This is a genomic window from Streptomyces akebiae (assembly GCF_019599145.1).
Lineage (GTDB): Bacteria > Actinomycetota > Actinomycetes > Streptomycetales > Streptomycetaceae > Streptomyces > Streptomyces akebiae.
The window spans coordinates 1661894-1776502 of sequence record NZ_CP080647.1 but is presented as its reverse complement, the minus strand read 5'-3'; the positions used below and the strand labels follow the sequence as shown (position 1 = coordinate 1776502).

General features: G+C 71.3%; 103 protein-coding genes and 2 pseudogenes. 61 read left to right on the top strand and 44 right to left on the bottom strand.

Going from position 1 to position 114609, the window contains the following annotated elements:
- Positions 1-13 precede the first annotated feature (13 nt).
- The 9 genes from pssA to K1J60_RS07735 form a co-directional block, all read right to left on the bottom strand.
- The gene (pssA, locus tag K1J60_RS07775; RefSeq protein ID WP_033529828.1) at positions 14-835 is read right to left on the bottom strand and encodes a CDP-diacylglycerol--serine O-phosphatidyltransferase; all 822 of its coding nucleotides are present in this window, start codon (positions 833-835) and stop codon (positions 14-16) included.
- Between the two features lie 37 nt (positions 836-872).
- Positions 873-1529: a phosphatidylserine decarboxylase gene (locus K1J60_RS07770; protein ID WP_078531507.1), complete on the bottom strand. Its 657-nt coding sequence runs from the start codon at positions 1527-1529 to the stop codon at positions 873-875.
- A 191-nt stretch (positions 1530-1720) separates the two neighbouring features.
- Positions 1721-2926 carry an acyl-CoA dehydrogenase family protein gene (locus tag K1J60_RS07765; RefSeq protein ID WP_220645536.1) on the bottom strand — a complete coding sequence of 402 codons (1206 nt, stop codon included), beginning with the start codon at positions 2924-2926 and terminating at the stop codon, positions 1721-1723.
- 2 nt (positions 2927-2928) lie between these two features.
- Positions 2929-3441: a MaoC family dehydratase gene (locus K1J60_RS07760; protein ID WP_033529825.1), complete on the bottom strand. Its 513-nt coding sequence runs from the start codon at positions 3439-3441 to the stop codon at positions 2929-2931.
- A 14-nt stretch (positions 3442-3455) separates the two neighbouring features.
- A complete protein-coding gene (locus tag K1J60_RS07755) occupies positions 3456-4430 on the bottom strand; it encodes an HpcH/HpaI aldolase/citrate lyase family protein (protein WP_033529824.1) in 975 nt (324 codons plus the stop codon).
- A complete protein-coding gene (locus tag K1J60_RS07750; RefSeq protein ID WP_220645535.1) occupies positions 4427-6484 on the bottom strand; it encodes a protein meaA in 2058 nt (685 codons plus the stop codon). Before K1J60_RS07750 ends, K1J60_RS07755 begins: the two co-directional genes overlap by 4 nt.
- Before the next feature lie 8 nt (positions 6485-6492).
- Positions 6493-7830 (bottom strand): crotonyl-CoA carboxylase/reductase, encoded by a 1338-nt coding sequence (ccrA, locus tag K1J60_RS07745; RefSeq protein WP_220645534.1) that lies wholly within the window; start codon positions 7828-7830, stop codon positions 6493-6495.
- 427 nt (positions 7831-8257) lie between these two features.
- The gene (locus K1J60_RS07740) at positions 8258-9067 is read right to left on the bottom strand and encodes a TetR family transcriptional regulator (protein ID WP_259407606.1); all 810 of its coding nucleotides are present in this window, start codon (positions 9065-9067) and stop codon (positions 8258-8260) included.
- A gap of 340 nt (positions 9068-9407) precedes the next feature.
- Positions 9408-11231, bottom strand: coding sequence for a 3-hydroxyacyl-CoA dehydrogenase family protein (locus K1J60_RS07735; RefSeq protein ID WP_220645533.1), 1824 nt, complete (start codon positions 11229-11231; stop codon positions 9408-9410).
- A 375-nt stretch (positions 11232-11606) separates the two neighbouring features.
- Here K1J60_RS07735 and K1J60_RS07730 point away from each other — a divergent pair, with 375 nt between their 5' ends.
- Entirely contained in the window at positions 11607-12182 is a 576-nt protein-coding gene (locus K1J60_RS07730) for an adenylosuccinate lyase (protein WP_220645532.1), read from the top strand.
- A 69-nt stretch (positions 12183-12251) separates the two neighbouring features.
- Here the strand turns inward: K1J60_RS07730 and K1J60_RS07725 are convergent, their stop codons facing one another.
- The 3 genes from K1J60_RS07725 to K1J60_RS07715 all read right to left on the bottom strand — a co-directional run bounded on the left by K1J60_RS07725 (position 12252) and on the right by K1J60_RS07715 (position 15612).
- Positions 12252-12782, bottom strand: coding sequence for a GNAT family N-acetyltransferase (locus K1J60_RS07725; RefSeq protein ID WP_220645531.1), 531 nt, complete (start codon positions 12780-12782; stop codon positions 12252-12254).
- A gap of 66 nt (positions 12783-12848) precedes the next feature.
- The gene (locus K1J60_RS07720; RefSeq protein WP_220645530.1) at positions 12849-14420 is read right to left on the bottom strand and encodes an alpha/beta hydrolase; all 1572 of its coding nucleotides are present in this window, start codon (positions 14418-14420) and stop codon (positions 12849-12851) included.
- A gap of 148 nt (positions 14421-14568) precedes the next feature.
- Positions 14569-15612 carry an Rv2578c family radical SAM protein gene (locus tag K1J60_RS07715; protein ID WP_220645529.1) on the bottom strand — a complete coding sequence of 348 codons (1044 nt, stop codon included), beginning with the start codon at positions 15610-15612 and terminating at the stop codon, positions 14569-14571.
- A 209-nt stretch (positions 15613-15821) separates the two neighbouring features.
- Here K1J60_RS07715 and K1J60_RS07710 point away from each other — a divergent pair, with 209 nt between their 5' ends.
- The 11 genes from K1J60_RS07710 to K1J60_RS07660 all read left to right on the top strand — a co-directional run bounded on the left by K1J60_RS07710 (position 15822) and on the right by K1J60_RS07660 (position 29570).
- Positions 15822-16265, top strand: a complete 444-nt coding sequence (locus K1J60_RS07710; protein WP_220645528.1) for an SRPBCC family protein — start codon at positions 15822-15824, stop codon at positions 16263-16265.
- 177 nt (positions 16266-16442) lie between these two features.
- Complete coding sequence (locus tag K1J60_RS07705) at positions 16443-18830, top strand: MFS transporter (RefSeq protein ID WP_220645527.1); 2388 nt, start codon at positions 16443-16445, stop codon at positions 18828-18830.
- Between the two features lie 177 nt (positions 18831-19007).
- Positions 19008-21467 (top strand): ATP-binding SpoIIE family protein phosphatase, encoded by a 2460-nt coding sequence (locus K1J60_RS07700; protein WP_220645526.1) that lies wholly within the window; start codon positions 19008-19010, stop codon positions 21465-21467.
- 183 nt (positions 21468-21650) lie between these two features.
- On the top strand, positions 21651-22376 hold the full coding sequence (locus tag K1J60_RS07695; protein WP_220645525.1) for a class I SAM-dependent methyltransferase: 726 nt from the start codon (positions 21651-21653) through the stop codon (positions 22374-22376).
- Between the two features lie 127 nt (positions 22377-22503).
- Complete coding sequence (locus K1J60_RS07690; RefSeq protein ID WP_033529808.1) at positions 22504-23337, top strand: M55 family metallopeptidase; 834 nt, start codon at positions 22504-22506, stop codon at positions 23335-23337.
- Positions 23330-24661: a M20/M25/M40 family metallo-hydrolase gene (locus K1J60_RS07685; RefSeq protein ID WP_220645524.1), complete on the top strand. Its 1332-nt coding sequence runs from the start codon at positions 23330-23332 to the stop codon at positions 24659-24661. Before K1J60_RS07690 ends, K1J60_RS07685 begins: the two co-directional genes overlap by 8 nt.
- Before the next feature lie 81 nt (positions 24662-24742).
- On the top strand, positions 24743-26725 hold the full coding sequence (locus K1J60_RS07680) for a dipeptidyl-peptidase 5 (protein WP_220645523.1): 1983 nt from the start codon (positions 24743-24745) through the stop codon (positions 26723-26725).
- A 23-nt stretch (positions 26726-26748) separates the two neighbouring features.
- Positions 26749-27678 (top strand): S66 peptidase family protein, encoded by a 930-nt coding sequence (locus tag K1J60_RS07675; RefSeq protein WP_220645522.1) that lies wholly within the window; start codon positions 26749-26751, stop codon positions 27676-27678.
- A 101-nt stretch (positions 27679-27779) separates the two neighbouring features.
- On the top strand, positions 27780-28028 hold the full coding sequence (locus tag K1J60_RS07670) for a lipopolysaccharide assembly protein LapA domain-containing protein (protein ID WP_220645521.1): 249 nt from the start codon (positions 27780-27782) through the stop codon (positions 28026-28028).
- Between the two features lie 26 nt (positions 28029-28054).
- Positions 28055-28627 (top strand): GNAT family N-acetyltransferase, encoded by a 573-nt coding sequence (locus tag K1J60_RS07665; RefSeq protein ID WP_220645520.1) that lies wholly within the window; start codon positions 28055-28057, stop codon positions 28625-28627.
- Between the two features lie 46 nt (positions 28628-28673).
- The gene (locus tag K1J60_RS07660; RefSeq protein WP_220645519.1) at positions 28674-29570 is read left to right on the top strand and encodes an arginase family protein; all 897 of its coding nucleotides are present in this window, start codon (positions 28674-28676) and stop codon (positions 29568-29570) included.
- 3 nt (positions 29571-29573) lie between these two features.
- Here the strand turns inward: K1J60_RS07660 and K1J60_RS07655 are convergent, their stop codons facing one another.
- Positions 29574-29927 (bottom strand): VOC family protein, encoded by a 354-nt coding sequence (locus K1J60_RS07655; protein WP_220645518.1) that lies wholly within the window; start codon positions 29925-29927, stop codon positions 29574-29576.
- Positions 29928-30003: 76 nt separating this feature from the next.
- On the opposite strand from K1J60_RS07655, the gene K1J60_RS07650 reads away from it, so the two are divergent.
- The gene (locus K1J60_RS07650) at positions 30004-30498 is read left to right on the top strand and encodes a phage holin family protein (RefSeq protein ID WP_220645517.1); all 495 of its coding nucleotides are present in this window, start codon (positions 30004-30006) and stop codon (positions 30496-30498) included.
- A 217-nt stretch (positions 30499-30715) separates the two neighbouring features.
- Here K1J60_RS07650 and K1J60_RS07645 read toward each other — a convergent pair.
- A pseudogene (locus tag K1J60_RS07645) lies at positions 30716-31750 on the bottom strand (TIGR03557 family F420-dependent LLM class oxidoreductase).
- Positions 31751-31918: 168 nt separating this feature from the next.
- On the opposite strand from K1J60_RS07645, the gene K1J60_RS07640 reads away from it, so the two are divergent.
- Genes K1J60_RS07640 through K1J60_RS07580 form a run of 13 tightly spaced genes read left to right on the top strand, consistent with a single transcriptional unit; the run spans position 31919 to position 41570 of the window.
- Entirely contained in the window at positions 31919-33343 is a 1425-nt protein-coding gene (locus K1J60_RS07640) for an NAD(P)/FAD-dependent oxidoreductase (RefSeq protein WP_220645516.1), read from the top strand.
- The gene (locus K1J60_RS07635; protein WP_220645515.1) at positions 33340-35187 is read left to right on the top strand and encodes a transketolase; all 1848 of its coding nucleotides are present in this window, start codon (positions 33340-33342) and stop codon (positions 35185-35187) included. Before K1J60_RS07640 ends, K1J60_RS07635 begins: the two co-directional genes overlap by 4 nt.
- 44 nt (positions 35188-35231) lie before the next feature.
- Positions 35232-36206 (top strand): non-homologous end-joining DNA ligase, encoded by a 975-nt coding sequence (ligD, locus tag K1J60_RS07630; RefSeq protein ID WP_220645514.1) that lies wholly within the window; start codon positions 35232-35234, stop codon positions 36204-36206.
- A gap of 52 nt (positions 36207-36258) precedes the next feature.
- On the top strand, positions 36259-36624 hold the full coding sequence (locus K1J60_RS07625; protein ID WP_220651331.1) for a gas vesicle protein GvpO: 366 nt from the start codon (positions 36259-36261) through the stop codon (positions 36622-36624).
- A gap of 57 nt (positions 36625-36681) precedes the next feature.
- A complete protein-coding gene (locus tag K1J60_RS07620) occupies positions 36682-37107 on the top strand; it encodes a gas vesicle structural protein GvpA (RefSeq protein ID WP_033529797.1) in 426 nt (141 codons plus the stop codon).
- The gene (locus K1J60_RS07615) at positions 37104-37853 is read left to right on the top strand and encodes a GvpL/GvpF family gas vesicle protein (protein WP_220645513.1); all 750 of its coding nucleotides are present in this window, start codon (positions 37104-37106) and stop codon (positions 37851-37853) included. The genes K1J60_RS07620 and K1J60_RS07615 overlap by 4 nt, the downstream gene beginning before the upstream one ends.
- A 28-nt stretch (positions 37854-37881) precedes the next feature.
- Entirely contained in the window at positions 37882-38145 is a 264-nt protein-coding gene (locus K1J60_RS07610; RefSeq protein WP_220645512.1) for a gas vesicle protein GvpG, read from the top strand.
- Complete coding sequence (locus K1J60_RS07605; RefSeq protein ID WP_220645511.1) at positions 38142-38720, top strand: DNA primase; 579 nt, start codon at positions 38142-38144, stop codon at positions 38718-38720. The genes K1J60_RS07610 and K1J60_RS07605 overlap by 4 nt, the downstream gene beginning before the upstream one ends.
- Positions 38713-39915 carry an SRPBCC family protein gene (locus K1J60_RS07600; protein ID WP_220645510.1) on the top strand — a complete coding sequence of 401 codons (1203 nt, stop codon included), beginning with the start codon at positions 38713-38715 and terminating at the stop codon, positions 39913-39915. The genes K1J60_RS07605 and K1J60_RS07600 overlap by 8 nt, the downstream gene beginning before the upstream one ends.
- Positions 39912-40277: a gas vesicle protein gene (locus K1J60_RS07595; protein ID WP_220645509.1), complete on the top strand. Its 366-nt coding sequence runs from the start codon at positions 39912-39914 to the stop codon at positions 40275-40277. Before K1J60_RS07600 ends, K1J60_RS07595 begins: the two co-directional genes overlap by 4 nt.
- Positions 40274-41107 (top strand): GvpL/GvpF family gas vesicle protein, encoded by an 834-nt coding sequence (locus K1J60_RS07590; RefSeq protein ID WP_259407605.1) that lies wholly within the window; start codon positions 40274-40276, stop codon positions 41105-41107. The genes K1J60_RS07595 and K1J60_RS07590 overlap by 4 nt, the downstream gene beginning before the upstream one ends.
- Positions 41104-41292: a gas vesicle protein gene (locus K1J60_RS07585; protein WP_033529791.1), complete on the top strand. Its 189-nt coding sequence runs from the start codon at positions 41104-41106 to the stop codon at positions 41290-41292. The genes K1J60_RS07590 and K1J60_RS07585 overlap by 4 nt, the downstream gene beginning before the upstream one ends.
- Entirely contained in the window at positions 41289-41570 is a 282-nt protein-coding gene (locus K1J60_RS07580) for a gas vesicle protein K (RefSeq protein WP_220645508.1), read from the top strand. Before K1J60_RS07585 ends, K1J60_RS07580 begins: the two co-directional genes overlap by 4 nt.
- Before the next feature lie 2 nt (positions 41571-41572).
- On the opposite strand, the gene K1J60_RS07575 is transcribed toward K1J60_RS07580, so the two are convergent.
- The 3 genes from K1J60_RS07575 to K1J60_RS07565 form a co-directional block, all read right to left on the bottom strand.
- Positions 41573-41743 (bottom strand): hypothetical protein, encoded by a 171-nt coding sequence (locus K1J60_RS07575; protein ID WP_033529789.1) that lies wholly within the window; start codon positions 41741-41743, stop codon positions 41573-41575.
- A gap of 43 nt (positions 41744-41786) precedes the next feature.
- On the bottom strand, positions 41787-42608 hold the full coding sequence (locus K1J60_RS07570) for a class I SAM-dependent methyltransferase (RefSeq protein ID WP_220645507.1): 822 nt from the start codon (positions 42606-42608) through the stop codon (positions 41787-41789).
- A gap of 125 nt (positions 42609-42733) precedes the next feature.
- Positions 42734-44227: a bifunctional phosphatase PAP2/diacylglycerol kinase family protein gene (locus K1J60_RS07565; RefSeq protein WP_220645506.1), complete on the bottom strand. Its 1494-nt coding sequence runs from the start codon at positions 44225-44227 to the stop codon at positions 42734-42736.
- 164 nt (positions 44228-44391) lie between these two features.
- Here K1J60_RS07565 and K1J60_RS07560 point away from each other — a divergent pair, with 164 nt between their 5' ends.
- From K1J60_RS07560 to K1J60_RS07525, 8 genes are all read left to right on the top strand, one after another.
- The gene (locus K1J60_RS07560) at positions 44392-45198 is read left to right on the top strand and encodes a sensor histidine kinase (RefSeq protein WP_220645505.1); all 807 of its coding nucleotides are present in this window, start codon (positions 44392-44394) and stop codon (positions 45196-45198) included.
- Complete coding sequence (locus K1J60_RS07555; protein ID WP_220645504.1) at positions 45195-45962, top strand: response regulator transcription factor; 768 nt, start codon at positions 45195-45197, stop codon at positions 45960-45962. The genes K1J60_RS07560 and K1J60_RS07555 overlap by 4 nt, the downstream gene beginning before the upstream one ends.
- 153 nt (positions 45963-46115) lie before the next feature.
- Positions 46116-47195: an ABC transporter substrate-binding protein gene (locus K1J60_RS07550; protein ID WP_220645503.1), complete on the top strand. Its 1080-nt coding sequence runs from the start codon at positions 46116-46118 to the stop codon at positions 47193-47195.
- Positions 47192-48940, top strand: a complete 1749-nt coding sequence (locus tag K1J60_RS07545; RefSeq protein ID WP_220645502.1) for an ABC transporter permease — start codon at positions 47192-47194, stop codon at positions 48938-48940. Before K1J60_RS07550 ends, K1J60_RS07545 begins: the two co-directional genes overlap by 4 nt.
- Positions 48937-50067 (top strand): ABC transporter ATP-binding protein, encoded by a 1131-nt coding sequence (locus K1J60_RS07540; protein ID WP_220645501.1) that lies wholly within the window; start codon positions 48937-48939, stop codon positions 50065-50067. Before K1J60_RS07545 ends, K1J60_RS07540 begins: the two co-directional genes overlap by 4 nt.
- A gap of 160 nt (positions 50068-50227) precedes the next feature.
- The gene (locus K1J60_RS07535; RefSeq protein WP_220645500.1) at positions 50228-51847 is read left to right on the top strand and encodes an ABC-F family ATP-binding cassette domain-containing protein; all 1620 of its coding nucleotides are present in this window, start codon (positions 50228-50230) and stop codon (positions 51845-51847) included.
- Between the two features lie 58 nt (positions 51848-51905).
- Positions 51906-52169 carry a DUF6158 family protein gene (locus K1J60_RS07530; protein WP_033529784.1) on the top strand — a complete coding sequence of 88 codons (264 nt, stop codon included), beginning with the start codon at positions 51906-51908 and terminating at the stop codon, positions 52167-52169.
- Positions 52166-52759 (top strand): TIGR03086 family metal-binding protein, encoded by a 594-nt coding sequence (locus K1J60_RS07525; RefSeq protein WP_220645499.1) that lies wholly within the window; start codon positions 52166-52168, stop codon positions 52757-52759. The genes K1J60_RS07530 and K1J60_RS07525 overlap by 4 nt, the downstream gene beginning before the upstream one ends.
- Positions 52760-52906: 147 nt before the next feature.
- Here K1J60_RS07525 and K1J60_RS07520 read toward each other — a convergent pair whose 3' ends face one another.
- The 6 genes from K1J60_RS07520 to K1J60_RS07495 all read right to left on the bottom strand — a co-directional run bounded on the left by K1J60_RS07520 (position 52907) and on the right by K1J60_RS07495 (position 59082).
- Positions 52907-55012 carry a catalase gene (locus tag K1J60_RS07520; protein WP_220645498.1) on the bottom strand — a complete coding sequence of 702 codons (2106 nt, stop codon included), beginning with the start codon at positions 55010-55012 and terminating at the stop codon, positions 52907-52909.
- The gene (locus K1J60_RS07515; RefSeq protein ID WP_220645497.1) at positions 55012-55554 is read right to left on the bottom strand and encodes a type 1 glutamine amidotransferase domain-containing protein; all 543 of its coding nucleotides are present in this window, start codon (positions 55552-55554) and stop codon (positions 55012-55014) included. Before K1J60_RS07515 ends, K1J60_RS07520 begins: the two co-directional genes overlap by 1 nt.
- Positions 55555-55643: 89 nt before the next feature.
- On the bottom strand, positions 55644-55973 hold the full coding sequence (locus K1J60_RS07510) for a hypothetical protein (RefSeq protein WP_220645496.1): 330 nt from the start codon (positions 55971-55973) through the stop codon (positions 55644-55646).
- A 161-nt stretch (positions 55974-56134) separates the two neighbouring features.
- Positions 56135-56617 (bottom strand): CBS domain-containing protein, encoded by a 483-nt coding sequence (locus tag K1J60_RS07505; protein WP_220645495.1) that lies wholly within the window; start codon positions 56615-56617, stop codon positions 56135-56137.
- A gap of 88 nt (positions 56618-56705) precedes the next feature.
- On the bottom strand, positions 56706-57179 hold the full coding sequence (locus K1J60_RS07500) for a DUF2795 domain-containing protein (RefSeq protein ID WP_220645494.1): 474 nt from the start codon (positions 57177-57179) through the stop codon (positions 56706-56708).
- Between the two features lie 94 nt (positions 57180-57273).
- A complete protein-coding gene (locus tag K1J60_RS07495) occupies positions 57274-59082 on the bottom strand; it encodes a thiamine pyrophosphate-requiring protein (RefSeq protein WP_220645493.1) in 1809 nt (602 codons plus the stop codon).
- Positions 59083-59315: 233 nt separating this feature from the next.
- On the opposite strand from K1J60_RS07495, the gene K1J60_RS07490 reads away from it, so the two are divergent.
- Complete coding sequence (locus tag K1J60_RS07490) at positions 59316-60104, top strand: RNA polymerase sigma factor SigF (protein WP_220645492.1); 789 nt, start codon at positions 59316-59318, stop codon at positions 60102-60104.
- Between the two features lie 90 nt (positions 60105-60194).
- On the opposite strand, the gene K1J60_RS07485 is transcribed toward K1J60_RS07490, so the two are convergent.
- The gene (locus K1J60_RS07485; protein WP_220645491.1) at positions 60195-61307 is read right to left on the bottom strand and encodes a PAS domain-containing protein; all 1113 of its coding nucleotides are present in this window, start codon (positions 61305-61307) and stop codon (positions 60195-60197) included.
- Positions 61308-61416: 109 nt separating this feature from the next.
- On the opposite strand from K1J60_RS07485, the gene K1J60_RS07480 reads away from it, so the two are divergent.
- The 4 genes from K1J60_RS07480 to K1J60_RS07465 all read left to right on the top strand — a co-directional run bounded on the left by K1J60_RS07480 (position 61417) and on the right by K1J60_RS07465 (position 65644).
- Positions 61417-62133, top strand: coding sequence for an ANTAR domain-containing response regulator (locus K1J60_RS07480; RefSeq protein WP_220645490.1), 717 nt, complete (start codon positions 61417-61419; stop codon positions 62131-62133).
- A 157-nt stretch (positions 62134-62290) separates the two neighbouring features.
- Positions 62291-62986 carry a hypothetical protein gene (locus tag K1J60_RS07475; protein WP_317619700.1) on the top strand — a complete coding sequence of 232 codons (696 nt, stop codon included), beginning with the start codon at positions 62291-62293 and terminating at the stop codon, positions 62984-62986.
- A 208-nt stretch (positions 62987-63194) separates the two neighbouring features.
- Positions 63195-64412 carry an aminotransferase class I/II-fold pyridoxal phosphate-dependent enzyme gene (locus K1J60_RS07470; RefSeq protein ID WP_220645489.1) on the top strand — a complete coding sequence of 406 codons (1218 nt, stop codon included), beginning with the start codon at positions 63195-63197 and terminating at the stop codon, positions 64410-64412.
- 107 nt (positions 64413-64519) lie between these two features.
- On the top strand, positions 64520-65644 hold the full coding sequence (locus K1J60_RS07465; RefSeq protein WP_220645488.1) for an MBL fold metallo-hydrolase: 1125 nt from the start codon (positions 64520-64522) through the stop codon (positions 65642-65644).
- Positions 65645-65732: 88 nt separating this feature from the next.
- Here K1J60_RS07465 and K1J60_RS07460 read toward each other — a convergent pair whose 3' ends face one another.
- Both K1J60_RS07460 and K1J60_RS07455 read right to left on the bottom strand, forming a co-directional pair.
- Entirely contained in the window at positions 65733-66347 is a 615-nt protein-coding gene (locus tag K1J60_RS07460) for a DedA family protein (RefSeq protein ID WP_220645487.1), read from the bottom strand.
- A 43-nt stretch (positions 66348-66390) separates the two neighbouring features.
- Entirely contained in the window at positions 66391-67164 is a 774-nt protein-coding gene (locus K1J60_RS07455; RefSeq protein ID WP_220645486.1) for an MBL fold metallo-hydrolase, read from the bottom strand.
- A 162-nt stretch (positions 67165-67326) separates the two neighbouring features.
- Between K1J60_RS07455 and K1J60_RS07450 the strand changes: the two genes are divergently transcribed.
- The 6 genes from K1J60_RS07450 to dnaK all read left to right on the top strand — a co-directional run bounded on the left by K1J60_RS07450 (position 67327) and on the right by dnaK (position 75744).
- On the top strand, positions 67327-67842 hold the full coding sequence (locus tag K1J60_RS07450; RefSeq protein ID WP_259407604.1) for a hypothetical protein: 516 nt from the start codon (positions 67327-67329) through the stop codon (positions 67840-67842).
- Between the two features lie 276 nt (positions 67843-68118).
- Positions 68119-70242 (top strand): phage holin family protein, encoded by a 2124-nt coding sequence (locus K1J60_RS07445; protein ID WP_259408236.1) that lies wholly within the window; start codon positions 68119-68121, stop codon positions 70240-70242.
- Between the two features lie 93 nt (positions 70243-70335).
- Positions 70336-71397, top strand: a complete 1062-nt coding sequence (locus K1J60_RS07440; protein ID WP_220645485.1) for an ATP-binding protein — start codon at positions 70336-70338, stop codon at positions 71395-71397.
- The gene (locus K1J60_RS07435) at positions 71394-73205 is read left to right on the top strand and encodes a vWA domain-containing protein (RefSeq protein WP_220645484.1); all 1812 of its coding nucleotides are present in this window, start codon (positions 71394-71396) and stop codon (positions 73203-73205) included. The genes K1J60_RS07440 and K1J60_RS07435 overlap by 4 nt, the downstream gene beginning before the upstream one ends.
- Positions 73206-73337: 132 nt before the next feature.
- Positions 73338-73763: an OsmC family protein gene (locus K1J60_RS07430; protein WP_220645483.1), complete on the top strand. Its 426-nt coding sequence runs from the start codon at positions 73338-73340 to the stop codon at positions 73761-73763.
- A gap of 124 nt (positions 73764-73887) precedes the next feature.
- Complete coding sequence (gene dnaK / locus K1J60_RS07425; RefSeq protein ID WP_220645482.1) at positions 73888-75744, top strand: molecular chaperone DnaK; 1857 nt, start codon at positions 73888-73890, stop codon at positions 75742-75744.
- A 49-nt stretch (positions 75745-75793) separates the two neighbouring features.
- Here the strand turns inward: dnaK and K1J60_RS07420 are convergent, their stop codons facing one another.
- Positions 75794-76657 carry a helix-turn-helix domain-containing protein gene (locus tag K1J60_RS07420; RefSeq protein ID WP_220645481.1) on the bottom strand — a complete coding sequence of 288 codons (864 nt, stop codon included), beginning with the start codon at positions 76655-76657 and terminating at the stop codon, positions 75794-75796.
- Positions 76658-76937: 280 nt separating this feature from the next.
- Here K1J60_RS07420 and K1J60_RS07415 point away from each other — a divergent pair, with 280 nt between their 5' ends.
- Positions 76938-77369, top strand: coding sequence for a hypothetical protein (locus K1J60_RS07415; protein WP_220651328.1), 432 nt, complete (start codon positions 76938-76940; stop codon positions 77367-77369).
- Positions 77370-77372: 3 nt separating this feature from the next.
- Here K1J60_RS07415 and K1J60_RS07410 read toward each other — a convergent pair whose 3' ends face one another.
- Positions 77373-78230, bottom strand: a complete 858-nt coding sequence (locus tag K1J60_RS07410) for a helix-turn-helix domain-containing protein (RefSeq protein ID WP_220645480.1) — start codon at positions 78228-78230, stop codon at positions 77373-77375.
- Between the two features lie 129 nt (positions 78231-78359).
- On the opposite strand from K1J60_RS07410, the gene K1J60_RS07405 reads away from it, so the two are divergent.
- The 4 genes from K1J60_RS07405 to K1J60_RS07390 all read left to right on the top strand — a co-directional run bounded on the left by K1J60_RS07405 (position 78360) and on the right by K1J60_RS07390 (position 81680).
- Positions 78360-78665 carry a 4a-hydroxytetrahydrobiopterin dehydratase gene (locus K1J60_RS07405; protein WP_220645479.1) on the top strand — a complete coding sequence of 102 codons (306 nt, stop codon included), beginning with the start codon at positions 78360-78362 and terminating at the stop codon, positions 78663-78665.
- A 5-nt stretch (positions 78666-78670) separates the two neighbouring features.
- On the top strand, positions 78671-79414 hold the full coding sequence (locus K1J60_RS07400) for a class I SAM-dependent methyltransferase (RefSeq protein ID WP_220645478.1): 744 nt from the start codon (positions 78671-78673) through the stop codon (positions 79412-79414).
- A gap of 106 nt (positions 79415-79520) precedes the next feature.
- The gene (locus K1J60_RS07395) at positions 79521-79775 is read left to right on the top strand and encodes a WCX domain-containing protein (protein ID WP_220645477.1); all 255 of its coding nucleotides are present in this window, start codon (positions 79521-79523) and stop codon (positions 79773-79775) included.
- A 39-nt stretch (positions 79776-79814) separates the two neighbouring features.
- Complete coding sequence (locus K1J60_RS07390) at positions 79815-81680, top strand: rhamnogalacturonan lyase (protein WP_317619699.1); 1866 nt, start codon at positions 79815-79817, stop codon at positions 81678-81680.
- Positions 81681-82019: 339 nt separating this feature from the next.
- Here K1J60_RS07390 and K1J60_RS07385 read toward each other — a convergent pair whose 3' ends face one another.
- From K1J60_RS07385 to K1J60_RS07375, 3 genes are all read right to left on the bottom strand, one after another.
- Positions 82020-82490: an excalibur calcium-binding domain-containing protein gene (locus K1J60_RS07385; protein WP_220645476.1), complete on the bottom strand. Its 471-nt coding sequence runs from the start codon at positions 82488-82490 to the stop codon at positions 82020-82022.
- A gap of 145 nt (positions 82491-82635) precedes the next feature.
- Positions 82636-82917, bottom strand: a complete 282-nt coding sequence (locus tag K1J60_RS07380; protein ID WP_220645475.1) for a hypothetical protein — start codon at positions 82915-82917, stop codon at positions 82636-82638.
- A 217-nt stretch (positions 82918-83134) separates the two neighbouring features.
- Positions 83135-83602, bottom strand: a complete 468-nt coding sequence (locus K1J60_RS07375; RefSeq protein WP_220645474.1) for an ester cyclase — start codon at positions 83600-83602, stop codon at positions 83135-83137.
- An 87-nt stretch (positions 83603-83689) separates the two neighbouring features.
- Between K1J60_RS07375 and K1J60_RS07370 the strand changes: the two genes are divergently transcribed.
- The 3 genes and pseudogenes from K1J60_RS07370 to K1J60_RS47400 form a co-directional block, all read left to right on the top strand.
- Positions 83690-84040 (top strand): winged helix-turn-helix transcriptional regulator, encoded by a 351-nt coding sequence (locus tag K1J60_RS07370; protein WP_317619698.1) that lies wholly within the window; start codon positions 83690-83692, stop codon positions 84038-84040.
- Positions 84041-84208: 168 nt separating this feature from the next.
- Complete coding sequence (locus tag K1J60_RS07365; RefSeq protein ID WP_220645473.1) at positions 84209-84784, top strand: TetR/AcrR family transcriptional regulator; 576 nt, start codon at positions 84209-84211, stop codon at positions 84782-84784.
- Between the two features lie 147 nt (positions 84785-84931).
- A pseudogene (locus tag K1J60_RS47400) lies at positions 84932-85035 on the top strand (rhamnogalacturonan lyase family protein); the annotation flags it as partial.
- Positions 85036-85094: 59 nt separating this feature from the next.
- Here the strand turns inward: K1J60_RS47400 and K1J60_RS07360 are convergent.
- The 3 genes from K1J60_RS07360 to K1J60_RS07350 form a co-directional block, all read right to left on the bottom strand.
- Complete coding sequence (locus K1J60_RS07360; protein WP_220645472.1) at positions 85095-86018, bottom strand: endonuclease/exonuclease/phosphatase family protein; 924 nt, start codon at positions 86016-86018, stop codon at positions 85095-85097.
- A gap of 184 nt (positions 86019-86202) precedes the next feature.
- Positions 86203-88872: a cellulose binding domain-containing protein gene (locus K1J60_RS07355; protein WP_220645471.1), complete on the bottom strand. Its 2670-nt coding sequence runs from the start codon at positions 88870-88872 to the stop codon at positions 86203-86205.
- Positions 88873-88986: 114 nt separating this feature from the next.
- Positions 88987-91902, bottom strand: a complete 2916-nt coding sequence (locus K1J60_RS07350) for a glycoside hydrolase family 48 protein (protein WP_220645470.1) — start codon at positions 91900-91902, stop codon at positions 88987-88989.
- Positions 91903-92280: 378 nt separating this feature from the next.
- Here K1J60_RS07350 and K1J60_RS07345 point away from each other — a divergent pair, with 378 nt between their 5' ends.
- From K1J60_RS07345 to K1J60_RS07330, 4 genes are all read left to right on the top strand, one after another.
- Positions 92281-93987, top strand: coding sequence for a glycoside hydrolase family 6 protein (locus K1J60_RS07345; RefSeq protein ID WP_220645469.1), 1707 nt, complete (start codon positions 92281-92283; stop codon positions 93985-93987).
- Positions 93988-94168: 181 nt separating this feature from the next.
- Positions 94169-94765, top strand: a complete 597-nt coding sequence (locus tag K1J60_RS07340) for a dihydrofolate reductase family protein (protein ID WP_220645468.1) — start codon at positions 94169-94171, stop codon at positions 94763-94765.
- Between the two features lie 104 nt (positions 94766-94869).
- The gene (locus K1J60_RS07335) at positions 94870-95802 is read left to right on the top strand and encodes a class I SAM-dependent methyltransferase (RefSeq protein ID WP_220645467.1); all 933 of its coding nucleotides are present in this window, start codon (positions 94870-94872) and stop codon (positions 95800-95802) included.
- A 124-nt stretch (positions 95803-95926) separates the two neighbouring features.
- Positions 95927-96628: an SDR family oxidoreductase gene (locus K1J60_RS07330; RefSeq protein ID WP_220645466.1), complete on the top strand. Its 702-nt coding sequence runs from the start codon at positions 95927-95929 to the stop codon at positions 96626-96628.
- 151 nt (positions 96629-96779) lie between these two features.
- Here the strand turns inward: K1J60_RS07330 and K1J60_RS07325 are convergent, their stop codons facing one another.
- Complete coding sequence (locus K1J60_RS07325) at positions 96780-97616, bottom strand: aldo/keto reductase (RefSeq protein WP_317619697.1); 837 nt, start codon at positions 97614-97616, stop codon at positions 96780-96782.
- A gap of 233 nt (positions 97617-97849) precedes the next feature.
- Between K1J60_RS07325 and K1J60_RS07320 the strand changes: the two genes are divergently transcribed.
- Complete coding sequence (locus K1J60_RS07320) at positions 97850-98635, top strand: Tat pathway signal sequence domain protein (protein WP_220645465.1); 786 nt, start codon at positions 97850-97852, stop codon at positions 98633-98635.
- 21 nt (positions 98636-98656) lie between these two features.
- On the opposite strand, the gene K1J60_RS07315 is transcribed toward K1J60_RS07320, so the two are convergent.
- Positions 98657-100483 (bottom strand): AMP-dependent synthetase/ligase, encoded by a 1827-nt coding sequence (locus K1J60_RS07315; RefSeq protein ID WP_220645464.1) that lies wholly within the window; start codon positions 100481-100483, stop codon positions 98657-98659.
- 310 nt (positions 100484-100793) lie between these two features.
- The gene (locus K1J60_RS07310) at positions 100794-101669 is read right to left on the bottom strand and encodes a LysR substrate-binding domain-containing protein (protein ID WP_220645463.1); all 876 of its coding nucleotides are present in this window, start codon (positions 101667-101669) and stop codon (positions 100794-100796) included.
- Between the two features lie 141 nt (positions 101670-101810).
- On the opposite strand from K1J60_RS07310, the gene K1J60_RS07305 reads away from it, so the two are divergent.
- Positions 101811-102854 carry a bile acid:sodium symporter family protein gene (locus K1J60_RS07305; RefSeq protein ID WP_220645462.1) on the top strand — a complete coding sequence of 348 codons (1044 nt, stop codon included), beginning with the start codon at positions 101811-101813 and terminating at the stop codon, positions 102852-102854.
- Here the strand turns inward: K1J60_RS07305 and K1J60_RS07300 are convergent.
- The 7 genes from K1J60_RS07300 to K1J60_RS07270 form a co-directional block, all read right to left on the bottom strand.
- Positions 102793-104031, bottom strand: a complete 1239-nt coding sequence (locus K1J60_RS07300; protein WP_220645461.1) for a hypothetical protein — start codon at positions 104029-104031, stop codon at positions 102793-102795. The two genes, K1J60_RS07305 and K1J60_RS07300, sit on opposite strands and share 62 nt — an antisense overlap.
- Before the next feature lie 10 nt (positions 104032-104041).
- Entirely contained in the window at positions 104042-106015 is a 1974-nt protein-coding gene (locus tag K1J60_RS07295; protein ID WP_398683142.1) for an exo-alpha-sialidase, read from the bottom strand.
- Positions 106016-106339: 324 nt separating this feature from the next.
- Complete coding sequence (gene fdhD, locus K1J60_RS07290; RefSeq protein WP_220645459.1) at positions 106340-107212, bottom strand: formate dehydrogenase accessory sulfurtransferase FdhD; 873 nt, start codon at positions 107210-107212, stop codon at positions 106340-106342.
- A gap of 8 nt (positions 107213-107220) precedes the next feature.
- A complete protein-coding gene (locus tag K1J60_RS07285) occupies positions 107221-108081 on the bottom strand; it encodes a 2Fe-2S iron-sulfur cluster-binding protein (protein WP_220645458.1) in 861 nt (286 codons plus the stop codon).
- On the bottom strand, positions 108078-109901 hold the full coding sequence (locus tag K1J60_RS07280; RefSeq protein ID WP_220645457.1) for an NADH-ubiquinone oxidoreductase-F iron-sulfur binding region domain-containing protein: 1824 nt from the start codon (positions 109899-109901) through the stop codon (positions 108078-108080). The genes K1J60_RS07285 and K1J60_RS07280 overlap by 4 nt, the downstream gene beginning before the upstream one ends.
- Positions 109902-109907: 6 nt before the next feature.
- Complete coding sequence (locus tag K1J60_RS07275; protein ID WP_220645456.1) at positions 109908-111836, bottom strand: molybdopterin oxidoreductase family protein; 1929 nt, start codon at positions 111834-111836, stop codon at positions 109908-109910.
- Complete coding sequence (locus K1J60_RS07270) at positions 111833-112804, bottom strand: 2-dehydropantoate 2-reductase (RefSeq protein WP_220645455.1); 972 nt, start codon at positions 112802-112804, stop codon at positions 111833-111835. Before K1J60_RS07270 ends, K1J60_RS07275 begins: the two co-directional genes overlap by 4 nt.
- Positions 112805-113074: 270 nt before the next feature.
- Between K1J60_RS07270 and K1J60_RS07265 the strand changes: the two genes are divergently transcribed.
- The gene (locus K1J60_RS07265) at positions 113075-114409 is read left to right on the top strand and encodes an OFA family MFS transporter (protein WP_220645454.1); all 1335 of its coding nucleotides are present in this window, start codon (positions 113075-113077) and stop codon (positions 114407-114409) included.
- Entirely contained in the window at positions 114375-114512 is a 138-nt protein-coding gene (locus K1J60_RS07260) for an MFS transporter small subunit (RefSeq protein ID WP_192829759.1), read from the top strand. Before K1J60_RS07265 ends, K1J60_RS07260 begins: the two co-directional genes overlap by 35 nt.
- Positions 114513-114609 lie beyond the last annotated feature (97 nt).

Genomic DNA, 114609 nt, shown 5'->3' with positions numbered 1-114609 from the left:
CTGGAGCGGAGCGTCAGGGCAGCTGCGCCGCCCGCGCCTCGCGCCGGTTGTCGCGGAAGTTGTTCACCCGGCGGGCCGTGGCGAACAGCGGGATCACCGCGCCCATGACGAGCTGCAGCGCGCAGCCGGTCTGGAGCAGCAGCTGACCGCCGGGGGCGTCGAAGGCCCAGGCCGCCAGGAGGCCCATCGCGAGGACGATCCAGGTGAGCACCGCGCCCGCGAGGGGACCCCGCGGCTTCGGGTACTCGACGCGGCTCACCATCAGCCACGCGACACCGACGATGGCCAGGAGCGTCGCCACGAAGGGCAGCTCCAGCAGCACGATCGAGATGACCGTCAGCGCGCCGAACGGCGACGGCATGCCCTGGAAGGTGCCGTCCTTCACCGTCACGCAGGAGAATCTCGCGAGCCTCAGCACCACGGCCAGCAGTACGACGATCGCCCCCACCGCCGCCACCCGCTGGTGGGCGTCGTCCGCGACCATGCCGTAGACGAGGACGAAGTACGCCGGCGCGAGGCCGAAGCTGATCAGGTCGGAGAGGTTGTCCAGCTCCGCGCCCATCGGCGAGGAGCGGAGCTTGCGCGCCACCAGCCCGTCGAACAGGTCGAAGATCGCCGCGCACAGCATCAGGATCACCGCGGTGGCCGCGCTGTGCCGGGCCATGCCCGACTCCTGGCTGCCGGTGAGGTGCGGGATCAGGATGCCCGTGGTGGTGAAGTACACCGCCATGAAGCCGCACGTGGCGTTGCCCAGGGTGAGCGTGTCCGCTATCGACAGGCGGAGCGACAGCGGCATCTCCTCCGCGTCGTCCTCCACCTCGTCCACGTCGGGCACCCAGCCCGCCCCGGTCTGGCCGGGTTGGGTCTCCGGATCAGTCACGGTCAATGCGAGTCACCCCAGCCACGGTCTTCTGGCCCACCTCGACGTCGATCTCCACGCCCTCGGGCAGGTAGATGTCGACGCGGGAGCCGAAGCGGATCAGCCCGATCCGGTCACCCTGCTCGACCTTGGTGCCCTCGGGGATGTACGGAACGATGCGGCGAGCCACGGCGCCGGCGATCTGGATCATCTCGATGTCACCGAGTTCGGTGTCGAAGTGCCAGACGACACGCTCGTTGTTCTCGCTCTCCTTGTTGAACGCCGGTACGAACCCACCCGGGATGTGCTCCACGGACGTCACCGTGCCGGAGAGCGGCGCGCGGTTGACGTGGACGTTGAGCGGGCTCATGAAGATCGCGACGCGGGTGCGGCCGTCCTTCCACGGCATGATGCTCTGCACCACTCCGTCGGCGGGCGAGATGACCCGGCCCTGGGCGATCTCACGCTCGGGGTCGCGGAAGAACCACAGCATGCCCGCCGCCAGCGCGGTGGCGGGTACGGCCACGGCCCGGGCGGCGCCGGAGCGGCGCGAACGGGCGAGGCTGAGTGCTGCGGTGGCGACGGTCGGGAGAAGCCACGGCGATGCTCCGCGCGCGAGCCGTACGCCGGCCAGGCTGTCGCGTGGTGCAGAGGTTTGGCTGTGGGGCATGGATGACCTTCGTAGCGGATGATGCCGCGCGGTGACTGGGGACGGCGGCTTTCACGGGATCGTACCGGTCGCGGACCGCAACTGGGCAAGCCAAGAAGCCGAGTCGACGGCCGAAGAGTGCTGACGGGGTGTGATCTTCTTCTCGAAGAAAACACCCCGAACCAGACATCCGACCCTGGACCAACCGCGTACTAGCCCTGGAATCGATACTCTTCGAGCAGCCGACGACCGATGATCATTTTCTGGATTTCGGCGGTACCTTCACCGATCAGCAGCATCGGCGCCTCACGGTAGAGGCGCTCGATCTCGTACTCCTTGGAGAAGCCGTAACCGCCGTGGATCCGGAAAGCGTCCTCGACGACTTCTTTGCAGTATTCGGAGGCGAGGTACTTCGCCATCCCTGCTTCGAGGTCGTTTCGTTCGCCCGAGTCCTTTTTGCGTGCTGCGTTGACCATCATCGCATGCGCGGCCTCGACCTTGGTAGCCATCTCGGCCAGCTTGAACTGGATCGCCTGGTGCTGGGCGATCTGCTTGCCGAAAGTGTGGCGCTGCTGGGCGTACTGGACACCGAGTTCGAATGCACGCTGAGCGACACCGCAACCACGGGCGGCCACATTAACCCGGCCGACCTCGACGCCGTCCATCATTTGGTAAAACCCCCGGCCCGTGGTGCCGCCGAGTACACGATTGGCCGGAATGCGCAGTCCGTCCATGATGAGCTCGGTCGTGTCGACACCCTTGTAGCCCATCTTGTCGATCTTCCCGGGAATGGTGAGGCCGGGGCGGACCTCTCCGAAGCCGGGCTCCTTCTCGACCAGGAAGGTCGTCATCGACTTGTGGGGCGGCGTGCCCTCGGGGTGTCCTTCGTCACTTCGGACGAGAACGGCGACGAGCGTTGACGTCCCGCCGTTCGTCAGCCACATCTTCTGACCGTTCAGGACGTACTCGTCACCGTCCTTGACCGCCTTCGATGTGATCGCCGACACATCCGAGCCGAGTCCCGGCTCCGACATCGAGAAGGCGCCCCGGACGTCCCCGGCCGCCATCCGCGGCAGGAAGTGGTCCTTCTGTTCCTGCGTGCCGTGCTGCTTCAGCATGTACGCCACGATGAAGTGCGTGTTGATGATCCCGGACACGGACATCCAGCCCCGGGCGATCTCCTCCACGCACAGCGCGTACGTGAGGAGGGACTCGCCCAGACCGCCGTACTCCTCGGGGATCATCAGACCGAACAGGCCCAGCTCCTTGAGCCCGTCGACGATCGCTTGCGGGTACTCGTCCCGGTGCTCCAGCTCGGTCGCGACCGGGATGATCTCCTTGTCCACGAAGTCACGGACGGTGGACAGGATCTCCTGCTGGACGTCCGTGAGACCGTGGGTCTGGGCGAGTCGTGCCATGGCTACTTCTCCTGCTCCCTGAGCTCGGGGCGGCCCGGCTGCTCGCCGCCGCGCTCCTTGATGTAGGTCTCGGTGGGCACCATGACCTTGCGACGGAACACGCAGACCAGCGTGCCGTCCTGCTTGTAGCCCTTGGTCTCCACGTACACGATGCCGCGGTCGTTCTTCGACTTCGACGGCCACTTGTCGAGCACGGTCGTCTGGCCGTAGATCGTGTCGCCGTGGAAGGTCGGCGCCACGTGCCGCAGCGACTCGATCTCCAGGTTCGCGATCGCCTTGCCCGAGACGTCCGGCACGGACATGCCGAGCAGCAGCGAGTAGATGTAGTTCCCGACCACGACGTTCTTGCCGAAATCCGTCGTCTTCTCGGCGTAGTTCACGTCCATGTGGAGCGGGTGGTGGTTCATGGTGAGGAGACAGAAGAGGTGGTCGTCGTACTCCGTGACCGTCTTGCCGGGCCAGTGCTTGTAGACCGCCCCGACCTCGAACTCCTCGTAGGTGCGTCCGAACTGCATCGCGCTCAGGCTCCTCAGCTCTCGGGGATCTCGAACTTCGACGTACGGGACATCCCCGCCGCCCGCCCCTTGCCGGAGATGACCAGGGCCATCTTGCGGCTGGCCTCGTCGATCATCTCGTCGCCGAGCATCGCCGAGCCCTTCTTGCCGCCCGCCTCGGAGGTGTAGTAGTCGTACGCGTCCAGGATCAGCTCGGCGTGGTCGTAGTCCTCCTGCGAGGGCGAGAAGATCTCGTTGGACGCCTCGACCTGCCCGGGGTGCAGCACCCACTTGCCGTCGAAGCCGAGCGCGGCGGCGCGCCGGGCGACCTCGCGGTAGCCGTCGATGTTGCGGATCTGCAGGTAGGGGCCGTCGATCGCCTGGAGGTTGTTGGCGCGGGCGGCCATCAGGATCTTCATCAGGATGTAGTGGTAGGCGTCCGCCGGGTAGCCGGGCGGCTGCTCGCCCACGACCAGCGACTTCATGTTGATGGAGGCCATGAAGTCGGCCGGGCCGAAGATGATCGTCTCGACGCGCTGGGAGGCCGTGGCGATCTCGTTGACGTTGTTCAGGCCCTGCGCGTTCTCGATCTGCGCCTCGATGCCGATCTTGCCGACCTCGAAGCCCATCGTCTTCTCGATCTGGGTGAGGAGCAGATCGAGGGCGACGACCTGCTGGGCCGTCTGCACCTTCGGCAGCATGATGCAGTCGAGGTTCTGGCCTGCGCCCTCGACGACGGTCACGACATCGCGGTACGTCCACTCCGTCGTCCAGTCGTTGACGCGCACGACCCGCGTCTTGCCGGTCCAGTCGCCCTCGTTGAGGAACTTGACGATGGTGTGCCGCGCCTCGGGCTTGGCGAGCGGGGCGCAGGCGTCCTCCAGGTCGAGGAAGACCTGGTCCGCCGGGAGGCCCTGGGCCTTCTCCAGGAAGCGGGGGTTGCTCCCCGGCACCGCGAGGCAGGAGCGCCGCGGGCGAAGGCGGTTCACCTGAGGAACAGGGCTGGTCATGCGAGGACCTCCGTGCTGATGAGGGGGTTGAGCTTGTTGGCCTTGCGGATCTCGTCGACGATACGGCCGATGATCCCGGTGATGTCGAAGTCCTTCGGGGTGAACACGGCGGCCACTCCGGCGGCCCTGAGCTGTGCGGCGTCCGCGTTCGGGATGATCCCGCCGGCGATCACCGGGATGTCGCCGGCCCCCGCCTCGCGCAGCCGCTCCAGCACGTCCGGGACGAGCTGGGCGTGCGAGCCGGAGAGGATGGAGAGCCCGACCGCGTGCACGTCCTCGGCGAGGGCGGCGTCCACGATCTGCTCCGGGGTGAGCCGGATGCCCTGGTAGACCACCTCGAAGCCGGCGTCACGGGCCCGCACGGCGATCTGCTCGGCCCCGTTGGAGTGCCCGTCCAGGCCCGGCTTGCCGACCAGGAAGCGGAGCTTGCCGACCCCCAGGTCCCGCGCCGTCAGGTCCACCTTGCGGCGGACCTCCGCCATGGCCGAGCCCTCCTCGGCGGAGACCGCCACCGGGGCGGACGACACACCGGTCGGTGCCCGGAACTCGCCGAACACCTCGCGCAGGGCCCCGGCCCACTCGCCGGTCGTGACCCCGGCGCGGGCGCACTCCAGGGTGGCCTCCATGAGGTTGTCCGTGCCCTTCGCGGCCTCCTTCAGCCGCTCCAGCGCCTTGCACGGGCGCGGGTGGTTGAAGGGGGGCTGGTAACGGGTGTCGCGCCAGTTCTGGAGCGACTTGATCACCCGGGCCTCGACCGCCGGGTCGACCGTCTGGATCGCCGCGTCCAGGTCGGCGGTCAGCGGGTTCGGCTCGGTCGACTCGTAGATGTTGACGCCGACGATCTTCTCCTCGCCCGACTCGATCCGGGCCCGGCGCTCGGCGTGCGAGGAGACCAGCTGCGACTTGAGGTAGCCGGACTCTACGGCCGCCATCGCGCCGCCCATCTCCTGGATCCGCTCGATCTCGGCGAAGGACGCCTCGACCAGCTCGCTCACCTTCGCCTCGATGACGTGCGAGCCCTCGAAGATGTCCTCGTACTCCAGCAGGTCGCTCTCGTGCGCCAGCACCTGCTGGATCCGCAGCGACCACTGCTGGTCCCACGGCCGGGGCAGGCCGAGGGCCTCGTTCCAGGCCGGCAGCTGCACCGCCCTGGCCCGCGCGTCCTTGGAGAGCGTCACGGCCAGCATCTCCAGCACGATCCGCTGGACGTTGTTCTCCGGCTGCGCCTCGGTCAGCCCGAGGGAGTTGACCTGGACGCCGTACCGGAAGCGCCGCTGCTTGGGGTTCTCGATGCCGTACCGCTCGCGGGTGACGCGGTCCCAGATGCGGCCGAACGCCCGCATCTTGCACATCTCCTCGACGAAGCGGACACCGGCGTTCACGAAGAACGAGATCCGGGCGACGACGTCGCCCATGCGCTCCTGCGGCACCTGGCCGGAGTCGCGCACGGCGTCCAGCACCGCGATCGCCGTGGACATCGCGTACGCGATCTCCTGGACCGGGGTGGCGCCCGCCTCCTGCAGGTGGTAGCTGCAGATGTTGATCGGGTTCCACTTCGGCAGGTGGGAGACCGTGTACGCGATCATGTCCGTCGTCAGCCGGAGCGAGGGCCCCGGCGGGAACACATGGGTGCCCCGCGACAGGTACTCCTTGACGATGTCGTTCTGGGTCGTGCCCTGGAGCCGGGTGATGTCCGCACCCTGCTCCTCGGCGACGACCTGGTAGAGCGCCAGCAGCCACATGGCGGTGGCGTTGATGGTCATCGAGGTGTTCATCTGCTCCAGGGGGATGTCCTGGAACAGCCTGCGCATGTCACCGAGATGGGCCACCGGGACGCCGACCCGGCCGACCTCGCCGCGGGCGAGGATGTGGTCGGAGTCGTAGCCGGTCTGGGTCGGCAGGTCGAAGGCGACCGACAGACCCGTCTGCCCCTTGGCGAGGTTGCGCCGGTACAGCTCGTTGGACGCCTCGGCCGTGGAGTGACCGGCGTACGTGCGCATGAGCCACGGCCGGTCCTTGGCTTGCCTGCCCTCGGCGGGCTGACGCTCGCTCATCGTGGACCTCAGATGTTCCGGAAGCGGTTGATGGCGTCGATGTGCTGGGCGCGCTTGGCGTGGTCGCGGACGCCCAGGCCCTCCTCGGGGGCGAGCGCGAGGACGCCGACCTTGCCCTGGTGGAGGTTGCGGTGCACGTCGTACGCGGCCTGCCCGGTCTCCTCCAGCGAGTAGACCTTCGACAGCGTCGGGTGGATCTTGCCCTTGGCGATGAGGCGGTTCGCCTCCCAGGCCTCGCGGTAGTTGGCGAAGTGGGAACCGATGATCCGCTTCAGCGACATCCACAGGTAGCGGTTGTCGTACTCGTGCATGTAGCCCGAGGTCGAGGCGCAGGTGGTGATGGTGCCGCCCTTGCGGGTGACGAAGACGCTCGCGCCGAAGGTCTCGCGGCCCGGGTGCTCGAAGACGATGTCGATGTCCTCGCCGCCGGTGAGCTCGCGGATGCGCTTGCCGAAGCGCTTCCACTCCTTGGGGTCCTGGGTGTTCTCGTCCTTCCAGAACTTGTAGCCCTCGGCGTTGCGGTCGATGATCGCGTCGGCGCCCATGGCCCGGCAGATGTCGGCCTTCTGCTCGCTGGAGACGACACAGATCGGGTTGGCGCCACCGGCCAGCGCGAACTGCGTGGCGTAACTGCCGAGTCCGCCGCTGGCGCCCCAGATCAGCACGTTGTCGCCCTGCTTCATGGCGGCGCCGTTGCGCGAGACCAGCTGCCGGTACGCGGTGGAGTTCACCAGGCCCGGCGCGGCGGCCTCCTCCCAGCTGAGGTGGTCCGGCTTCGGCATCAGCTGGTTGGACTTGACGAGCGCGATCTCGGCGAGCCCGCCGAAGTTGGTCTCGAAGCCCCAGATCCGCTGCTCGGGGTCGAGCATCGTGTCGTTGTGGCCGTCGGACGACTCCAGCTCGACGGAGAGGCAGTGCGCGACGACCTCGTCACCGGGCTTCCAGGCGTTGACGCCGGGGCCGGTGCGCAGGACGACGCCCGCGAGGTCGGAGCCGATGATGTGGTACGGCAGGTCGTGGCGCTTGGCCAGCTCGCTGGTGCGGCCGTAGCGCTCCAGGAATCCGAAGGTGGACAGCGGCTCGAAGATCGAGGTCCACACCGAGTTGTAGTTGACCGAGGAGGCCATGACGGCCACCAGGGCCTCGCCCGGGCCGAGCTCGGGCAGCGGGACCTCGTCCAGGTGGATCGACTTGCGCGGGTCCTTCTCGCGGGTCGTCATGCCCGCGAACATCTCCGTCTCGTCCTTGTGCACGGTGATCGCGCGGTACGACTCGGGGAGCGGCAGAGCGGCGAAGTCGGCGGACGTGGAGTCCGGCGACTGGATCGCGTCCAGGATGTCCTTCACGGTGGTGCCTCCGGCGACGAGCGTCCTCGCGGGAAGACGCTGTTGAGGGTTACGTCGGGTGCTGCAGAGCTGGGTGCTGATGCCGTCGGTTCGGCGGAGGTGGTGCTTCGGCGGCGCTGTGTGTGGCGCGGAGGGTTGCCTGTGACGCAGGCGTCCGGGCGCGCGGACCGTGGTCTGCGGGGACAGCCGGCGTACGAGAGTTCGCTGCACGCCGGCCGCCCGGACTCCTTCAACGTATGGCACGCCGTGTCACCCCGCAAGGCACCGAGTGCCAGAAAGTTCGCTCAGGTGAAATCTTTACGTAACACCTGAGCGATGATCGATCAGACGAGGGTGGAAAAGGGCCCCTGACGTGCCAAAACGGCCACCCGGTGGGGTGGCCGTTCTCACAGTTACCGTTGAGTAGATCGGGGTTTCGAGGGGGGTGTCAGCGGTCGCGGAGCGCCTCTTCGATGGTCCGCATGACCTCGTCGAGGGGGGCATCGGTGCGGGCGACGGTCACCAGGACCTCGCCGTGCGTGGAGGCCGTCGCGGCGGCCGGCTCGGGCGCAAGGGTGCGACCCGCGCCGATGCCCGTGCCGAACGTCTTGCGGACGATGGCGAAGGCGTGGTCGAGGTGGGTCTCGACGTCGCCGTGCCCGCCGGATCTGAGCCACCTGCGCAGCACGTGGTTGTGCGCGGTGACCACCGCGGACGCGGCCACCTCGGCGAGCAGCGGGTCGTCGTTGCCGGCGTCGTGGTGGGCGTGCTCGTCGAAGTGGCCCAGCAGATAACGGGTGAAGAGGCGCTCGTAGCGGGCCACGGAGGCGATCTCCGCCTCCCGGAGGGTCGGGACCTCACGGGTCAGCTTGTAGCGGGCGACCGAGATCTCGGGCCGGGCCGCGTACATCTTCATGACCTCCTTGATCCCACGGCACACCGTGTCGAGCGGATGCTCGTGCGGGGGCGCCGCGTTGAGCACCGCCTCGGCGCGGATCAGGGTGTCGTCGTGGTCCGGGAAGATCGCCTCTTCCTTGGAGCGGAAGTGGCGGAAGAAGGTGCGGCGGGCGACTCCGGCCGCCGCCGCGATCTCGTCGACGGTGGTCGCCTCGTACCCCTTGGTCGAGAACAGCTCCATGGCCGCGGCCGCCAGTTCCCGGCGCATCTTGAGGCGTTGGGCGGCGGCACGACTTCCCGCGGCGCTCTCCGGAGCGTCGGGCGCAGCTGGTGTACGTGAGGACTTGGCGGGCTGGGACATGCCCCGAACGTACTGCATCCGTGCAGGAGAGTGCGCGTGTCCCGCCCTCTCCCCGCCCCGCCGGGACAGGGGCGGGACCGGGTCGGCCGTCGGGTCGGGGGTCGGGTCGGCGGGGGACCGTCCGGGCGCGGAGAGGGCGGAACGGGTCGGCGAGGGGCGGCTGTCCGGGCCGAGCAGACCGCCCCAGCCCGCGTCGGCCGCCGACCCGCCGGGACGGCCCCCGCCGGCCGCCGGGCGGTCCGCCGGTCCGGGCTCGGCCGGGCGGTGCGCCGGGCCGGTCCGCGCCGTCGGCCCGTCCGGCGGGTCGCCGGGCGCCGCTGGGGACGCCCGGCCCGTCCGCTCAGCGCTTGGCATATTCGCGGAAGCCACGGCCCGTCTTGCGGCCGAGGCACCCCGCGGCGACCAGGTGCTCCAGCAGCGGCGCCGGGGCCAGCCCCGGGTCGCGGAACTCGCGGTGCAGCACCTTCTCGATGGCCAGCGAGACATCCAGTCCGACCACGTCCAACAGCTCGAACGGGCCCATCGGGTAGCCGCCGCCCAGCTTCATGGCCGCGTCGATGTCGTCCAGCGTCGCGTAGTGCTCCTGCACCATCTTGATCGCGTTGTTCAGGTACGGGAACAGCAGCGCGTTCACGATGAATCCGGCCCGGTCGCCGCAGTCCACCGGGTGCTTGCGGACCTTCGCGCACAGCTCGCGGACCGTGGCGTGGACGTCGTCGGCGGTCAGCACCGTGCGGACCACCTCGACGAGCTTCATCGCCGGCGCCGGGTTGAAGAAGTGCATCCCGATCACGTCCTGCGGGCGTGAGGTGGCGCGGGCGCAGGCGACGACGGGCAGCGAGGATGTGGTGGTGGCGAGGATCGCGCCCGGCTTGCAGACCTTGTCGAAGGTCGCGAACAGCTGCCGCTTGACCTCCAGGTCCTCGGCCACGGCCTCCAACGCCAGGTCGACGTCGGCGAAGGCGTCGTACGTGCCCGCCGGAGTGATCCGGTCCAGCGTCTCGGCGGCGGCCTCCGCGGTCATCCGCCCCTTGTCGACGGAGCGGGAGAGCGACTTGCCGATCCGGGCCTTCGCGGCCTGGGCCTTCTCCTCGCTGCGTGCGGCCAGCACGACCTCGTACCCGGCCTTCGCGAACACCTCGGCGATCCCGGACGCCATGGTCCCGGAGCCCGCGACACCCACGGAGCGGACGGTGCGCCCGGGAACCGTGGCGGCCCCGTCCAGCGGCGTCAGCGCGTCCCGCACGACGGTGGCGGAGCCGGGCGCCTCGTAGGAGTAGAAGCCGCGCCCCGACTTGCGGCCGGTCAGGCCCGCCTCGCTGAGCTGACGGAGGATGGGCGCCGGCGCGTGCAGCCGGTCGTGCGAGGCCGCGTACATGGCCTCCAGGACCGTGCGGGCGGTGTCGACGCCGATGAGGTCCAGCAGGGCCAGCGGGCCCATCGGCAGGCCGCAGCCGAGCCGCATGGCCGCGTCGATGTCCTCGCGGGAGGCGTACTTGGCCTCGTACATCGCGGCGGCCTGGTTGAGGTAGCCGAACAGCAGCCCGTCGGCGACGAACCCGGGCCGGTCGCCGACCGCGACGGGTTCCTTGCCCAGGTCGAGGGCGAGATCCGTGACGGCCGCGACGGCCTGGGGCGCGGTCAGCACCGAGGAGACGACCTCGACCAGCTTCATCGCGGGCGCCGGGTTGAAGAAGTGCAGACCGAGAACCCGCTCCGGACGCGCCGACTCCGCGGCCAGCCGCGTCACCGACAGGGCGTTGGTGCCGGTGGCGAGAACGGCCTCCGGCCGCACGACCGCGTCGAGTTCACGGAAGACCTGCTGCTTGATCTCGTACGACTCCGGGACCACCTCGATCACCAGGTCGGCGTCGGCCGCGGCCTGGAGGTCGGTGAAGGTGCGGAAGCGGGCGAGGGCGTCACCACGCTCCTGCTCGGTGATCCGACCACGGGTCACGGCGCGCTCGGTCGCGGCCTCCAGCGCGGCGACGGCACGCGCGCCGGCGGCCTCGCTGATGTCGATGCCGACGACCTCACGGCCGGCCCGGGCCAGGACCTCGGCGATACCGGTGCCCATGGTGCCGAGACCGACCACGGCGATCGTCTTGAACGGGGACTGCGCGGACAGCGGGGACAGCGACGAGTCGGAAAGGGGAGTGGCCATCGCGGGACTCCAGGAATGAGGGTGACGACTGAGGGAAGCGCCGCGGATGCGCGAAGAGCGCGCGAGCGGCGCGTGGGGCGCGGGTGTGGGTGGTGCCGGGCTGATGAACGCACACGCCCGGTGCCGTCGCCGCGGGGCGTGCACACGCCCAGGGGGAACGGCTGAACCGACCGGCCCTGTCCCGAGGCCGAGCCGTACTGGTACTCCAGGTACCGAACCGACTGTGCTCACGACGGCTGCGTCACCAAACCGTCGGGAGCGAACACGAGTGGGTAACTCGCTCGTCTGAGCTTAACCGGTGGGTAACGAGCGCGCCAGCCCTCGTCTTTGTGAGGTACGTCCCTCAAACGCGTTCACGCCCGTACGCTCGGTGGCATGGACGAGGAGTTGCGATCACTCACGGAGCGTGTGCGGAGCGAGTCGGGGGGCGCGGCGGGATACGAGCGGCTCGTCACGACCGAGTCCACGGACGAGTTGGCGGCGGTGCTCACCGAGCCGGGGCAGCCTCTGTGGGCACGGGAGTTGGCGGCTTTCCGGCTGGGGGTGGCGGGGGACCGCCGGGCCTTCGAGTCGCTGGTCCTGCTCCTCAACCACCGGGACCCGCCGCGATGCGCCTCCGCCGCGTACGCCCTGGCCCGGCTCGGTGACCCGCGCACGGCGCGGGCGGCTGCCGCCCTCGCCACGAACGAACTGCGCGTCGCCTATGCCCTGCACCCTGTGCGGTTGCTCGTCGAACTCCGGGCGCCCGAGGCGGTGCCCGCGCTGATCACCACGCTCCAGCGGCGACTGAGGCCGCACGACCCCTACCGCAGGGTGGCGCTCGCCTGTGTGGAGGGGCTGGGGGTGCTGGGGGACACCAGGGCCGAGCCCGTGCTGAACGACGCCCTGGCCCATCCGAGCCTCGCGGAGGCGGCGGTGCGGGCGCTGACGCGGATTCCCCGGCAGCGGTAGCGCTCCGCCGGCGGGTCGTGGGTTCGGCTCGCGGCCTGTGGGGGCTGGTCGCGCGGTTCCCCGCGCCCCTCAAAGGCGTCGCGCGTAACGAACCTCGGGAATGTCGACCCCCTCCACCTCGAAGGGTTCCTCCGTGCCGTCGGCCGTGAAGCCGTGACGTTCGTAGAAGCGACGGGCCCTGGCGTTCTCCCTCAGCACCCACAGGAGCACGCGGCCGTGGCCGGCGGCCTCGCAGCGTGCGGTGGAGGTGCGCAGAAGTGCTTCGCCGACCCCGCCGCCCCACTGTCCCGGCCGCACGTAGAGCGCGTACAACTCGGCGTCCTCGGTGCGGACTTCGCCGTCGCGGTACGGCCCGTACGCCGCCCAGCCGATGATCTCGCCGGCCCGCTCGGCGACCAGGTTCACCACCGGATTGCCGGGCTTCGACAGCAGCTCGCGCCGCCGCTCCGCGTCCTCGGCCACCCGCATCGCGTCGAGGTACGACTGGGGGACGAGCCCGGCGTAGGCGGTCTGCCAGCCCGCCACCCGGATCTCCGCCACGGGACGGCAGTCGGGCGGCGTCATCTCGCGGATGCGGAGCTCATGGGGGGAGTCGTCCATGGCGGCACCCTAGACGGGGCGGCCGTGGGAGTCCCGCGGTTTTCGGCGGGCCCCCACGGCCGGGTCTCAGCGGCGGAAGCCCAGCAGGCCGTGCAGCGTCGAGCCCCGGGACGAGGCGGACGCGGCCTTGGTGCTCAGGGGCTTCGGGTCGGGGAGTTTGGCGCAGACGGCGTCGGCCTCGCCCGTGCCGCGCGGCACGCTGCCATCGGTCAGGTACGCCACCAGGTGCTTGTCCAGGCAGGCGTTGCCGGCCAACGAGATGCCGTGGTTCCCGCCGCCCTGCTCGACCACCAGACTGGAGCCCCGCAGCAGTTGGTGCGTGACGACTCCGCCCTCGTACGGGGTGGCCGCGTCGTCCGTCGCCTGGAGGATCAGGACCGGCGGCAGCGCGGTGTTCGAGACGTCCACCGGGTTCAGGGCCTCGGTCGGCCAGAACGCGCAGGGCGCGTTGTACCAGGCGTTGTTCCAGGCCATGAAGGGCGCCTTCTCGTACACCGCCCAGTTGTCGTCGCGCCACTCGGCCCAGTCGCGCGGCCAGCGGGCGTCGCGGCACTGCACCGAGGCGTAGACGCTGTAGCCGTTGTCACCGGCGGCGTCGACGGCGCCGAAGTTCTCGTACGCCTCGACCAGCGGGTCGTCGTTCTTCTTGTTGGCGTAGGCGGCGAACGCCTCGGCGAGATGGGGCCAGTAGCCGTCGTAGTAGCCGCCGGGCAGGAAGGTGTCCTCCAGCTCGGAGGGCCCCACCTTGCCGTCCGCGGGCTTGCGGGCCAGCGCCGCCCGCATCGCGTACCACTTGGCCTCGATCTTCTCCGGATCGGTGCCGAGCCGGTACGTCCTGTGGTTCTTGGCGATCCAGGCCATCAGCGCCCGGTGGCGGTCGTTGAACGCCAGGTCCTGCTGCAGGTTGTCGTCGTACCAGACGCCCGAGGGGTCGACGACGGAGTCCAGCACCGCGCGGCGAAGCCGGTGGGGGAAGAGCTTGGCGTACACGGCGCCCAGGTACGTGCCGTACGAGTAGCCGAAGTAGTTGATCTTCTTGGCGCCGAGGGCCGCGCGGATGGCGTCCATGTCCCTGACGGAGCTGATCGTGTCGATGAACGGCAGCACGTCAGCGTATTTCTTCGCGCAGGCGTCGGCGAAGGCCTTGGCGCGCTTGAGATTGGCCCGCTCGGTCTTGACGTCGGCCGGCAGTGAGTCGGCGCGCACCGGCGCGAAATGACCGGGCCGGCAGGTGAGCGCGGGCTTGCTGGCGCCGACGCCGCGCGGGTCGAAACCGATGACGTCGTACTGCGCCGCCACCTTCTTCGGCAGCGAGGACGCGACGAATCCGGCCAGGGTGCGGCCGCTGCCGCCGGGCCCGCCCGGATTGACCACCAGGGGGCCCTGGTACTTCTTCGCGGTGTGCGGGACGCGGGACAGGGCGAGCGTGATCTTCCTGCCGTGCGGCTCGTGGTGGTTCAACGGCACTTTCAGGGTGGTGCACTGGAGCGTCGGGTAGTCGCCGGTGGCGCACTTCTTCCAGGCGAGCTTCGCCGCCGGCGCGGCGGCGAGAGCGCCGCTCGCGCCGGCCGGGACCGCCGTGACCATTCCGGCCAACACGGCGGCGGCACCGCACAGAGCAGCTGCGCGTTTCTTCATTCGTCAGGCCTCCCAGGACGGAGGATTTCGGGCCGTGCACACCACGGCCTTCGTCGCATCGTCCCGGAGCAGGCCCTCGAAGGAACTCGTTCCAGCGAGAGTTGACCCAATCGGGGGCGCGAGAAGCGCCCGGATGCCCCGAGGGAGGTCAGAGCAGCGTCAGCTGCGTCGGCGCCGTGTCCGGGACCGGCTCCGGCGCGACCGGCTCGCGTGCCGGTGTCCGCCGCGGCAGCTCCGCGCGCCGGGGGCCCATGCCGTACTCCTGGGCCAGCTCGTGGACCTGACGGGTGATCTGCCGCTGGTACCACTTGGGCGCGTAGGCGCCCTCCGCGTACAGCAGCTCGTAACGCCGTACGAGATGGGGATGGTGGCGTTGCAGCCAGGCCGTGTACCACTCGCGGGCGCCGGGCCGCAGGTGCAGTACCAGCGGGGTCACCGAGGTGGCGCCGGAGGCGGCGATCGCTCGCACGGTGGCGCGCAGTCGGTCGGGGTGGTCGCTGAGGAAGGGCAGCACGGGGGCCATCAGCACCCCGCAGCCGATACCGAGGTCGGTGAAGGCCCGCACCACGTCGAGCCGGCGCTCCGGGGCGGGCGTGCCCGGCTCCACCGTGCGCCACAGCTCGGGGTCGGTGAAGCCGACGGAGACCGAGATGCCGACCTCGGTGACCTCGGCGGCCTGCCGGATCAGGTCCAGGTCGCGCAGGATCAGTGTGCCCTTGGTCAGGATCGAGAAGGGGTTCGCGTGATCGCGCAGGGCGGCGATGATGCCCGGCATCAGGCGGTAGCGTCCCTCGGCGCGCTGGTAGCAGTCCACGTTGGTGCCCATGGCGATGTGCTCGCCGTGCCAGCGCGGTGAGGCGAGCTGTCGGCGCAGCAGGTCGGGTGCGTTGATCTTCACCACGATCTGTGAGTCGAAGTCCAGGCCCGTGTCGAGGTCCAGATAGCTGTGGGTCCTGCGGGCGAAGCAGTAGACGCACGCGTGCGAACAGCCCCGGTAGGGGTTCACGGTCCATTCGAACGGCATCCGGGAGGCTCCCGGCACCCGGTTCACGATCGTCTTCGCGCGGACCTCGTGGAAGGTCATGCCGCGGAACTCGGGGGTGTCGAAGGTGCGGCTCGTCACCACGTCCGCGCCGAACAGCGCGGCGTCCCGGGCCGTGGCGGGGTTCTCGGCCAGATGGTCCCAGCGCATGGACGCCTCCTCGGTTGCTCTCGGCCCAGAATAGAACACATGTTCCCTTGATCGTGCGAACTGGTTCTCGAGCATCGTGTGGAGGTCTTGTCGGGGGTCCTCGGGGCCGCCCGCTCCGGGCCGTTGGGGCACCCCGATTTGGGCCCTCCGGCCGGGGGGTGGTTGGCTTTCCGCACATCCCCGAGTTACCAAGTGCTGGAGGAAGTGCAATGGCGCAGGTCGAGGCCACGACTGAACGAGTCGTCGCGGCGGACGCGGAGACGGTGTTCGACACTCTGGCCGAGTACAGCGGCGCGCGCGAGAAGCTGATGCCGCAGCACTTCAGCGAGTACGAGGTGCGCGAGGGCGGCGACGGCGAGGGCACCCTCGTCCACTGGAAGCTCCAGGCGACCAGCAAGCGCGTCCGTGACTGCCTCCTGGAGGTCACCGAGCCCTCCGACGGCGAGCTCGTCGAGAAGGACCGCAACTCCTCCATGGTCACCGTCTGGCGGGTCACCCCGGCGGGCCAGGGCAGCTCCCGCGTCGTCGTCACCACCACCTGGCAGGGCGCCGGCGGCATCGGCGGCTTCTTCGAGAAGACCTTCGCCCCCAAGGGCCTCGCCCGTATCTACGACGCCCTGCTCGCCAACCTGGCCGCCGAGGTCGAGAAGTAACCCGGAAAGAGAAGGGTGCCCGGTCCAACGGGCGATCATCGGGGGCGCGTTGCCGTCCTCACCGGATCGAGTGGATCTCCGTGACGCTCCCCGGAATGCCGTAACTCGCCGCACTTGCCGACAGTTGCCGCTTAACGCGGGAATTGTGCGGTAAGTGCGACGAGGGGAGCGGTACGCATGGGCGCGACCACACTGGTGAAGGACGAGCCGACCACCACACCCGCCCCGCCGCCACCGGCGGACGGACCTCCCCGACTCGGTCCGCACCGGGCCCTGTTGGTCTTCTCCGCGCTCCTGCTCGTCCTGCTCCTCGCCGCGCTGGAGCAGATGGTCGTCGCCACCGCGCTTCCCGAGATCGTCGGTGAGCTGCACGGCGCGGACCGCCTGTCCTGGCCGATCACGGCCTATCTGCTCACCGCCACCGTCACCCTTCCCGTCTACGGCAGACTCGGCGAACTCCACGGCCGCAAGGGCGTCCTGCAGTTCGCCCTCACGGTCTTCGTGACCGGCTCCGCGCTCGCCGGGCTCTCCCGGAACATGGACCAGCTCATCGCGTTCCGCGCGCTCCAGGGCGTCGGTGCGGGCGGCCTCATGATCGGTGTTCAGGCGATCATGGCCGACATCCTGCCGACCAGGAACCGGGGCCGCTATCTGGGTCTGGTCGGCGCCGCGTTCGGCCTCGCCTCCGTCGCGGGACCGCTCCTGGGCGGCCTGCTCACGGACCACCTCACCTGGCGGTGGTGCTTCCACCTCAACGTGCCCGCCGGGCTTCTCGCGCTGGCCGTCGTCACCTTCGCGCTGCGGCTGCCGAGGTCCACGACCGACGGGCGCCTCGACGTCCTGGGGACCCTGCTGCTCGCCACCGCCTCGACCTGCGCGGTTCTGCTGGCGAGTTGGGGCGGCACCACGTACGCCTGGACGTCGCGGCCCGTCCTCGGCCTCGCCACCGGCGCGGTCGTCGCGACCGCCCTCTTCCTCGTCGCCGAGCGGTTCGCGACCCAACCCCTCGTCCCGCTGCGGCTGTTCAAGGACCCCGTCTTCGTCGTCACCGGCCTGGTCGGGATCGTCATCGGCATCGCCCTCTTCTGCACGGCGAGTTACCTGCCGACCCAGTTGCGGATGACCGGGGGGATCTCCGCCACCGAGTCCGGGCTGCTCATGCTGCCGATGATGGCCGGCATCGTCGGCGCGTCCGTGATCTCCGGCCGGCTCATCGGCGGCACCGGGCACTACCGGACGTACCCGGTCCTCGGCAGCGCCCTGACCGCGCTCGGCGTGTGGCTGCTGGCCCGGTTGGAGACGGACACGCCCCGGCTCCAGTTCGGCGTCTGGACCGCTGTCCTCGGCGCCGGCATCGGCATGGCGATGCCGGTCCTGATCCTCGCCGTGCAGAACTCCGTGCGCCCCGCCGACGTCGGGCCCGCCACCGCGGCCGGCAACTACCTCCGGCAGATCGGCGGCAGCGTGGGCACGGCCGCCTTCGGCGCGCTCCTGGCGGCCCGGCTGACCGACCGCCTCCCGCAGCGCGCCGACGCCGTCCTCCCCGACCCCGGATCCCTCACCCCGGACCTCGTCCACACCCTGCCGCACCCGCTGCGCGACGCCTACGTCCAGGCCTACGCGGAGGCCATGCCGAGGATCTTCCTGTACCTCACGCCGGTGCTCGTCCTCGGGCTCCTCATCGCCTGCTTCCTCAAGGAGAGGACACCGGTGCCCCTCGACGAGGTTCCCGCCGACCCCACGCCCGAGCCCGCGCCCTCGGCCATGCCCTCCGTCCAGATCCCGCAGGCGCGTTCGCCGCACGTCCCCGGCGTCCCCGTCCGCGGCACGGTCCAGCACCCCGACGGCACCGTCGTGTCCCGGGCGGCGCTCACCCTCATCGACGCCGGCGGCCGGCAGACCGGGCGCGGCGGCAGCGGCGACGACGGGCGGTACGCGCTGTCCACGCCCGGGCCGGGGGCGTACGTGCTGATCGCCGCCGCCGGCGGCCACCAGCCGCAGGCCGTGAGCGTCACCGTCGGGGACCGGCCCGTCGAGGTCGACATCGTGCTCGGCGGCGCGGGACGCCTGGCCGGGACGGTACGGACACCGGACGGCCGGGCGGTGAGCGACGCGACCGTCACGCTCACCGACGTGCACGGCGAGGTCGTCGTGACCACCCGCAGCGGGGAGGAGGGCGAGTACCTGATCAGCGAACTGGTCGCAGGGGAGTACACCCTCGCCGCCGGCGCCCACTCCTACCGGCCGGCCGCGCTGCCCGTCACCGTGCGGGCCGCCCGCGAGACGCGCCAGGACATCGAGCTCGCCGGGGGCGCCGTCCTGCGGGGCACGGTCCGCGCCGGGGGCGGCCGACCGGTGGAGGACGCGCGCGTGACACTCCTCGACGCCGCCGGGAACGTCGTCGACACGATCACCACCGGCATCGACGGGACCTTCCGGTTCGTCGACCTCTCCGCCGGCGAGTACACGGTCATCGCCACCGGGTATCCGCCCGTCGCGACGGTGCTCCAGGTCCCGTCCGGCTCCAGGACGGAACAGGACCTCCAACTGGGGTACGCGGAGTGAGGGAGCTGGGCACTCGGGGGGCGCGCGAGTGATCGTGCGCCGCCCGTGTGTCCAGCGCGTGCGCCGGAGGCTCCTACGGAGGAATTCGCGTATTGCCACACATCGCGACGCTACGCAGCCGTACGGTAGTGAAGGCGGCACAGATCTTGCGAGCCGTGGGGAGAAAGGGCCTTGGCCATGAACCGTGGCACCGACACGGGCGCGACTACCGGCCCCGGAGCCGGTGACGAGACGCCGGAGCACGCCGCGGCCGGCCGCGTTCCCCTGGCCGTGGTCCTCGTCGACCGCGCCGGGCTCGTGTCGCACTGGAGCTCCGGCGCACGCCGCCTCTTCGGCACGACCAAGGACGACGCGGTCGGCCACCCCGCCCTGGACCTGCTGCCCGTCTCCGGCGCCCTCCCGGACGAGGACGACCCCCCGCCGCACGCGGCCTACGGCGCGTACGACGCCCTCGGCCACGACCTGGAGACCTCGCTCGACGGACAGCTGTCCTACCCGGCGGCCGGCCGCGCCCGGCTCACCGTGCCCGGCCGCGAACGGATCGACGTGCTGTGGTGGGCGTACCCCCTGGTCGGCCCCGGCAGGGAACGGCTCCTGGTGCTGGCCGCCGACGCCGGGACACTGCGGCGGGACGACGGGGCGGATGTCGCCGTCGAACGCATCGCCCCCGGCTTCGCCCTGCACACCGACTTCCCCGGCGCCGAGGAACTCGCCCGCAGGCTCCCCGAGATCCTGCCCAGCATGAGCGTCGGCGAGGGTGCCCGCATCGTCGCCCAGGTCCTCGAACTGGGCTATCCGGTCCTGGAGTTCAGCCAGAACGACCGGGTGCCCGTGACCCCCGACTGGGGCGTGCCCCGGCGTGCGGAGCGACAGGCCCGCCGTGAACGGGCCGCGCGCGCCGTCGCGGAGGGGCTGCCGGTACCGCAGGACGCGCCGGACGAGGGCGAGGACCTCGAACACGCAGCAGTACGCGAGCGCCTGGAGTTCCTCAACGAGGTCAGCGGGCGCATCGGCACCTCCCTCGACCTCTCCCGGACCATCGTCGAGGTCAGCAGGGCGGTCGTGCCCCGCTTCACCGACGTCGCCGGCACGTACCTGCGCGAACAGGTCGTCGCCGGTGAGGGGTTCCCGGACGGGGTGCCCGACACGACGACCATGTGGCACCGGGTGGCCGTGGAGCACACGGACGAGCCGGGCCGCTGGGACGACGTCGTACCCGTCGGCGAGGCCATGCCGTTCCCGGCGCACACCCCGTTCTTCCAGTGCATGACCACCGGCGAGCCCGTCCTCGTGCCGCGCATCAGCGAGCAGATGGGACACGCGATCGCCGCGCAGTTCGAGAAGCGCGACATCCGGCCGCTGATCACGGGCCGCTCCATGCTGGTCGTGCCCCTGAAGGCCCGTAACGTCGTGCTCGGCTTCATGATCCTGCTGCGCCACCCGGAGCGCGAGGTCTTCGACGACATGGACCGCGTCACCGGCGCCGAACTCGCCGCCCGGGCGGGCCTCGTCCTCGACAACGCCCGCATGTACACCTACCAGGAGAACGTCGCCGAGACGCTCCAGGACAGCATGCTCCCGCAGATCGAGGCCCACATGGCGGGCTGCGACATCGCCACCCGCTATCTGCCGGGCACCCTGCTCGGGCGGGTCGGCGGCGACTGGTTCGACTCGGTGAAGCTGCCGGGCGCCCGCACCGCCCTGGTCGTCGGCGACGTCATGGGGCACGGTCTCAACTCCGCCGCGATGATGGGACAGTTGCGCACGGCCGTGCAGACGATGGCCGCCCTCGACCTGCCGCCCGCACAGCTCCTGCGCAACCTCGACGACCTCGCCCAGCGGCTCGGCGAGCACTATCTCGCGACCTGCCTCTACGCCGTCTACGACCCCATCGCCGGCGAACTCCACCTCGCCAACGCCGGGCACATCCCGCCGGTGCTGGTCCGCGCGGTGGACGGCCGCAGTGAACTCCTCGACCTGCCCACGGGCGCGCCGATCGGGGTCGGCGGAGTGGCGTTCGAGGCGGTACGCGTGCGCGTGGAGCCGGGCGACCGGCTCGTGATGTGCACCGACGGCCTGGTCGAGATGCGCGGCGAGGACATCGGAGTGGGCCTCGCGACGCTCTGCGAGTCCGCCGCCCACCCGGCCGCCTCCATGGACGACGCCTGCGACACCATCATCCGCGCCCTCAACACACGCGGCGGCCGCAAGGACGACGTGGCCCTGCTGATGGCCCGGCTCAATGGCATCGAGCCCGAGGACGTCGCCGAGTGGCGTCTCGCCCGCGACCCGATCGAGGTGGCGCGCGCCCGCGCCGCCGTCCGCGAACAGCTCTGCGTCTGGGGTCTCGACACCCTCACGGACACCACCGAGCTCCTGGTCGGCGAACTCGTCACCAACGCCGTACGGCACGCGCGCGGGAGCCGCGTCGAACTGCGTCTGGTCCGTGGCGACACCCTGCTGTGCGAGGTCTACGACGACGACCCCACCCTGCCGAACCTGCTCAGCGCGGCGCCGACGGACGAGTCCGGCCGTGGACTGCGCGTCCTGACCACCCTGGCCCGCGAGTGGGGGACCAGCCGGACGGGCGTGGGCAAGACCGTGTGGTTCGAACTGACCCTGCCGCGGCGGCGCTGAGACACCGACGGGGCCGTGCCCGCACCGGCCTGGTCCTGGGGGCGTGCGGGGCGCTCGGGGGAGCGTGTGGTCCGGACGAGGGGGGAAGGGACGCGCACGGTTCTTGTCTGCGGCCGCCGAGCACGGTAGACCGATCTGGGCCGCCGAAGCGGCGGCCGTGTCGCTGATCCGGGGGTGTGGGGCATGAGCGTGACGAGTCGGTACCGGGAAGCCTGGGAGGGGTTCTGGCGGGAGGCGTCCGACGAACCGGGTGCCGTCTTCTGGGACGCCGGACCCGAACGGACCGCGGCCGTCCATCTGGCGCTCTTCGAACCGTATCTGACCTCCGCCGACCTCCCGCTCGTCGACCTCGGCTGCGGCAACGGCACCCAGACCCGCTTCCTGGCCGACCGCTTCCCCCGCGTGATCGGCGCCGACCTCTCCACCGCCGCCCTCGACCTGGCCCGCCGAGCCGACCCCGACGGCCGGGCCGCCTACCGTGTGCTCGACGCGGTCGACAAGACGGATGCCGAAGCCCTCCACGCCGAGCTCGGCGACGCCAACGTCTATGTGCGCGGCGTCCTCCACCAGTGCGAGCCCGACGACCGCCAACGCCTCGTCGACACCGTCGCCACGCTGCTGGGCGAACGCGGCCGGGTCTGCCTCGTCGAACTCGCCGAGACCGCGAAAGGCGTCCTCATGGGCCTCGCGGCCGATCCGGCAGGCCCACCGGCCAAACTCGCCCCGGTCTTCCGGCACGGCATCGCCCCGGGCGAGGTCAGCGACGCGGCGATCCCGGAGTACCTGGGCGCGGCCGGCCTCACCGTGGTCACCAGCGGCGAACTTCCCCTGGTCACCACGGAACACACGGCCGAGGGAACCCGGATCGAGCTGCCGTCGAGGTGGTATGTGGCGGGGCGCACGGCCTAGTGCCGCGACAAGGCGAACGCTGCCTGTCGCGGCACCAGGGCCCTGGGTCCCGCCACGGTGGGCCGGGTCGGTGACAGTTATCCACAGGTCTGCCACGGATCGTCGTGAGCGCGTACGGTTTCGAGCCATGAAGATCCTCATCAGCGCCGACATGGAGGGCGCCACCGGTGTCACCTGGCCGGCCGACGTGCTGCCGGGGACACCGCAGTGGGAGCGGTGCCGTTCGATGTTCACCTCGGACGTGAACGCCGCCGTGCTCGGCTTTCTCGACGGCGGGGCCGACGAGGTGCTGATCAACGAGGCGCACTGGACGATGCGCAATCTCCTGCTGGAGGAGCTGGACGAGCGCGCGCAGATGCTCACCGGCCGGCACAAGGCGCTGTCCATGGTGGAGGGCGTGCAGCACGGCGACGTGGACGGCATCGCGTTCGTCGGCTACCACGCGGGCGCCGGGATGGAGGGCGTCCTCGCCCACACCTACCTGGCGAACTCCATCACCGGGGTGTGGGTGAACGACGAGCGGGCCAGTGAGGGGCTGCTCAACTCGCATGTGGTGGCCGAGTACGGGGTACCGGTGGTGCTGGTGACCGGCGACGACGTGGCGTGCGAGGACGCCCTGGGCTATGCGCCCGAGGCGCTCAAAGTGGCGGTCAAGGACCATGTGTCGCGGTACGCGGCGGTGTGCCGGACCCCCGCGAGGACGGCCGCCGACATCCGCGCGGCGGCGAAGGAGGCCGCTGCGCTCGCGGTACGGCACGCACCGGTCAGGGGCGGCCCGTTCACCGTGGCGCTGGAGTTCGACGCCGAGCACCTGGCGATGGCCGCGACCGTGGTGCCCGGGGTGGCCCGTACCGGTGAACGCAAGGTCGCGTACACCAGCCCGACCATGTACGAGGGAATCCGCACCTTCAAGGCGGTCACCACGATCGTCTCGGCCGCGGTGGAGGAGACATATGGCTGAGCAGACGGCACCCGTGGACCAACGGGCGCTCGACGAGGTCGTCCGGTTCACCTCCGACCTCATCCGCGTCGACACCACCAACCGCGGCGGCGGGGACTGCCGTGAGCGCCCGGCCGCCGAGTACGCCGCCGCGCTGCTGGCCGAGACGGGCCTGGAGCCCACGCTGCTGGAGCGGACCGCGGGCCGGACCAACGTGGTGGCGCGGATCGAGGGCACCGACCCCTCGGCGGACGCCCTGCTCGTCCACGGTCATCTGGACGTCGTGCCCGCCCAGGCCGCCGACTGGACCGTGCACCCCTTCTCCGGGGAGATCCGCGACGGCGTGGTCTGGGGCCGGGGCGCGGTCGACATGAAGAACATGGACGCGATGATCCTCGCCGTCGTACGGCAGTGGGCACGCACCGGCGTACGCCCCCGCCGGGACCTCGTGATCGCGTTCACCGCCGACGAGGAGGCGAGCGCCGAGGACGGCTCCGGGTTCCTCGCCGACCGGCACGCCGGTCTCTTCGAGGGCTGCACCGAGGGCATCAGCGAATCGGGGGCCTTCACCTTCCACGACGGCGGCGGTCGGCAGATCTATCCGATCGCCGCGGGCGAGCGCGGCACCGGCTGGCTGAGGCTCACCGCGCGCGGCCGGGCCGGACACGGCTCCAAGGTGAACCGGGCCAACGCGGTGACCCGGCTGGCGGCGGCCGTCGCCCGGATCGGCGCGCACGAGTGGCCCCTGCGACTCACCCCGACCGTCCGCGCGGCCCTCACCGAACTCGCCGCGCTGTACGGCGTCGAGGCCGACCTCGACGACCCTGGCGGCGTCGACCGGCTGCTCGACAAGCTCGGCACGGCCGCGGCCCTGGTCGAGGCGACCGTCCGCAACAGCGCCAACCCGACCATGCTGGACGCCGGTTACAAGATCAACGTGATCCCGGGGGAGGCCGTCGCCCACGTGGACGGACGGTATCTGCCCGGCGGCGAGGACGAGTTCCGGGAGACCCTCGACCGGCTCACCGGACCCGATGTGGAGTGGGTGTACGAGCACCGGGAGGTGGCACTGCAGTCGCCGGTGGACTCGGCGACGTACGCGCGGATGCGGGCCGCCGTCGAGGAGTTCGCGCCCGAGGGGCACGTGGTGCCGTACTGCATGCCGGGCGGCACGGACGCCAAACAGTTCTCGCGGCTCGGCATCACCGGCTACGGCTTCTCGCCGCTGAAGCTCCCCGAGGGCTTCGACTACGCGGCGCTGTTCCACGGTGTCGACGAGCGTGTCCCGGTGGAGGCGCTCCACTTCGGCGTCCGCGTGCTCGACCGTTTCCTGCGCACGGCCTGACCGACGGCACGCGGCAGCCTGCGGGACTACGGACCAAGGGACTGAAGGACTGAGGGACTGAGGGACTGAGGGACTGAGGACATGGGGGACAAGGTGCAGACCCTGGCGTACGGTTCGTGGCCTTCGCCGATCGACGCGGCGCTCGCCGCCGCGCACGACGGGCATCCCGAGTTCGTGGGCTTCGTCGGCGACGAGGCCTGGTGGACGGAGCCCCGGCCCACCGAGGGCGGCAGACGCACCCTGGTGCGGCGCACGGCCGACGGCACGGAGGAGTCGGTCCTGCCGGCCCCGTGGAACGTGCGCAGTCGGGTCATGGAGTACGGCGGGCAGCCCTGGACCGGGGTCCTGCGGGACACCGGCCCCCTCGTGGTCTTCGCGAACTTCGCCGACCAGCGTCTCTACGGATTCGAGCCGGGCGGCGAGCCCCGCCCGCTCACCCCGGTGTCGCCGGTCGGCGGCGGACTGCGCTGGGTGGACCCACGGCCGCACCCCGAGCGGGACGAGGTGTGGTGCGTCCTGGAGGAGTTCACCGGGGAGGGGCTCACCGACGTGCGGCGGGTCGTCGCCGCGGTACCGCTGGACGGCTCGGCGGCCGAGAACCGCGGCGCCGTACGGGAACTGACCGACGACAGCAGGAGGTTCGTCACCTGCCCCCGTCTCTCACCGGACGGCCGCCGCGCCGCCTGGCTCGCCTGGGACCACCCCCGGATGCCGTGGGACGGCACGTCGCTGCTGGTCGCCGAGGTGACCGAGGACGGTCGGCTCGGCGCGCCCCGGTCCGTCGCGGGCGGCCCGGAGGAGTCGGTCGCCCAGGTCGACTGGGCCGCCGACGGCACCCTGGTGTACTCCAGCGACACCACCGGCTACTGGAACCTCTACCGCCTCGACCCCGACGGCGGCGACCGCACGGCCCTGTGTGCCCGGGAGGAGGAGTTCGGCGGCCCGCTGTGGAAGGTCGGCTGGTGCTGGTTCGCGCTGCTGGACGACGGGCTCGTCGCCGTGATCCACGGGCGGGGGGCCACCGCGCTCGGCGTCCTCGACCTGGAGACCGGCCAGGTCGTGGACGCGGCCGGACCATGGACCGAGTTCGCCCCCTCGCTCGCGGTGCACGGCGGCCGGGTCCTCGGCATCGGGGCCAGCCCCCGCAGCGCGTACGAGGTGGTCGAGCTGGACTCCGCCACCGGCGACGCCCGGGTGATCGGTGCCGCGCACGACGACCCGGTGGACCCCTCCTACTACCCCGAACCCCAGATCCGCAGCTTCTTCGGCCCCGCCGGACGCGAGATCCACGCCCACGTCTACCCGCCCCACAACCCCGGTTCCGTCGCCTTCAGCACCGAGCTGCCGCCCTACGTCGTCTGGGCGCACGGCGGGCCCACCAGCCGCGCGCCGCTGGTCCTGGACCTCGCGATCGCCTACTTCACCTCACGCGGCATCGGCGTCGCCGAGGTCAACTACGGCGGTTCCACCGGATACGGACGGGAGTACCGCAACCGGCTGCGCGAGCAGTGGGGCGTCGTCGACGTCGAGGACTGCGCGGCCGTCGCGCTCGCCCTGGCCGACGAGGGCACCGCCGACCGGACCCGGCTCGCCATCAGGGGCGGCAGCGCGGGCGGCTGGACCGCCGCCGTGTCCCTGACCGCGACCGACGTGTACGCCTGCGGAACGATCCTGTACCCCGTCCTCGACCTTGCGAACTGGGGGTCGGGGGACACCCACGACTTCGAGTCCCAGTACCTGGAGAGCCTGGTCGGGCCCCTGGCCGAGGAGCCGATGCGGTACGTGGAGCGGTCGCCCATCGAGCACGCGGACCGGATCACGGCGCCGTTCCTGCTGCTTCAGGGCCTCGACGACGTGATCTGTCCGCCCGCGCAGTGCGAGCGGTTCCTGGCCCGGATCGACGGGCGGCGGGTGCCGCACGCCTACATCGCCTTCGAGGGGGAGGGGCACGGTTTCCGGCGGGCGGAGACGATGGTGCGGGTCCTGGAGGCGGAGCTCTCGCTGTACGCGCGGGTCTTCGGGTTGAATCCTCCGGGTATCCCTACTCTGGAGCTCGCCAAGTGACACCAGTGACACCAGTGACACCCGTGACCCCACTGACCAGACCCGCTCGCCTCGTCCCCGGCGCCCGGGTGGCCGTCGTCGCGCCCAGCGGACCGGTGGCCGAGGAACGGCTCAGCGCCGGGCTGGACCTGCTGCGCGGCTGGGACCTCGATCCCGTCGTCGCACCCCACACGCTGGACCGGCACCCCGAGTTCCCCTACCTCGCGGGCACGGACGCCGACCGTGCCGCCGACCTCCAGAGCGCCTGGTGCGACCCGTCGGTGTCCGCCGTGCTGTGCGCCCGCGGCGGCTACGGCGTCCAGCGGATGGTCGACCTGCTCGACTGGGACGCGATACGGGCGGCGGGCCCCAAGACACTGGTCGGGTTCAGTGACATCACCGCCCTGCACGAGGCGTTCGCCACCCGGGCCGGACTGGTCACCCTGCACGGCCCCATGGCCGCGGGCGTCGACTTCCTCAAGAACGTCCGGGCCCAGGAGCATCTGCGCGCCACGCTGTTCTCCCCGGAGACGGTACGCACGATCCGGGCCGCCGAGGGAAGCACCGCCCTCGTACCGGGCCGCGCGCGGGGGGTTCTGCTCGGCGGTTGCCTCTGCCTGCTCGCCGCCGAGCTGGGCAACCCCCACGCCCGGCCGTCCGCCCGGGGCGCCCTGCTCTGCCTGGAGGACGTGGGCGAGGAGACCTACCGCCTCGACCGCTACCTCACCCAGCTCCTGCGAGCGGGCTGGCTGGACGGGGTCGCCGGCATCGTCCTCGGCTCCTGGGCGGAGTGCGACCCGTACGAGAAGGTGCGGGCGCTGCTCGTCGACCGGGTCGCCGGGCTCGGCGTGCCGGTGGTGGAGGAGTTCGGATTCGGACACGGGGAAGGAGCGCTGACGATCCCCTTCGGGGTGACGGCGGAGCTGGACGCCCGGGCGGGGACGCTGACGCTGGACGAACCGGCGCTGATCTGACGGTCCCTCCCCGTGCCACCAGCGGTCTCCGGGCCCACTGACCGGCTTTCCGGGACGCCTCCCACCAGGCGCGCCCCGGTCGCTCGCGTCATCCTGGAGACATGAGCCCGAAGACATCGGAACGAGTCGGGACGCACGGGCGGAAGCGATGGAGCGACACACTGACCCCCGGCAGGGTCGTCGTGGGCCTGCTCGCCGTCCTCGCGCTCGTCTTCGTCTTCCAGAACACCCAGAGCACCGACATCCAGCTGCTGGTCTCCGAGGTCTCCATGCCCCTGTGGCTGGCGCTCCTCGGGACGGGTCTGGTCGGAGCGGTGTGCGGGGCGTTCTTCATGAGACGGCGCAGGTGACGCCTGCTCCGACGTACCGTGACGGGGTGTCCGAGAACGTTCGTCACCTCATCGAAGGCCCCCGCGTCGCGATCCGGCGGTTCACACCCGAGGACGGGGCCGAGTTCGTCGCGCGGGTGCGGGAGAGCCGGGAGCTGCACCGGCCGTGGCTGTTTCCCCCGGCCACACCCGCGGCCTATGCCGCGTACGCGGGACGGCTCATCGAGGATCCTGCCAAGGCCGGGTTCCTGGTGTGCGAGAAGGACGGCGGAGGCATCGCCGGCTTCATCAACATCAACAACATCGTGGAGGGCGGCTTCCAGAGCGGCGCCCTCGGCTACGGGGCCTTCGCCCATGCCGCCGGGCGGGGTCTGATGGGGGAGGGGCTCGCACTGGTGGTCGAGTATGCGTTCACCTTCATGGGGCTGCACCGCCTGGAGATCAACGTGCAACCCGGCAACGCCGCCTCCATCGCGCTCGCCCGGCGGTGCGGGTTCCGCCTGGAGGGGTTCTCGCCGGACTTCCTGTTCATCGACGGGGCCTGGCGGGACCATCAGCGGTGGGCGCTCACCACGGAGATGGAGCGCCCGGCCCCGGGCGGGAGCCGTCTGCCGGAATGATCCGTTCCCGTCCCGGTGCGCAGCCCCGTCGCGCAGGATGGGATCCATGCGGAACATCGTCGTCGTGGACGCCCCCTCCAACCTCGGCCTGCGTCCGCCCGCCCCGGGGACCGTGCCCGGTTGCCACAAGCTCGCCGGCGCCCTGCGGGAACAGGGGATCGTGCGGCGGCTCGGCGCGCTGGAGGGCGGGGTGGTGGTGCCGCCGCGCTACGACCGGGGCGACTGGCAGGAGGGCGACGGCGTCTTCAACGCCGACGCGATCGCCTCGTACACCCGCAGGCTCGCCGACCGGATCGAGCGGCACGTCCGGGCCGGTGAGCTGCCCGTCGTCCTCGGCGGGGACTGTTCGATCCAGCTCGGCGCCTCGCTCGCGCTGCGGCGGATCGGGCGGTACGGGCTGGTCGCCGTCGACGCCTCCTCCGACTTCCGGCATCCGGGGAACTCCGACCGGGTCGGGGCGGCCGGCGGCGAGGAGCTGGCGCTCGCCACCGGGCGTGGCCAGCGGGACCTGACCGATCTGGAGGGGCTGCGGCCCTATCTGCGCGACGAGGACATACGCCTCTTCGGCATCCGGGACCAGTTCGAGGACGAGCGCGCCGAACTGGCCGCCCTGAAGATCCCCGTCGTCACCGTCGGCGAGCTGCGCACGTGGGGCGCGGACGATCTCGCCCGGGTCACCGCGCTGAGCTTCGAGACACCCGAACTGGCCGGGTTCTGGGTCCACCTGGACGCCGATGTCCTCGACCCGTCCGTCATGCCCGCCGTCGACAGCCCCGACCCCGATGGGCTCCTCCCCGACGAACTGACCGCGCTGCTGCGCCCGTTGGTCCGCTCACCGCACTGTGTGGGCCTCAACGTCACCATCTACGACCCGGATCTGGATCCCGACGGCACGGCGGGCGCGCTGCTCACGGACCTCGTCGTGGCCGCGTTCGCACCCTGAGCCTCACGCGGTCGTCCGGCGGTCGGCGTACTCGTAGACCGAGCCGTCGGGGTGGACCGCGATCAGGTTGCGGCCGACGGGGGTGGGGATGGGGCCGGCCAGCACGTGGGCGCCGGAGGCGGTGAGGACCCGGTTCGCCTCGTCGACGTCCTCGACGGCGATGGTAGCGGCGACCTTCCGCAGGACCTCCAGCTCCGACTCCGGTCCACTCATCAGCAGGAAGCAGCCGACGGCGGCCACTTGGACTCCACCGCGTTCGAAGCGCATCGCCGGTCCGCCCGAGAGTCTCTCGTAGAACGGGACCGCGGCTTCCAGGTCGTCGACGCAGATGCGGAGCGTGGTGCCGAGAATCTCCATGGGGAAGAGCCTAGTTGGGGACCTGCCCCCGGCGCATGCCGCGTTACGCAGACACGGGCACGGGTACTCGGGCGCAATGGACCGCTTGGATCATCTCGAACATCTGGACAAGCACCTGGTCGACGAGCTGGCGCTGGTGGCCCGCGAGACCATCCGCGACGAGCTGCGGCAGCAGACCCGCAAGCAGCGCCGCAAGGCCGCGCTGTACGCCGCGTCCGGGGCGCTCGCCCTGTACGCGGGTGCCGCGCTCGCGCTGGCCCTCGGGCTGGCGCTGTCGCTGGGCCTGCCGGACTGGGCCGCCGCGCTCATCACGGCCGTGGTGCTCGGTGCGGCGGCGTATGTGCTGAGGAGCGCGGCGCGTCCCTCGGCGTCGCGGCCGACGGCCGAGCACGAGGGCGAACTCGCCGCGGGCCGTGACCGGGTCGTCGGCGGCACGGCGCCCGGAATGCCCCCGGGCGGGACGGGACCGGCCGGATATCCGCCGGTACCGCCCGTCGCACCCGGCGGCGCGACCGGTGCGCCGCCTCCGGCCGGCGTCGACCCCGAGGACCCGCGCCACCGGGGCCGATGACGGGCGGAGCGGAGACGACGGAGACAGCGGAAGCAGGACACAAGAGACAGAGGAAGCAGCACAGAGGAAGCAGAGGGAGCGGGGCCCGGACGGCAAGGACGTCCGGGCCCCGCTCCGGTGCCCCCGCTCGGCGGTCCGAGCGGGGGCACGTGCACTCGGCCCAGACGATGGGGAGAGGGAAACACCATCTGGGCCGAGAACTCGGGGGCGGTGCGGGTCAGCGAGGACCCTGTTGGAGCTGCGGCAGCACCTTCGTGCGGTAGAAGTCGAAGAAGCCGCGCTGGTCGGGGCCGATCTGGCTGACGTAGACGCGGTCGAAGCCCGCGTCGGCGAAGGCGGTCAGCTCGGCGACGTGCTCGTCGACGTCGTCGCCGCAGACCGTGTTCTCGCCCACCATCTGCTCGGTGACCAGCGGCTCCAACTGCTCGAAGTGGCGGGGCGTGGGCAGGATCTGCCCCATCTCGCCCGGCAGCAGCCGGCTCGACCACAGATGGCGGACGAGCCGGACGGCGGCGTCCCGGTCGGGGCCCCAGCACACCTTCGTACCGCCGCTGACGGGGTTCGCGCCCCCGCCGCCCTTGCGGTGCTGGGTCACCAACTCCTCGTCGGGGCTCATGGTGATGAAACCGTCGCCGACGCGGGCCGCGAGGGCGGTGGCCTCGGGGCCGAAACCGGAGATGTCGATGGGTACCGGCGCTTCGGGAAGCGTGTAGAGGCGGGCGTTCTCCACCGTGTAGTGCGTGCCGTGGTGGATGACCTCCTCGCCCGTGAACAGGCGCCGCATCCCCTGGACCGACTCCTCCAGCATCTCCAGACGGACGTCCGCCGGGGGCTGGGGGTCCCTCCCACGCCCTTCAGGCAGTGGGGGAGGGTGCCCAGGACCTGCTCGTTGAGCGCCTCGCCCGAGCCGATGCCGAGCCGGAAGCGACCGCCGGTCATCACCGAACTCGTCGCCGCTGCCTGGGCGACGACCGCCGGGTGGATCCGGACGGTCGGACAGGTCAGCGCCGTCTCGATCGGCAGCGACACGGCCTCGGAGAGCGCGCCGATCACCGACCACACGAACGGGCTCTGGCCCTGGGCGTCGTTCCACGGGTGGAAGTGGTCCGAGATCCACAGACAGTCGAATCCGGCCTGCTCGGCCTCCCCCAACTCTCGACTTCGCTCGAGCCGGGGGGACCCCCACCGCCTGCTCGATCAGCTCGGCGGGACCGAACTCCTCGGTCGCCAGGAAGTATCCGTACTCGGGCATGGGGGTCACCTCCGCGACAGGTGCGAACGGGGCGGGGCCGGAACGCGGTCCGAGTACCCGCCGATCACGGCGGAAACCCGCTCACCGTCGGGTGGCCCGCCGGTTTGGGCACGTCGGCCAGGGGGACGCGGAAGGTTCGTACGCACGCGACCCCGCCGGAGGCGAACCGTGAGTCGACCCCGCATCGTGATCGTCGGTGCCGGCTTCGCCGGCTACCGGACGGCCCGCACCCTCGCGCGGCTGACCCGGAACAAGGCCGACATCACCCTGCTGAACCCGACCGACTACTTTCTGTATCTCCCCCTGCTGCCCCAGGTCGCCGCCGGCATCCTGGAACCACGCCGGGTCACCGTCTCCCTCACCGGCACCCTGCCCCATGTGCGGCTGGTGCTGGGGGAGGCCGACGACATCGACCTCGACGCGCGCACCGTGCGCTACTCGGACCCCGAGGGCGGCGTCGGCACGCTCACCTACGACCGGCTGGTGCTCGCCGCCGGCAGCGTCAACAAACTGCTGCCCATCCCGGGCGTCGCCGAGCACGCCCACGGCTTCCGGGGGCTGCCCGAGGCGCTGTACCTGAGGGACCACGTGACCCGGCAGGTCGAGCTGGCCGCCGGCGCCGAGGACCCCAAGAGCTGCGACGCGCGGTGCACGTTCGTGGTGGTCGGCGCCGGGTACACCGGAACCGAGGTCGCCGCCCACGGGCAGCTGTTCACCGATGCGCTGGTACGGAAACAGCCGCTGCGGGAGGGCATGCGGCCGCGCTGGATACTGCTCGACATCGCGGAACGGGTGCTGCCCGAGATGGACGAGCGGCTGTCGCGGACCGCCGACAAGGTGCTGCGGCAGCGGGGTGTCGACGTGCGGATGGGGACCTCGGTGAAAGAGGCCACACCGAACGGAGTACTGCTGAGCGACGGGGAGTTCGTCGACACCCGCACCCTGGTGTGGTGCGTGGGCGTACGGCCCGATCCGCTCGCCGAGTCGCTGGGGCTGCCGATGGAACGCGGTCGGCTGCTCGTCGAGCCCACGCTGCAGGTGCCGGGTCGGCCCGACGTGTTCGCCTGCGGCGACGCGGCCGCCGTACCCGATCTCACCAAGCCCGGCCAGTACACCCCGATGACCGCCCAACACGCCTGGCGACAGGGCAAGGTGGCCGCGTACAACGTCGCCGCCTCCCTCGGCCGGGGCGCGCCCGAGCCCTACCGCCACAGCGACCTCGGCTTCGTCGTGGACCTCGGCGGAGTCAAGGCCGCGGCCAACCCGCTCGGCGTACCGCTGTCCGGGCCGGTCGCCGGAGCCGTCACGCGCGGCTACCACCTCGCCGCCATGCCCGGCAACCGCGTCCGGGTCGCCGCCGACTGGCTCCTCGACGCCGTACTGCCCCGCCAGGGCGTCCAGTTGGGCCTCGTACGGTCCTGGTCGGTTCCCCTGGACACGGCGTCACCTGAGCTGGCCCGGACGCCGGGCGCGCCGGAGAAGGCGAAGGCGAAGGCGGACGCGGAGAAGTCGCCGACCACGTCACCGGGCCGGGAGCGCGGCCCGTCCGAAGACCCGCACAAGCCCGTCGAGGGTTCGAAAGGAGACTCATGAACAGCCGTCAACTGACCGAGCTGGCACAGCAGTTGCGTGTCGACAGCGTGCGCGCGTCGGACGCCGCCGGCTCCGGGCATCCGACGTCGTCCATGTCGGCCGCCGAGCTGATGGCGGTGCTGCTCGCGGGGCATCTGCGGTACGACTTCGAACGCCCCCAGCACCCCGGCAACGACCGCTTCGTGCTGTCCAAGGGACACGCCTCGCCCCTGCTGTACTCCGCGTACAAGGCGGTGGGCGCGATCAGCGAGACCGAGCTGATGACGTTCCGGAAGCTGGGCAGCCGGCTCGAGGGGCACCCCACGCCGCGGCGGCTGCCGTGGGTGGAGACGGCCACCGGGTCGCTCGGCCAGGGACTGCCTGTCGGCGTCGGCATCGCACTGGCCGGGAAGCGGCTGGACCGCACCGGCTACCGGGTGTGGGTGCTGTGCGGTGACAGCGAACTCGCCGAGGGCTCGGTGTGGGAGGCCGCCGAGCACGCCGCGTACGAGCATCTGGACAATCTGACGGCGGTCGTCGACGTCAACCGGCTCGGCCAGCGCGGGCCCACCCGGCACGGACACGACCTGGACGCCTACGCCCGCCGCTTCGCCGCCTTCGGCTGGCACACGATCGAGATCGACGGACACGACGTGGACGCCGTCGACCGCGCCTACGGCGAGGCCGAGTCCACCAAGGGCCAGCCCACCGTGATCCTCGCCCGCACCCTCAAGGGCAAGGGTGTCGAGGCAGTCCAGGACCGTGAGGGCCTGCACGGCAAGCCGCTCAAGGACGCCGACGAGGCGATCGCGGAACTCGGCGGCGTGCGCGATCTCCGCGTCGAGGTCCGGCAGCCGCCCGCCGCCCGGATGCTGCACGCCGTGCGCACCGGGCATCTGGAACTGCCGCGCTACGAGACCGGCGAGGAGGCCGCCACCCGGGACGCCTACGGGCAGGCCCTCGCCGCGCTCGGCTCCGCGCGCGGGGACGTCGTCGCCCTCGACGGCGAGGTCGGCGACTCCACCCGCTCCGAGTACTTCGCCAAGGAGCACCCCGACCGCTACTTCGAGTGCTACATCGCCGAACAGCAGCTCGTCGCCGCCTCGGTCGGCCTCGCGGCACGCGGCTGGGTGCCGTACGCGGCCACGTTCGCGGCGTTCCTCACCCGCGCCCACGACTTCATCCGCATGGCGTCGGTCAGCGGGTCCGGCATCAATCTCGTCGGCTCCCACGCAGGTGTCGCCATCGGCCAGGACGGGCCCTCCCAGATGGGCCTGGAGGACCTGGCGATGATGCGCTCGGTGCACGGCTCCACCGTGCTCTACCCGTGCGACGCCAACCAGACCGCCAAGCTCGTCGGCACCATGGCCGGCCTCGAAGGCGTCCGCTATCTCCGGACGTCCAGGGGCGCCTCGCCCGTCCTCTACAGCCCGACCGAGGAGTTCCCGGTCGGCGGCAGCAAGGTGCTGCGCGCCTCGGACACCGACCGGCTGACGGTCGTCGCGGCCGGGGTCACCGTCCACGAGGCCCTCAAGGCCGCCGACGCACTGGACCGCGAGGGCATCCAGGTCCGGGTGATCGACCTCTACTCGGTCAAGCCCGTCGACCGCCGCACCCTGCGTGAGGCCGCCGAACGCACCGGCTGCATCCTCACCGTCGAGGACCACCGCGAGGAGGGCGGCCTCGGCGACGCGGTGCTCGACGCCTTCCTCGACGGCCGCCCCGTGCCCCGCCTGGTGCGTCTCGCCGTCCGTACGATGCCGGGCTCGGCCTCCCCCGAGGAGCAGCTGCGCGAGGCGGGCATCGACGCGGAGGCGATCACGGTGGCCGGACGGCTGCTGGTGGAGCACGCGATCACGCCCTGAACGCTCTGATGTTCCGAACGATCGCGATCCGGAAGGAGCAGGCGATGGGGGACACGCACACGATGCGCGTCGGCCGCCGTACCGTCGAGATCCACCGGCCGGACAAGGTGCTGTTCCCCGCCGACGCCGACGCCGACGCTGATGGCGATGGCGATGGCGATGGCGTCGGCAAGGAGTACACCAAGGGCGATCTCGTCGCCTACCACCGTGCCGTCGCCCCCTTCATGCTGCCCCATCTGCGCGGACGCCCACTGATGCTGGAACGGCATCCCGACGGGCTCGACGGGCCCATGTTCATGCAGAAGAACACCCCCGAGCACTATCCGGAGTGGATCGAACGCGTCGAGGTGCCCAAGGAGGGCGGCACGGTCGTCCACCCGGTCTGTGACGACGCGGCCGCCCTCGTGTACCTCGCCGACCAGGCCTGTCTCACCCTGCACCGCTGGCTCTCCCGGACCGGCGACGTCGACCGGCCCGACCGGCTGGTCCTCGACCTCGATCCCGCCGTGGACGACTTCGCGCAGGTCCGGGAGGCGGCCCGGGACGTACGGGAACTGCTCGACGAGCTGAAACTGACGTCCGTGCCGATGACCACCGGCTCCCGGGGCGTCCATGTCGTCGTGCCGCTGAACGGGCACGACGACTTCGACACGGTGCGCGGCTTCGCCCGGGAGATCGCCGAGGAACTCGTCCGCGCCCATCCCGAGCGGCTCACCGTCGAGCCCCGGAAGAAGGACCGGGGCGACCGGCTCTACCTCGACATCCAGCGCAACGCCTACGCCCAGACCGCCGTCGCCCCCTACACCGTGCGCGCCCGCCCCGGCGCGCCCGTGGCCACGCCCCTGACCTGGGACCAGCTCGACGATCCGGCCGTCGACGCCCGCCGCTGGACCCTGGCGGACGCCGTCGACCAGGCCCGCACCGATCCCTGGGCCGGGGCGATGCGCCGGGGCCGGGCGCTGGGCCCGGTGCGGCGCAGGCTCGCGGCGCGGCGCAGGCTCACGGCGCGGCGCGGCTGACACCGACAGGTTTGGCCAACGGCCGGGGGGCCACTCGGTGTTCGAGGTGGTCATGTCGAACACATCGAACACAGCAAAAACACAGAACGCACGTACAGCGCACGAGTCGGACGAAAGCGAAGAGGCACGGGCATCGACGGATGAGCGCCCCAGCCCCATGCAGGTGCTGCGTCATGCGCGGACCCAGCTCGCGGAGCTGACCGGCATGGCGCCCGAGTCCGTGTCGTCGTTCGAACAGACCGAGGACGGCTGGATCTTGGAAGTCGAGGTCCTGGAGATCGCCAGGGTCCCCGACACGATGAGCCTGCTCGCGAGCTACCGGGTGGAACTCGACCCCGAGGGCGAGCTCACCGGCTACCGGCGCGTCCGCCGTTACGAGCGCGGGAGGGCCGACCCACATCGCCCCGGTGGCCGGTAGGCCGCCGTCCCGCTCCAGCATCCACAGAGAATCCACAGACAAGGAGGATCGGCCGGCATGACCGTAGTCCCGGCACAGCAGTCCGGCGGCGGAGGCGGCAGCAGCGGCCTCTACGACGTCCTGGAACTCATTCTCGACAGGGGGCTCGTCATCGACGCCTTCGTGCGAGTCTCCCTGGTCGGCATCGAGATCCTGAAGATCGACGTCCGGGTCGTCGTGGCCAGCGTCGACACCTATCTGCGCTTCGCCGAGGCGTGCAACCGGCTCGACCTGGAGGCCGGACCGCGCAAGAACCCCGGCCTGCCGGACCTCGTCGGTGAGATCACCGAGTCCGGCGCGCGCGGCAAGTCCAAGGGGGCGCTGTCCGGTGCCGCCGAGACGATCTCCGACGCCTTCAAGCAGGCCCGCGAGGAGGGTCAGTCCGAGTCGCGGCCGCGGGCCCGCAAGACCACGAGCTCGCGCAAGAGGGAGGAACAGGAGTGAGCACGTACGTCTACGGCATCACCGCGAGCTCGCACCCCGCTCTCCCCGAGGGCATGGGCGGTGTGGGAGATCCGGCCCGCCCGGTGCGCATCCTCAAGGAGGGGAAGCTGGCGGCGATCGTCAGTGAGGCCCCCGAGGGGCTGCGCCCCAAGCGCAAGGATCTGCTCGCCCACCAGAACGTCCTGAGCGAGGCGGGCGCGGGCGGCCCCCTGCTGCCCATGCGTTTCGGCAGTGTCGCTCCGGACGACGCGTCCGTCACGGGGGTGCTCGCCGAACGCGCGGAGCACTACACGGAACGGCTCGGCGCCCTCGACGGCAAGGTCGAGTACAACGTGAAGGCCAGCCACGACGAAGAGGCCGTGCTGCATCGCGTGATGGGGGAGAACCCCGAGCTGCGGGCCATGACCGAGGCCAACCGGCAGGCGGGTGGCGGTACTTACGAGGACCGGCTGCGGCTCGGCGAGATGGTCGTCGCCGCCGTGCAGGCCCGGGAGGCCGACGACGCGGCGGAGTTGCAGCGGGCGCTGGAGCCCGTCGCCGAGGCCGTCAGCGCGGGCCCCGAGTCGACCGGCTGGCTGGCCAATCTGTCGTTCCTCGTGGACCGGCAGTCGGCCGCGGTCTTCCTCGACGCCGTGGAGGAGATCCGCAAGAGCCATCCGCACATCGAGGTGCGGGTGAACGGGCCGTTGCCGCCGTACAGCTTCGTCGAACCAGGGCCCGCGCAGCCCGCCGAGACGACGCACTGACAGCGCGTGACGGCCGAGGAGGCACGTAATGGGACTGATCACCGAGGTGCTGCTGCTGCCGTTCGCACCGGTGCGCGGCAGCCTCTGGACGGTGAGACAGGTGCTCACCGAGGCCGAGCGCCAGTACTACGACCCGGCGGCCGTCCGCGCTGAACTCGCCCGCCTCGAGCAGCGGCTCGAAGCGGGCGAGATCGATGAGGAGGAGTTCGACCGCCTGGAGGACGAGCTCCTGGAGCGGCTGGAGATCAGCGCGCGGAGGAGCACAGGAACCGGCAACGGGACGACACAATGAATCGAATCGGACTGGGCCTCGCGGTAGGGGCCGGATACGTCCTCGGACGTACGAAGAAGATGAAACTCGCGTTCGCCCTCGGCACCATGGTGGCCGGCAAGCGGATGCACCTCAGCCCACGGGCGCTCGCGGACCTGGTGTCACAGCAGCTGCAGAACAACCCGCAGTTCAAGGAGCTCGGGGACCAGCTCCGCGAGGACCTGCGCGGCGCGGGCAAGGCGGCCACCGGGGCGCTGGTCGAGCGGCAGATCGAAGGGCTCGCCGGCCGGCTGCACGGGCGTACCTCGCAGGTGCGCGACCAACTCGCCGGGGTGACGCCCGACGTGTCCGGACGCGACGAGGACGAGGAGGAGCCGGAGCCCGGCCACGACGCGCCCGAGGAGTCGCGGCGGTCACCACGCGGGCCGGCGGCGAAGAAGCCCCCGCCCAAGAAGGCCGCCGCCAAGAAGACGGCCGCCAAGAAGACCGCCCCGGCGAAGAAGGCGGCTCAGACGAAGAGGACCGCACCGGCCAAGAAGGCCGCTCGCAAGGCCACGCGGTCACGGACGACGAGGGGAGGCGGCGGTGATGACTGAGACCCTCGGAACGGCGACCGGCCGCGCGACCGGCGAGGCGGCGGACCGGGCAAAGGACGCGACGAAGAGCAATCCGCTCTCCGACGTCGCCCACAGCGAGGCCGTCGACCACCTCAAGGCCGAGGCCCAGGAGTATCTGGCCGCCCAGGTCCAGCGGCTCCTCGTCGGCGCCGGCCGCAAACTCGGCGAGACGACCGGCAAGCTCAACGACATCGCCGACGGCAACAGCCCCGGCTTCGCCAAGCTGGCCCTCGACAGCGGCCGCAAGCTCGCCGAGGGCAAGGGGCCGCTGCGCACCGCTCTGGAGGTGGGCGCGGGCCGCGCCAAGGACAACGTGCTCGGCGGACTCAAGAACCTCTTCGGCGGCAAGGGCAAGGGCAAGGGCGGCTCGGGCAGCAAGCCCACGGTGATCATCGAGTCCATCGACGTCGGGGTGCCGCTGCGCACCGCTTACGACCAGTGGACCCAGTACCAGAGCTTCAGCACCTTCGCCAAGGGGGTGAAGAGCGCCAACCGGGCCGACGACACCCACTCCGACTGGCAGCTGAAGGTCTTCTGGTCCAACCGCAGCTGGAAGGCCCACACCACCGAACAGGTGCCCGACCAGCGGATCACCTGGACGTCGGAGGGCGCCAAGGGCACCACGAAGGGCGCGGTCACCTTCCACTCCCTCGCCGACGACCTCACCCGGGTCCTGCTGGTGATGGAGTACTACCCGCAGGGCCTCTTCGAGAAGACCGGCAACATCTGGCGCGCCCAGGGCCGCCGGGCCCGGCTCGACCTCAAGAACTTCGCCCGCTTCATCACCCTCAGGGGCGAGGCCGAGGACGGCTGGCGCGGCGAGATCCGCGACGGCGACGTCGTCGTCAGCCACGAGGACGCCCTCGCCGAGGAGGAGCGGGAGGACGAGGAGCAGGAGGAGCTGCCCGACGACGAGGCGTCGGAGGACGGCGAGGCCGAGGGCGAGTACGAGGAGGACGAGGACGCCGACGAGGCCGAGCCGGACGAGGACGAAGAGGCCGAAGGGTACGTCGACGAGGACGAGGAAGGCGACCTGGAGGACCCGGACGAGGTACCGGAGGGCGAGTACGAGGACGTTCCCGAGGCCGAGGGCGACGCCGGGGAGGACATGGACGAGGAACCGTACGAGGATGAGGACGAGGAGCGGGTCGCCGCCGGCGGGAGTCGCCGATGACGTTCCCGAGCCGAGTCCCCGAGCCGTACGGGCAGAACGGGAGTGCCAACCTGGCCGACATCCTGGAGCGCGTCCTCGATAAGGGCCTGGTGATCGCGGGTGACATCCGCATCAACCTGCTCGACATCGAACTGCTCACCATCAAGCTGCGCCTGATCGTCGCCTCCGTCGACAAGGCCAAGGAGATGGGGATCGACTGGTGGGAGACCGACCCGGCGCTGTCGTCCCACGCACGCCGTGACGAACTCTCCCGTGAGAACGCCGAGTTGCGCGCCCGGCTCGCGGAGCTGGACGACGGCGGGCTCCGGCGGGAGCCGGAGCCGGCCATCGAACGCGGCCGCGCCAGAGAGGAGCCCTCATGACCGGACTGCGGTACGTGTACGCCGTCTGTCGCCCCTTCGACGCCGCGCTCCAGTCCCAGCTCAAGGGCGTCGCGGGCGCGCCGCCCCGGCAACTGCGCCACCACGACCTGATCGCCGTGGTCAGCGAGGTGCCGGAGCGCGACTTCGCGGAGCAACCGCTCCGTGCCCATCTGGAGGACCTGGACTGGCTGACCGAGACGGCCCGGGCCCACCAGAGCGTGATCGACGCCCTCACCGTCGTCACCACCCCGCTGCCGCTCCGGCTCGGCACCGTCTTCCGCGACGACAGCGGCGTACGGGTCATGCTGGAGGCCCGCGAGGAGGGCTTCCGGCGCACCCTGGACCGGCTCGCGGGTCGGGTGGAGTGGGGCGTGAAGGTCTACGCGGAGTCCGAGGAACGGGAGTCGTCCCAGGCGCCCGCGAAGGTCTCCAGCGGGCGGGACTATCTGCGGCAGCGGAGGCGCAGCCACAGGGCCCACGAGGAGATGTGGGAGAACGCCGACCGGTTCGCCCGCCGGTTGCACGAAACTCTCGCGGAATTCGCCGAGGACACCCGGCTGCACGCGCCGCAGAATTCCGCCCTCTCAGGCGTTCCCGGACGCAATGTGCTCAACGCGGCCTATCTGGTGCCGCGCGCCCATTCCGAGGAATTCGTGGAACTGGTGGACCGCACCAAGGGCGAGGAACCGGGATTGCGAGTGGAACTCACCGGACCGTGGGCCGCCTATTCCTTCAGTGGAGAAGGCGGAGAGACCGGAGAAGGCGGAGAGACCGGAGACAGCGGGGGTGCCGCGACAGGCGCCGCAGGGGGCGGGGTGGACGGCCGGTGACCGTGATCGAACGTCGTGAGGTCGCCCTCGTCGATCTCCTCGACCGGCTGCTCGCCGGCGGGGTCGTCATCACCGGGGACCTCACCCTGCGCATCGCGGACGTCGATCTCGTCCGCATCGATCTCAACGCGCTGATCAGCTCCGTGAACGCACAGGTCCCGTCACCTTGGGGAGGCATCGAGTGACCGGCCGGAACCGTCTCGAACTGGAGCCCGACACGGTCGAGAGGGACCTGGTCAAACTGGTCCTGACCGTCGTCGAGCTGCTCCGTCAGCTCATGGAGCGACAGGCGCTGCGCCGCTTCGACACCGGAGAGCTCTCGGAGGACCAGGAGGAGCGCATCGGGCTCACGCTGATGCTGCTGGACGACCGCATGACCGAGCTGCGCGACCGCTACGGCCTGCGGCCCGAGGACCTGAATCTGGACCTCGGGCCGCTCGGACCGTTGCTACCGCGGGAGTGACGTCACCACCTGTACCAGCGGCTCCTTCCTCCGGAGGCGGACGTGCCGCGCACCAGGAAGCCGAGGAGCCACAGCACCAGGACGGCCAATGCGATGTACCAGAGAACCTTCACCGCGAATCCGGCGCCGAAGAGAATCAGCACCAGAAGCAGCACCAACAGGATGGGAACCATTATGCGAACCTCCTGATGGTCCGTGTTTCCAGGATTCTCGCGTTCAGGCCGCCTTGCGGCAGAGAATTTCTCCGTGCAGTACGGCGAACCAGCCGTCCTCCTGCCGTCCCCATTCCCGCCAGGACTCCGCGATCGCCCGCAGTTCCCCGGCCGTGGCATGACCGCCCTCGGTGGCCCGCTCGGCGTAGGAGGAGGCGACCGTCCGGTCCGCCCACAGTCCGCTCCACCAGGCCCGCTCCTGGGCCGTGGCGTAGGTCCAGGTGGCGGAGGTGGCCGTGATGTCGGTGAGCCCGGCGCGCAGCGCCCAGGACTTCAGCCGGCGTCCCGCGTCGGGCTCACCGCCGTTGGCGCGGGCCACCCGGCGGTACAGGTCGAGCCAGTCGTCCAGGCCCGCCGACTCCGGGAACCAGGTCATCGCGGCGTAGTCGGAGTCACGGGCGGCGACGATCCCGCCGGGCCTGGTCACCCGGCGCATCTCGCGCAGAGCCTGCACCGGGTCGCCGACGTGCTGGAGCACCTGGTGCGCGTGGACCACGTCGAAGGTGTCGTCCGGGAAGTCCAGGGCGTGGACGTCCGCGACGGCGAAGTCCACGTTCTCCAGGCCGCGTTCGGCGGCCGTGGCCCGGGCCTGGTCCAGGATGCCGGGTGCGTGGTCGACGCCGGTGACGTGGCCGTCCGGGACCAGGGCGGCCAGGTCGGCGGTGATGGTGCCCGGCCCGCAGCCGATGTCCAGGACCTTCATGTGGGGCTTCAGCGAACTGAGGAGGTAGGCCGCCGAGTTGGCGGCGGTGCGCCAGGTGTGCGAGCGCAGCACCGACTCGTGGTGCCCGTGCGTGTAGACGGCGGTCTCCTGTGCCTTCGGCATGGCCGTTCCCCTTCCACGAGGACCGCGACAACCGCGGGTTCGTCCTCGAACCGTACGCGACCGTGTCGAATGATGAGACCGCCGTCTTGAATTGTGGACGCACCCGTGTGGGGTGGCGGGGTGAGTCAGCGCATCGGCACGGGCCGGTACACCGTCAGCGCCTCCGGGATCTTCCGGAGCGTCAGATCGCCCTGCGCCTCGGTGACTTCGCCGTCGTACGCGAGGAGGGTGCCCGGTGCGATGCCGTCCACCCGGAGCCGCCGCACGCGGACGGCCGCGTGGACCGGGGTCCGGGTCAGCGGGCCCGCGACGGCCGCGGCCAGCAGCCGTAGGGCCGGGCGGCGGCCGCCGTGCACGACACGGACGTCCAGCAGCCCGTCGGCCAGGTCGAAACGCCGGGCGGGGGCGAAGCCCAGCCGGTGATAGGTGCCGTTGCCCGCGAAGAGCAGCCAGATCGGGCGGGGCCGGCCCTCGAAGGTGGCCTGGAGCGGATGCCGGTCGGAACGCAGGACCCGCAGGGCCGCGACGACCCCCGCCGGCCAGCCGCCGACCATCTTCTCCCAGCGCTCGCGCTCCCGGACCAGCTCGGGGTAGACGCCGAGGCTGAACGTGTTGAGGAAGTGGCCCTCCGTGTCGCCGGTGCTGAAGTGCCCGAGGTCCACCCGGACGGCCTCGCCCTGGCGCACCGCGCGGCCCAGGTCGCGTACGTCCTCCACACCGAGGTCGTAAGCGAAGTGGTTGAGCGTGCCGCCGGGGAGTACGGCGAGGGGAAGGCCGTGGCGCAGGGCCACCTCGGCGGCGGCGTTCACCGTGCCGTCGCCGCCGCACACGCCGAGCACCCGGGCGTGGGCGGCGGCCTTCTCCAGTTCGGCGCGCATGTCCTCCGGCTCGCACTCCACGGCCTCGGCACCGGGCAGCACGTCCCGCAGTGCGCGCACCCGGTCCGACGTGCCGGAGGCCCGGTTGGCGACCACGACCAGGCCGTCGCCGTCCGGCAGCGCGGGCGCGTCCACGTAGGGGCGGCCGGGCGGTGGCAGCTGGTCGCGGGTCGGCACGATGCCCCGTACGGCGTAGGCGGCGCCCACGCCCAGGGCGGCGCCCACCAGGACGTCGCTCGGGAAGTGCGCGCCCGTGTACACGCGGGACAGCGCCACGGCGGCGGCCAGCGGGGCGACCGCGGCGCCCCAGCCGCGCGACTCCAGGGCGACACCGGCGGCGAAGGCGGCGGCGGAGGCGGAGTGGCCCGACGGGAACGACGTGGTGATCGGCTGCCGCTTCAGCTGACGGGTCAGCGGCACGTTGTCCAGGACCGGACGGGGGCGGCGGATCGAACGCTTGCCGAGGGTGTTGATGGTCGCCGAGGCGAGCGCGAGCGAGGCGACGCCCCGGACGGCCGCCTTGCGGGCCCTCGGGCTCCGGGTCGCCGCGATCGCCGCCGCCGTAGCGAACCACAGCACCCCGTGGTTCGCGGCGCGGCTCAGCTTCGGCAGGAGGGGGTGGGCACCGGGCCAGTCGCGCGTGGCCACCGCGTTGAAGAGACGGCTGTCGGCGGCGAGGAAACGGTCACGGAGGATGTGGTGGCCCGGGGGGCGGACGGTGAGGTCGACGTCTGGGGTCATGGGTCCACGGGTACCCCATGGCGCCGCAAGCGTGTCGGGCGGGGTGGAAGCGGTCCCTGATATGTCGGGTAGGGAACTGATTGTCGTACCGACGGAGGCCGTGCAGAATGCACGGGACCCGCCCTCGCCCCTCAGCTGAGGGCGGCTTCTGAGGAGGACGGGCCATGGTCACCGTCTGGTGGTTGTCGGTGGCCGCGCTCGGTGGCGCGGGAGTCGCCGCCCTGTCGACGTTCCTGCGGATGCGCGGGGCCGCCGCGGCCCGCATCGCGGAACTGGAACAGCTGGAGCGGCTCGTGGAGCGACGGGCGGAGCAGGTGACCGGGCTCAGCCACGAACTGCGCACACCGCTCAGCATGGTCAAGGGCGCGGTGGACCTGCTGCGCGAGGGGGCGCCGGGCCCGCTGACGGCGGCCCAGGAACGGCTGCTGCAGGTGGCCGATCACCAGTCCACGCAGGTCATCGGCCTGTGCGAGAGCCTGCTGATCCAGGCGAAGATCGAGGCCGGTCTCTTCACTCCGCGGATGGAGAAGGTGGACGTGTCGGTGCTGGTGCGCGACGTCGTCACCGCGATGCGCCCGCTGTGCGCCCAGCGCGACCAGCGGATCGGTCTGGACGTGCCGCAGGTGATGCCGAGGATCCCGGCGGACCCGATGCTCCTGACCCAGGCGCTGACGAACCTGCTGTCGAACGCCAGCCGGTTCACCACCACGGGCGGCAGCATCGACGTCCGGGTCGCGCTGATCGACACCGGCGTAGCGGTGTACGTCACCGACGACGGGGCCGGGATGACACGGGCGGAACGGCACCGGCTGTTCCACCGCTTCGCCACCGGGCGCCCCCTGGCCGACGGGACCGGCCTGGGTCTGGTGATCACGAAGACGGTGGTGGAACTGCACGGAGGCGAGATCATGGTGCACACCGCGTCGTCCCGTGGGACGACCTTCCTGTTGACGCTGCCGGACGCGTCATGACGGGGGAGACACGGACAGCGGCCGGGCCCACCGTGCTGGTGGTCGACGACGAGCCACAGATGACGATCATCATCGAGTTCGCCCTGCAGACACAGGGCTTCACGGTGCTCACCGCGCACGACGGGGCCACCGCCCTCAATCTGCTGCGCACCCGCGCCGTCGACCTGGTCGTCCTGGACGTGATGATGCCGGCGATGGACGGGCTCACCCTGTGCGGACGGATCCGGGCCCGCTCGGACGTACCGGTCATGCTCCTCACCGCGCTGTCACAGCACGACGACGTGATCGCCGGTCTGGAGCACGGCGCGGACGACTACGTGACCAAGCCGTTCCACCCGCGTGAGGTGGCCCTGCGCGCCCAGGCCCTGGTCCGGCGCCACCGCCGGGGCGGCGGAGCCGCGCTGAGCGTGGGCCGGCTGGTGATCGACCCGGTGGCGCAGTCGGCCCGCCTGGGCCCGCACCGGCTGGACCTGCCGTTCACGGAGTTCAAGCTGCTGACCCATCTCGCCTCCCGGCGGGGTGTGCCGCAGTCCTGGCAGGACCTGCTGCGGGAGGTGTGGGGCACCTCGGACCTGCTGGGAGGCCGGGACGTGGTCAAGTCCACGGTGTACCGACTGCGCTCGCGGCTGGCCGGGGTGCCGGGCGGCGCGGCGTACATCCGCACGCTGCGCGGGGTCGGCTATCTGATGCCGGACCTGCCGGCGGACGACGAGGACACCGAGGACGTCCCCACCGGCGCGCCGGACGGTCCGCCCGCCGGGTGACCGCCCCCGGCGGGCGCAGGTGACGTGCTCGGTGACGGCGCTGTCACCGGGGCTCACTCCGCCGTCACCGGGACCCCGTTCACCCGCTCCTAATCTGGCCGAAACATCGCCCGGCCGAGCCGTACCAGGCCTGAGAATGCGGAGGTCAACGCCGTGACACTGGTGACCAGGAGAAGACGCGCACGCCGTGGCGCGGCATGGACGACGGCCCTCGCGGCCCTGGCCGTCGCCGTCGCGAGCGGCTGCGCCCGCGACACCGTGCAGGCCGGCTCCGGACAGGACGGCGGCATCGTGCACGTGGCCTGCGGGGCGACCGAGGAGTGGTGCGCCGCCACCACGGAGCGGTTCGCCGAGACCACGGACCTGAAGGCCGACTTCGTCCGCCTCTCCAGCGGCGAGGCCCTCGCCCGGATCCAGGCCGGTGAGGGCAACGCCGAGTTCGACGTCTGGTACGGCGGACCCGCCGACGGATACGCGGCCGCCGGCGAGCAGGGCCTGCTGGAGCCCTACGTGTCGGCGAACGCCGCGGCCATCCCCGCCAAGTACAAGGACGCCTCCGGGCTGTGGACCGGCGTCTACGTCGGCGCGCTCGGCTTCTGCAGCAACAGGGAACTGCTGAAGGAGAAGGGCCTCGACGCCCCGGAGTCCTGGGCCGATCTCCTCGACCCGAAGCTCAAGAAGGACATCGGCATCGCACACCCCTCCACATCGGGCACCGCGTACACGGCCCTGTGGACGCAGGTGCAGCTGGCGGGCGGCGACGAGCCCGAGGCGCTCGACTACATGCGCGACCTCCACCCGAACGTGCTCCAGTACACCAAGTCCGGCGCGGCTCCCGCGCAGATGACGGCCCGCGGCGAGGTCGCCGTCGGCGTGATCTTCTCCCACGACTGCATAGCCACCCAGGAGGCCGGTTTCCCCGACCTCGAAGTGACCTTCCCGTCCGAGGGAACCGGCTACGAGACCGGCGGGGTCGCGCTGGTCAAGGGTGCGAAGAACCTCGCGAGCGCGAAGAAGTTCGTCGACTGGGCGCTGACCCCCGACGCCCAGGAGATCGGCCCGAGCGTCAAGGCGTACCAGTTCCCGACCAACCCCGCCGCCAAGGTCTCGGACAAGGTCGTCGACCTGGCGAGCATCAAGGTCGTGGACTACGACGCCGCCGAGGCCGGGGCGCGGAAGTCGGAGCTGACCAAGTGGTTCGACGAAGACGTCGCGCAGGCGCCCAAGTCATGACCGCGATCCTCTCCGAGCGCGAGCCGTCCACCCCCGCGCGGGTGGCGGCTCCGCGCCGGCGCCGCCGGACCGACCTGGGGGTCCGGGTCCTGATCGCCGTCGTCGCCCTGCTCGTGGTGGTGGGCGCCGTGGTGCCGCTGGCCGCCGTGCTCGCCACCGCCTTCGCCCCCGAAGCGCTGCCCCGCTACGCCGAGTTCTTCACCTCCTGGGTCGATCTCGTCGTCCTGCGCAACACCCTCGTCCTCGGCGCCCTCGTCGGCCTCTGCGGTACGGCGCTCGGCTTCCTGTTCGCCTTCGTGCAGACCCGCCTCGATGTGCCCGGCAAGAAGATCCTGCACGTCATCGCCCTGATGCCGATCGTCAGCCCGCCCTTCGCGATCGCCACCGCCACGGTCGTGCTGTACGGCCGGCGCGGTGTCGTCAGCAACGGCGTCTTCGGGGTGGAGTACGACGTCTACGGCCTGGACGGGCTGGTGTTCGTCCTGTCGCTGTCCCTCTTCCCGGTGGCGTATCTGGGGCTGCTCGGCATGCTGCGCGGGCTGGACCCGGCGCTGGAGGAGGCCGCCATGAACATGGGCGCCTCGCGGTGGCGGATCCTGCGGACACTGATCCTGCCGCTGGTGGCACCCGGTCTGGTCGCGCCGTTCCTGCTGCTGTTCGTGGAGGCCATCGCCGACCTCGCCAACCCCCTGGTGCTCGGCGGCGACTACACGGTCCTCGCCAGCCGCGCCTATCTCGCGGTCACCGGCGAGTACGACATCACAGGGGCCGCCGTCTACTGCGTGATCCTGCTGGTGCCGTCGCTCGCGATGTACTTCGGGCAGCGGCACTGGATGAGCCGCAAGGTCCGCACCACCATCACCGGCCGCCCCTCCGGCAGCGTCCACCTGATCACGGGCTGGGCACGCTGGCCCTTCTACGGCTTGGCCCTGCTGGCCGCCGCGGTGATCCTCAGCCTCTACGGCACGGTCCTCGTCGGCTCGGTGACCCGGGTGTTCGGCGTCGACAACACCTTCACCCTCGACTACCTCAAGGAGGTCGTCGCCGGGGTGGGAGTGGAAGCCGTCCTGGACACCCTCCGGTTCGCCGCCATCGCCACCCCCGTCGCCGGCCTCGTCGGCCTGGTCATCGCCTGGCTGGTCGTCCGGCACCTGGACCGTACGGCCTGGCTGCTCGACCTCGGCGGCACCCTCGGCGTCGCCGTCCCCGGCACCGTGCTCGGCATCGGCTTCGTCCTCGCCTACCGGCCCGACCGCTGGATCGGCCCGGTCCACGCCTTCCCCAGCCTGGTCGGCGGCAGCGCCGTCGCCGGGGGCGCGGTCGCCATCGTCCTGGCCTACGTCGTGCGCAGCGTCCCGGCGGGCCAGCGCACCGCCGTCGGCTCGCTCACGCAGCTGCACCCCTATATCGAGCAGGCGTCCACGGACCTGGGTGCCAGCCCCCTCCAGACGTTCCGCCGGGTGACGCTCCCGCTCATCCGCCCGGCACTGCTCACCGGGCTGAGCTACAGCTTCGCCCGCAGCATGACGTCCGTCTCGACGATCGTCCTGCTGGTCACCCCGCAGACGAAGATCATCACCTCCCAGGTCCTCAGCGCCGCGGGCACCGGCCGCTACGGCGTCGCCTTCGCCTACTGCACCGTGCTGACCGTGCTGGTACTGGCGGGCTTCGCCCTCATCCGTGTGCTCGTCGGCACGGGTGCCGCCCTCCAGCGCACCGCCACCTCCGAAAGGCAGAAGTCATGACCGCCGCCGCGCCCGAACTCACCCTCGCGCCGACGCGCGAGACCGACAGCGGACATCTGCGGCTCGACGCCCTGACCAAACGGTTCACCGGCCGCTCCGGCACCGTCACGGCCGTCGACAGCGTCTCGCTCGACATCGAACCCGGCGAGTTCATCACCCTGCTCGGCCCGTCCGGCTGCGGCAAGACCACCACTCTGCGCATGGTCGCCGGGTTCGAGGACTCCTCCAGCGGCAGCATCCTCCTCGACGGCAGGGCCATCGACGCCATGCCTCCCCAGCGCCGGCCCATGGCGATGGTGTTCCAGAGCTACGCGCTGTTCCCGCACATGACGGTCGCGGAGAACATCGCCTACGGGATGCGCCTGCAGCGGCGTACCCGCGACGACATCGCCACCAGCATGCGGATGGCCGTCACCAGCATGAACCTGGTCGGCCTGGAGGACCGCAGCCCGCACGAGCTGTCCGGTGGCCAGCAGCAGCGGGTGGCGCTCGCCCGCGCCCTGGTCGTGCAGCCGAAGGTCCTGCTCTTCGACGAACCGCTGTCCAACCTGGACGCCAAGCTGCGGGACGCGATGCGGGCCGAGATCCGGCGCATCCAGAAGATGTTCGGCATCACCAGCCTCTACGTCACCCACGACCAGGACGAGGCGATGAGCATGTCCGACCGGATCGTGGTGATGAACAAGGGTCGGGTGGAGCAGGCCGCCACACCGGGCGAGATATACGCCCGGCCGGCCAGCGTGTTCGTCGCCGACTTCATCGGCCGGGCGAACTTCCTGGAGGCGGTGCCCGAGCGGGTTGTCGACGGACGGGGCACCGTGACCGTCCTCGGCCGACGGCTCACCGTCGCGGCGCACCCCAAGGTGACCGCCAAGGCCGTCGGCGCCTATCTGATGGTGCGGCCGGAGACGGCGCGACTGTCCGCCGTCACCGACGGCGGCACCGGCATCGGCGCGGTCCTCCGCTCCACCTTCCACGGCGCGACGATCGACTACGAGGTGGAGACGACCGGCGGCACCGTCACGGTCACCGAGGCGGGCGTCGACCCACGCGACGCCCTGACCGAGGGGACCAACGTCGACGTCACCTTCGACCCGGACCGGGCCTATCTGCTCACCCAGGACTAGGGGAGGCGCCAGGGGCCGTTCGCCGACCACCGGCGAACAGCCCCTGAGCGGCGGTTCTCCCGTCCGGGTGGTCCGCCGCGACGGCCCGCGGGCCCAGCGAGGCGGTGAGATGGGGAAATGGATTTGCCCGGGCGTTCGTCCGCCTCGGACAATGCGCCCCATGGGACATCTCGAAGCCGCTCATCTGGAGTACTACCTGCCGGACGGGAGGGCGCTGCTCGGGGACGTGTCCTTCCGGGTGGGGGAAGGGGCGGTCGTCGCGCTCGTCGGGCCCAACGGGGCCGGCAAGACGACATTGCTGCGGCTGATCTCCGGGGAGCTGAAGCCGCACGGCGGATCGGTCACCGTCAGTGGGGGCCTCGGGGTGATGCGGCAGTTCGTGGGGTCGGTGCGGGACGAGACGACCGTGCGGGACCTGCTGGTGTCGGTCGCGCAGCCGGGGATCCGGGAGGCCGCGAAGGCGGTCGACGCCGCCGAGCACGGGATCATGACCGTGGACGACGAGGCGGCTCAGCTGGCTTACGCGCAGGCCCTCTCCGACTGGGCCGAGGTGCGCGGCTACGAGGCCGAGACCCTGTGGGACATCTGCACCATGGCCGCGCTCGGCGTGCCCTACGAGAAGGCGCAGTGGCGGCAGGTGCGGACGCTCTCCGGCGGTGAGCAGAAGCGGCTCGTCCTGGAGGCGCTGCTGCGCGGCACCGACCAGGTGCTCCTCCTCGACGAGCCCGACAACTACCTCGACGTCCCCGGCAAGCGCTGGCTGGAGGAGCGGCTGAAGGAGACCCGCAAGACCGTGCTCTTCGTCTCCCACGACCGGGAACTGCTCTCCCGCGCCGCCGAGAAGATCGTCAGCGTGGAGCCGGGGCCGGCGGGCGCGGACGCCTGGGTGCACGGCGGTGGGTTCGACACCTACCACGAGGCCCGGCGGCAGCGCTTCGAGCGCTTCGAGGAACTGCGGCGCCGCTGGGACGAGAAGCACGCCCAGCTGAAGAAGCTGGTGCTGACGCTCCGTCAAGCGGCGGCGGTCAGCCATGAGATGGCCTCGCGGTACGCCGCCGCCCAGACCAGACTGCGCAAGTTCGAGGAGGCCGGGCCGCCGCCGGAGCCGCCGCGCGAGCAGGACATCACCATGCGGCTCAAGGGCGGCCGTACGGGCGTGCGGGCCGTGACCTGCGAGGGACTTGAGCTCACGGGCCTGATGAAACCCTTCGACCTGGAGGTCTTCTACGGCGAACGGGTCGCCGTCCTCGGCTCCAACGGCTCGGGCAAGTCCCACTTCCTGCGGCTGCTCGCCGGCGACGACGTGGCCCACACGGGGGTGTGGAGGCTCGGCGCCAGGGTCGTCCCCGGACACTTCGCGCAGACGCACGCCCATCCCGAGCTGGAGGGGCGGACGCTGCTCGACATCCTGTGGAAGGAGCACGCGCAGGACCGGGGGGCCGCCATGTCCCGGCTGCGCCGCTACGAGCTCACCAGACAGGCCGAGCAGCCCTTCGACCGGCTCTCCGGGGGCCAGCAGGCCCGCTTCCAGATCCTGCTCCTGGAGTTGCAGGGCGTCACCGCACTCCTGCTCGACGAACCCACGGACAACCTCGACCTGGAGTCGGCCGAGGCTCTCCAGGAGGGTCTGGAGGCCTTCGACGGGACGGTCCTCGCCGTCACCCACGACCGCTGGTTCGCTCGTTCGTTCGATCGCTATCTGGTCTTCGGCTCCGACGGCCGGGTCCGGGAGACCCCGGAGCCGGTCTGGGACGAGCGACGCGTGGAGCGCGCCCGCTAGGGCCCCGCGCCCCGGGCTCCCGCGCGGGAGCCCGGGACGCGGGATCTTCGTACAGTGGATGGAGGACCACCGAGATCGGGGTACCACCATGACCGGAGTGCACCCGGACCAACTGGACGATCAGCAGTTGATGAAGGAACTGGAGTCGATCCACCGCACGCGGCACGACACGCTGCTGCACGGGTCGAGCGAGGCGTTGCGCACCCACAACGAACGGATGGCCCAACTGGAGGGCGAGTATCTGCGTCGCCACCCACGCCGGCCGGTCGTCCCGGGCCGTACCCGCGACGGCGCGCGGGATCGAGGGCCGGCGGCGACATGAGACCCGGGGCGAATGCGGGGACGCGTGCGCTGCTCGACCGGCACGCCGAGGCCCAGGACCTCTTCGGCACGCGGGTCCACGCCGTCCGGGACGACCAGTGGGGGGCGGACACGCCCTGCGCCGAGTGGTCGGTCCGTGACCTCGTCAACCACCTCGTCTCCGAGCAGCTGTGGGTGCCCTCGTTGGTACGGGACAGCTGCATGATCGAAGAGGTCGGCGACACGTTCGAAGGGGATCTGCTGGGGCCCGACCCCGCGGCCTCCTGGGACACCGCCGCACACTCCGCGCGCGAGGCGTTCACGGCGCCCGGCGCGCTCGACCGCACGGTCCACCTGTCCTACGGCGACACTCCGGCGACCGCGTACTGCGCGCAGATGGTCGCCGACCTCGTCGTGCACGCGTGGGATCTGTCGCGGGCGATCGGGGCGGACGAGCGGCTGCCGGGGGAGTTGGTGCGGTTCGCGATGGACGAGATCGCTCCGTACGCCGGTGACCTGGAGAAGAGTGGGCTGTTCGGGGCGCCGGTGACTCCGCCCGCGGGGGCCGATGCGCAGACCAGGTTGCTGTGTCTGCTCGGGCGGAGGCCTTAGGGCCCTGGGCCGGTCCAGGGGCGGGCTGATCGTGCGTCGCGGGGCTCGGGTGCGTCGTGGTTGCTCGCGCGATTCCCGCGCCCCTGAACGACGGAAAGCACTGGGGCGCCCCTCTTCGAGAGGCGCCCCAGGTGCGTGTCGTCGCCGTCAGCTGCGGGTCGGTGGGCGGTTCCAGTGGCGGTGGGCCGCGATCGCCGACACGAACTCCCTGGTGAAGTCCTCGCTCGCGGTGCCCTGGGCCGTGTCCGTCACCACGCCCCGGTCCGCCACCACATGGTGGAACTCGGAGGAGAGACGGACCCCCTCGGGTCGGAGGGCGGCGACGACACCGACGCCGGACCCCAGGGCGCCGATCGGCTTGCCGTGCCGGTAGGCGTCGCGGACGAAGCGCATGGCGTCGGGGTCGGTCGCCTGGGGCGGGGTGCCGACGGGACCACCGGGGAGGAGTACGGCGTCGTACAGGACGGACGCCACCGTCGGCAGGGCCCGGTCCACGGTGTACTCCGCGCCGTCCGCGCCGCGTACGGTGCCGTCCTGGGCCGCCAGCGCCTCCACGATCGCCCCCTCGGCCGCCAGCGCCTCCCGCACAGCGGTCACCTGCTCGGCGTCCACACCGTCGGCGACCAGCACGGCGATCTGCCGGGTACGGATGGAACCGGGGCCGCGCTGCGCCTCCAGGCTGAGGGCCGGAGAGGTGAGCTTGTACGCCACCGGCTCGGCGTCCGACGGGACGGGCACGCCGATGCCCTTCGCCACCTCGGCCGCCAACTCCGGGTCCACCTTGGTCAGTTGCTCCACCGTGCGGGCGCGGACGGAGAGGGCGCCGACCTTGCCCAGTTCGAAACGGAAGGCGGCCACGATGTGCTGCTTCTCCCAGGGCGCCATGCTGTTCCAGAACATGGCGGGCTGGCTGTGGTGATCCTTGAAACTCTCGCTGCGGCGGCGGATCTTGGCGCCGTCGACGCGCTCGGCGAGGTGCGTGTACGCGTGCGGGTCGACGCCCGCGTGGGCCGGGCAGCCCCCGCCGAGGGAGTTCGGGAAGTAGTTCGTGCCGCGGTGGATCGCCGACTGGTGATAGCCGTCGCGGTGGTTGGTGCGCACGGGGGCCACGGGGCGGTTCACCGGCAGCTGGCTGAAGTTGGGGCCGCCGAGGCGGATCAACTGGGTGTCCAGGTAGGAGAAGTTGCGGGCCTGCAGCAGCGGGTCGTTGGTGAAGTCGATGCCCGGGACGACGTTCGCGGTGTGGAAGGCGACCTGTTCCGTCTCCGCGAAGAAGTTCTCGGGGTTGCGGTCCAGCACCATACGGCCGATCGGCCGCACCGGCACCTGCTCCTCGGGGATGAGCTTCGTGGCGTCGAGCAGATCGAAGTCGAAGGCGAACTCGTCCTCCTCCGGCACCAGTTGGACGCCCAGCTCCCACTCGGGGAACTCACCGGCCTCGATGGCGTCCCACAGGTCCCGGCGGTTGAAGTCCGGGTCCCGGCCCTGGCACTCCTGCGCCTCGTCCCACACCAGCGAGTGCGTGCCCAGCTTCGGCTTCCAGTGGAACTTCACGAACGTGCCCCGCCCGTCGGCGGTCACGAAGCGGAAGGTGTGCACGCCGAAGCCCTGCATCATGCGGTAGCTGCGCGGGATCGCCCGGTCGGACATCAGCCACATGATCGCGTGCAGTGTCTCCGGCTGGAGGGACACGAAGTCCCAGAGCGTGTCGTGCGCGGACGCGCCCGTCGGGATGTCGTTGTGCGGCTCCGGCTTCACCGCGTGCACGAAGTCGGGGAACTTGATCCCGTCCTGGATGAAGAAGACCGGGAAGTTGTTCCCGACCAGGTCGTAATTGCCCTCGGACGTATAGAACTTGGTCGCGAAGCCGCGTACGTCCCGCACGGTGTCCGCCGAGCCGCGCGGTCCCTGCACGGTCGAGAACCGTACGAAGACCGGGGTGCGGACCGACGGGTCCTGGAGGAACGCGGCGCGGGTGAACTCCGCACAGGACTCGTACGGTTCGAAGTACCCGTACGCGCCCGCGCCCCGGGCGTGGACCACCCGCTCCGGGATCCGCTCGTGGTCGAAGTGGGTGAGCTTCTCCCGGAAGTGGAAGTCCTCCATCAGGGTCGGCCCGCGCTCACCGACGGTCAGTGAGTCGTCGGTGTGGTCGACGGCCACGCCCTGGTCGGTGGTGAGGGGGCCCGAGGCCGGGTCGACCGGGTGGGCCGCCTCACGCTGCTCCTGCTTGCGGTCCATGGGTGAGCTCATCAGGCGGCCTCCTGGGAAAAGACATCGAGGAACGCCTCACAGAACGCCTTGAGGTCGTCCGGTTTGCGGCTGGTCACCAGCTTGTTGGAGCCGTGGTCGCAGATCCTCACCTGCTCGTCCACCCAGGTGCCGCCCGCGTTGCGGATGTCCGTGCGCAGACTCGGCCACGAGGTCAGGACCCGGCCGCGCACCACGTCCGCCTCCACCAGCGTCCACGGCGCGTGACAGATCGCCGCGACGGGACGGCCCCGCTCGAAGAAGGAGCGGACGAACGACACGGCCTGGTCGTCCATGCGCAGGAAGTCCGGGTTCGCCACCCCACCGGGCAGGACCAGCGCGTCGAACGACTCGGCCGGAGCCTCGCCCACCACGGCGTCCACGGCGAACGTGTCCGCCTTGTCGAGATGGTCGAAGGCCTGGATCCGCCCGGACTTCGTCGACACCAGCACGGGTTCGTGACCGGCGTTCTCCGCCGCCTGCCATGGCTCGGTCAGCTCGATCTGCTCGACACCCTCGGGTGCTGTCAGGAATGCGATACGCATGGCTGCTCGATCTCCTCTCCTTGCCTTGTTCCGTGCCTTGTTCGGTGCCTTGTTCCGTGTTCCGTGTTCCGTGCCTGGTAGGCCGTCGGTCACGGGGCCACCACGCGCAGGGTGCGCAGCTCCGGGTCCGACGGATCGGGTACGTACATGCCGTGTGCACCCCGGATCCGAGGTAGGGCCCGCTCCAGGACCCTGCCCGACATCCGCCGGTCGTCGAGCCCGTTGCGGGCGAGTACGTCCGAGGCGAACACATCGGGGCCGAGCGTCAGGGCGACCCGGGCGTCCACACCCGTACCGCCCTTGTGGCCGGGCGGTGAGAAGGGCCGACGGCCGGTGCGCCGGTAGTGCTCCAGGGCCTCCAGGACGGGGGTACGGGAGCGGTCGGGCCGCTGATCGGTGCTCACGCTGTCGTCGTCCATGGTCTCCGTGCCGGTCGCTGTCCGAGCGGGTGGTGCCGGGGTCGTGGGGTGCCGGGTGGTCGGGGCGGGCCGCGGGCGGCGGGCCGGGCGGCCGCGAGCCGGTGCGGCGGGAGGGGGCGGGGCCCGGCCCCGGTCCGGCGGACCGAAGCCGGGCCGCTCCGTCAGGCCGGGACCGGACCCGGGCCGATCCCGGGGCCGCCCCCGGAGGCCGGGTCCGTCCCCGGCCAGGGCTCCGGTTCCGCCCGGCTGATGTGGGCGAGCGCCGAGCCGGGGTCCTGGGCGACGGCCAGGTCACCGAGGCTGACCATGCCCACCGGGTGCCCGTCCTGCACGACGGGGAGCCGGCGTATCGCGTGGTCGCGCATCAGCTCGACCGCGGCGGCCACCGCGTCGTCCGGGCCGACCACGACCGGGTTCGGGGTGCAGACGGCCTGGGCGCTCACCGTCAGCGGGTCCGCACCGTCGGCGACGGCCCGCAGGGTGATGTCGCGGTCGGTCAGGACCCCGATCACCTGCCCGTCGGCCGCCACGAGCACATCCCCGATGTTCTCGGCGCGCATCAGCTGAGCCGCCTCCACGAGCGAGGCGTCCGGGCGGACCGCCACCGCTCCTGGGGTCATGACTTCCCTCACGAACTCGGCCATGGTCTCCGGGCCTTTCCTCGCTCCGCCCCGGCCGGGGGGCACGCCCGCATCGGCGTGACCTTGCCCGCAGTACCCGCGAGCTGGGGGCCTATGTGTCCCCGTCGTGTGCGGATTCCGTGGCGTCCGCCGGAGGCCGTGCGGCACCGCCCCCCGTCCGCCCGCTCTCCCCGGACTCACCGCTCTCGTCCTGGACCTGGACCACGGCCTCCGCGAGCTGGTGGGCCGAGTCGTAGCGCGCCTTCCGCGGCAGCCGCTCCAGGGGCGCCACGAGCCCGTCCGGGGCGTGCCGGCCCCGCAGGGTCCGGATCAGCTCGGCGGGGCCCGCCGGGAACGACGTACGGCCCAGGATCCGGGCCAGTTCGAGCCGTAGCGCCTCCACCCGGGCGGGCGCCCGGCTCGGCGTCACCGGCCCGTACGCCACCTCCGGGTCGTCCTCGGCGTAGGGCTCGGGGTCGTTCCACTCCTCCGTCCGGGTGGGATGCCCCGAACGGAGCAACCCCTGCAGTTCGTGCTTCATCTCGTCGTCGCGGTGGGCGCTCAGCCGGTCGCTGCCTCGCTGCATGACTCCCCTCCAGATGGGTTGGTGGCCCCCCGCGTACCCGAACCCCCGGCACCGACACGGAGGCCGGGCCAGGGATCGAGGGCCGGGCGGCGGCTCACGACGCGCTGTCGTCCTTCGACCTGGTGCCCGGCAGGAACTCCTGCAGCTTCGCCTTGAAGCCCTGCTTGACCATGGACGCCCGGTCGGCGTCGCCCTTGAGGATCGAGGCGGCCGTGGACTCCATCTGCTCCCAGGTCGCGTGCGGCGGGATCGGGGGCACCGCCGGGTCGGTGAGGAACTCCACCACCGCCGGACCGTCCGCCGAGAGGGCCGCGCGCCAGCCCGCCTCGACGTCCTCGGGCTTCTCCACGCGGATCCCGGTCAGCCCGAGCGAGCGCGCGAAGGCGGCGTACTGGACGTCCGGCAGCTCCTGCGAGGGCAGGAAGGAGGGCTCGCCGCCCATCGCCCGCAGCTCCCACGTCACCTGGTTGAGGTCGTGGTTGTTCCAGACGGCCACCACCAGCCGCGGATCCTCCCAGCGGTCCGCGTACTTGGCCGCCGTGATCAGCTCCGCCATGCCGTTCATCTGCATCGCCCCGTCCCCGACCAGGGCGATCGCCGGACGGTCCGGGTGTGCGAACTTCGCGCCGATCGCGTACGGCACCCCGCAGCCCATCGTCGCCAGCGTGCCCGACAGCGAACCGCGCATGCGTCCGCGCATGGTGATGTGCCGGGCGTACCAGTTCGCCGCCGAACCGGAGTCCGAGGAGATGATCGCGTCGTCCGGCAGCAGCGGATCGAGGGCGTGGGCCACCAGCTCCGGGTTGATCGGATCGGCCGACAGCTCCGCGCGACGGGCCGTCACCTCGCGCCAGCGCGCCACCCCCGCGCACACCTCGTCGTACCACTCGCGGCCCCGCTCCGGATCGATCAGGGGGATCAGCCGCTCCAGCGTCGCCTTGGCGTCCCCGACGAGATTCACCTCGTACGGGTAGCGCATCCCGACCATGTGCGGGTCGATGTCGATCTGCACGGCCCGCGCCTTGCCGAAGTCCGGCAGGAACTGGGAGTACGGGAACGACGAGCCGATGGTCAGCAGCGTGTCGCAGTCGCGCATCAGCTCGTACGACGGGCGCGTGCCCAGCAGCCCGATCGAGCCGGTGACGTACGGCAGTTCGTCGCTCAGCGCGTCCTTGCCGAGGAGCGCCTTGGCGACGCCCGCGCCGAGCAGCTCGGCGATCCGGGTCACCTCGGCACGGGCACCGGCGGCGCCCTGCCCGATGAGGATCGCGACCTTGTCGCCGGCGTTCAGGATCTCGGCGGCCCGCTCCACCGACTCGGTGGACGGCACCGTCGTCCAGGCGCCGCCGCCCAGGCTGGAGGGGACCATCTTGAACTCGTGGGTCGGCGCCGAGTACTCCAGTTCCTGCACGTCACCGGGGACGATGACGGCCGTCGGCGCGCGGCGGGCGCGGGCGGTGCGGATCGCCCGGTCGAGGACGTTCGGCAGCTGCTCGGGCACGGTCACCGTCTCGACGAAGTCCGAGGCCACGTCCTTGAACAGGGTGTGCAGGTCGACCTCCTGCTGGTAGGAACCGCCCATCGCGCTGCGGTGCGTCTGGCCGACGATCGCCAGCACCGGCACATGGTCCAGCTTGGCGTCGTACAGGCCGTTGAGCAGATGGATCGCGCCCGGACCCGACGTCGCCGCGCACACCCCCAGCCGACCGGAGAACTTGGCGTACCCGACCGCCTGGAACGCGGACATCTCCTCGTGCCGGGACTGGATGAACCGGGGCCGGTCCTCGGCCCGGCCCCAGGCCGCGAGCAGCCCGTTGATGCCGTCCCCCGGATATCCGAATACCTGTTCGACTCCCCATGCGCGCAGCCTCCGCAAGATGTGATCGGCGACGGTGGTGCTCATACTGGACCTCCCGGGGTGTGATCTCCCGAGCGAGTCACCCGCGGGCGGAACGGAAAACTTCGAATGTGTTTGCCGTGCATGATCCGGGGCAGGCGCATAACAGTGCTTCGGACAGGAGGCACGTCCGTGGAAGAGGCGATCATTCCATCCCGGATGTGCTGTCTCGTGCGCACGTCCGCGCCCCCACGGTGACCGTCCATCCCAGAGCGCCATCCAGGGAGTTGCGACGCACCATGCGTACTCAGGCCAAGCACCACCCGCACGACGACGCCCCCGACACCGCGGAGGCCTTCCGTCGACTGGCCGCACTTCCCGCAGGTCAGCAGCGGGACACCCTGCGTGATCAGATCATCGAAGCGTGGCTCCCCATGGCCGAACGGCTCGCGGGCCGGTTCCGCAGCCGCGGCGAGAGCTACGAGGACCTGCGCCAGGTCGCGTACCTCGGCCTCGTCAAGGCCGTCGACCGCTACGACCCCGAGCGCGGCAACGCCTTCGAGAGCTATGCCGTACCCACCGTCACCGGTGAGATCAAGCGGCACTTCCGGGACCACATGTGGACCCTGCACGTGCCGCGCCGGGTCCAGGACCTGCGCAACCGCGTGCGGTTCGCCAGTCAGGACCTGTCCCAGACGATCTCCGGGCGGCGCCCCACCGTCGCGGAGATCGCGGCGCACGCGAACATGAGCGAGGAGGACGTCCAGGTCGGGCTGGAGGCCCTGGAGAGTTTCACGGCGCTGTCGCTGGACGCGGAGCTGCCGGGGAGCGAGGACGGCTACTCGCTGAGCGACGCGCTCGGGTCGATGGATCCCGCGCTGGACACGGTGGTGGACAGGGAGGCCGTGAAGCCCCGCCTGGCCGCGCTGCCGGAGCGGGAGCGGGCGATCCTGTACATGCGCTTCTTCGGAGACATGACGCAGAGCCGCATCGCCGAGCAGTTGGGGATCTCCCAGATGCACGTGTCGCGCTTGATCAGCCGGTGCTGTGACCGGCTGCGGGACCAGGTGATGAAGGATGCGGTGTAGCTCCGCCGGGTGAGCCGGGGGTGCCGTGGGGTTCGGGTTCGTCGTCGGCTGCCGGTTCGTTGTGGCTGCTCGCGCGGTTTCCCGCGCCCCTCACGGGGCCCGGGTTTCCATGGCCAGGGCGAGGTGGCGGGACATCATGTCCATCGCCTGGGCCTCGGCCATCGAGAAGGCCAGGCGGGCGCCTGAGCGGAAGAGGGTCAGGACGCCTTTGACCGGGCCTTCCGGGGGCGCCAGGGGCACCGTCAGCAGGGAGGTCACGTCGGCCTTCACGAGAACCGGGGCCCCGGAGCCGTCGTGGCCGAAGGCGGCCGGGTCGGCGGGACGGATCTGGAGGGCGGGGGTGCCGCCCCGGGCGGCGGTGACGACGAGGGGGCAGGTGGCGGGGTCCTGTGCCGCCAGGAGCTTCGCCCCCTCCTCCGAGGGGGCGAGGACCGTCGAGCGCGCGAGGCCGGGGTTCGTCGTGTCGGCGATCACCCAGTCCGCGAAGCGGCCGTGCAGGACACGGGCCGCGCGGTCGAGGGCCGCGCCGACGGGGGCCGTCAGCAGGGCCGTGGTCATCGTGTCGACGAGATCCATCAGGTCCGCGTGACGCGTGGTCTCGGTGAGGTTGGGCAACGGACGCAGCGGCTCGACGGTCGGCATCCGGTGCCCGGCCGGCTGGAGGACGACCAGGACGGTGTTGCGCGGCTCGCCGCTGCCGGGGCGCAGCTGTGTGAGCGTGGCGCGGACCGGGAACGACGGGCGCTGCTGCAGATGGACGTTGAGGCTGCGGTCGCCCTCGCCCCGGGCCACGGCGGCCGTCTGGGAACGGAACGCGCCCCGGTCGGCATGGGCGAGGAAACCGCTGAGCGGACGGCCCGTGGCGTAGCCGGACCGTACGCCGGTGAAGGCGGTCGCGGCCTGGTTCAGGCGCCGCACCACCGTCTCGCGGTCCACCAGCACCACCGGCAGCGGCAGGGTCTGGAACACGGTCTTCAGCAACTGGTGTTCCTGCGCGGCGGACGAGGTGCCACCGACCGGACCCGAGGCGGTCAGCCGCTCGTACCACGGCCACAACCGGTCGGCGACATGGTCGAGTTCGAAGATGGCCGCGTCCAGGACCGTCGGGAGGTCTCCCGAGGGAACCGAGCGGGCCGCCTTGAGCTCCGCGACACGGCGGACGAAATCCGCGAGTTCCTCACCGAATTCGTCCGTCTGGGCCATGCGACGAACGTAGCGCCTGGAGGGCGCGGGGGCACGACCGCATCGGAAGCCGACGGTTCGTTTTCCGCGCAGGTGCGCGGGAAGACGAGCGGAGGAGGAGGCGTGCATCATGCCGGAAAGAGAACAACTCGGCCGCGTGGGCCGGGAATCGGTGGAATCCGCACATCCGGACAGAAGGCTCTCCGAACTCGTCGAACAGGCCGCCCGCTGCACCAACGACTGCTGCGGTGCCAGCGGCATGGTGTCCGACAGCGGCACCGAGCGGCCCGCCGCGGTCACCCACCCCGACCTCGCCGGACTCGTCGCCGTCCAACTGCGCTCGGGCGACGGGCCGCTGCCGGCCGCGCTGGAGCGCGGTGAGCCCGTGGACTCCGCCGATCTGCTGCGAGAGGAACGCTGGCCGGAGTACCGGGCGGCGGCCCTCGACGCGGGCGTACGGTCCAGCATCACGCTCCCCTTCAGGCGCTCGGGTCTCACCGTGACCCTCAGCCTCTACAGCTTCCGCCCCCACGCCCTGGAGGACGCCCCGCACGGCGCCGCCCGCGCCCTCGGCGACCTCGCCGCGACCTGTATCGTCCGCGACCGCTCCTACCGGGCCGCCCTCACCGAACTCGACCAGCTCGGCGCCGCCCTGCGCTCTCGGCCCGTCGTCGACCAGGCCTGCGGCATGGTCATGCACGTCCTCGGCTGCGACGCGGACGCCGCGTTCACCGTGCTGCGCCGCATCTCCCAGGGCACCAACCGCAAGCTGTCGGACGTCGCGTCGGCCGTGGTGGAGAAGAGGGGCAGGGGCCTGGAGCGGGAACTGGTCTCGCTCTCCGGCTGAGCCGAGCCGGAGCGCCCCGACCGTCACCCGGTCGGCCCTTCGAGTCCCGCGAATGGTGCCCGGCGGCGCGCGCCCCGCCGGGCACAGCGCTCTGATGGACGCGGGGCACGGCGGTCGTGCCCCCCGCCCGCCGGAGCCGCCCGAAGGAGTCCCCTCCATGCCCCCGCCCACGCGTCCGCCCATGCGCCGCAGAGCCCGTGTCCTGTCCGCCACCGCCCTGATCGGTGTCGTCCTGGGCGCCGCCGCCCCGCCCTCGTACGCGGATCCCGCGGCCGAGGTGAACCCGCAGTCCGTCGAACCGGGCGGCACCCTCACCTTCTCCGTCGCCTGCGACCCGGCCGGCGGCACCGTCCCCGCGACCATCGAGGCCAGTTCACAGGCGTTCGAACAGGGCACGGTCACGCTGCAACGCCTCCCCGGCGACGGCGACTCCGCCGCCGGCCCGTCGTACCAGGGCACGGCGAAGATCGCGCCCGCCGCGGACTTCGAGGCCGCCGTCGACGAGGCGAACCCGGCCACCGAGTGGGGCGTCGACGGCATGTGCCCGGCGGCCCCGGGCGGCGAGGGCAAACAGTGGAGCGCCGCCTTCGACGTCTCCCTCGGCGGCTCCCTCGGCGGCGATCAGTACGGGCCCACCGACGAGCCCACGCACCAACCGACCCGACAGCCCACGCACCAGCCCTCCCCTCACTCCACCCACCAGCCGGCCCCGGTCCAGCGCGGCTCCCACGCGGGCGAGGGCGGTGCCTTCACCGACTCGGTCCCGGCCATGGTCGCCGGTGGCCTCCTCGTCGCGGGAGCGCTCGGCGCGGCCGTGCACCGGCTGCGCCGCCGGGACCGGTGGACGCCATGAGCGGGCGTGTGACCGGTGCAACCCGCAGCGGGGCCCTTGGGGCGGGTGAGCCTGGGTACTGACAGGCCGAGGGCGCGCGCGACGCCTGCCGGGTTCGGACACGGCACGCCGCCGCACCCCGTACGCACGAGGGAGCACCTATCGACGTCCCGGAGCGATCCCGCGGGGGTGAGCACCGGGCAACGCACCGGAGCGGGCGGAGGCACACATGCGGCGGACGGATCCGGAAGGGCACGGTCCGGTCCGCTACGGCCCGCCCCTTCCCGCCCAGGGACTGCCCGTCCTGCCCGCACTGGCCGCCGTGCTCTCCGCCGCGGCGGACCGCCCCCACCCCGTCCCGCTCGGTGGTGATCCCGCCCTCCTGGACGCCGCCTGCGGTTACTGGGAGCGGCGCGGACTGGCCACCACCCGGGACCGGGTACTGGCCGCTCCCGGTGCCCCCGCCCTGCTCCTCGCCCTGACCGCCGCGATCGGGGGCGACGTGCTGCTCCCTCGGCCGTGCGCCGCCTGGTGGGAGCCGCAGGCACGTGCCTTGGGGAGATCCGTCTTCCACGTGGCCACACCCGCCGAGTGCGGGGGCGTTCCGGACCCGTACGCGCTCCTGGAGACCGTCCGCAGGATCCGTGCCGAGGGAGGCGATCCCCGGCTGCTCGTGCTGTGCGTCGCCGACGACCCGACCGCGACCGTGGCCCCGCCCGAACTGGTGCACGAGGCCATGGAGGCGGCCCTGGGGGAGGGGTTGCAGCTGGTCAGCGACGAGACCTGGCGCGACACCGTGCACGACCCGCACGACACCGTGCTGCTCAGCCCCGCCGAGATGCTGCCCGACCGGGTCACCGTCGTCAGCGACCTCGCCGGTGCCTTCCTGCCGGCCGGCTGGCCGGCCGCCGTCGCCCGCTTCCCGGCGAACGAGAACGGGGCGGGGCTGCGCGACCGGGTCCTGGACGTGCTCACCGCGCTGGGCGCCCGGGTCGCCACCCCCGTCGCCGCGGCTGCCGCCCACGCGCTCGACGAGCCGGAGCCCGTGACCGAACGGCTCGCCGCCGCCGTACGCCTGCACGCGCGCCTCGCCGACGCCGCGCACCGGGCCGTGGTCGCCGCCGGGGCGCTCGCCCTGCCGCCGCGCGCCGGACGGCATCTGTACGCCGACCTCGCCCCGCTGGGCCCGGCCCTCGCCGGGTACGGCGTCGGGGACGCCCAGGAGCTGGAGGACTTCCTCACCGACCGGCTCGGGATGCCCGCGCCCGGCGGTCACCGGTTCGGGGACGACCTCGGGGCGCTGCGTGTCCGGCTGTCCACCGACGCGTTCCTCGGCACCACCGACGCGGAGCGCGCCCAGGCCCTCACGGCGCCCGATCCCCTGGAACTACCCCATGTGGCACGGGTGTTGGCGCTTCTCGGGACGGCGTTCGAGGACCTGCGATGACGCTCCTCGGCGATCCGGGAGACCTCGGCGACCGACCCCGGCGACCCTCAGTGGCCTTCAGCGACGACGATCCTTCGTGACGACTCTCAGCGACGGGAGCCTCCTCGATGACGCAGCAGTCCGAGTCGACCACCTCCACGACGACCCCGCCAGGGGCGACCGCCCCCACCCCGGCCACCCCCACCCCGGCCACCTCGGCGACTCCGCCCCCCACGTCGACAACCAGGCACGCCGACGATCCGGCGCCCGGGACACCCCTCCTCCCACCGCTCGCCGAGCCCCGGCCGCTCGGTGAGCCGCGCCGCTGGCCGAGGTCCTTCGCCGACCGGCTCACCGCGCCGCTCCCCGGGCTGAAGGCCTTCGCCCGGTTCGCCCGAGAGGGCGCGGTACGGCCCGGCGCCGACGGGCTAGTCGACATCCCGCGACTGCCGTACGAGCCCGGCCCGTTGCCGAGGGTGGACGCCCGTACCGTCGCCGTCTCCTGGGCGGGGCACGCGAGTTGGGTGGTGCGGATCGGCGGGCTGACCGTCCTCACCGACCCCGTCTGGTCCCGCCGCATCCTGGGTACCCCGGCACGGATCACCCCTGTGGGCATCGACTGGGACGCGCTGCCCCGCGTGGACGCGGTGGTCATCAGCCACAACCACTACGACCACCTCGACGCCCCCACCCTGGCCAGACTCCCGCGCGACACCCCGGTGTTCGTGCCCGCCGGACTCGGCCGCTGGTTCCGGCGGCGCCGGTTCGACCGGGTCACCGAGCTGGACTGGTGGGAGGCGGCGGAACTCGACGGTGTCCGCTTCGACTTCGTACCGGCCCACCACTGGTCCAAGCGCACCCTCACCGACACCTGCCGCTCCCTGTGGGGCGGCTGGGTCCTCACGGCCCCCGACGGCAGGCGCCTCTACTTCGCAGGCGACACCGGCTACGGCCACTGGTTCTCCCTCATCGGCCGCCGTCACCCCGGCATCGACGTCGCGCTCCTGCCCATCGGCGCCTACGACCCCCGCTGGTGGCTGAGCGACGTGCACTGCGACCCGGAGGAAGCGGTCCGCGCCTTCCGGGACCTCGGCGCCCGCCACATGGCCCCCATGCACTGGGCCACCTTCGTCCTGTCGGCCGAACCGGTCCTGGAACCCTTGCGGCGGGTGAGGACGGCATGGCAGGCGGCCGGACTGCCGCGCGAGAACCTGTGGGACCTGCCGATCGGCGGCTCCCGCGTGCTGGACTGACCGACGGAGCGCACCCGTGCCGCTGAAGGGGGCACAGCCCGCCCTTCACGGGCACGGGAACAGCGCCGAACACCACGACCACAGGCGCTCAGCGGACGACCCGCCGCCACACACTCGGCACCACACTGATCAGCAACGTCAACACGACCGCCGCCAACACCCCTTCCCACGGCTCCTTGAACAAGGACCCGCCCAGGATGCCGATCAACTGGTACGTCACGGCCCACGCGAGGCACGCCGGCAGATTCCCCCGGGCGAACCGCCGCAACGGCATCTTCGACAGCAGACAGGCCAGCATCACCGGCAGACGCCCGGCCGGCATCAGCCGGGACAGCACCAGCACGGTCACGCCGTGGTCGTCGAGCTTCGCCTGCGCCTGGGCCAGCCGGTCCTCCGGCGCACGGCGGCGGATCGCCTCCAGCCAGCGCGAACCGTTCTTGGACCCCATCCCGCGCCGCCCCAGCCAGTACAGCGCGATGTCCCCGAGGAACGCGGCGACCGACGCCACCACGAACACCATCAGCAGCGAGAGCGGCGCCGTCTGATGGAACGCCACCACGGCCGCCGAACTGACCAGCGCCCCGGTCGGCACCACCGGTACCAGCGCTCCGATCAGCACCAGCAGGAACAGCGTGGGATAGCCGATCGCCTGCTGGGTGGACGCGTACGGCACGGGAGTGCTCACCGCGGCCAGGACGATCACCGAGCTTCCTCCACGACCTCTGTGGCCCCTGCCGGCGGGCGTCTCATCGCGCCACCCCCGGCCGTACGCTCTCTCCGTGCCCCAGCCGGTGCACGGCCACCTCGGGAGCGCGTACGGCGGCGAGGCGTACGAACTCCTCGCCGGGGGCGTGGAATTCATGGGGGCGCACGGCGTCCATGCCGATCGGCCAGTACGTGCCGTAGTGCACCGGAACCGCGCTCCGGGGCGCGAGCAGCGCAAGCGCCTCCGCCGCGCGCCCCGCGTCCAGATGGCCCTCGCCGAGGTACGGGCCCCATCCACCGACCGGCAGCAGCGCCACGTCGACCGGCCCGACTTCCTTGGACATGGTCTCGAACAGCCCGGTGTCCCCGGCGAAATAGGTGCGCGCCTCGCCCTCCACGACGAAGCCGAGCGCGGGTGAACGATGCGGTCCGACCGGCAGCCGCCGCCCGTCGTGCCGCGCGGAAACAGCGCGTACGACCAGGTCACCCACCCTGACCTCGTCCCCCGGCGCCGCTTCACAGAGCCGCAGATGCGCCAGCCTGCGCAGCCCCGGCACCTGGCGAGGCGCGCCCCTCGGAACCACCAGCCGGGTCCCCGGGGCGAGCCGGGCCAGGGAGGGGACGTGCAGATGATCGGCGTGGAGATGCGACACCAGCGCCACGTCCGCGACCGCGGCCTCCGGCGGCGGGAGCGCGCCCCGGCGCCTGCGCAGATGCGCGAGCCGGCGCGTGAAAAGGGGGTCGGTCAGCACCCTCGTACCCGAGTCCTCCACGGTGCAGGTCGCATGACCCCACCATGTGATCTCCACCGGCACTCCGTTCGCCTCCTTCGCGCTACTCCCCCGAGCCTACGGGCTGGAGTAGGGTCTGCGGCCTGAGCCCGTCCGGCGGATCATGCCGTGGGCGGGCATGCCGGTTCCGGCGTCCGCGGTTCGCTCCGCAGGACGGGGGCCCGGCCCCTGGGGAGGGGGAACAGCATGGGAGACAAGGGAGACAGGAGCGGCGTCTGCGGCGTGGCGTGCCAGGACGCGGCTCACGGACGCGGCACGGCCGGTCGGGGCACCGCCGGCCGCGGCCCCGGTGGACGTGGCCCCGTGGTGCGCGTCGCGGCCATAGCCAGCCTGACGCCGCTGGAGGAACTGGAGGCGGACCCCTTCCTGGTCGACTCCCGCAGCCAGCACGCCATGTGCGCCCGCTGGGCGGCCGAGCGCGGCTATGTGGTGACGCGCGAGCTGCTCGTACGCGGTCTGCGCCCCGATCACGGCGCCCTCTGGACCGACGTCGACGCCGGCCTGGTCGATCTCTTCGTCGCCCCCAGCCACCGCGTCCTGGAACGCGCCCTGGCCTCCGTCGACGACTTCACCGCCGAGTGCGCCCGGCGCGGCATCCGCGTCGAGACCGTCGGCCACGCCGAACCCGCCTACGACGCCCAGATGAAGGCCCGCGTCCACCGCCGCCTGTCGATGCCGACGGCGGGCTACGACGGCCGCTGAGGCGGGAGGGGGCGCCGCTTCCGGTGCCGGGAAGCTCTTCGAGGGGTGCGGGGGAACGGCGCCACCGGCCGCCACGTCCCGCGGCCCGCGACGTACAGCAGGTCCCGAGCCTGCCCGCCCCTGCCCGCCCCTGCCCGGGCCGTGCCCCCGTGCCACCCCGGGATGCCACCCCGGCGCCCCCACCCCGTATGACAGTCTGGGCCCACGAACAGGACGTGAGGATGGCCGAACGTGGGCGGTGGTCGTTGGCGGAGGGTGCTGAGCGGGATCTGGCGGATGCTCGCCGTATGGGCGGTGTCCACGCTGACCATGCTCGTACTCGCCGGCGCGCTGCCCGACTTCCGGCTCCAGGCCGAGAGCGGTGAGAGCGCCACGCGGATCGCCGTGACCGCGGCGTTCGGCGCCGGCGCGTTCGGTCTGCTGTCCTCGCTCGTGTGGCCGCTGCTGGTGCGGGCCCTGCTGCTGGTCCCGGCGCTCGTCCTCGGCCTGCTCGTCTTCTTCCTCAACGGCTCCCTGCTCCTCCTCGCCCTGCGGCTCACCCCCTCCGGCCAGGGGGCGGCCGCGCCCGAGACCGCCGTGGTCGTCGCCGCGGTGATGTCCGCCGTCGCCTCCGCCACCGGCGGCGCCCTCGCCGTACGGGACGACGACGCCTACCGGCGCCGCCTGTACCGCCTGGCCGACCGCCGCCGCAGACACGCGGCAGGCCGTCCGGGGCCCGCCGGACCCGGCACCGTCTTCCTCCAACTCGACGGCGTCGGCCACGACGTGCTGGAGTCGGCGACGCGGAACGGGCTGATGCCGACCGTCGCCGAGTGGCTGGGCCTCGCGCCGCCCGCGTCGGCCGGCGCCGTCCGCCCCCGGCCCACGCACCGGCTCACCCCGTGGCGTACCGACTGGTCCAGCCAGACCGGCGCCAGCCAGCTCGGCATCCTGCACGGCACCAACCACGACGTGCCGGCCTTCCGCTGGTACGAGAAGGACACCCGGGAGGTGATGGTCTGCAACCGGCCCTCCAGCGCCGCGGAGCTCCAGCGCCGGGCCGTCGACCGCACCGGCGACGGCGGTCTGCTGACCGTCGACGGCGCCAGCCGCGGCAATCTCTTCAGCGGCGGCGCCGAGCAGCTCGCGCTGGTGCTGTCGATCGCGGCTCGCCGGGGGAGGCGGAACCGCTCCCGCGCCGGCTATTTCGCGTACTTCTCCGACCCCGCCAACGCCGTCCGCACCGCCATGTCCTTCGTCGCCGACGTCCTGCGGGAGATCGGCCAGTCCGGCCGGGCCCGGTTCACCGAGCAGCGCCCCCGCGTCAAGCGCGGCGGGCTCTACCCGTTCATCAGGGCCTTCGCGACCGTCGTCGAGCGCGACGTCGTCGTCGCCGCGGTGATCGGGGACATGCTCGCGGGCCGCGCCGCGATCTACGCGGACCTGGTGGCCTACGACGAGGTCGCGCACCACTCCGGCCCGCACAGCGGGGACGCCGCGAAGATCCTCCAGCGCCTGGACCGTTCCCTCGCGCTGATCGCCCAGGTCGCCGAACACGCCCCGCGCGCCTACCGGATCGTCCTCCTCTCCGACCACGGCCAGAGCCCCGGCGAGACCTTCCTCGCCCGATACGGCCTCACCCTCGGCGACCTGGTGCGGGCCGGCTGCGGCCTGCCCGTCCCGCGCCGCGCCCAGCGCACGCACAGCGGCGCCGAGGCACGCGCCGCGGTACGGGCCGCGCTGCGCATCCCCGTCGAGGAGGGCGTCGAGGAGCACCGCCCCACCCGCCGCTCCGAGCCCATCACCCTGGCCTCGGGCAACCTCGGCCTCGTCTCCTTCCCCGACGTCTCCCACCGGATGAGCCGCGAGGAGATCGACGCCCGCCACCCCGCCCTGCTGTCCACCCTCGCCAACCACCCCGGCATCGGCTTCGTCCTCGTCCGCAGCGAGGAACACGGCGGTGTCGTCCTCGGCGCGCACGGCGCGGAGATCCCGATCGACGAACTGAGCGACGAACACCCGGGCCCCCTGGCCGACTTCGGCCCCGGGGCCGCCGACGCCGTACGCCGCACGCACGGCTTCCCCCACACCGCCGACATCATGGTCAACTCCTGGTACGAGCCGACCGACGGCGAAGTCCTCGCCTTCGAGGAACAGATCGGCTCCCACGGCGGCCTGGGCGGCTGTCAGTCCCGCCCCTTCCTGATGTCCCCGCTGGTCCTCTCCGAGCCGGTGCAGGAAGGCGCGGACCTGGTCGGCGCGGAGCACGTCCACCGGGTCCTGCGACGATGGCTCCGGGAAGCGGACGGCCCCCAGGTCCCCCTTGCCGGGCAGGAGCGCCCTGAAGGGGCGCGGGGAACTGCGCGACCGGCCACGAGGCGACCCGCACCCGCCTCCCAACAGAACCCGGCAGACGCATAGGCACCCGGCCCACAGAAAATTCGGCTGCGCTCCCGCGAAGCGGTCACCAGACTGTCCGCAACGTCCGCAGGACCAACCCCTGGAGCCCACGCCTTGCAGGCAGCCGTGACCGTCACCCCCTCCCGCATCCCCGAGCTGCTGCTCGGCCTCGCCACCGTGCGGCCCGTCTTCGTCTGGGGCGCCCCCGGCATCGGCAAGTCCTCCCTGGTGCGGGACTTCGCCGAGTCGCTGGGCCTGGAGTGCGTGAGCCTCCTCGGTACGCAGCTCGCGCCGGAGGACCTGATGGGCGTCCCGCAGATCCGCGACGGCCGCTCCGTGTTCTGCCCGCCGGAGGCGATCGCCCGGGACGAGCCGTACTGCCTGTTCCTGGACGAGCTGAACGCGGCCACCCCGGATGTGCAGAAGGCCTTCTACTCGTTGATCCTGGACCGCCGTATCGGCAACTACGAGCTGCCGAAGGGCTCGATCGTCATCGGCGCAGGCAACCGCGCCACCGACAACGCCCTGGCCCGCCCCATCGCCTCCGCCCTGGTCAACCGCCTCACCCACGTCCACCTCCAGGCCTCGGCGAAGGACTGGCTGGTCTGGGCCGAGGGCAACGGCATCCACCCCTGGGTCCTGGACCACCTCACCGACCGCCCGGACCACCTGTGGTCCAAGCCGCCGAAGACCGAGGAGCCGTTCTCCACGCCCCGCTCCTGGCACATGCTCTCCGACGCGCTGCACTCCTTCGGGCACGACCTCGACGAGGAGACCCTGAAGGTCCTCGCGCACGGCACGCTGACGCCGGCGCACGCGGTGGCCTTCTGCGGTTACGTCAAGATCGTGCGCAGCCGGTTCGGCATCGAGGCGATCCTCAAGGGCGAGGCCGGCTGGCCCCACCGTCTGGAGGACCGCGACCTGCTGTACTACCTCGCCGACTCCTTCCGCGGCCGGCTGGTCAAGGAACTGCCGGTCAGCAAGCAGCACATGTCGGCGAACGGACGGCAGACCGCGTACCGCGCCAAGTCCCTGCTGGTGCGGCTCGCGGAGATCTCCGTCGAGGTCGCCCAGACCGTCATCGCCGACGACGCCGACGGCAATCCCGTGCTGCCCGCCTGGTTCCTCGTCGAGGCGGCCCGTGACATGCCCCGGCTGGTGGAGGCACGCCGGTGAGCACGGCCGGCGGCAAGGGGCGGGGCACACGGAAGACGAAGCGCGACCTCGCCGGTGAGGCGTTCGAGGCGGGGTTGGAGGCGGCGCGGAGCAACTCCGCGCTGCGGGCGGTCGGGTTCACCGTCTGCCGCAAGGAGAAGTGCGATCTCGCGCCCCACCGGGGCCTCGTCCGGGTCGACTCCGAGGGAGTGCTGCACGCGCACCCCGACCGGCTCGCCGCCCCCGAGGCCTGGGCCTGGGCCATCGCCCACGCCGCCATCCACCTGGGCTTCGGGCACGTCCCGGCGGCGCAGGGCGTGCGTACCCAGCCCGACCGGTTCGACCTCGCCGCCCGCTGCGTCGCCGTCAACCGGTTCCTGCTCACCTTCCCCGTCGGCCTGACACCCGAGAACCTGCCCGACCGCTACCCGGACGGCGACGAGGAACGCCTCGCCGCCCACTGGCGCCGCGGCGGGCTCCCGGCGGCGTACGAGCACTGCGGTACGGCCGGTGACGAGCCCGACCAGCTGCTGCTGCCCTGGCCCACGTGGCGGGGCACGCCCACGGACTGGCAGCTCGCCTTCGCGCACGCCCTCACCCGCACGATGTCCGCCGCGATGGACATGGCCGGCGGCCGCCGCGCGTCCCTGGACGACGAGCCGGTCCGCATGCGGCCCTGGGAGAAGGCGCTGAGCTGGTTCATCTCCTCCTACCCGCTGCTCGGCGGCATCGCGGCCGGCATCCGGATCGTCGCCGACGTCGAACTCGCCCACGCCCACGGCATCTCCGTCGCGGCCGTCGACGCGGAGGCGGGTGAGATCTACATCAACCCGCTCCGCCGGTTCGACGACGAGGAGTGGCGGTTCATCCTCGCCCACGAGATGCTGCACGCCGCCCTGCGCCACGGTGACCGCTGCGGCACCCGCGACCCGTATCTGTTCAACATCGCCGCCGACTACGTCATCAACGGCTGGTTGCGCGAGATGCAGGTCGGCACCATGCCCGACGGACTGCTGTACGACCCCGAGCTGGCCGGACTGTCGGCCGAGGAGGTCTACGACCGGATCGTCGGCGACCTGCGCCGGATGCGCCGGCTCGCCACCCCCCGCGGCAAGGGCGTCGGCGACATCCTCGGCGGTCCGCTCGGCTCGCCGCGCGACTACGTGGACCTCGACGAGTTCTACCGCCGGGGCCTCGCCCGGGGCTTCGATCTGCACGAGCGGCAGGAACGCGGACTCCTGCCCGCCGGTCTGGTCGAGGAGATCCGTGCCCTCAGCCATCCGCCCCTGCCCTGGGACGCGCGACTGGCCCGCTGGTTCGACGAGTTCGTGCCCAGCCCCCAGGCCGTACGGACCTACGCGCGCCCCTCGCGCCGGCAGTCCGCCACCCCCGACATCCCGCGCGCGGGGCGGTACTTCCCACCCGAGGAGATCGCCCGCTGCACCTTCGGCGTCGTCCTCGACACCTCCGGCTCCATGGACCGGACGCTGCTCGGCAAGGCGCTGGGCGCGATCGCCTCGTACGCCGCGGCCCGTGACGTACCGGCCGCCCGGGTCGTCTTCTGCGACGCGGCCCCGCACGACGCGGGATTCCTGCCGGTCACCGAGATCGCGGGGCGGGTGCGGGTGCGCGGGCGCGGCGGTACGGAGCTGCAGCCGGGCGTCGACCTGCTGCACCGCGCCGACGACTTCCCGCCGGGCGCGCCGGTCCTCGTCATCACGGACGGCTGGTGCGACGTGCTGCGGGTGCGGCGGGAGCACGCCTACCTGATTCCCCAGGGTGCTCGCCTGCCGTTCACCGCGCAGGGGCCGGTGTTCAGAGTGAGATGAGCCTCCCGTCCGCCGGAGTGTGATCGGATGGGGGCACGGAACCCCGGCAACGGGATCCCCGCGACGGAACTTCCGCAACGGGACCCCCACTACGCGGGACTCCGGCATCGTGACCCATAGAAAGGACTCATCGTGGCCACCACGCGCACCGCACACACCGTCTGGGAAGGCGAGCTGCTCAAGGGCACCGGCACCGTCACCTTCGACTCCTCCGGCATCGGCTCGCAGCCGGTGTCGTGGCCGTCGCGCGCGGAGCAGGCGAACGGCAAGACCAGCCCCGAGGAGCTGATCGCGGCCGCCCACTCCAGCTGCTTCTCCATGGCGCTCTCCCACGGCCTCACCGGCGCGGGCACCCCGCCCACCCGCCTGGAGACCAAGGCCGACGTGACCTTCCAGCCCGGTGAGGGCATCACCGGCATCCACCTCACCGTCCGCGGCGAGGTCCCCGGCCTGGACGAGGCCGGCTTCCAGGAGGCGGCCGAGGGCGCAAAGAAGAACTGCCCGGTCAGCCAGGCCCTGACCGGCACGACGATCACGCTGACGGCCGAACTGGTCTGACCGCCTGCTTCGTGCGCCCCGTCTCCGCCCCGTTGACAAGAACCCACTCAAGTTTTGTGCTGGTGGTGGGAACACTTGGCGGACCTTGCGGATCCTTGCGGAACTCCGCTGGAAGGGGACGGCGATGGGGCGTGCGGTCGGGATCGATCTCGGTACGACGAACTCGGTGGTGGCCGTTCTGGAGGGCGGCGAGCCGACCGTCGTCGTCAACGCGGAGGGGCAGCGGACCACACCGTCGGTGGTGGCCTTCGCCAAGAACGGCGAGGTGCTCGTCGGCGAGGTCGCCAAGCGGCAGGCCGTGACGAACGTGGAGCGCACCGCGCGCTCCGTCAAACGCCATATGGGGGACGCGAGTTGGCGCTTCCCCGCGCAGGGTTCCGTGGACGGTACCCGCTACCGGGCCCAGGAACTGTCCGCGCGCGTCCTGCAGAAGCTGAAGCGGGACGCGGAGTCGTATCTCGGCGAGGACGTCACCGACGCCGTCATCACCGTGCCCGCGTACTTCGACGACGCGCAGCGGCAGGCGACCAAGGAGGCGGGGGAGATCGCGGGCCTGAAGGTCCTGCGGATCGTCAACGAGCCCACGGCCGCGGCCCTCGCGTACGGCCTGGACCGGGCCGAGGAGCAGACCGTCCTCGTCTTCGACCTCGGCGGCGGCACCTTCGACGTCTCCCTCCTGGAGATCGGTGACGGGGTCATCGAGGTGAAGGCCACCAACGGCGACACCCGGCTCGGGGGCGACGACTGGGACCAGCGGGTGGTCGACCATCTCGTCAAGCGCTTCCAGGGGCAGCACGGCGTCGATCTCGGCCGCGACAAGATGGCGTTGCAGCGGCTGCGCGAGGGGGCGGAGCGGGCCAAGATCGAGCTGTCCAGCTCCTCCGGGACGTCCATCAACCTCCCGTACATCACCGCCTCCGCCGAGGGGCCCCTCCATCTGGAGGAGGGGCTGACGCGCGCCCAGTTCCAGGAGCTGACCGCCGACCTGCTCGACCGGTGCAGGACGCCCTTCCACCAGGCCGTCAAGGACGCCGGGGTGAAGCTCGCCGCGATCGACCACGTCATCCTCGTGGGCGGTTCGACACGGATGCCCGCCGTGAGCGACCTGGTGCGGGAGCTCACCGGCAAGGACCCGCACAAGGGGGTGAACCCCGACGAGGTGGTGGCGGTCGGCGCCGCGCTGCAGGCGGGCGTCATCCGCGGTGACGTGAAGGACGTGCTGCTGCTCGACGTCACCCCGTTGTCCCTGGGCATCGAGACCAAGGGCGGCATCATGACCAAGCTCATCGAGCGCAACACGACGATTCCCACGCGCCGTTCGGAGATCTTCACGACGGCGGCCGACAACCAGCCCTCGGTCGGCATCCAGGTGTACCAGGGTGAGCGGGAGATCGCCGCGTACAACAAGAAGCTGGGCGTCTTCGACCTCACCGGACTGCCGCCCGCGCCGCGTGGCGTCCCGCAGATCGAGGTGGCCTTCGACATCGACGCGAACGGCATCATGCATGTCTCGGCGAAGGATCTCGCCACCGGCCGAGAACAGAAGATGACGGTGACCGGCGGCTCCGCGCTCCCCAAGGACGACATCGACCGCATGATGCGGGAGGCCGAGCAGTACGCCGACGACGACCGCCGGCGCCGTGAGGCGGCCGAGACCCGCAACCACGCCGAGCAACTCGCCTACCAGACCGAGAAGTTCCTCCGCGACAACGAGGAACGTGTCCCCGCCGACAGCAGGGCCGAGGTGGAGGCCGCGGTGGCGGAGGTGAAACGGCTCCTGGAGCACCCCGAGGACACCGCGCCCCTGCGCACCGCCGTCGACCACCTCTCCACCGTCAGCCAGCGCATGGGCCAGTCCATGTACGCGGCCTCCTCCCGCGCCCAGGCCGACCCGCCGCCCCCCGACCCCACCGAGGACGAGACCGTGGTCGACGCGGAGATCGTGGACGAGGAGAGGGGGCCGAAGGGAGGGGCGGCGTGAGCCTTCCGCGGGGGCCGGGCCGGGCGTGCGCGGGCCGTGGGTGAGCCGCTCAGTACCTGTCGCGGTACCGCTTCAGGATCTGTCTCGTCCTCTCGGCGGAGGCCGCGTGTGCGGCCATGTGGTCGAGGACTTCGAGGTGGAGGGCGACCTCGGTGCGGGAGTCGAGGTAGAGGGCGCCGGTGAGGTACTCGGTGTAGACCATGTCGGGGAGTTCGGGTTCGGCGAAGCGGAAGAGGGAGAAGGGGGCGTAGGTGCCCGGGTGGGGGCCGTCGGCGAACTCGCAGACCTGGAGGATCACATGGTCCCTCTCGGTGACTTCGAGGAGACGGTCGAGCTGGTCGCGCATGACCTGGGAGCGGATGCTCACCGGACGCGCGAGGGCCGTCTCGTCCATGATCACCCACAGGTGCGGCGGCTTCTCCTGCGTGAGGAGTTTCTGTCTCGCCATCCGTAGCGACACATGCCGTTCGATCGCCTCGGGACCGGTCTGCCCGACCGTCCCGGCCTCCATCACGGCCCGCGCGTACTCCTCCGTCTGCAGCATCCCCGGCACGAAGTGCGGCTCGTACTGCCGGATCAGATGTGCCGCGCCCTCCAGACTGACGTACACGCTGAACCAGTCGGGGAGCACATCGTGGAACCGCTGCCACCACCCCGGCTTGTTCGCCTCCTCGGCCAGCGTCACGAAGGCGGCGACCTCGTGCTCGGCGACACCGTACGTCGTCAGCAGCACCTGGACGTACGGGATCTTGAGCGCGACGTCGGCGGTCTCCATGCGCCGTACGGTCGCCGGGGCGACCCGGAGGACGCGTGCCGCCTCCTCGCGCTTGAGCCCGGCGGACTCCCGCAGTTCCTGGAGCCGTCTTCCGAGCACCACCTGACCCACGGTGGGCGCGGGCCGCCGCTCACTCACGCCACGCCTCCCCACGCGCCGAGATCCCTCACCAGTCTGTCATGACCAGGTGGGGATCTCACAGAGCCAGCCGGAACGCGATGCTCCGCCGGGCTCCGGTCCCGACGCCGCCGCAGGATACGGGGAGCCATGACCTCGGAGGTAATCGACCGCCGTACGCCCCGCGCGGCAGGGTGAGGTCACCGGGGTTCACCGGGTACCTCTCGGGGTCCTGGGCCTCCGGGCCCTTCCGTTTCCCGCCCACCACCTCGACGGAGCGTGATGTGCCATGTCCATGACCATGTCGACGGGCCGGCTCGCCGTCCTCGCCCGGACCACCGACCCGCGCACCATGCTGCGCCGCTTCCTGGCCGCCGACGCGGCGGTGACCGGAGCGAACGGGCTCGCCTACCTCCTGGCCTCCGCCCCTCTCGGCCGCTTCCTCGGCGTCGACCCCGGGCTGCTCGTCGGGCTCGGCGCGTTCCTCTCGGTGTACGCGGCGGGTGTCGCCCTGCTGGCCGCGCGTGAGCGCCCGCCGGCGCCGCCCGTACGGGCCGTGATCGAGGCCAACCTCGCCTGGGCGGTCCTCAGCCTCGTCGCCCTGGTGCTGTGGCTGACGCCGAGCACGGCCGGCGCGGTGTGGACGCTGCTCCAGGCGGTCACCGTGGCCGGGTTCGCGGCGGTCCAGCACCTCGCCCTCCGCGCGGCCCGCGACCGGACGGACGCCGACTGAGCGTCAGGACATCAGCCCGTGCAGGTACTTGACCGTCGCCGGGTCGGCCGGGAGGAACGTCTCGATGGCCAGCTCGGCCACGGTCACGTCCATGGGGGTGTTGAAGGTGGACACCGAGGAGACGAAGGACAGCACCCGGCCCTCGTGCTCGATCCGCATCGGCAGCGCGAAGTAGGCACTCCGCTCCGCGCCGGGCTCCGCCCCCGCGTCCTCGCCGGGATCGGCCTCGGGCGTACCCGGTGGCAGCGGATACGCCGCCACCTCCTCGTACAGCGCCCGCAGCGGCTCCGAACGGTGCAGCGCCACCTGCCGCTCCATCTGCTCCAGCAGGTGCCCGCGCCAGGCACGCAGGTTCCGGATGCGCGGCGCCATGCCCTCGGGATGCAGCGTCAACCGCATCGCGTTGAGCGGAGGGACGAGCAGCGACTCGGGGATCCCGCCGAGGAGCATGACGATGCCCCGGTTGGCGGCCAGGACGTCGTACGTCGCGTTCATCACCAGCGCCGGATACGGCTCGTAGCCCTGGATCAGCCGTTCCATGCCCTCCCGCAGCGCGCCCATCGACGGATCGTCGAGCGGGGTCTCCGGGTAGCGCGGGGCGTAACCGGCCGCGAGCAGCAGCGCGTTGCGCTCCCGTACGGGTACGTCCAGGTGCTCGGCGAGCCGGAGCACCATCTCCTCGCTCGGGCGGGAGCGACCCGTCTCGACGAAGCTGATGTGCCGCGCCGAGGAACCCGCACGCAGCGCCAACTCCAGCTGACTGACCCGTCGTCGCTCTCTCCAGGCCCGCAGCAGCGGGCCCACGCCCTGGTCGGCGGGCGCGGTGGGACGGCCCGGGGTACCGGTCGGGACACTGGTCATGCGGAAAACGTAGCCGAGCCGATCGAGGTGTGGCGCGTCCGGGCTCCTGACCAGGGACTCGGCGGTCCGTCTGTGGCACGCTGGAAGGGACCGCACGTCACGGAGGGGACGTCCCGGAAGGAGTGGGCCATGCCCGTCGAACCCTTGCCGCAGAAGGAGATCGAGGACCGGCTGGCGGAGCTGCCCGGCTGGTCGCTGGACGGGGACCGGATCGCCCGCTCCTACCGGCTGGCCTCGCACTTCGCGGCGACCGCGATGGTCGTGCACATCGCCCAGACCCAGGAGGAGCTCGACCACCACTCCGACCTCACGCTCGGCTACGACACGGTGTCGCTGACCATCCACACCCACAGCGCGGGCGGCGCCGTCACCGAGAAGGACTTCGAGCTGGCCCGCAGGGTGGAGGCGCTCGCCCCCGGTCACGGGGCGAGCTGAGGCGGGTGCTGGACTACGACAGGGAGGCCGGCGACTACGACGCCCTGCGGGGCGGCGAGCCCCGCGCCGAGGCCGCCGCCCGCGCCGTGCTCGGCCTCGTCCCCGAGGGCGCCCGCCGCCTGCTCGACATCGCCTGCGGCACCGGGATCGTGACCCGGCGGTTCGCGGCCGCCCGGCCCGGGACACAGGTCACGGGGGTCGACCTCACCCACGCCATGGCGAGCCGGGCCGCCGCCCGGCTGCCCGGCTCCGTCGTGATCGGCGACGGGCGCCGACTCCCTTTCCGTGGCGGGCAGTTCGACGCCGTCACCAGTGTGTGGCTGCTCCATCTGCTGGGCGGCCCCGAGGACGTACGGGCCGTCGTCGGGGAGTGCGCCCGGGTGCTCCGCCCCGGTGGTGTGTATGTCACCACCGTCGACAAGGCCGCCTCCCACAACGTGGGCAGCGACATCGACGCGGTGCTGGCCGCACGGCCCCGGGCCGCGGCGATGGACCCCGCCGCTGCCGTCGAGAGGTACGCCGACGAACACGGTCTGCGTGCCGCCGGGCAGGCCCGCTTCCCCGGCCGCGGCCAAGGGCGCAGCCCCCGCCGCACGGTCGCCGACCTGCGCCGGGGCTGGTTCGTCACGCTGCCCCCGGGCGATCCGCTGGCCGACGACTTCGCGCTGCGCCTCGCGGCCCTGCCCGACCAGGACGTGCCGCGCCCGGACCCGGAGTTCACTCTGCGGGCGTTCCGGAAGGCCGCCTGAACTTCGTGATCCAGTCGGTCGGCCAGGTCGGCCAGGTCGGCCGGGTTGGCGCCAGGTCGCCCCGTCGTCCGCGTACCGGCGCGACTTCCACGCCCGGCTGTACCGGGTGGAGGCGCTGGTCCGGCTGGCGCCGGGCGTGACCGTGCCCAGGGCCGTGCCGGTCGACGGGAGCCCGGGAGAGGGCCGCTGGACCACGGCGAGGGTGCCCGTCGAGTCGGTCGAGCACGCGCACGGCGAGTTCCCGCGGCTGGGCACGGACATCGGGGTGCTGGAACCGGCCGATCCGCGCCACCGGATCGTCAGGACCGTGGCCGAACTGGCCGAAAGATACGGCAACGTGGCCGGGAACGGTGGCGACTGAAGGAGCGGAACCCGTCCGTCCTTTCTGGAGGTTCGTCACGTGCAGCACCCGCACAGGCACCACAGACGCCGAGCCCTGCGCTCGCTGGTGACAGCGGCCCTGGTCGCCGCCGGACTCACCACGTTCACCGGCACGCCCGCCGAGGCCGCGACCGCCCGCCAGGTCGAGCGCCTCGACCGGGGCGTGGTCAGCGTGCACGTCGACAGCGGCAACCTGGTCAGCTGGCGCTGGCTGGGCACCGACCCGAACGACGTGTCGTTCAACGTCTACCGGGTCGGAACGAAGGTCAACGCGACGCCGATCACCGGCTCGACGAACTACTTCCACGCCGGCGCCCCCGCCCAGGCCGACTACACGGTCCGCGCGATCGTGAACGGTGTGGAGCAGGGCGACTCGGTGCACGCGGTCCAACTGCGCACCGGCTACAAGGACGTCCCGATCAGCGCACCCGCCGGCGGCACCACCCCGGACGGCGTCGCCTACACCTACGAGGCCAACGACGCCTCCGTGGGCGACCTCGACGGCGACGGCGCCCTGGAGTTCGTCCTGAAGTGGCAGCCGACGAACGCCAAGGACAACTCCCAGTCCGGCTACACCGGCAACACGATCATCGACGGCATCAAGCTCGACGGCACCCGGCTGTGGCGCATCGACCTGGGCCGCAACATCCGCTCGGGCGCGCACTACACCCAGTTCCAGGTGTACGACTACGACGGCGACGGCAAGGCGGAGATCGCCGCCAAGACGGCGGACGGCACGGTCGACGGGGCGGGGACGGTGATCGGCAGCTCCTCCGCCGACCACCGCAACTCCAGCGGCTACATCCTGACGGGGCCCGAGTACCTGACCATGTTCAACGGGCAGACCGGGCGCGCGATGCAGACCGTCGACTACGTCCCGGGCCGGGGCACCGTCTCGTCCTGGGGCGACTCGTACGGCAACCGCGTGGACCGCTTCCTCGCCGGTACCGCCTATCTCGACGGCGCCCGCCCCTCCCTGATCATGGCGCGCGGCTACTACACCCGCTCGGTGATCGCGGCCTGGGACTGGCGGGGCGGCTCCTTCACCCGCCGCTGGACCTTCGACACCAGCTCCTCCACCAACTCCGGCCGGGGCTACGACGGCCAGGGCTCGCACAGCCTCTCCGTCGGTGACGTCGACAACGACGGCCGGGACGAGATCGTGTACGGCGCGATGGCCGTGGACGACAACGGGGGCGCCCTGTGGACCACGCGGACGGGCCACGGCGACGCCCAGCACCTGGGCGACCTCGACGCGTCCACCCCCGGCCTGGAGTACTTCAAGGTCTCCGAGTCCACCTCGCAGCCCGCCGAGCTGTACATCAACCCCGCGAACGGCGCGGTCCGCTGGCAGCTCGCCGCCTGCTGCGACAACGGCCGGGGCGTCGCCGGGGACATCTACGCCGGCAACGACGGGCCCGAGATGTGGTCGGCCTCCGACACCTCCATCCGCGACGAGGCAGGCGCGACGAAGGGCCGCGAGCCCTCGTCGGTCAACTTCCTCTCCTGGTGGGACGGCGACCCGGTCCGTGAACTCCTCGACGGCACCCGGATCGACAAGTACGGCACCTCCGCCGAGACCCGGTTGCTGACCGGATCCGGGGTCTCCTCGAACAACGGGACGAAGGCAACCCCTGCCCTCTCCGGCGACATCCTCGGCGACTGGCGCGAGGAGGTCGTCTGGCGCACCAGCGGCAACACGGCGCTGCGGATCTACTCGACCCCGATCGAGACCGGCACGAAGATCACGACCCTGCTCCACGACCCGATGTACCGCACGGGCCTGGCCTGGCAGAACACCGCCTACAACCAGCCCCCGCACACCAGTTTCTTCATCGGTGCCAACATGCCGACGGCGCCCAGGCCGACGGTGTACACGCCGTAGGGACCACCCGGGCTGAAACGGCACAGGCCCCGCACAGATCGGTCCGGTGCGGGGCCTGTGCCGTGGGCGGTTGTCCATCCGGCGTCCGGCAGCTGCCCCGCGCACGCCAGTCCGCGCTCGATCCACCGCTGCTCTGTCGGCACCAGATGCGCGGCCACCTTCAGCCCGGCTCCAGCAGCACCCAGTCCTGCTCCCACGTCAACGCCCGCTCCTGTGCCGGCCCACAGAACGGGCACGTGAACTGCTGCTCGCCACTTCCGACAAACACCCCGCCCACCAGCTTGCAGCCCGGTTCGGCCAACGAGCCTCGCATCCCCCGTCGAGGCGGGCGCATGCATGTCAGCTGTCGCAGCCGACACCGTCGCCATCACGGTCGAGGTGGCTGCCGTAGCCGGGGTCCCCGCGGTGGACGGGGGCGGCTCCGGCCGCGCGTGCCTCCGAGCAGTTCGAGTAGTGGACGCTGCCCGTACCGCCCCCACTGCTGCTGCCGGAGTTGTCGTCCGCGGCGGGCTGGGCGGTCACGGTCTCGGTGACCTTCACCTTCACCTTCACCTTGACCGTTTTGGTGGCGGTCACGGTCGGCGCGGCCTTTGCTTTGGCTTCTGTGGTCGTTGTCGCTGTGACGGTGGTGGTGGGGCCGGGCTTGGCGGCGGTGTTCTTCGCGTCGTCTGTCTGCGGGTCGCCGGCGCCGGCGCCGATGCCGATGAAGAAGGCGAAGCCGAGCGCGGGGAGCACGTACCGCTTGCGGGCCCATCTGGGTGCGGGTCTGACGGGCTGCGGCATGGGCGGTGTGGTGTACGGGCTGGTCATGTCGTCCCCCCTGGGGTGTTTCGGGTGGCATGACGGTAGTGCCCTGGTGCGTCGGGTGGGTGAGTGGTGACTGTTCTGTGACTATCCGTGTCGACTCCCGGGCCATCCGGCAAAGGTGGCGGCCCGGGAGTCGCGCGACGCCATGTCAGACGGCTTGGCGTTCCTTCCGCTCACGCAGTTCGTGGACGCTGGCGGTGAGGGTGCCGTCCTGCTGCTCGTAGTGGGAGAGGGCGACGCCGAGGCCGAAGAAGGTGGGTGCCCATTCGCCGACGAAGATGCCCCAGCGGTCGGCGCGGGCGAGGCCGCCGACGGGTTCGGCCTTGAGGCTTGTCGCCCAGGCGGCGACGGAGAGGCCGATGGAGGTGAAGGCGGCGAGGTAGGCGTGTTCGCTGCGGATGCCCATGTCGTGCAGTTTCTTGATGACCATGGTGTGCTCCGATCTGTGGGGTCCCTGGTTGGAGTGCCCACATCAGCTAGCGCCATTCGGACGATTTGCTCGATATGCCGGTTTCAGTGTGAGGTCGTAGGCTGGCCTCGCTCGGGGTTGTCGCGGAGGTCCGCCGTGCCTGCCATCTGGAGCGGAGTCATCGGCTTTGGGCTAGTCGTTTCTCTGAGCCAAGGCCATTGCCCGGAAATCTCGATCTTCACGCCGACTGCGCGCCGCCGCTGATCTGCTGGGTGAGCTTGAGCAGTTCTTCGACGTGGTAGATCTCGGTGATCTTGCCGTCGACGATGCGCATGATGTCCTGGCCGTCGATGTCGACCTGGTTGCCGCTGGCAGGGAATCCGAAGGCGTCTCCGGTGTGGGTCGCGGTCATCCGCCAATGGAGGACCGCCCAGCCGCCGGGGAGCTCCTGCTGGAAGAGGATCCGGTGCTGTGTGTCGGTGAATCCGTCACGGACCGCGGCGATCGACGCCCGCATGCCGTCGATGCCCGAGGCGGCGTCGGTGGCGGGGTTGTGGTCGATCACATCCGGGGCGAACACCTCGTCCGCCCCGGCGACGTCGCCGGTGTCGTAGAGCTCCAGTTCGCGCGCGGCGACCCGCAACGCGTTGCTCGTCGCCGAGCGCACCATCTCGCTTGCGGTGTTGTTCGTACCGATCGCGGTCATGAGGTCCTCCAAGGTGTCTGGTGTGGGCTGACCCGGCTACAGTTCCCCAAGGGAATCAGTTCCCTCAAATGAACTAATGGGGAAAGCGTGAGTGATCTGGAGCACCCTCTGCCGGAATGTCCGATCGCCCGGTTCCTGACCGTGCTGGACGGGCCCTGGGCGACGCTGATCGTGCGGGAGCTGCTGACCGGCCCGAAACGTTTCACCGAGTTGCGCGCCGCGCTACCGGGGATCAGCCCCAAGACCCTGTCCTCACGGCTACGGCGCTTCGTACTCATCGGGCTGGTCACCCGCACCGCATACCCGGAGGTCCCGCCCCGGGTGGAGTACCGGCTCACCCCGGCAGGCACGCGACTTCAGGTCGTCTTCGACGCCATGGCCGCCTGGGCCGAACAGGACCTTCCCCGCACCGGCTCGGCCCGCGGCGCAGACCGGTGAACCGAAACGCCCGCTCGCCCTCTCTGCGCGCACTCGGCGCCGCGAGTCGGTGCGCTCCTGGACGGGAGGTTCGCCTGGAGTCGGGCGGACAGCGACCTCCTGATCCTGGCGCCGGCCGGCGTGGCCGAGCATTCGACCCCCAGGTCAAATACTGGCGACGGTAGCGGTATGGGCAGACCGAAGAGCTTCGAACCGGACGTGGTCATCGCGCAGGCGATGGAGGCGTTCTGGACCAAGGGCTATGCCGAGACGTCCCCTGTCGACCTCGCGGAGGCGACCGGGGTGGCCAAGGGCAGCCTGTACCACTCCTTCGGTTCCAAGCGTCAGCTGTTCGGCAAGGCGTTGGACCTCTACGACCGGATGCAGTCCGAGCGGGCCGAGGAGTTCCTCTCGCGGCCGGGTACCGCCAAGGAGCTCATCCGCGCCTACTTCGTGCTGCTGGTGGACGCGGACCTGGACGGGCCGGTCCGGCGCGGGTGCCTGGCCCAGAACACGATCGGGGAACTCGGCGGACGCGACCCGGAGGCCGCACGGGTGGTCCACCGCATGGAGGAGGGCGTGATCGAGGTCCTCGCCGCCTGCATCGCGCAGGGGCAGCGGGACGGTGACGTCGCCCGGAACGTCGACGCCAGAGCCCAGGCGCTGTTCCTCCAGAACACCCTCGCCGGGCTGCGGGTCATGGCCAAGACGTTCGACCGGCCGGCGCTCCATCGGATCATCGACACGGCCCTCGCGGGCCTCTGAGACACAACACTGCGGGTGGCAGCCCCTTTTGCGGGCGGGTACGAGCCGGGGGCATGTGGGGGAGGCGCAGGGGTAGGTCTTTCGCCCGCGTCGACGGCCATTCGGGGCCGGCCTTGTCGGGTCCACGGGTGGGCCGCCCCAGGCAGCACGGGGCTGGCCTGGCAGAACACCGCCTACAACCAGCCCCCGCACACCAGTTTCTTCATCGCGCCAACAGCCAAAAGGCGCCCAGGCGGACGGTGTACAGCCGTAGGGTGCCGGTCCGTGTGCGGCCCGGCACCCGGCCCGCCCCGGGCTTTCGCCGAGATCCTCAGCCCAGCGTCAGGGACGCCTGGACGGGCAGATGGTCGCTGGGGAACTGGCCGCCGGACGCGAACGTGTTGATGGCAGCCCGGTGCGCCGTGATACCCGGGGTGGTCAGGATCCAGTCGATGCGGTCGCCGCCCGGGGTCAGCGGGCGGTAGCCGTGGAACGTCGCGTAGAGGTCGTTGCGCTCGGGCGCCGTGTCCCAGGTGTCGACGAGCCCCGCGCCCAGCATCGTGTCGTAGACCGTGTTCCGGTGGGCCGCCACGTTGAAGTCGCCGGTGACGACGAGGGGGAGCGACCGGTCGAGTCCGGCGATGCGCTGGGCGATCAGGGCCGCGGCGCGGTCGCGGGCGTACTGGCTGGCGTTGTCGAGGTGCGTGTTGAGGACGTAGAACTGTCTGTCGCCGTCCTTCAGGTCACGGAACCGGACCCACGTGACCATCCGGATGGAGCCGCCGCCCCAGGTGTTCGACCCCGGCACCTCCGGGGTGTCGGAGAGCCAGAAGTGCCGGTACTCGACGGGCGCGAGCCGGCGGGTGTCGTAGAAGACGGCCATGAACTCGTCGCGGTTGCCTCCCGCGCGGCCGGTGCCGATCCAGCGGTAGTCCGTCCCGAGGTCGGCCTCGATGTCGAGCAGTTGCCGGTGGAGGCCTTCCTGCGTACCGATGACATGGGGTGCCTCCTGCCGCAGCAGTGCCCGCGTCACCGGCCTGCGCACGGCCCAGCTGTTGGGCTGCACCGTGCTCGCGTAGCGCAGGTTGAAGGACATGGTCGCCAGAGGCGGGGCGGCGGTGACCTCCTCCTTCCTCTCCTCCGCGACGGCGGGTTCGCCCGACAGTCCGGTGGTGCGGGACAACGGCAGCAGAACCGCTGCGGCGAGGGCGGTCTTCATGCCCAGTCGGCGAGTGACGCGGCTGTGGTTCGGCACAGGGGCTCCTTCTGTGAAGGTCTCCGGGCGAGCCGTGCGTACACACTCTGGGATGCCCCTCTGTGCCCGCCATGAACATGTCGATAGGGGAGGGTGTACTCGGTTCGACATACCGGGTGTCCATGGTACGAAGAGGGCGCGCGCCGACCCGGACGCGCGCCCTCTCCTCGTCCTGCGCGGGGTGTCAGGTCACCGTGCAGGACTGGTCACCGAGCTTGAACGCGGTCGGCTCGCCGTTCCTCCCCGACCAGCTTCCGGTGAAGCCGAAGCTCACCGACGACCCCGCCGCCACCGTGCCGTTCCAGCCGATGTTCCGGGCCGTGACCGCCGACCCCGTCTGCGTATGGGTGGCGTTCCAGAGCTGGGAGACGCTCTGGCCGTCGGGGAAGGTCCAGCCGAGCGCCCAGCCGGACCAGGCGCTCGCGCCCGTGTTGGCGAGCCGCACGTCCGCCTGGAAACCGCCCGACCACTGGTTGGTGATCGTGTACGTCACCGCGCACGCGCCCGTCGGCTCGGGGTCCGGGTCCGTACCGCCGCCCCCACCCCCGCCGCCTCCCGTGTCGGAGGAGTCGCCGTAGACGACCCCCCGCCCGTTCGTCGCGATGTAGACCCGCCCGTACACCCTCGGGTCACCCGTGATGGCCGCACCCGTCCAACCCCACCGGTGGGCGTCGTCGTTGATGCGGGTCCAGGTCGCGCCCTTGTCCGTCGACCGGAAGATGCCGCGTACGCCACCGATCTTGGCGCTGGTGTAGAGGGTCTGGTAAGAGGCTCCCGTCGCCGCCTTGCCGAAGCCGATCGTGTCGGCCTGCTCGACACCGGAGAGCTTCGTCCAGGTCGCGCCGGCGTCCGTCGAGTGCCACAGCCCGTAGGCCCCGTCGGTCGCGCCACCGGCCAGCCAGACGTCGCCCTTCACCCCGGGCAGCGCCTTGAACCGGACGCTGTCCCCGCTGGGCAGGCCGGTCGCGTTCGACGCGGTGAAGGTCGCTCCGCCGTCCGTACTGACGTAGAACTTCCCGGACTTGAAGCCGTAGAAGGTCCTCGGGTCCACCCGGTCGGACTCCACGATCGCGTCGGCCGGGATGCCGCTCGACGCCGACCACGCGTTGCCGAAGCCGGTCGTGTACTGCACGCCCGTGCCGGCCGGGCTCCACACGAACCGGCTGCCGTCCGAGGCCGCGGCCACCGTGCCACCGCCGCTCACGCCCGACGGATCGGTGCCCGCGAACCAGTTGGCGCCGTTGTCCGTGGAGAACGCGATGTGCGGACCGGAGTCCAGATTACCCACCCGCACCACCGTGTTCGGGTTGGACTCGGCGTAGTCCAGGCTGGTCGTCGTCGTGAAGTTCGGCTGGGTGAACATCATCGACGGGACCTTCGTCAGATCCGTGTGCCGGAAGCCGCCGATGTCACCGAGCGCGCTGAGCAGCGGCGCGCCGGACGGGGGAGAGGCCAGGTCGAGGACGGCCGTCTCCTCCAGACCCTGCACCATCGGCTTGATGGTGAACTGGCTGCCGTCGTCCCAGTTCCCCAGGTTCTCCGTGCCGTAGATCGTCGCGCCGGTTCCGTACATCATCCGGTCGGAGTCGAACGGGTCGATCTCCAGCGCCTCGGTCATCCAGCCGAGTTTGGGTGTCTGCTCGGGCGGCGAGGGGTTGGCGCCCCAGGTCAGCCAGGGGGACGACGACACGTCCATGGTGTAGCGGTTCGAGCGGTTCGGATACGACGTGTAGTCCCAGGCCCTGGTCCAGGTGGCGCCGCTGTCCGTGGAGCGGAAGATCTGCGTGTCCGGCCACCAGGAGCTGTACGCCGTCGCCATGACCGTGCCAGGGTCCTGCCGGTCGACGGTCAGCCCGCTGAAGCCGTAGTAGGTGTCGGCCTCCGCCACCGGGCTGACGTTCGTCCAGGTGCCCGTCGCGGTCGCGTACCGCCACAGCTGCCCCTTGCCGCCGTCGTACGGTCCGCCCTTGTCGCTGTACGACAGATACAGATGGCCGTTCACGGTGTCGAGGACGCCCTTGTGGGCCAGATGGCCGGTCGGCTGCCCGGCCACCCGCGACCAGGTGGCCCCCGCGTCCGTGGACCGGTACACCGCGTTGTCCTTGTCGGCGACCCCGACGTAGAGGGTCCGCGTGGCGTTCCCGGCGGTGCCCGTCGACTCGTCGAAGGTGACCCAGACGATGCCCTGGTTGTCGCTGGAGTAGCCGCTGGTGTCGGACGGATCGGCCACGTAGTTGCCGACGTTCGGGAAGTTGGTCACCTGCGACCAGGTGACCCCCGAGTCCGTGGACCGCCACAGCCCCTTGCCGCTGGGCGCGCCCAGATACAGCACGCTGTTGCGGTGGGGGTCCACGGCCAGCCGTTCGCCCATGCCCCGCCCCGGCATGTTCCCGCCCAGCTTGAACGGCAGGCCGGTCTTCTGCCAGCTGGCCCCCCGGTCCGACGACCGCAGGATCGCCCCGTTCCCCGGATCCCAGCTGTTGGTGTACGTCCCGGCCGCCACGTACACCTTGTCCGGGTCGACCGGGTCGGAGGCGAGGCTCACGACACCGGTGTGCCCCCAGTCGTCCCAGCCGACGGAGTCGAGCAACGGGGTCCAGGTCTTCGACGACTCCACCCAGCGATAGGCGCCGCCGATGTCGGTGCGGGCGTACGCCAGGTCGCGTTCCTTGCGGTTGAAGACGATGCCGGGGACGAAGCCGCCGCCGTCGATCCGGGCGTTCTTCCAGGTATAGGTGTCGGCGGCGAGGGCCGTCGGCTTCTCGGCCCTGTCGGCGGCCAACGCGGGTGGGGATCCGGCGAGAAGGCCGGCCGCGAGGGCCAGGACGGTGGTGAGGATGCGGGTTCTTCGCACAGCGGGGGTCCTCTCCTGACTGTGGGGGGAAAGATCCCCGCGCCCCCGAAGGGGCGCGGGGAACCGTGCGACCAGCCACGAACGGTCCGCGGCTGTCATACGTCCTCCGCGGTGCTACTCCAGAAGCTCCGCGTACGAACCCATGGCCAGGGCGATGTCCGCCTGGGCCCAGAACCGGTGATACGTGAACGAGGGCGCGGCCCCACCGGCCAGATACGCCTCGATCTTCGACCAGGCCGGATCGTCCTCGTAGAACGACCGGATGGAGGCGAAGGTCGAGTTCGAGTCGATGGTGTCGCCGTTCGGCATCTTCCCGGTCCACCCGCTCGGCACGTACACCCGGTCGTCGAACCGGTTGTAGTCCGCCCGGGTCTCGGGGACCGCGATCCCCAGGCCGTCCTGGTGGTGGTCCCACATGCCGTCGAGCAGCGCCTTGGCGACCCGGGCCGCGTCCGCGTCACCGGAGCGGTCCGCGTAGTACGTCAGCGTCTTGGCATACGCCGCGGCCACACCCACGTCGTCGGTGTAGTCGGCGACGGTCACGTGGAGCCCCGCGTTCGCACCGGGACTCGACGCGTTCCAGGTGTCTGGCGCGCCCGACCACTGCAGCGTCGACGGGATCCGGTAGGTACCGTCCGGATTGATCGTCGTCTTGGAGAGCGCCCAGTCGACCCACTTGTCCAGGACCGTCTTCGCGGCGGCGTTCCCCGTCTGCTGGTAGTACTCGGCGACCCGCTCCATGGACCACGCCTGGAAGCCGAACCACTGGTTCGACGGCGGGTCGTGGTACACCGGCTTCGAGTCGTAGAACATGCCGTAGAAGGTCGGCGTCCCGGCCGGGGGAGTGGCGTACCGCCCCGCCCAGCTGTTGGTGGCGCCGCCCGCGATGCCGCCCTCGTTCGACTGCAGCCAGCGGTAGAACTCGATCTGCCGGTCCAGGGACTTGGCCCAGTCCGCCTGCCCGGTCGACGACTTGGGCTTCAGCGGGGCGTAGTTGGCGAGGGCGTGGGCGGCCAGCGGGTTCTGGTAGCCGCCGTGCGTGTGGCTGGAGCCGATGCGCCAGGCCCAGCCGGCCGCCGTGTCGGTGGCGCCGCCCCACGCGTAGTACCAGGACATCAGGTAGTGCGAGGCGTCCTTGCCGGTGCCGGCCGGGCAGGACGTGGCCCCCACACAGTTCCCGATCTTCTTGAAGTACTTGTCGTACATCGAGTAGCGGAGGTAGTCGCCCATCTTCGCGGCCTTGCCGATGGTCGCGGAGACGTCCGCGCCCTTGCCCTGCTGCTTGGCCCAGACGTCCGCCCAGTACGCGGCCTGCACGGCCCGTGCGTCGGCGTCCGGGGCGTTGGTGAACTTCCACTGCTTGGCGTACTGCGCGTCACCGGTGAACAGGTCCAGGTACCCGTTCGGGCCGCCGTACTTGAACTGGTCGCAGGTGGGCTGCGGGACGGTCTCCCACACCGACTCCTGCGGCCCGCGCTGGAAGGTGTTGATGTACGACGGGCCGGTGTCCGTCGGCCCCGCCTCGCACTTGCCGGGCGAGTTGCCGTAGCCATAGACGTTGTCGACGTCCTGCAGCCAGTGCATGCCGTACACGTCGTCCGTGCCGTACGCGCTCTTCAGCTCGGCGGCGATGGGGTCCGGACCGACCGAGACACCGGTGTTGAGCTGCGCCGGGTACTCGTTGGGGGTGTCGTGCTCCGGGGCGTACGTCGCCGGCTTGGAGGCGTTGTAGAAGGAGTTGGTGGGCTGGTCGGGCTTGGTCGGGATCATGTACTTCTCCATGATCTCCCAGGCCCCGTTGAACTTGGACCAGTCGCCCGTCACCTTGCCGTACATGGCCTGGAGCCACAGGAGGTAGCTGTACGCCTCCGAGGTGGTCTCATGACCGTGGTCCGGCGCCTCGACGATCAGCGTCTCCACCGAGTGGTACGGGATGCCCTCGGGCGAGAAGTACCCGTTCGCCGGGTTGGTGATCTTGCCGTAGAGCTCCAGGAACCGCTCGTCGTACTCGCTCGACGCGGCCAGCTGGGTCACGGTCACCGAGGCCTTGGCGTGGCCGGTGGCCGTCGAGTCGAAGACGGCCGAGCCGGTGCCGGAGGCGTTCGCGGTCACCGTCACCTTCTGGGCGGTGCTCCAGTTCGACGGCGTGAAGGTCAGCGACCCGCCGCCCGTCACCGACAGTCCGGTGTTGCCGGACGCCCGCGCGGTCGACACCGTCACGTTGCCGGACGGCTGGGTCGAAAGTTTCACGTCGTACGTGCCCGACTGGCCCTGGCGGACGCCCAGTTGGGTCGGCGAGACCACCACGGCGGGACCCGAGGCGACCGTGATGCCGACCGGCGTGGAGTTCGCCGACGCGCCCAGGCTGTCGTACGCCTTGGCCACCAGCGAGTGACTGCCCACGCCCAACCCCGTGGCGGAGTACGTGTACGGCGAGGTCGTGTCGGTGCCCAGCAGCGTGGTGTCGTCGTAGAACTCGACCTTCGTGATCGTCGCGTTGTCCGCGGCGGCGGCGGTGGCCGCCATCGGGACCGCCGTGCCCTGCGAGTACACCGCGCCCGGCGCCGGGCTGGTCAGCACCGTGATCGGCGGCTGGTGCGCGCCCACGCACGTGGTGCCGTTGATCGCGAAGTTGGTCGGCGCCGCGTTCGTGCCGCTGTACGTGAACTGGGCGCCGGTGGTCACCGCGGCCCCGACGGCGATCGTGCCGTTCCAGGACGCGTTCCGCGCGGTCACGGTCTTCCCGGACTGCGACCAGGTGCCGCTCCAGCCGCTGGTGAGCGTCTGGTTGCCCGCGTAGTCGTAGGTCAGGGTCCAGCCGCTGATCGCCTCGGTGCCACGGTTGGAGAGGGTGAGCTCCGCGGTGAAACCGGAGCCCCAGTCGTTGGTCTTGTAGTCGACGTTGCAGGCAACTGCCGCCGCATTGGCGGGAGTTGAACCCGTACCGAGCATCGTCAAGGGGAGGGTGAGGGCCGCGACCGCGGCCGTCCACAGGCGCCGCGAGGCACGGCGTCTCCGTCTGGGGTGCATGCTCTGGTTCCTTCCGTGCGGCTCTTGCGAAGGTGGGGGCGGAGCAGCAACAACAAGCCTTGAACCAGTGGGAGCGCTCCCATATTGAGGAGGAGGGCCCTAGGGGTCAAGGTGTTTGAAGAGTCGAAAAGATTCGATCACGCAGAAAAGATTCATCGAGCGCAATAACGCAACACCTCTGTCTTTTACCGTCACTTGGCGCTACCTTCACCAGCACCAGTGGGAGCGGTTCCATCAGTCGACGCGCTCGTCCCGGGCGTGTCCGGGCTGCGAGGGACGCTCCGCGCACACCCCCAGCGTTCAGTTCTTTTACTCGCCTCGGCGACAGCGCGACGACTCCTCCTCGTACACCCCACTACGGAAGAGGAACCCGCACTCATGAGCCGTACCAGAACAGCACTCCTCGCGGCGATGGCGCTGGTCGCCGGCGCCGCCGGGACCGCCGTGGCCGCGGTGCCCGACGACGTCGGCGCCCAGGCGATCCCCTGCACGGTCGACTACAAGGTGCAGAACCAGTGGTCCACCGGCTTCACCGCCGCCGTCACGGTCACCAACAACAGCGCCGCCAAGTCCTCGTGGGCCGTGAAGTGGTCGTACGCGGGCAACCAGCAGGTCACCAGCGGCTGGAACGCCCGGATCACCCAGAGCGGCACCTCGGTGACCGCCGCCAACGAGTCCTACAACGGCACGCTGGCCACCGGCGGTTCGGTCAGCTTCGGCTTCCAGGGCTCCTACAGCGGCACCAACGCCCTCCCGACGACCTTCACGCTCGACGGCGTGACCTGCAACGTCGACGACGGCGGCGGAGGCGGCACCGACCCGGGCACGCCGGGCGCGAAGGTCGACAACCCGTACACCGGCGCCAAGGTGTATGTGAACCCGGAGTGGTCCGCGAAGGCCGCCGCCGAGCCGGGCGGCAGCCGGATCTCCAACCAGCCCACCGGTGTCTGGCTGGACCGGATCGCCGCCATCGAGGGCGTGGGCAGCGGTATGGGCCTGCGCGACCACCTCGACGAGGCGCTGCGCCAGAAGGGCTCGGGCGAACTGACCATCCAGCTGGTGATCTACAACCTGCCCGGCCGTGACTGCGCCGCCCTCGCCTCCAACGGCGAGCTCGGCCCGACGGAGATCGACAAGTACAAGACGCAGTACATCGACCCGATCGCGGCCATCCTCGCCGACTCGAAGTACGCCGGCCTGCGGATCGTCACCACGGTCGAGATCGACTCGCTGCCGAACCTGGTCACCAACACCGGCAGCCGCCCGACGGCCACCCCCCAGTGCGATGTCATGAAGGCCAACGGCAACTACGTCAAGGGCGTCGGCTACGCGCTCAACAAGCTCGGCGACGTGCCGAACGTCTACAACTACGTCGACGCCGGCCACCACGGCTGGATCGGGTGGGACGACAACTTCGGCGCCTCCGCGAACACCTTCAAGGAGGCGGCCACGGCCGAGGGCGCCACGGTCAACGACGTCCACGGCTTCATCACCAACACGGCGAACTACAGCGCCCTGAAGGAGAACAACTTCACCATCAACTCGACCGTGGGTGGCACCTCCGTCCGGGAGTCGAAGTGGGTCGACTGGAACCGCTACGTCGACGAGTTGTCCTTCGCCCAGGCCTTCCGCAACCAGCTGGTCTCGGTCGGGTTCAACTCGAACATCGGCATGCTGATCGACACCTCCAGGAACGGTTGGGGCGGCAGCGCACGGCCCAGCGGTCCCGGCGCCACGACCAACGTGGACACCTTCGTCAACGGCGGCCGCTACGACCGCCGTATCCACATCGGCAACTGGTGCAACCAGTCCGGTGCCGGCCTCGGCGAGCGGCCGAAGGCCTCCCCCGAGCCGGGTATCGACGCCTACGTGTGGATGAAGCCGCCGGGTGAGTCCGACGGGTCCAGCTCCGCCATCCCGAACGACGAGGGCAAGGGTTTCGACCGCATGTGCGACCCGACGTACACGGGCAACGCGCGCAACGGCAACAACATGTCCGGTGCCCTGGCGAACGCGCCGATCGCCGGGCACTGGTTCTCCGCCCAGTTCCAGCAGCTGATGCAGAACGCGTACCCCGCGCTCTGAGTCCGCTCGCATGAGCCGGTCCGCCAGGGGTCAGTCACGCTTCCCCCACCCCCTGGCGGACCGGTGGCATGTCCGTGTGAGCCACGTCACGATGATGGAGGTGGGTGGGTGCGATGAGTTCCGGGCGGCGCGGCGGTCTTCATCGCCGTAAGCCCGTGACGGTACGAGAAAAGAGAACCCCATGCGCATCGTGATCTGCGAGTTCATGAGCCTGGACGGTGTCGTGCAGGCGCCCGGCGGTCCCGACGAGGACACCGACGGCGGGTTCGCCCATGGCGGCTGGACCCACCCGTTCTTCGACCCGGAGGTCGTGGGCGGCGCCTGGGACGCCGCGCTGGAGAAGGCCGACGCGCTGCTGTACGGCCGTCGCACCTGGAAGGCCATGGCCGGGGCGTGGCCCGACCGTGCGGGCGACCCCTTCGCCGACCGGATGAACTCCATCCGCAAGTACGTCGTGTCCGCGACGCTCACCGACTCCGAGCTGACCTGGGACAACACCACGCTCGTCCCGGGCGCGGAGGCGGTCGCCGAGATCCGCAAGCTGCGCGAGACCGCGGGGGGTGACCTGCTGGTCATGGGCAGCCCGACGCTCGCCCGCACCCTCCTCCAGGAGGGGCTCGTCGACGAGCTCGTCCTGATCGTCATGCCGGTCCTCCTCGGCGGCGGGAAGACGATCTTCCCCGGCGACGGCGCCAAGCACACCCTGGAACTGGTCTCCACGACCACCAGCGGCACGGGCGCGAACGTCTGTGTGTACCGGGTGGCGGAGCAGGGCTGACCGCGCTGGATCGGCACGGGCGAATTGCCGATACGGCAAGAGAGCTGGTGGTTCTCCGGTGTGTCGGAGCAGGCTGACGGCACCCGGAAGAGAGGCACACCGTCATGGGACAGCACCACCACGGCCAGGATCCGCACCGGCCCGGACGCCAGTGCGCGCACGGCCACGGCCACGGCCACGAGCACGGCCCTGCCCACCACACCGACCTCGACTGGGCCGAGCTGGCCGAGCATCTGGTGGGGCAGGCGGAACTGTTCGCGCCACTGAACCGGCAGGCCGCCGCGTGGGTCGCCACGCGGCAGCCCGAGCCGGGGCTGGTCGTCGACGTCGGCAGCGGCCCGGGGGTCATGAGCTGTCTGCTGGCCGAGACGTTCCCCGGTGCCCGGGTCGTCGCGCTGGACGGCTCCGGACCCCTGCTGGAACGGGCGCGGACGCGTGCGCGGGAGCTGGGCCTCGCCGACCGGTTCGGCACCCTTGAGGCGCAACTCCCGGACGGTGTCGGGGACTTGGACTACCCGGCCGACCTGATGTGGGCCAGCCGCAGCCTGCACCACCTCGGCGATCAGCGCGCCGCGCTCGCCGCCTTCGCCGAACGCCTCGCGCCCGGCGGCACATTGGCCCTCGTCGAGGGTGGGCTGCCCAGCCGGTTCCTGCCGCGTGACATCGGCATCGGCCGTCCCGGACTGCAGTCCCGGATCGACGCGGCGGAGGACCGGTGGTTCACCGAGATGCGCGCCTCGGTGCCCGGCAGCGTCCCGGAGACCGAGGACTGGCCGGGGCTGCTCACCGCCGTGGGTCTGCGCGACGCCACGTCCCGCACCTTCCTGCTGGACCTTCCGGCCCCGGTCGACGAGGCCGCCCGCGCGTACGCCGTGGGCCAGTTCCAGCGCGCCCGTGGAATGCTGGCGGACTTCCTCGACGCCGACGACCTGTCGACGGTCGACCGCCTCCTCGACCCCGACGACAAGGCGGGCGTGCACCACCGCACGGACCTCTTCGTCCTCGCGGCCCACACGGTCCATGTCGCTCGGCGGTGACGAGCCGAGCGCCCTGTGAAGTCCCCCGGTTCCGGCGGTACTTGACTTCGAGAGTGCTCCAAGTGATGGACTCCGCAGGTCGGCCGGAGCTCACCCGGTCGGCCGGAACCACAGGGGGATATCCATGACCGACGCACCAGTGGCGCTCATCACCGGCGGATCCAGCGGAATCGGGGCCGCTGTCGCCCGGCAGTTGCTCGACCTCGGCCACCGGGTGGCCGTCACCGGGCGCAGGGCCGAGCGGTTGCGCGCGTTCGCCACCGAACTCGGCGAACCCGAAGGACTCTTGACCGTCCCGGGGCACGCGGCCGAATACGCGGACGTACAGGCGGCGGTGGACGCCACGCTGAAGGAGTTCGGGCGGATCGACACCGTCATCGCCAACGCCGGCTTCGGCACCCACGACACGGTCGCCGAGGGTGATCCGGCCGGGTGGCCGGAGATGGTGCTGACCAATGTGCTCGGCCCCGCCCTGCTCGTCCGGGCGTCCATCGACGCCCTCAAGGAGACCCGGGGGCGGATCATGCTGGTCGGCAGCGTCGCCGGGTTCATCCACGGGCCGGGGAACATCTACGGTGCGACCAAGTGGGCCGTCACCGGGCTCGCCGAGAACACCCGGCGGCAGGTCACCGAGTGGGGGGTGGGGGTGACGCTGATCGCGCCCGGCCGGGTGGAGACCCCGTTCTGGGACAGCTACGGCGCTCTACCGCCCGGCCATCTCCTCACCGCCGACCAGATCGCCGACTCCGTGGTCTGGGCGATCCGCCAGCCGGCCGGGGTCGACATCAACACCGTGGTCGTACGGCCGATCGGCCAGCCGGTCTGAGCGCGGGTTCCGCGGTTCGCCACGGTCCGTCGCACCGGACGGACGAGACCGCCCTTCGGACGGATTCCGACGGGCGGTCTCGTGGCGTCCCGGCGAGCGGGGGGCCGGCCGAGGGAAGCCGGCCGGCGCATGCCGACCGGCGGCCCCTGCCTCAGGCCTGGTTGAACGTCGCCGGGTCCGGGCCGATGCGCCGGTCCTCGTTCAGCGCGCTGATCGCGGCGATGTCCTCGGTGTCCAGGGAGAAGTCGAAGACCTCGATGTTCTCCTTGATGCGGGACGGGGTCACGGACTTGGGGATGACCACGTTGCCCAGCTGGAGGTGCCAGCGCAGCACCACCTGGGCGGGGGTGCGGCCGTGCTTCTGCGCGATCGCGATGATCGCCGGGACCTCCAGGAGCCCCTTGCCCTGGCCGAGCGGCGACCAGGCCTCGGTGGCGATGCCCTGCTCCGCGTGGTACTCGCGGGCGGCGAGCTGCTGGAGGTGCGGGTGCAGCTCGATCTGGTTGACGGCCGGGATGACGTTGGTGGCCTCGATCAGCGTCTGAAGGTGCTCCGGAAGGAAGTTGGAGACACCGATGGCCTTCGCGCGGCCGTCGGCGTAGAGCTTCTCGAACGCCTTGAACGTGTCGACGAAGGTGCCCCGGGCCGGCAGCGGCCAGTGGATCAGATACAGATCCACGTACTCCAGGCCGAGCTTGTCCAGGGACTCGTCGAAGGCGCGCAGGGTGGAGTCGTAGCCCTGGTCGCTGTTCCAGAGTTTGGTGGTGACGAAGAGGTCCTTGCGGGCGACGCCGGCCTTGGCGAGGGCCTTGCCGGTGCCCTCCTCGTTGCCGTAGATCGCGGCGGTGTCGATGCTCCGGTAGCCGGCCTCCAGGGCGGTGGTGACCGCCTGCTCGGCCTCGTCGTCCGGCACCTGCCACACGCCGAAGCCCAGCTGGGGCATCTCGACGCCGTTGTTCAGGATGATCGGGGGGACCTTGCTGCTCACGAGCTCTCGATCCTTTAAGTCGTCGGGTGGTACTTCCCATCGTCAACGATCACGGCGCGCGATGCATTCCTGAGCGGCTCGCTCGCACGCCGAATCGCAGAATGGCCGGAAATGGATCCGGCGGTTCCAGCGTATCGGTCTGGACCATTGACCGGACGCGGTCATGCGTGAAGTCTGTCCCTTGCCGCGACGCACGTCGGTGAATATCAATCACGTACGTGAATGGATGGCTCATGACCCCCACGCGAAGGAACGTTCTGGGCGCCGCGCTCGGCGGTGCCGCGGCGGCCGCCGTCGGGCTGCCGGCCCCCGCCGCGCACGCCGCCTCCTGGCAGTTGAAGTGGTCCCCCTCGGCGAGCGCCGACGGGCTGCGCGCCTTCGAGACGCTGGAGGACGACCGCGCCGACTCCCACACCTCGGCCGCGCCGCACATCCGCGCCACCGGCGACACCTGGCGGTTCGACATGCACACCGTCGACCGGGACACCTCCACCGACCGCCAACGCCACGAGGTCACCGGGCTGCGGACCGCCAGCGGCTTTCTGCGCTGGACCGAGGGCCAGACCTGGCGGGTCACCTACCAGATGTACATCCCGGCCTCGCTGCAGGCGACCACCAGCTTCACGCACATCATGCAGATGAAACAGCCCGGCGCCGGCACCTCGCCGCTCGTCGTGCAGTCCCTGCGGCGGGATGGGGGAGGCGCACAGACCATCGAGTTGAAACTGCCGATCGACGACATCCTCGTCGGCCGCACCGATCTGGCGCCCCTGCACGACTCCTGGGTCGACGTCGACTTCCAGGTCAAGGTCGGCAACGGCTCGGCAGGTTCGGTGCGCTGGATCCTCAAGAAGGGCTCGACCACGCTCATCGACGTCTCCCGCAGCGGCGTCGACACCTTCCTCGCGGACCGGCTTCGCCCCAAGTGGGGCATCTACCGCTCCCTGGGCGACACTTCGGGTTCCCTGCGGAACTGCCACCTGCTGCTGCGGAACATGCGGGGCTACCAACTGGTCTGAGCGGCGCGGGGGCGAGCGGGATCACGCCCGGTACAGCGCCTCGACCTCGGTCGCGTACGCCTTCTCGATCGCCTTCCGCTTCAGCTTCAGCGAAGGCGTCAACAGGCCGTGCTCCTCGGTGAACTGGTGGGCGAGGATCCGGAACGTACGGATCGACTCGGCCTGCGAGACCAGGGTGTTGGCGGCGACCACCGCCCGCCGCACCTCGGTCTCCAGCTCCGGGTCGCGCACCAGCTCGGCCGGCGACAGCTTCACCTTGTTGTGCATCTGCAGCCAGTGCTCCACGGCCTCCCCGTCCAGGGTGACCAGGGCGGCGATGTACGGGCGGTCGTTGCCGACGACGATGCACTGGGCGACCAGCGGATGGTCGCGCACCCGCTCCTCCAGGATCGCGGGCGAGACGCTCTTGCCGCCCGAGGTCACCAGGATCTCCTTCTTGCGCCCGGTGATGGTGAGATAACCGTCCTCGTCGAGGGAGCCCAGGTCGCCGGTGGCGAGCCAGCCGTCGTGCAGGGTCTCGTCGGTGGCCTTCTGGTTGTTGAGGTAGCCCTGGAAGACGTTGGGGCCGCGCAGCCAGATCTCGCCGTCGTCCGCGATGTGCACGGTCATGCCGGGGATGGCCTGGCCGACGGTGCCGTACCGGGTGCGCTCGGGCGGGTTGGCGGTCGCGGCCGCCGTGCACTCCGTCAGGCCGTACCCCTCGAAGATGTGGACGCCCGCGCCCGCGAAGAACAGGCCGAGCCGGCGGTCCATCGCCGAACCGCCCGACATCGCGTACTTGATCCGGCCGCCCATGGCCTCACGGATCTTGCCGTAGACGACCTTGTCGAAGAACTGGTGCTGCATCCGCAGCCCCGCCGACGGGCCGGGTCCGATGCCCCAGGCCCGCGCCTCCATCGCGTCGGCGTACTTCACGGCGACCTCGACGGCCTTCTCGAACGGGCCGGCCCTGCCCTCGCGTTCGGCCTTACGCCGGCTCGCGTTGAAGACCTTCTCGAAGATGTACGGCACCGCGAGGAAGAACGTCGGCCTGAAGGCGGCGAGGTCGGGCAGCAGGACGGCCGCGTTGAGCTGCGGCTGATGGCCGAACTTGACCTTCCCCCGGATACCCGCGACCTGCACCATCCGCCCGAAGACGTGCGCGAGCGGCAGGAACAGCAGCGTCGCCGCCTCGTCACCCTTGCGGGACTTGAACAGCGGCGCCCACCGCTCGATGACCGTGTCCGCCTCGACCATGAAGTTGGCGTGCGAGATGACGCAGCCCTTGGGGCGGCCCGTCGTGCCGGAGGTGTAGATGATCGTCGCGACGGACTCGGGTGTCACCGCGCGGCGGTGCCGGTGCACCACCTCGTCGTCGAGGTGCGCCCCGGACTCGTACAGTTCCTGGACCGCGCCGACGTCCAGCTGCCAGAGCCTGCGCAGCTGCGGGAGCCGGTCGATGACCGTGGCGATCGTCATCGCGTGGTCCTCGTGCTCGACCATGGCCGCCGTGCACTGGGAGTCGTAGAGCATCCAGAAGACCTGCTCGGCGGAGGAGGTCGGGTAGACGGGGACGACCTGGGCGCCGACGGTCCACAGCGCGTAGTCGAAGAGGGTCCACTCGTAGCGCGTACGGCACATGATGGCGACCCGGTCGCCGAACCGGATGCCCTGCGCCAGCAGGCCCTTCGCCAGTGCGAGGACCTCGTCGCGGAACTCGGCGGAGGTCACGTCGCGCCACTCGCCCCGCTCGTCCTTGCGGCCGAGCGCGATGTACGTCGGGTCCTCCTGGGCGTACTCGAAGACGACGTCGGCCAGACCGCCCACCGGCGGCGCCGACGCCAACGGGGGGTTGGTGAACTCGCGCAAACCCGCTCCTCGTGGCGCTCCGCACAGCGCGTGAAAGCTACCTCACCGGGGGGACGGGCGGGAGGGTTGTGGAGGGGGCGCATGGGGAGGTGTGGCAGGGGGCGGCACCGGAATACGCACGCAGATGGGGAGGTCTCCGGCGCAATTCCTGACGCATCAGTAAGTTTCGGTAGCGCAATCTCCACCGAACCCGCACGCTCCGATGACGGTGCGTGTCCGCGAGGGCACGGTTTGGCCTGGGAGAACGCGAGCATCGTTCAGGTTCGCCGCGTCTGCCGTACCCGTCGAGTCCGTCGCGTCCGCCGTGCCCTCACACCCCCCGCGCGCGGCCGTGGAGCCGGTCGCCGCCGGCCAGGATGGCCGCCGCGAGGGCGTCGGCCGCGCTCGTCGCCGCTCCCGGACGCCGGCCGTGGACGAGGACGAAGTCGACCTCGCCGAGTTCCGGCAGTCCGGCCCGCTCCGGAACGCGGACCAGACCAGGCGGCACCAGGCGACGGGAATGCGCCATCACGCCGAGGCCCGCACGGGCGGCGGCGATGAGCCCGTTGAGGCTGCCGCTGGTGCAGGCGACGCGCCAGGCGCGGCCCTCGCGCTCCAGCGCCTCCAGGGCCAGGGCGCGGGTGATGCCCGGCGGCGGGTAGACGATCAGCGGGACCGGGCGGTCGGCGTCGAGGCGGAGCCGCTCCGCGCCGATCCACACCAGCCGGTCCGTCCAGACGGGTTCGCCGCGGGGGTCCTCCGGGCGGCGTTTCGCCAGCACCAGATCGAGCTTGCCGGCCGTGAGCCGTTCGTGCAGCGTGCCCGACAGCTCGACGGTCAGTTCCAGGTCCACCTCGGGATGGTCGTGCCGGAAGGCCTCCAGGATCTCCGGGAGCCGGGTCAGCACGAAGTCCTCCGAGGCGCCGAAACGCAGCCGTCCGCGCAGCCGGGTCCCGGTGAAGAACGCCGTCGCCTGCTCGTGCACCTCCAGCAGTCGCCGGGCGAAGCCGAGCATCGCCTCGCCGTCCTCCGTCAGCTCCACGGAGTGCGTGTCCCGGGAGAACAACTGCCGCCCGGCCGCGTCCTCCAGCCGGCGTACGTGCTGACTGACCGTGGACTGCCGCAGCCCCAGCCGCCGGGCGGCCTGGGTGAAGCTCAGGGTCTGGGCCACGGCGAGGAAGGTGCGCAGATGGGAGGGGTCGTACACGATCGCCACCCTACCCGCTTATCGTGGAACGCGATGACAGTCAGAGCGGTATGAAGGATTCCCGATCAAGGGCCGGGAGAGGACGATGGAGAGGGGCCTTCCGGCCCCTGACACACCCGCATCGACAGCACGTGGAGCACCGTGAAACGCCTGAAGTGGCCGAGTTGGATGCCGATCGACCCGTACATCCTGCTGTTGCTCGGGACGGTGGGCGTCGCGGCGCTCCTCCCGGCGCGGGGTACGGCCGCCGAGGTCGCCTCGGGGGCGTCCACGGCCGCGATCGCCTTTCTCTTCTTCCTCTACGGCGCCCGGCTCTCCACCCGCGAGGCGCTCGACGGCCTCAAGCACTGGCGACTCCACCTCACCGTCCTGGCGTGCACGTTCGTCGTCTTCCCCCTGCTGGGCCTGGCGGCCCGCGGCCTCGAACCGGTGTTCCTGAGCCCCTCCCTCTACACCGGGCTGCTCTTCCTCACCCTCGTCCCGTCGACCATCCAGTCCTCGATCGCCTTCACCTCGATGGCCCGGGGCAACGTCCCCGCCGCGATCTGCGCGGGCTCCTTCTCCTCCCTCGCGGGCATCGTCATCACCCCGCTGCTCGCGGCGAGCCTGCTCGGCGGCAGCGTCGGCGGCTTCTCCGCCGACTCGCTGCTGAAGATCGTGCTCCAACTGCTGGTGCCGTTCGTCGCCGGACAACTGGCACGCCGCTGGATCGGCGGCTTCGTCACCCGGCACAAGCGGATCCTCGGCCTCGTCGACCGGGGTTCCATCCTCCTCGTCGTCTACGTCGCCTTCAGCGAGGGCATGGTGCGCGGGATCTGGAGCCAGGTCAGCCCGCTGCGGCTCGCCGGACTCCTCGTCGTCGAGGCGGTCCTGCTCGCGGTGATGCTGCTGCTCACCTGGTACGGCGCCAAGGTGCTGCGGTTCGACCGGGCGGACCGGATCGCCATCCAGTTCGCCGGCTCCAAGAAGTCCCTCGCCTCCGGACTGCCCATGGCGAGCGTCCTGTTCGGCCCGGAGGCCTCCCTCGCCGTCCTGCCGCTGATGCTCTTCCACCAGATGCAGCTCATGGTCTGCGCGGTCATCGCCAAACGCCGCGCCCACGACCCGGTGGACGAGCAGGAGGTCACGGAGCAGCGAGACGAAGCGATACGAACCTCGGTCGGTACAGGGACGCGTTCCGGGTGATGTTCAACTGTGCCGCCGCCGCGTCGGCGTCCAGCCAGTTGACGTCGTAGCTGAGCACCAGCCGCCCGTCGTCGCCGACCGCCCGGTGCACCTGCGGGTTGTACGCCGCGACACCGCTCTTCGGCAGCGGGGGGCTGAATCCCTCGGTGGGCCCGTGCCAGGGCCCGGTGGGGGAGCAGGCCCAGTACGCGGTCACGGTCGTCAGCCCCGCCGTCCCGGCGGCCATGGTGAACAGCACATAGGTGCGCCCGTCCCGGACGACCGTGAAGGCACTGCCGACCCCCTTGTCCTCCCCGTTCCCGAGCACCGCCGCGGGCCGCCCCCGCACCGCCCACCGTGAGCCGTCCCAGTACTCCCAGGCCCCCGGCTCCCCGAGCCGGCCGCGCGGCACCCGCGCCACGTACGCGTGGGAGGTCGGCCGGGAGGCGGCCTGGGCGTCGGTGCCGCCGAAGACGTACGTCCACTCGCCCGCGTCCACGGCGGTCGTCCCGAACAGCACCCGCCGGGCCGGATCGGTGACCGCCCCCTGGTCCAGCACCGTCGTGATCCCCTCCAGCCGCAGATCGGGCAGCGACAGGGTGGCGACCTCGGTCGCGGTGGGCACCCCGTAGATCCACGGCGACCGCCCCGCCGTGCGGGTCCACAACAGCACCCGTACGACCTTCTCGTCCGAGCCGGGGGAGCGGGGCTCGACCCGGGCGGCCACCGGCCAGCGCCACTGCTGCGGGGCCGGGTCCGGGAAGACGGGCGCCGGGAGCGTCCCCTCCAGACGGCCCGAAGGGGACATCACCACGGCCGAGTTGCGCACCAGGGGTGTCGAGACGTCCCGCCAGGTGACCGATTCGCCGGCCGGGTTGGGCGGTGGGTGCACCTGGCCCAGATAGGTGTCCGAGAACAGCCACAGCACCCGCCCGTCCGGGAGCCGCACGGAGTGGGTGCCGTCGCCGCCGGTCCAGTCGTCGGCGCGTGTCGCGTCGTCGCCGTACCGGGTGAACTCGCCGGTCAGGGAGGTGTCCGGGGTCCAGTCCCGGACCGTTCGGGCCGTGCAGGCGATGCCGCCCTCCCGGTCGTCGTCCGGGAGGGCGGTGAGCAGCACGGCGGCGAGGGCCAGGACCAGGGCCAGGATCAGGACCGGTCCGGCCCCCGTCCGCTGTCGCGCTGCCGCGTCGTCGGGCACGGAAGGGACGTTAGTTGCCCGCGTCCACCCGGTCCATGGGCAGTCGCAGGATCTCGCCGCGCGTCGCGGAGTCGCTCGGGGCGAGACGGGCCACCTCCGAGTCGCTCAACGCCCGCCCGTACAGGCGCACGTCGTCGATCGCGCCGGTGAAGTGGGCCCGGCTGTCGACCCGTTGCCCGATGTGCACCCCGAACGGCGAGTTCCGGCTGACCGATCCGGGGACGTCGGCGGTGCTGAACGCGGTGCCGTCGACGAAGAGGGTGAGCTGCCCTCCCCCACGCTCGGCTGCGCTCGCGCGGGAGGTACCCCCATCGCGCCGCAGCACGAGCCGGTGCCACGCCCCGTCGTTGTACGCGCCCGTGGACCGCACGGAGGCGGTCCGGGGCGGCGAGGCCCCGTCCCGCACGGTGATGAGCCCCGTCAGCCGCCCGGACGCCGGCTCGCCGCGCAGCCACACCTGGGGCTGTGTGGTCCCCACACCGCCCATCCACAGCATCGGCTGCTCCCCGGTGGTCGCCGAGTACCGGAACCAGAGCGAGGCGGTGAAGTCCCCGTCCCCGAGCGGGAGTCGCGACCGGTACGGCAGCCGTACGGCGTCGTCGGCGCCGTCGAACTCGAGCGCGCCGCCGACCACACCGTCCGTGGGCCGGGCGCCGCCGAGCACGGCCGCCGGTCCGCCGCCGGGCGCTGTGTCCGGCGTCGTCGGGTCCGGGCCTCGGCGGGGCTGCAGCCAGTCCTCCGTGAACCGGGCGAAGCGGATCTCGTCCCGGGCGTCGACCGAGCCACCCTCGTACAGCAGCCCGACGACCTCGTTCCCGGCCTCGCCGCCGTCGATCCGGACCAGGTCCGAGTAGCCGGACCAGTCCGTGGTGACGACCGTGCCCCGGTCCACGCTCTCCCAGGTGCGTCCGCCGTCGTACGAGGAGCGGATCGCCATGGTGCGGCGGCGGTCGGGATCGGCCGGGCCGGCCAGCAGCATGCGGTCGCCGAGGCGCAGCAGGGAACCCTGCACCTGGGGCGTGTAGAGGTCCGGGAGCGCCCGGAAGGGGGCCGCGAAGGTGGTGCCGCCGTCCCGGCTGACCGTCTGGCTGCGGTGGCCCAGGTCGGTGCCGTCCTGCTCGCGCCCGCTGATCAGCACCGAGCCGTCCGCGCGCTCGGCGAGTGTCAGCTCCGACGGCTTCTGGCGGAAGGTTCCGTCGTCCGCGACCGGCCAGGTGTCCGTGGCGCCGATCCGCCAGTTCTCCCCGCCGTCGTCGCTGGTCACGAGCGCCGCGTGGTTGGCGGTGACCCGGCCGTCCGCCCAGGTCTCGGCGTTGACGCCGAGCACGAGGCGCCCCGCGTGCCGGCCCCGGGTGAGCTGAATGCCGTGCACGGGGCCGGTGGCATACCAGGAGTTCCAGCCGGCCGGGCGGATCTGGTCGCTCAGACCGCGCGGCTCGGACCAGGTCAGCCCGTCGTCGTCGCTGTACTGGAGGTGAGGGGTGCGGTCACAGGGGACGTCACAGCTCGCGCCGTCGAGGCGGCCCGTGTTGTACGTCTCCGCCAGCACGATGCGGCCGGTCTCGCGGTCGACCACGGGTGCGGGGTTGCCGTGGGTGTCGCCGCCGCCCTCGTTGACCACCCGCAGGGGGCCCCAGGTGCGGCCCCCGTCGGTGGACCGCTTCACGACGAGGTCTATGTCCGCCGCGTCCCCGCAGTTCAGGACACGGCCCTCGGCGAAGGCGAGCAGGGTTCCGGCGGTCGTCCGGACGATCGCCGGGATGCGGAAGCAGGCGTAGCCGGGGTCCTGGGAGGCCTTGAAGAGGATCTGCTGCTCGAACTCGGCTGCGGCGGGGGTGGGTCGGGGTGCGGCCCCGGCGGGGTGGGAGGGGGCGAGGGCGAGGAGGGCGGTGGTGGTGAGCACCGCGGTGAGGGGGGAGGTGAGGGATGAGATGAGGGGAAGTCTGCGGGGGGATCTGTGGCGTGCGCGAAGAATCGACGGCACGGTGGCCAGCCCTTCATCCGTCTGGGTGATGGGACATCGGACGTCCCACGTCCGATGTGCGGCCATGACGGTACTTGGGGGTTCTGGGGCTCACAAGAACCGTGCGGGTGGGTGGGCGCGATTCGCGTCAGGGGGTGGGGGGTGGGGGGTGCGTCGGCGGGTGCGGGTCCGGTGGGGCTTCTCGCGCAGTTCCCCGCGCCTTGCCGGGGTGGGTCGCTCCCGGGGTTTCTCAGTGCCGAAAGTGCGGCAAAGGCGGGGCCCCCGGGGCGCAGGGGGCGCTCCCCGCCGCCAGGGGCCCCGCCGCCGTGTCGCGGGGAGCGCCGCTCAGCCGCCCTGGTCGACTCCGGCCGCGGCCCGCAGAGCGATACGGTGCTCGCCCGCGTACACGTTCATGGAGGCGCCCCGCAGGAAGCCCACCAGGGTCAACCCGGACTCCACCGCCAGGTCCACCGCGAGGGACGACGGCGCCGACACCGCGGCCAGCACCGGGATCCCGGCCATCACCGCCTTCTGCGCCAGCTCGAACGAGGCCCGCCCCGACACCAGCAGCACCGCCCGGGACAACGGCAGCTCCCCGCTCTGCAGGGCCCGCCCCACCAGCTTGTCCACCGCGTTGTGCCGCCCGACGTCCTCCCGTATGTCGAGCAGCTCGCCGGCCTCGCTGAACAGGGCCGCCGCGTGCAGACCCCCGGTCCGGTCGAAGACCCGCTGGGCCGCGCGGAGCCGGTCGGGGAGGCCCGCGAGGAGTTCGGGGTCGAGCCGGACCGGGGGAGTGTCACCGCCGTGGGTGTCGTCGACGGCCCACCGGGCGGTGGTCCGGACGGCGTCCAGCGACGCCTTGCCGCACAGCCCGCAGGACGAGGTCGTGTACACGTTGCGTTCGAGGGTGATGTCGGGGACGACGACCCCGGGCGCGGTCCTCACGTCCACCACGTTGTACGTGTTCGCCCCGTCCGCCGTAGCCCCCGCGCAGTACACGATGTTCTGCAGGTCCGACCGCTCGGCGAGCACCCCCTCGCTGACCAGGAACCCCGCCGCCAGGGCGAAGTCGTCGCCCGGGGTGCGCATGGTGATCGCGAGCGGCTTGCCGTTCAGCCGGATCTCCATCGGTTCCTCGGCGACGAGCGTGTCCGGGCGGGTGGAGACCGCGCCGTCCCGGATGCGGATCACCTTGCGTCGTTCCGTGACTCGTCCCATGTCGTGTCTCAGTCCCGGTTCTGTACGTGCTGGTAGCCGAATCGGCCCTTGATGCAGAGGTTGCCGTGGGTCACCGGGTTGTCGTGCGGCGAGGTGACCTTCACGATCTCATTGTCCTGCACATGGAGTGTGAGGTTGCAGCCCACACCGCAGTACGCGCACACCGTGGTCGTCTCCGTCTGCGCCGCCTCGTCCCAGGTGCCCGCCGCCCGCATGTCGAACTCCGACTTGAAGGACAGCGCGCCCGTGGGGCACACCTCGATGCAGTTGCCGCAGTACACACAGGCCGAGTCGGTGAGCGGGGCGTCGTGCTCCACGGCGATCCGGGCGTCGAAGCCCCGGCCCGCGACGGAGATCGCGAACGTGTTCTGCCACTGCTCCCCACAGGCGTCCACGCACTTGTAACACAGGATGCATTTGTCGTAGTCCCGGACGTACAGCTCGTTGTCGACCTTCGGCTCCTCGTTCAGCCGGGCCGCGTCCGGGCCGAAGCGGTCCGGTTTCGCCTCGTACTCCTTGATCCACCCGGCGACCTTCGGGGTCGTCGAGAGATCGACCGACGACGCGAGGAGTTCCAGCACGATCTTGCGGCTGTGCCGGGCCCGCTCGGTGTCCGTCCGCACCTCCATTCCGGACTCGGCCTTGCGGGAGCAGGCCGGGACGAGGGTCCTGGCGCCCTCGACCTCGACGACACAGACCCGGCAGGCGTTCTTCGGGGTGAGGGTGTCGCCCTCGCAGAGGGTGGGCACGTCCTTGCCGACGGCCCGGCAGGCGTCCAGGATCGTCGAGCCCTCGGGCGCCCGCACCGGCTCCCCGTCGAGGGTGAACTCCAGCAGACGACGCGGCACTCCCAGCGGGATCACGGTCATTCGTACGCCCCCAGACGGTCGATGGCGGATTCCACGGCGTTCCACGCGGTCTGCCCGAGACCGCAGATGGAGGCGTCCCGCATGGCGCGGCCGACCTCCCTGAGCAGGGCGATGTCGTCGGCCGCGGCCGCCCCGGTCCGCTCGGCGATCCGGTGCAGCGCCTCCTCCTGCCGTACGGTCCCGACCCGGCAGGGCACGCACTGCCCGCAGGACTCGTCGCGGAAGAACTCCGCGATCCGCAGCAGCAGCCGAGGCAGCGGGACCGTGTCGTCGAAGGCCATCACCACCCCCGAGCCGAGCGTGGTGCCCGCCTCCCGCGTCCCCTCGAAGGTGAGCGGGATGCCCAGCTCGTCGGGGCGTACGAAACCACCGGCCGCGCCGCCGAGGAGGACGGCCCTGAGACGGCCTCGTACCCCGGCGAGCGTCAGCAGGTCGCCGAGGGTGGCCCCGAAGGGCAGTTCGTAGACGCCGGGCCGGTCCACGCTGCCCGAGACGCAGAACAGCTTCGGCCCGGTGGAGCGGCCGGTGCCGATCGCCGCGTACGCCGGGGCGCCCATGGTGAGGATCGGCAGCACGTTGACGAGCGTCTCGACGTTGTTCTCCACTGTCGGCTTGCCGAACAGGCCCTTCTCGACCGGGAACGGCGGCTTGGAGCGCGGTTCGCCCCGGTACCCCTCGATGGAGTTGAACAGCGCCGTCTCCTCGCCGCAGATGTAGGCGCCCGCGCCCCGGCGGATCTCGATGTCGAAGGCGTAGCCCTGCCCGAGGACGTCGTCGCCGAGCAGGCCCCGGGCACGGGCCTGGGCGAGGGCGTGCTCCAGTCGGCGCAGGGCCCGTGGGTACTCGCCCCGCAGATACAGGTAGCCCTGGTGCGCGCCGGTCGCGTACCCCGCGATCGTCATCGCCTCGATCAGGGAGAAGGGATCGCCCTCCATGAGCACCCGGTCCTTGAAGGTGCCCGGCTCGGACTCGTCCGCGTTGCAGACGAGGTAGTGCGGACGGTCGGGCTGCGACGCCGTGGCCTGCCACTTCCGGCCGGTGGGGAAGGCGGCGCCGCCCCGCCCGACCAGGCCGGAGTCGGTGACCTCGCGGATGACCCCGGCGGGCCCGAGTTCGAAGGCCCGGCGCAGGGCCGTGTAGCCGCCGTGGGCCCGGTAGTCGTCGAGCGAGGCCGGATCGACGACGCCGACCCGGCCCAGCAGGGTCAACGACGGGTCCCCGGCCTGGGGAACCGCCATGGCCGCCGGTGGTTCCTCGTCCGCCGAGTCGGGCGCGCTCGCCGCGAGGACGGCCGCCTCGACGGTCGCCGGCGCCGCCACGGCGGTACGCACCGGGTCCCCGGCCCTGATCGCGAGGGCGGCCGGCGCGCGCTCGCACAGCCCGAGGCACGGGCTCCGCTGCACGCTCGCCCCGCTGCCGGGGCCGAGGCGGGCCTCGGTCCCGGCGCACAGCTCTGCGGCCCCGGCCGCCGCGCACGCCAGGTCCGTGCAGACGTGCAGCACGGTCGCGGGGCGTGGCCCGACCGAGAACATCGCGTAGAACGTGGCCACGCCGTACGCCTCCGCGGGCGGCACGGTCAGCCGTCGGCAGAGGTAGTGCAGCGCGCCCTCGCTGATCCAGCCGATCCGGTCGTTGACGGCGTGCAGCCCCGGCAACAGCAGGTCACGGCGCTCCCGGGCCTCCCGGCCGCCCCGCGCCCACCGCAGGTCGGCATCGGAACGGTCCGCGCCCTCCCAGGAGGACTCCGGCGGCCCGAGCAGCGCGTCGACCGCCGCCTTCTCCTCGTCCGTGGGCTTGCTGTCGCCGAAGTGCAGGTCCACTTGTCGTCACCTCACGATGGTCGCGACGGGCAGCTTCTCGATCCGGATCGCCGAGGCCTTGAACTCCGCCGTCCCCGCGATCGGGCAGTTGGCCTCGATCGTCAGCTGGTTGGTGTCCACCTCGTCGGGAAAGTGCATGGTCATGAAGGCGAGGCCCGGCCGCAGCCCGAGGTCGATCCACACCGGCGCCACCACCGACCCGCGCCGCGAGGTGACCTGGACCTCCTCGCCCACCACGACCCCGTAGCGCTCGGCGTCCTCCGGGCACAGCTCGATGTACTCGCCGCGCCGCAGCGGGGAGGCGTAACCGCCGCTCTGCACACCGGTGTTGTACGAGTCGAGCCGCCGCCCGGTGGTGAGCCGGATGGGGAACCGATCATCCGTCAGATCGACGGGCGGATCGTGCCGCACGATCCCGAACGGCGCGAGCCTGCCCCGTTTCGCCGGATCCGGATCCCACAACCGCCCGTGCAGATAGCTCGGTTCGAGGCCGTCGGTGTCCGGGCAGGGCCACTGGATGCCCTGGTGCTCCGCCAGCCGCTCGTACGTCATGCCGTAGTGGTCCGGCGACACCGACCGCAGCTCGTTCCAGACGGCCTCCGCGTCGGCGTACTTCCACTCGTGCCCCAGCCGTGCGGCGAGGTCGCAGATGATGTCGATGTCCTCCCGGGCCTCCCCGGGCGGGGTGACCGCCCGGCGCACCCGCTGGACCCGGCGTTCGCTGTTGGTGGTCGTGCCGTCCGTCTCCGCCCACCCTGCGGTCGCGGGCAGCACGACATCGGCCAACTCGGCCGTCCTCGTGAGGAAGATGTCCTGGACGACGAGGAAGTCCAGCTCCCTCAGGCGCCGTACGGCCTGCTCGCTGTCGGCCTCGGACTGCGCCGGGTTCTCCCCGATGCAGTACACGGCCTTCAGCGAGCCCTCCTCCATGGCCTCGAACATCTCCGTCAGGTTCAGCCCGTAGTGCGGCTGGATGACGGTGTCCCACGCCGACTCGAACCTCAGCCGGGATTCGGTGTCGAGGATGTCCTGGAAGCCGGGCAGCCGGTTGGGGATGGCGCCCATGTCGCCGCCGCCCTGCACGTTGTTCTGGCCGCGCAGGGGCTGCAACCCGGAGGCGTACCGGCCCACATGCCCGGTCAGCAGCGAGAGGTTGATCAGCGCGCGGACGTTGTCCGTGCCGTTGTGGTGCTCGGTGATGCCGAGCGTCCAGCACAGCTGGGCACGCTCGGCGCGGGCGTAGGCGTGCGCCAACTCCCTGATGGCGGCGGCCGGTACGCCCGTGACCTTCTCCGCGAGGGAGAGCGTCCAGGGTTCGACGAGCGCCCGGTACTCCTCGAAGCCGGTGGTGGCCCGCTCGATGAACGCCTCGTTGGCGAGGCCCGCGTGGATGATCTCGCGGCCGATCGCGTGGGCCATCGGGATGTCGGTACCGACGTTCAGGCCCAGCCAGCTCTCCGCCCACTCGGCGGTGGACGTGCGCCTGGGGTCGACGGCGTACATCCGGGCGCCGCCCCGGATGCCCTTCAGCACGTGCTGGAAGAAGATCGGGTGTGCGAAGCGGGCGTTGGAGCCCCACATCACGATGACGTCGGTGTGTTCGATCTCCTGGTAGGAGGAGGTGCCGCCGCCGGAGCCGAAGGCGGCCGACAGGCCGGCCACGCTCGGCGCGTGACAGGTGCGGTTGCAGGAGTCGACGTTGTTGGTGCCCATGACCACGCGGGCGAACTTCTGCGCCACGTAGTTCATCTCGTTGGTGGCGCGGGCGCAGGAGAACATGCCGAACGCGCCGCGGTTGCGTTCGAAGCCGTGGGCGGCCCGCTCCAGTGCCTCCTCCCAGCTCGCCTGGCGGAAGGGCTCGTCGCGGGAGTCGCGGACGAGTGGATGGGTGAGCCGGGTATAGGTCTTCGGTTGCCGTTTCTGCCGGTTCTTCACGCGGCGCTCCTCAGCGCGAGCAGGTCGGAGATGGCGTGGACGGTGCGGAGTGTGGGCACGTCGACACCCGTGATGTCCGCCAGTTCGACGACGGCGGCCAGCAGGACGTCGAGTTCCAGCGGTTTGCCGCGCTCCAGGTCCTGGAGCGTGGAGGTGCGGTGGTCGCCGACGCGTTCCGCGCCGGCCATCCGTCGTTCGATGGAGACCCCGACCTCGCAGCCGAGGGCCTCGGCGACGGCCAGCGTCTCGGCCATCATCGTCTCGATGACCTTGCGGGTGCCGCCGTGCAGACACATCTGCCGCATGGTCGCGCGGGCCAGGGCGCTGATCGGGTTGAACGAGATGTTGCCGAGCAGCTTGATCCAGACGTCGCCCCGGATGTCGGGCTCCACCGGACACTTCAGGCCACCCGCCACCATGGCTTCGCTGAACGCCCGACAGCGCGCCGAGACCGTACGGTCGGGTTCGCCGACGGAGAAGCGGGTGCCTTCCAGGTGCCGTACGACGCCCGGTCCTGCGAGTTCGGTGGCCGCGTAGACGACACAGCCGATGGCCCGTTCCGGCGCGAGCACCGCACTGACCGCGCCGCCGGGGTCCACGCTCTCGACGCGGTGGCCGTCGTGCGGGCCGCCGTGCCGGTGGAAGTACCACCAGGGGATGCCGTTCTGGGCGGCGATCACCGCCGTGGTGCCGTGCAGCAGGGGCTCGATCAGCGGCCCGCACGCCGCGTACGAGTGGGCCTTGAGGCCCAGGAACACGAAGTCGACCGGGCCGATCTCGGCCGGGTCGTCGGTGGCGTGGGCGCGGGCGGTGAAGTCCCCGCGCGAGCTGAGCACGCGCACCCCGTCCTGCCTCATGGCCGCGAGATGCGGTCCACGGGCGACGAGATGCGTGTCCGCGCCGGCGCGGTGGAGCGCGGCGCCGACGTAGGCGCCGATCGCACCGGCGCCGAGAACTGCGACTTTCATGGTGAGGGAGCTCCGTTCGGTCGAGGGATACCGCGGAGATGACGCTCTGTTCGAACTCTGTCGACGAAATATTGTCTACAGTATGGAAGTTGGGCCGACAAGACTTCGCGCAACGACCGGGCAAGGCATTACTCGGACATGAAGGTGGCCGGTACGCGAAGACGAGCCCGGCCGGGAAGCGACCGTTCGGCGCGCGGTGGATACCGTTCATCGCATACGGTCGACGTGCCGCCTTCTCAACTCCCGTGCCACTGCCTACCGTCCGGGATCATGAGTCCCCCCGTCGCACCTCCGGGCTGGAGCCGCTGGCTCGTCCCCCCGGCCGCACTCTCCGTACATCTCTCCATCGGGCAGGCCTACGCCTGGAGCGTCTTCAAGCCGCCGCTCGAATCCGCGCTGGGCCTCAGCGGCACCCAGAGCGCCCTGCCCTTCCAGCTGGGCATCGTCATGCTGGGCCTGTCCGCCGCGTTCGGCGGCACCCTCGTCGAGCGCAACGGGCCGCGCTGGGCGATGACGGTGGCGCTGATCTGCTTCTCCTCCGGCTTCCTGCTCGCCTCCCTCGGCGCGGCGACCGAGCAGTACTGGCTGATCGTCTTCGGCTACGGCTTCGTCGGCGGCATCGGCCTCGGCATCGGCTACATCTCGCCCGTCTCGACCCTGATCAAATGGTTCCCGGACCGGCCCGGCATGGCCACCGGCATCGCGATCATGGGCTTCGGCGGCGGCGCGCTGATCGCCTCGCCCTGGTCCGCCCAGATGCTGGAGTCCTTCGGCTCCGACTCCTCCGGCATCGCCCTCGCCTTCCTGGTGCACGGCCTGTCGTACGCCGTGTTCATGCTGCTCGGCGTGCTGCTGGTCCGGGTGCCGCGCACGGAGAGGCCGGTCGACAGTGGACCGAGCGCCCTCGCGGGCCCGCAGGTATCGGCCCGCAACGCCATCCGCACCCCGCAGTTCTGGTGCCTGTGGGTCATCCTCTGCATGAACGTGTCCGCGGGCATCGGCATCCTGGAGAAGGCCGCCCCGATGATCACGGACTTCTTCGCCGACTCCTCCACCCCGGTCACCGTCACCGCGGCCGCCGGGTTCGTCGCGCTGCTCTCCGCGGCCAACATGACCGGCCGTATCGTCTGGTCCTCGACGTCCGACCTCATCGGACGCAAGAACATCTACCGCGTCTACCTCGGCGTCGGCGCCCTGATGTATCTGATGATCGCGCAGTTCGGCGACGCCTCCAAGCCGCTGTTCATCGTCTGCGCCCTGGTGATCCTGTCCTTCTACGGCGGTGGCTTCGCCACCATCCCGGCCTATCTGAAGGACCTCTTCGGCACCTACCAGGTCGGCGCCATCCACGGCCGGCTGCTCACCGCCTGGTCCACGGCCGGTGTCCTCGGACCGCTGATCGTCAACTGGATCGCCGACCGGCAGGAGGAGGCGGGCAAGTCCGGCTCCGACCTCTACGGCATGTCCTTCTTCATCATGATCGGGCTGCTCGTGGTCGGCTTCGTCGCCAACGAGCTGGTCCGGCCCGTCCACCCCCGCTTCCACATCCCCGCCCCGAGGGAGGCCGCCGATGTCGTCCAGCGACAGCAGTCCGAATCCGCCTGACCGGCGCCCCCTGATCGTCTTCGCGTGGATCTGGGTGGGCGTACCGCTCGTCTACGGCCTGTACGAACTCGTACGGAAGGCGACGCAGCTGTTCACCGGCTGAGGCGGGGCGGCGCGCACCCCTGCTCCGACCGCGCTGTTCCGATACCGGGGCCCGGCCCCGGTATCGGAACAGCGCGGCGAGGAGGGCCGGGCGGACG

Bases quoted from the DNA above. Each gene is read 5' to 3' on its own strand.
- K1J60_RS07770 (WP_078531507.1), bottom strand. From the start codon at position 1,529: ATGCCCCACAGCCAAACCTCTGCACCACGCGACAGCCTGGCCGGCGTA.
- K1J60_RS07765 (WP_220645536.1), bottom strand. From the start codon at position 2,926: ATGGCACGACTCGCCCAGACCCACGGTCTCACGGACGTCCAGCAGGAG.
- K1J60_RS07760 (WP_033529825.1), bottom strand. From the start codon at position 3,441: ATGCAGTTCGGACGCACCTACGAGGAGTTCGAGGTCGGGGCGGTCTAC.
- K1J60_RS07755 (WP_033529824.1), bottom strand. From the start codon at position 4,430: ATGACCAGCCCTGTTCCTCAGGTGAACCGCCTTCGCCCGCGGCGCTCC.
- K1J60_RS07750 (WP_220645535.1), bottom strand. From the start codon at position 6,484: ATGAGCGAGCGTCAGCCCGCCGAGGGCAGGCAAGCCAAGGACCGGCCG.
- K1J60_RS07740 (WP_259407606.1), bottom strand. From the start codon at position 9,067: ATGTCCCAGCCCGCCAAGTCCTCACGTACACCAGCTGCGCCCGACGCT.
- K1J60_RS07735 (WP_220645533.1), bottom strand. From the start codon at position 11,231: ATGGCCACTCCCCTTTCCGACTCGTCGCTGTCCCCGCTGTCCGCGCAG.
- K1J60_RS07730 (WP_220645532.1), top strand. From the start codon at position 11,607: ATGGACGAGGAGTTGCGATCACTCACGGAGCGTGTGCGGAGCGAGTCG.
- K1J60_RS07725 (WP_220645531.1), bottom strand. From the start codon at position 12,782: ATGGACGACTCCCCCCATGAGCTCCGCATCCGCGAGATGACGCCGCCC.
- K1J60_RS07720 (WP_220645530.1), bottom strand. From the start codon at position 14,420: ATGAAGAAACGCGCAGCTGCTCTGTGCGGTGCCGCCGCCGTGTTGGCC.
- K1J60_RS07715 (WP_220645529.1), bottom strand. From the start codon at position 15,612: ATGCGCTGGGACCATCTGGCCGAGAACCCCGCCACGGCCCGGGACGCC.
- K1J60_RS07710 (WP_220645528.1), top strand. From the start codon at position 15,822: ATGGCGCAGGTCGAGGCCACGACTGAACGAGTCGTCGCGGCGGACGCG.
- K1J60_RS07705 (WP_220645527.1), top strand. From the start codon at position 16,443: ATGGGCGCGACCACACTGGTGAAGGACGAGCCGACCACCACACCCGCC.
- K1J60_RS07700 (WP_220645526.1), top strand. From the start codon at position 19,008: ATGAACCGTGGCACCGACACGGGCGCGACTACCGGCCCCGGAGCCGGT.
- K1J60_RS07695 (WP_220645525.1), top strand. From the start codon at position 21,651: ATGAGCGTGACGAGTCGGTACCGGGAAGCCTGGGAGGGGTTCTGGCGG.
- K1J60_RS07690 (WP_033529808.1), top strand. From the start codon at position 22,504: ATGAAGATCCTCATCAGCGCCGACATGGAGGGCGCCACCGGTGTCACC.
- K1J60_RS07685 (WP_220645524.1), top strand. From the start codon at position 23,330: ATGGCTGAGCAGACGGCACCCGTGGACCAACGGGCGCTCGACGAGGTC.
- K1J60_RS07680 (WP_220645523.1), top strand. From the start codon at position 24,743: ATGGGGGACAAGGTGCAGACCCTGGCGTACGGTTCGTGGCCTTCGCCG.
- K1J60_RS07670 (WP_220645521.1), top strand. From the start codon at position 27,780: ATGAGCCCGAAGACATCGGAACGAGTCGGGACGCACGGGCGGAAGCGA.
- K1J60_RS07660 (WP_220645519.1), top strand. From the start codon at position 28,674: ATGCGGAACATCGTCGTCGTGGACGCCCCCTCCAACCTCGGCCTGCGT.
- K1J60_RS07655 (WP_220645518.1), bottom strand. From the start codon at position 29,927: ATGGAGATTCTCGGCACCACGCTCCGCATCTGCGTCGACGACCTGGAA.
- K1J60_RS07650 (WP_220645517.1), top strand. From the start codon at position 30,004: ATGGACCGCTTGGATCATCTCGAACATCTGGACAAGCACCTGGTCGAC.
- K1J60_RS07635 (WP_220645515.1), top strand. From the start codon at position 33,340: ATGAACAGCCGTCAACTGACCGAGCTGGCACAGCAGTTGCGTGTCGAC.
- ligD (WP_220645514.1), top strand. From the start codon at position 35,232: ATGGGGGACACGCACACGATGCGCGTCGGCCGCCGTACCGTCGAGATC.
- K1J60_RS07625 (WP_220651331.1), top strand. From the start codon at position 36,259: ATGTCGAACACATCGAACACAGCAAAAACACAGAACGCACGTACAGCG.
- K1J60_RS07620 (WP_033529797.1), top strand. From the start codon at position 36,682: ATGACCGTAGTCCCGGCACAGCAGTCCGGCGGCGGAGGCGGCAGCAGC.
- K1J60_RS07610 (WP_220645512.1), top strand. From the start codon at position 37,882: ATGGGACTGATCACCGAGGTGCTGCTGCTGCCGTTCGCACCGGTGCGC.
- K1J60_RS07605 (WP_220645511.1), top strand. From the start codon at position 38,142: ATGAATCGAATCGGACTGGGCCTCGCGGTAGGGGCCGGATACGTCCTC.
- K1J60_RS07600 (WP_220645510.1), top strand. From the start codon at position 38,713: ATGACTGAGACCCTCGGAACGGCGACCGGCCGCGCGACCGGCGAGGCG.
- K1J60_RS07595 (WP_220645509.1), top strand. From the start codon at position 39,912: ATGACGTTCCCGAGCCGAGTCCCCGAGCCGTACGGGCAGAACGGGAGT.
- K1J60_RS07590 (WP_259407605.1), top strand. From the start codon at position 40,274: ATGACCGGACTGCGGTACGTGTACGCCGTCTGTCGCCCCTTCGACGCC.
- K1J60_RS07575 (WP_033529789.1), bottom strand. From the start codon at position 41,743: ATGGTTCCCATCCTGTTGGTGCTGCTTCTGGTGCTGATTCTCTTCGGC.
- K1J60_RS07570 (WP_220645507.1), bottom strand. From the start codon at position 42,608: ATGCCGAAGGCACAGGAGACCGCCGTCTACACGCACGGGCACCACGAG.
- K1J60_RS07565 (WP_220645506.1), bottom strand. From the start codon at position 44,227: ATGACCCCAGACGTCGACCTCACCGTCCGCCCCCCGGGCCACCACATC.
- K1J60_RS07560 (WP_220645505.1), top strand. From the start codon at position 44,392: ATGGTCACCGTCTGGTGGTTGTCGGTGGCCGCGCTCGGTGGCGCGGGA.
- K1J60_RS07555 (WP_220645504.1), top strand. From the start codon at position 45,195: ATGACGGGGGAGACACGGACAGCGGCCGGGCCCACCGTGCTGGTGGTC.
- K1J60_RS07545 (WP_220645502.1), top strand. From the start codon at position 47,192: ATGACCGCGATCCTCTCCGAGCGCGAGCCGTCCACCCCCGCGCGGGTG.
- K1J60_RS07540 (WP_220645501.1), top strand. From the start codon at position 48,937: ATGACCGCCGCCGCGCCCGAACTCACCCTCGCGCCGACGCGCGAGACC.
- K1J60_RS07535 (WP_220645500.1), top strand. From the start codon at position 50,228: ATGGGACATCTCGAAGCCGCTCATCTGGAGTACTACCTGCCGGACGGG.
- K1J60_RS07530 (WP_033529784.1), top strand. From the start codon at position 51,906: ATGGAGGACCACCGAGATCGGGGTACCACCATGACCGGAGTGCACCCG.
- K1J60_RS07525 (WP_220645499.1), top strand. From the start codon at position 52,166: ATGAGACCCGGGGCGAATGCGGGGACGCGTGCGCTGCTCGACCGGCAC.
- K1J60_RS07520 (WP_220645498.1), bottom strand. From the start codon at position 55,012: ATGAGCTCACCCATGGACCGCAAGCAGGAGCAGCGTGAGGCGGCCCAC.
- K1J60_RS07515 (WP_220645497.1), bottom strand. From the start codon at position 55,554: ATGCGTATCGCATTCCTGACAGCACCCGAGGGTGTCGAGCAGATCGAG.
- K1J60_RS07510 (WP_220645496.1), bottom strand. From the start codon at position 55,973: ATGGACGACGACAGCGTGAGCACCGATCAGCGGCCCGACCGCTCCCGT.
- K1J60_RS07505 (WP_220645495.1), bottom strand. From the start codon at position 56,617: ATGGCCGAGTTCGTGAGGGAAGTCATGACCCCAGGAGCGGTGGCGGTC.
- K1J60_RS07500 (WP_220645494.1), bottom strand. From the start codon at position 57,179: ATGCAGCGAGGCAGCGACCGGCTGAGCGCCCACCGCGACGACGAGATG.
- K1J60_RS07495 (WP_220645493.1), bottom strand. From the start codon at position 59,082: ATGAGCACCACCGTCGCCGATCACATCTTGCGGAGGCTGCGCGCATGG.
- K1J60_RS07490 (WP_220645492.1), top strand. From the start codon at position 59,316: ATGCGTACTCAGGCCAAGCACCACCCGCACGACGACGCCCCCGACACC.
- K1J60_RS07485 (WP_220645491.1), bottom strand. From the start codon at position 61,307: ATGGCCCAGACGGACGAATTCGGTGAGGAACTCGCGGATTTCGTCCGC.
- K1J60_RS07480 (WP_220645490.1), top strand. From the start codon at position 61,417: ATGCCGGAAAGAGAACAACTCGGCCGCGTGGGCCGGGAATCGGTGGAA.
- K1J60_RS07475 (WP_317619700.1), top strand. From the start codon at position 62,291: ATGCCCCCGCCCACGCGTCCGCCCATGCGCCGCAGAGCCCGTGTCCTG.
- K1J60_RS07470 (WP_220645489.1), top strand. From the start codon at position 63,195: ATGCGGCGGACGGATCCGGAAGGGCACGGTCCGGTCCGCTACGGCCCG.
- K1J60_RS07465 (WP_220645488.1), top strand. From the start codon at position 64,520: ATGACGCAGCAGTCCGAGTCGACCACCTCCACGACGACCCCGCCAGGG.
- K1J60_RS07450 (WP_259407604.1), top strand. From the start codon at position 67,327: ATGGGAGACAAGGGAGACAGGAGCGGCGTCTGCGGCGTGGCGTGCCAG.
- K1J60_RS07445 (WP_259408236.1), top strand. From the start codon at position 68,119: ATGCTCGCCGTATGGGCGGTGTCCACGCTGACCATGCTCGTACTCGCC.
- dnaK (WP_220645482.1), top strand. From the start codon at position 73,888: ATGGGGCGTGCGGTCGGGATCGATCTCGGTACGACGAACTCGGTGGTG.
- K1J60_RS07415 (WP_220651328.1), top strand. From the start codon at position 76,938: ATGTCGACGGGCCGGCTCGCCGTCCTCGCCCGGACCACCGACCCGCGC.
- K1J60_RS07410 (WP_220645480.1), bottom strand. From the start codon at position 78,230: ATGACCAGTGTCCCGACCGGTACCCCGGGCCGTCCCACCGCGCCCGCC.
- K1J60_RS07405 (WP_220645479.1), top strand. From the start codon at position 78,360: ATGCCCGTCGAACCCTTGCCGCAGAAGGAGATCGAGGACCGGCTGGCG.
- K1J60_RS07385 (WP_220645476.1), bottom strand. From the start codon at position 82,490: ATGACCAGCCCGTACACCACACCGCCCATGCCGCAGCCCGTCAGACCC.
- K1J60_RS07380 (WP_220645475.1), bottom strand. From the start codon at position 82,917: ATGGTCATCAAGAAACTGCACGACATGGGCATCCGCAGCGAACACGCC.
- K1J60_RS07375 (WP_220645474.1), bottom strand. From the start codon at position 83,602: ATGACCGCGATCGGTACGAACAACACCGCAAGCGAGATGGTGCGCTCG.
- K1J60_RS07365 (WP_220645473.1), top strand. From the start codon at position 84,209: ATGGGCAGACCGAAGAGCTTCGAACCGGACGTGGTCATCGCGCAGGCG.
- K1J60_RS07350 (WP_220645470.1), bottom strand. From the start codon at position 91,902: ATGCACCCCAGACGGAGACGCCGTGCCTCGCGGCGCCTGTGGACGGCC.
- K1J60_RS07345 (WP_220645469.1), top strand. From the start codon at position 92,281: ATGAGCCGTACCAGAACAGCACTCCTCGCGGCGATGGCGCTGGTCGCC.
- K1J60_RS07340 (WP_220645468.1), top strand. From the start codon at position 94,169: ATGCGCATCGTGATCTGCGAGTTCATGAGCCTGGACGGTGTCGTGCAG.
- K1J60_RS07335 (WP_220645467.1), top strand. From the start codon at position 94,870: ATGGGACAGCACCACCACGGCCAGGATCCGCACCGGCCCGGACGCCAG.
- K1J60_RS07330 (WP_220645466.1), top strand. From the start codon at position 95,927: ATGACCGACGCACCAGTGGCGCTCATCACCGGCGGATCCAGCGGAATC.
- K1J60_RS07320 (WP_220645465.1), top strand. From the start codon at position 97,850: ATGACCCCCACGCGAAGGAACGTTCTGGGCGCCGCGCTCGGCGGTGCC.
- fdhD (WP_220645459.1), bottom strand. From the start codon at position 107,212: ATGGGACGAGTCACGGAACGACGCAAGGTGATCCGCATCCGGGACGGC.
- K1J60_RS07285 (WP_220645458.1), bottom strand. From the start codon at position 108,081: ATGACCGTGATCCCGCTGGGAGTGCCGCGTCGTCTGCTGGAGTTCACC.
- K1J60_RS07270 (WP_220645455.1), bottom strand. From the start codon at position 112,804: ATGAAAGTCGCAGTTCTCGGCGCCGGTGCGATCGGCGCCTACGTCGGC.
- K1J60_RS07265 (WP_220645454.1), top strand. From the start codon at position 113,075: ATGAGTCCCCCCGTCGCACCTCCGGGCTGGAGCCGCTGGCTCGTCCCC.
- K1J60_RS07260 (WP_192829759.1), top strand. From the start codon at position 114,375: ATGTCGTCCAGCGACAGCAGTCCGAATCCGCCTGACCGGCGCCCCCTG.